Annotated in this window: 110 protein-coding genes, 2 riboswitches and 1 other annotated feature (1 of these 113 running past the window's edge); of the genes, 59 read left to right on the forward strand and 51 right to left on the reverse strand. The window is 45.7% G+C overall.

Features of this window, described 5'->3' with window-relative positions; translation table 11 throughout:
* The 3 genes from HOP45_RS03500 to HOP45_RS03510 all read left to right on the forward strand — a co-directional run.
* Positions 1-409: the 3' portion of an ABC transporter ATP-binding protein gene (locus tag HOP45_RS03500; protein ID WP_181347524.1), read on the forward strand. Its footprint begins 1,307 nt before the window's first position; only the last 409 of its 1,716 coding nucleotides appear in the window; its start codon lies beyond the left edge, outside the window; its stop codon occupies positions 407-409.
* A gap of 1 nt (position 410) precedes the next feature.
* Entirely contained in the window at positions 411-2,234 is a 1,824-nt protein-coding gene (locus HOP45_RS03505; RefSeq protein ID WP_181347525.1) for an ABC transporter ATP-binding protein, read from the forward strand.
* 441 nt (positions 2,235-2,675) lie between these two features.
* Positions 2,676-3,239: a M15 family metallopeptidase gene (locus HOP45_RS03510; RefSeq protein WP_370457940.1), complete on the forward strand. Its 564-nt coding sequence runs from the start codon at positions 2,676-2,678 to the stop codon at positions 3,237-3,239.
* Positions 3,240-3,267: 28 nt separating this feature from the next.
* Here HOP45_RS03510 and HOP45_RS03515 read toward each other — a convergent pair whose 3' ends face one another.
* Complete coding sequence (locus HOP45_RS03515; RefSeq protein ID WP_219914464.1) at positions 3,268-4,164, reverse strand: DUF899 family protein; 897 nt, start codon at positions 4,162-4,164, stop codon at positions 3,268-3,270.
* A gap of 173 nt (positions 4,165-4,337) precedes the next feature.
* Here HOP45_RS03515 and HOP45_RS03520 point away from each other — a divergent pair, with 173 nt between their 5' ends.
* Genes HOP45_RS03520 through HOP45_RS03535 form a run of 4 tightly spaced genes read left to right on the forward strand, consistent with a single transcriptional unit; the run spans position 4,338 to position 7,398 of the window.
* Positions 4,338-5,246: an NAD(P)/FAD-dependent oxidoreductase gene (locus tag HOP45_RS03520; protein WP_181347784.1), complete on the forward strand. Its 909-nt coding sequence runs from the start codon at positions 4,338-4,340 to the stop codon at positions 5,244-5,246.
* 36 nt (positions 5,247-5,282) lie between these two features.
* Complete coding sequence (locus HOP45_RS03525; protein ID WP_181347527.1) at positions 5,283-6,272, forward strand: Gfo/Idh/MocA family protein; 990 nt, start codon at positions 5,283-5,285, stop codon at positions 6,270-6,272.
* A 36-nt stretch (positions 6,273-6,308) separates the two neighbouring features.
* Positions 6,309-7,169 carry a hypothetical protein gene (locus HOP45_RS03530; RefSeq protein WP_181347528.1) on the forward strand — a complete coding sequence of 287 codons (861 nt, stop codon included), beginning with the start codon at positions 6,309-6,311 and terminating at the stop codon, positions 7,167-7,169.
* Positions 7,162-7,398, forward strand: a complete 237-nt coding sequence (locus tag HOP45_RS03535) for a hypothetical protein (protein WP_181347529.1) — start codon at positions 7,162-7,164, stop codon at positions 7,396-7,398. Before HOP45_RS03530 ends, HOP45_RS03535 begins: the two co-directional genes overlap by 8 nt.
* 398 nt (positions 7,399-7,796) lie before the next feature.
* On the opposite strand, the gene HOP45_RS03540 is transcribed toward HOP45_RS03535, so the two are convergent.
* Positions 7,797-9,197 carry a tetratricopeptide repeat protein gene (locus HOP45_RS03540; protein WP_181347530.1) on the reverse strand — a complete coding sequence of 467 codons (1,401 nt, stop codon included), beginning with the start codon at positions 9,195-9,197 and terminating at the stop codon, positions 7,797-7,799.
* A 259-nt stretch (positions 9,198-9,456) separates the two neighbouring features.
* On the opposite strand from HOP45_RS03540, the gene HOP45_RS03545 reads away from it, so the two are divergent.
* The 7 genes from HOP45_RS03545 (at position 9,457) to HOP45_RS03575 (ending at position 15,705) form a co-directional block, all read left to right on the forward strand.
* The gene (locus tag HOP45_RS03545; RefSeq protein ID WP_181347531.1) at positions 9,457-10,461 is read left to right on the forward strand and encodes a substrate-binding domain-containing protein; all 1,005 of its coding nucleotides are present in this window, start codon (positions 9,457-9,459) and stop codon (positions 10,459-10,461) included.
* Positions 10,462-10,508: 47 nt separating this feature from the next.
* The gene (locus tag HOP45_RS03550) at positions 10,509-11,462 is read left to right on the forward strand and encodes a sugar kinase (RefSeq protein ID WP_181347532.1); all 954 of its coding nucleotides are present in this window, start codon (positions 10,509-10,511) and stop codon (positions 11,460-11,462) included.
* 15 nt (positions 11,463-11,477) lie between these two features.
* Positions 11,478-12,131, forward strand: a complete 654-nt coding sequence (gene hxlA, locus HOP45_RS03555; protein ID WP_181347533.1) for a 3-hexulose-6-phosphate synthase — start codon at positions 11,478-11,480, stop codon at positions 12,129-12,131.
* Entirely contained in the window at positions 12,097-12,654 is a 558-nt protein-coding gene (gene hxlB, locus HOP45_RS03560) for a 6-phospho-3-hexuloisomerase (protein ID WP_255437473.1), read from the forward strand. The genes hxlA and hxlB overlap by 35 nt, the downstream gene beginning before the upstream one ends.
* Before the next feature lie 159 nt (positions 12,655-12,813).
* Positions 12,814-13,848 (forward strand): TRAP transporter substrate-binding protein, encoded by a 1,035-nt coding sequence (locus HOP45_RS03565; RefSeq protein WP_181347534.1) that lies wholly within the window; start codon positions 12,814-12,816, stop codon positions 13,846-13,848.
* Positions 13,849-13,939: 91 nt separating this feature from the next.
* Complete coding sequence (locus HOP45_RS03570; protein WP_181347535.1) at positions 13,940-14,419, forward strand: TRAP transporter small permease; 480 nt, start codon at positions 13,940-13,942, stop codon at positions 14,417-14,419.
* A complete protein-coding gene (locus tag HOP45_RS03575) occupies positions 14,416-15,705 on the forward strand; it encodes a TRAP transporter large permease (RefSeq protein WP_181347536.1) in 1,290 nt (429 codons plus the stop codon). Before HOP45_RS03570 ends, HOP45_RS03575 begins: the two co-directional genes overlap by 4 nt.
* 51 nt (positions 15,706-15,756) lie before the next feature.
* Here HOP45_RS03575 and HOP45_RS03580 read toward each other — a convergent pair whose 3' ends face one another.
* Positions 15,757-15,909, reverse strand: a complete 153-nt coding sequence (locus HOP45_RS03580) for a hypothetical protein (protein ID WP_181347537.1) — start codon at positions 15,907-15,909, stop codon at positions 15,757-15,759.
* A 212-nt stretch (positions 15,910-16,121) separates the two neighbouring features.
* On the opposite strand from HOP45_RS03580, the gene HOP45_RS03585 reads away from it, so the two are divergent.
* The 12 genes from HOP45_RS03585 to HOP45_RS03640 all read left to right on the forward strand — a co-directional run bounded on the left by HOP45_RS03585 (position 16,122) and on the right by HOP45_RS03640 (position 29,259).
* Positions 16,122-17,873 carry a DUF2334 domain-containing protein gene (locus HOP45_RS03585; protein WP_181347538.1) on the forward strand — a complete coding sequence of 584 codons (1,752 nt, stop codon included), beginning with the start codon at positions 16,122-16,124 and terminating at the stop codon, positions 17,871-17,873.
* Positions 17,866-19,143, forward strand: coding sequence for a glycosyltransferase family 2 protein (locus tag HOP45_RS03590; RefSeq protein WP_181347539.1), 1,278 nt, complete (start codon positions 17,866-17,868; stop codon positions 19,141-19,143). The genes HOP45_RS03585 and HOP45_RS03590 overlap by 8 nt, the downstream gene beginning before the upstream one ends.
* Before the next feature lie 39 nt (positions 19,144-19,182).
* A complete protein-coding gene (locus HOP45_RS03595; protein ID WP_181347540.1) occupies positions 19,183-20,337 on the forward strand; it encodes a glycosyl hydrolase family 8 in 1,155 nt (384 codons plus the stop codon).
* Between the two features lie 551 nt (positions 20,338-20,888).
* Positions 20,889-22,109 carry a hypothetical protein gene (locus HOP45_RS03600; protein ID WP_181347541.1) on the forward strand — a complete coding sequence of 407 codons (1,221 nt, stop codon included), beginning with the start codon at positions 20,889-20,891 and terminating at the stop codon, positions 22,107-22,109.
* Between the two features lie 23 nt (positions 22,110-22,132).
* On the forward strand, positions 22,133-22,693 hold the full coding sequence (gene sipW / locus HOP45_RS03605) for a signal peptidase I SipW (RefSeq protein WP_181347542.1): 561 nt from the start codon (positions 22,133-22,135) through the stop codon (positions 22,691-22,693).
* 66 nt (positions 22,694-22,759) lie between these two features.
* Complete coding sequence (locus HOP45_RS03610; protein ID WP_181347543.1) at positions 22,760-23,353, forward strand: CalY family protein; 594 nt, start codon at positions 22,760-22,762, stop codon at positions 23,351-23,353.
* Between the two features lie 83 nt (positions 23,354-23,436).
* Positions 23,437-24,138 carry an LPXTG cell wall anchor domain-containing protein gene (locus HOP45_RS03615; protein WP_181347544.1) on the forward strand — a complete coding sequence of 234 codons (702 nt, stop codon included), beginning with the start codon at positions 23,437-23,439 and terminating at the stop codon, positions 24,136-24,138.
* 60 nt (positions 24,139-24,198) lie between these two features.
* The gene (locus tag HOP45_RS03620) at positions 24,199-24,387 is read left to right on the forward strand and encodes a hypothetical protein (protein ID WP_181347545.1); all 189 of its coding nucleotides are present in this window, start codon (positions 24,199-24,201) and stop codon (positions 24,385-24,387) included.
* A gap of 11 nt (positions 24,388-24,398) precedes the next feature.
* Positions 24,399-25,031, forward strand: a complete 633-nt coding sequence (locus HOP45_RS03625; RefSeq protein ID WP_181347546.1) for a class D sortase — start codon at positions 24,399-24,401, stop codon at positions 25,029-25,031.
* Positions 25,032-25,235: 204 nt separating this feature from the next.
* Positions 25,236-26,549 (forward strand): diguanylate cyclase domain-containing protein, encoded by a 1,314-nt coding sequence (locus tag HOP45_RS03630; protein ID WP_181347547.1) that lies wholly within the window; start codon positions 25,236-25,238, stop codon positions 26,547-26,549.
* A gap of 154 nt (positions 26,550-26,703) precedes the next feature.
* Positions 26,704-27,750 carry a P-loop NTPase family protein gene (locus HOP45_RS03635; RefSeq protein WP_181347548.1) on the forward strand — a complete coding sequence of 349 codons (1,047 nt, stop codon included), beginning with the start codon at positions 26,704-26,706 and terminating at the stop codon, positions 27,748-27,750.
* Positions 27,751-27,846: 96 nt separating this feature from the next.
* Entirely contained in the window at positions 27,847-29,259 is a 1,413-nt protein-coding gene (locus tag HOP45_RS03640) for an amidase (protein ID WP_181347549.1), read from the forward strand.
* 358 nt (positions 29,260-29,617) lie between these two features.
* On the opposite strand, the gene HOP45_RS03645 is transcribed toward HOP45_RS03640, so the two are convergent.
* The 7 genes from HOP45_RS03645 to HOP45_RS03675 form a co-directional block, all read right to left on the reverse strand.
* Positions 29,618-29,944: a hypothetical protein gene (locus tag HOP45_RS03645; RefSeq protein WP_181347550.1), complete on the reverse strand. Its 327-nt coding sequence runs from the start codon at positions 29,942-29,944 to the stop codon at positions 29,618-29,620.
* Positions 29,945-30,051: 107 nt separating this feature from the next.
* Positions 30,052-31,569 carry an AbgT family transporter gene (locus tag HOP45_RS03650; protein WP_181347551.1) on the reverse strand — a complete coding sequence of 506 codons (1,518 nt, stop codon included), beginning with the start codon at positions 31,567-31,569 and terminating at the stop codon, positions 30,052-30,054.
* Between the two features lie 92 nt (positions 31,570-31,661).
* Complete coding sequence (locus HOP45_RS03655; protein ID WP_219914465.1) at positions 31,662-32,981, reverse strand: hypothetical protein; 1,320 nt, start codon at positions 32,979-32,981, stop codon at positions 31,662-31,664.
* Positions 32,932-34,224, reverse strand: a complete 1,293-nt coding sequence (locus HOP45_RS03660) for a M20 family metallo-hydrolase (protein WP_181347552.1) — start codon at positions 34,222-34,224, stop codon at positions 32,932-32,934. Before HOP45_RS03660 ends, HOP45_RS03655 begins: the two co-directional genes overlap by 50 nt.
* Position 34,225: 1 nt before the next feature.
* Positions 34,226-35,521 (reverse strand): amidohydrolase, encoded by a 1,296-nt coding sequence (locus HOP45_RS03665; RefSeq protein WP_181347553.1) that lies wholly within the window; start codon positions 35,519-35,521, stop codon positions 34,226-34,228.
* Positions 35,514-36,722, reverse strand: coding sequence for a M20 metallopeptidase family protein (locus tag HOP45_RS03670; protein ID WP_181347554.1), 1,209 nt, complete (start codon positions 36,720-36,722; stop codon positions 35,514-35,516). Before HOP45_RS03670 ends, HOP45_RS03665 begins: the two co-directional genes overlap by 8 nt.
* Positions 36,723-37,014: 292 nt before the next feature.
* Positions 37,015-37,485, reverse strand: a complete 471-nt coding sequence (locus HOP45_RS03675) for a GNAT family N-acetyltransferase (RefSeq protein ID WP_181347555.1) — start codon at positions 37,483-37,485, stop codon at positions 37,015-37,017.
* 138 nt (positions 37,486-37,623) lie between these two features.
* On the opposite strand from HOP45_RS03675, the gene HOP45_RS03680 reads away from it, so the two are divergent.
* The gene (locus HOP45_RS03680; protein ID WP_255437474.1) at positions 37,624-38,205 is read left to right on the forward strand and encodes a cell wall hydrolase; all 582 of its coding nucleotides are present in this window, start codon (positions 37,624-37,626) and stop codon (positions 38,203-38,205) included.
* Between the two features lie 134 nt (positions 38,206-38,339).
* On the opposite strand, the gene HOP45_RS03685 is transcribed toward HOP45_RS03680, so the two are convergent.
* Positions 38,340-39,461, reverse strand: coding sequence for an alcohol dehydrogenase catalytic domain-containing protein (locus HOP45_RS03685; RefSeq protein WP_181347556.1), 1,122 nt, complete (start codon positions 39,459-39,461; stop codon positions 38,340-38,342).
* A gap of 191 nt (positions 39,462-39,652) precedes the next feature.
* Here HOP45_RS03685 and HOP45_RS03690 point away from each other — a divergent pair, with 191 nt between their 5' ends.
* Positions 39,653-39,826: a YqaE/Pmp3 family membrane protein gene (locus tag HOP45_RS03690; RefSeq protein ID WP_181347557.1), complete on the forward strand. Its 174-nt coding sequence runs from the start codon at positions 39,653-39,655 to the stop codon at positions 39,824-39,826.
* Positions 39,827-39,964: 138 nt separating this feature from the next.
* On the opposite strand, the gene tyrS is transcribed toward HOP45_RS03690, so the two are convergent.
* Entirely contained in the window at positions 39,965-41,218 is a 1,254-nt protein-coding gene (tyrS, locus tag HOP45_RS03695; protein ID WP_181347558.1) for a tyrosine--tRNA ligase, read from the reverse strand.
* Positions 41,219-41,265: 47 nt separating this feature from the next.
* Positions 41,266-41,482 (reverse strand) — a binding site (T-box leader).
* 256 nt (positions 41,483-41,738) lie between these two features.
* On the opposite strand from tyrS, the gene HOP45_RS03700 reads away from it, so the two are divergent.
* The 10 genes from HOP45_RS03700 (at position 41,739) to HOP45_RS03745 (ending at position 50,959) form a co-directional block, all read left to right on the forward strand.
* Complete coding sequence (locus tag HOP45_RS03700) at positions 41,739-42,365, forward strand: UbiX family flavin prenyltransferase (protein WP_181347559.1); 627 nt, start codon at positions 41,739-41,741, stop codon at positions 42,363-42,365.
* 26 nt (positions 42,366-42,391) lie between these two features.
* On the forward strand, positions 42,392-43,771 hold the full coding sequence (locus HOP45_RS03705) for a dihydroorotase (protein ID WP_181347560.1): 1,380 nt from the start codon (positions 42,392-42,394) through the stop codon (positions 43,769-43,771).
* 15 nt (positions 43,772-43,786) lie between these two features.
* On the forward strand, positions 43,787-45,139 hold the full coding sequence (locus tag HOP45_RS03710; RefSeq protein WP_181347561.1) for a UbiD family decarboxylase: 1,353 nt from the start codon (positions 43,787-43,789) through the stop codon (positions 45,137-45,139).
* Between the two features lie 16 nt (positions 45,140-45,155).
* Complete coding sequence (locus HOP45_RS03715; RefSeq protein WP_181347562.1) at positions 45,156-46,133, forward strand: Bug family tripartite tricarboxylate transporter substrate binding protein; 978 nt, start codon at positions 45,156-45,158, stop codon at positions 46,131-46,133.
* Positions 46,134-46,169: 36 nt separating this feature from the next.
* Complete coding sequence (locus HOP45_RS03720) at positions 46,170-46,598, forward strand: tripartite tricarboxylate transporter TctB family protein (protein WP_181347563.1); 429 nt, start codon at positions 46,170-46,172, stop codon at positions 46,596-46,598.
* Positions 46,599-46,614: 16 nt separating this feature from the next.
* Positions 46,615-48,108, forward strand: coding sequence for a tripartite tricarboxylate transporter permease (locus HOP45_RS03725; RefSeq protein WP_181347564.1), 1,494 nt, complete (start codon positions 46,615-46,617; stop codon positions 48,106-48,108).
* Between the two features lie 28 nt (positions 48,109-48,136).
* Positions 48,137-48,898, forward strand: a complete 762-nt coding sequence (locus tag HOP45_RS03730; protein WP_181347565.1) for an IclR family transcriptional regulator — start codon at positions 48,137-48,139, stop codon at positions 48,896-48,898.
* A 21-nt stretch (positions 48,899-48,919) separates the two neighbouring features.
* On the forward strand, positions 48,920-49,627 hold the full coding sequence (locus HOP45_RS03735; RefSeq protein ID WP_181347566.1) for a cyclase family protein: 708 nt from the start codon (positions 48,920-48,922) through the stop codon (positions 49,625-49,627).
* A 136-nt stretch (positions 49,628-49,763) separates the two neighbouring features.
* Complete coding sequence (locus HOP45_RS03740; RefSeq protein ID WP_181347567.1) at positions 49,764-50,027, forward strand: hypothetical protein; 264 nt, start codon at positions 49,764-49,766, stop codon at positions 50,025-50,027.
* Positions 50,021-50,959 (forward strand): aminoglycoside phosphotransferase family protein, encoded by a 939-nt coding sequence (locus HOP45_RS03745; RefSeq protein WP_181347568.1) that lies wholly within the window; start codon positions 50,021-50,023, stop codon positions 50,957-50,959. Before HOP45_RS03740 ends, HOP45_RS03745 begins: the two co-directional genes overlap by 7 nt.
* A gap of 101 nt (positions 50,960-51,060) precedes the next feature.
* Here the strand turns inward: HOP45_RS03745 and HOP45_RS03750 are convergent, their stop codons facing one another.
* Both HOP45_RS03750 and HOP45_RS03755 read right to left on the reverse strand, forming a co-directional pair.
* On the reverse strand, positions 51,061-51,648 hold the full coding sequence (locus HOP45_RS03750) for a nuclease-related domain-containing protein (RefSeq protein WP_370457941.1): 588 nt from the start codon (positions 51,646-51,648) through the stop codon (positions 51,061-51,063).
* Positions 51,633-51,878 (reverse strand): hypothetical protein, encoded by a 246-nt coding sequence (locus HOP45_RS03755; RefSeq protein ID WP_181347570.1) that lies wholly within the window; start codon positions 51,876-51,878, stop codon positions 51,633-51,635. The genes HOP45_RS03750 and HOP45_RS03755 overlap by 16 nt, the downstream gene beginning before the upstream one ends.
* Positions 51,879-52,090: 212 nt before the next feature.
* On the opposite strand from HOP45_RS03755, the gene HOP45_RS03760 reads away from it, so the two are divergent.
* Positions 52,091-53,353 (forward strand): serine hydrolase domain-containing protein, encoded by a 1,263-nt coding sequence (locus HOP45_RS03760; protein WP_181347571.1) that lies wholly within the window; start codon positions 52,091-52,093, stop codon positions 53,351-53,353.
* A 35-nt stretch (positions 53,354-53,388) separates the two neighbouring features.
* Here the strand turns inward: HOP45_RS03760 and chrA are convergent, their stop codons facing one another.
* Together chrA and HOP45_RS03770 are read right to left on the reverse strand one after the other, a co-directional pair.
* The gene (gene chrA, locus HOP45_RS03765; RefSeq protein ID WP_181347572.1) at positions 53,389-54,570 is read right to left on the reverse strand and encodes a chromate efflux transporter; all 1,182 of its coding nucleotides are present in this window, start codon (positions 54,568-54,570) and stop codon (positions 53,389-53,391) included.
* On the reverse strand, positions 54,567-54,881 hold the full coding sequence (locus tag HOP45_RS03770) for a PadR family transcriptional regulator (protein ID WP_219914466.1): 315 nt from the start codon (positions 54,879-54,881) through the stop codon (positions 54,567-54,569). Before HOP45_RS03770 ends, chrA begins: the two co-directional genes overlap by 4 nt.
* 172 nt (positions 54,882-55,053) lie before the next feature.
* Between HOP45_RS03770 and HOP45_RS03775 the strand changes: the two genes are divergently transcribed.
* The 4 genes from HOP45_RS03775 to HOP45_RS03790 are packed head-to-tail and all read left to right on the forward strand — an operon-like array spanning position 55,054 to position 57,009.
* Positions 55,054-55,431 (forward strand): CidA/LrgA family protein, encoded by a 378-nt coding sequence (locus HOP45_RS03775; RefSeq protein WP_181347574.1) that lies wholly within the window; start codon positions 55,054-55,056, stop codon positions 55,429-55,431.
* On the forward strand, positions 55,431-56,120 hold the full coding sequence (locus HOP45_RS03780) for an LrgB family protein (RefSeq protein WP_181347788.1): 690 nt from the start codon (positions 55,431-55,433) through the stop codon (positions 56,118-56,120). Before HOP45_RS03775 ends, HOP45_RS03780 begins: the two co-directional genes overlap by 1 nt.
* A 44-nt stretch (positions 56,121-56,164) precedes the next feature.
* A complete protein-coding gene (locus HOP45_RS03785; protein WP_181347575.1) occupies positions 56,165-56,623 on the forward strand; it encodes a GNAT family N-acetyltransferase in 459 nt (152 codons plus the stop codon).
* A 35-nt stretch (positions 56,624-56,658) separates the two neighbouring features.
* A complete protein-coding gene (locus HOP45_RS03790) occupies positions 56,659-57,009 on the forward strand; it encodes a thiol-disulfide oxidoreductase DCC family protein (RefSeq protein ID WP_181347576.1) in 351 nt (116 codons plus the stop codon).
* Between the two features lie 88 nt (positions 57,010-57,097).
* Here the strand turns inward: HOP45_RS03790 and HOP45_RS03795 are convergent, their stop codons facing one another.
* Together HOP45_RS03795 and HOP45_RS03800 are read right to left on the reverse strand one after the other, a co-directional pair.
* On the reverse strand, positions 57,098-57,718 hold the full coding sequence (locus tag HOP45_RS03795; protein ID WP_181347577.1) for a response regulator: 621 nt from the start codon (positions 57,716-57,718) through the stop codon (positions 57,098-57,100).
* Positions 57,699-59,048 (reverse strand): sensor histidine kinase, encoded by a 1,350-nt coding sequence (locus HOP45_RS03800; RefSeq protein WP_255437476.1) that lies wholly within the window; start codon positions 59,046-59,048, stop codon positions 57,699-57,701. Before HOP45_RS03800 ends, HOP45_RS03795 begins: the two co-directional genes overlap by 20 nt.
* Before the next feature lie 238 nt (positions 59,049-59,286).
* Between HOP45_RS03800 and HOP45_RS03805 the strand changes: the two genes are divergently transcribed.
* The 3 genes from HOP45_RS03805 to asnB all read left to right on the forward strand — a co-directional run bounded on the left by HOP45_RS03805 (position 59,287) and on the right by asnB (position 63,375).
* Complete coding sequence (locus HOP45_RS03805; protein ID WP_181347578.1) at positions 59,287-59,886, forward strand: anthranilate synthase component II; 600 nt, start codon at positions 59,287-59,289, stop codon at positions 59,884-59,886.
* Entirely contained in the window at positions 59,886-61,622 is a 1,737-nt protein-coding gene (gene pabB, locus HOP45_RS03810; protein WP_181347579.1) for an aminodeoxychorismate synthase component I, read from the forward strand. The genes HOP45_RS03805 and pabB overlap by 1 nt, the downstream gene beginning before the upstream one ends.
* A 247-nt stretch (positions 61,623-61,869) precedes the next feature.
* A complete protein-coding gene (asnB, locus tag HOP45_RS03815; RefSeq protein ID WP_181347580.1) occupies positions 61,870-63,375 on the forward strand; it encodes an asparagine synthase B in 1,506 nt (501 codons plus the stop codon).
* Positions 63,376-63,870: 495 nt separating this feature from the next.
* On the opposite strand, the gene HOP45_RS03820 is transcribed toward asnB, so the two are convergent.
* From HOP45_RS03820 to HOP45_RS03855, 8 genes are all read right to left on the reverse strand, one after another.
* Positions 63,871-64,089 carry a hypothetical protein gene (locus tag HOP45_RS03820; protein WP_181347581.1) on the reverse strand — a complete coding sequence of 73 codons (219 nt, stop codon included), beginning with the start codon at positions 64,087-64,089 and terminating at the stop codon, positions 63,871-63,873.
* 125 nt (positions 64,090-64,214) lie between these two features.
* Positions 64,215-65,222: an NADP-dependent oxidoreductase gene (locus HOP45_RS03825; protein ID WP_181347582.1), complete on the reverse strand. Its 1,008-nt coding sequence runs from the start codon at positions 65,220-65,222 to the stop codon at positions 64,215-64,217.
* A 100-nt stretch (positions 65,223-65,322) separates the two neighbouring features.
* Positions 65,323-65,784, reverse strand: a complete 462-nt coding sequence (locus HOP45_RS03830; protein WP_181347583.1) for an SRPBCC family protein — start codon at positions 65,782-65,784, stop codon at positions 65,323-65,325.
* A 68-nt stretch (positions 65,785-65,852) separates the two neighbouring features.
* Entirely contained in the window at positions 65,853-66,221 is a 369-nt protein-coding gene (locus tag HOP45_RS03835; protein ID WP_181347584.1) for a DUF779 domain-containing protein, read from the reverse strand.
* 24 nt (positions 66,222-66,245) lie between these two features.
* A complete protein-coding gene (gene exaC / locus HOP45_RS03840; protein WP_181347585.1) occupies positions 66,246-67,766 on the reverse strand; it encodes an acetaldehyde dehydrogenase ExaC in 1,521 nt (506 codons plus the stop codon).
* Positions 67,767-67,986: 220 nt separating this feature from the next.
* Positions 67,987-68,859, reverse strand: a complete 873-nt coding sequence (locus HOP45_RS03845) for a Cof-type HAD-IIB family hydrolase (RefSeq protein WP_181347586.1) — start codon at positions 68,857-68,859, stop codon at positions 67,987-67,989.
* 15 nt (positions 68,860-68,874) lie between these two features.
* Complete coding sequence (locus tag HOP45_RS03850; RefSeq protein ID WP_181347587.1) at positions 68,875-69,642, reverse strand: DeoR/GlpR family DNA-binding transcription regulator; 768 nt, start codon at positions 69,640-69,642, stop codon at positions 68,875-68,877.
* Between the two features lie 635 nt (positions 69,643-70,277).
* Positions 70,278-71,453, reverse strand: a complete 1,176-nt coding sequence (locus HOP45_RS03855; protein ID WP_181347588.1) for a pyridoxal phosphate-dependent aminotransferase — start codon at positions 71,451-71,453, stop codon at positions 70,278-70,280.
* A gap of 258 nt (positions 71,454-71,711) precedes the next feature.
* Positions 71,712-71,820, forward strand: a riboswitch (SAM riboswitch).
* A gap of 108 nt (positions 71,821-71,928) precedes the next feature.
* Here HOP45_RS03855 and HOP45_RS03860 point away from each other — a divergent pair.
* The 5 genes from HOP45_RS03860 (at position 71,929) to HOP45_RS03880 (ending at position 78,637) form a co-directional block, all read left to right on the forward strand.
* Entirely contained in the window at positions 71,929-72,591 is a 663-nt protein-coding gene (locus HOP45_RS03860; protein WP_181347589.1) for a sulfite oxidase-like oxidoreductase, read from the forward strand.
* Between the two features lie 83 nt (positions 72,592-72,674).
* Positions 72,675-73,844, forward strand: a complete 1,170-nt coding sequence (locus HOP45_RS03865) for an acetyl-CoA C-acyltransferase (protein WP_181347590.1) — start codon at positions 72,675-72,677, stop codon at positions 73,842-73,844.
* Between the two features lies 1 nt (position 73,845).
* On the forward strand, positions 73,846-75,795 hold the full coding sequence (locus HOP45_RS03870) for an AMP-binding protein (protein ID WP_181347591.1): 1,950 nt from the start codon (positions 73,846-73,848) through the stop codon (positions 75,793-75,795).
* Positions 75,796-75,905: 110 nt separating this feature from the next.
* Positions 75,906-77,414: a sodium:solute symporter family protein gene (locus HOP45_RS03875; protein WP_181347592.1), complete on the forward strand. Its 1,509-nt coding sequence runs from the start codon at positions 75,906-75,908 to the stop codon at positions 77,412-77,414.
* A gap of 26 nt (positions 77,415-77,440) precedes the next feature.
* Positions 77,441-78,637 carry an acyl-CoA dehydrogenase family protein gene (locus tag HOP45_RS03880; protein ID WP_181347593.1) on the forward strand — a complete coding sequence of 399 codons (1,197 nt, stop codon included), beginning with the start codon at positions 77,441-77,443 and terminating at the stop codon, positions 78,635-78,637.
* Between the two features lie 246 nt (positions 78,638-78,883).
* Here HOP45_RS03880 and HOP45_RS03885 read toward each other — a convergent pair whose 3' ends face one another.
* The 6 genes from HOP45_RS03885 to HOP45_RS03910 form a co-directional block, all read right to left on the reverse strand.
* Positions 78,884-80,095 (reverse strand): quaternary amine ABC transporter ATP-binding protein, encoded by a 1,212-nt coding sequence (locus HOP45_RS03885; RefSeq protein WP_181347594.1) that lies wholly within the window; start codon positions 80,093-80,095, stop codon positions 78,884-78,886.
* A gap of 2 nt (positions 80,096-80,097) precedes the next feature.
* Entirely contained in the window at positions 80,098-80,961 is an 864-nt protein-coding gene (locus HOP45_RS03890; RefSeq protein WP_181347595.1) for an ABC transporter permease, read from the reverse strand.
* A 97-nt stretch (positions 80,962-81,058) separates the two neighbouring features.
* Positions 81,059-82,075 (reverse strand): ABC transporter substrate-binding protein, encoded by a 1,017-nt coding sequence (locus tag HOP45_RS03895; RefSeq protein ID WP_181347596.1) that lies wholly within the window; start codon positions 82,073-82,075, stop codon positions 81,059-81,061.
* Positions 82,076-82,113: 38 nt separating this feature from the next.
* Complete coding sequence (locus HOP45_RS03900; protein ID WP_181347597.1) at positions 82,114-82,866, reverse strand: class II aldolase/adducin family protein; 753 nt, start codon at positions 82,864-82,866, stop codon at positions 82,114-82,116.
* A gap of 12 nt (positions 82,867-82,878) precedes the next feature.
* A complete protein-coding gene (locus HOP45_RS03905; protein ID WP_181347598.1) occupies positions 82,879-83,832 on the reverse strand; it encodes a D-2-hydroxyacid dehydrogenase in 954 nt (317 codons plus the stop codon).
* 531 nt (positions 83,833-84,363) lie between these two features.
* Positions 84,364-85,551 carry a M14 family metallopeptidase gene (locus HOP45_RS03910; RefSeq protein ID WP_181347599.1) on the reverse strand — a complete coding sequence of 396 codons (1,188 nt, stop codon included), beginning with the start codon at positions 85,549-85,551 and terminating at the stop codon, positions 84,364-84,366.
* 163 nt (positions 85,552-85,714) lie between these two features.
* Here HOP45_RS03910 and HOP45_RS03915 point away from each other — a divergent pair, with 163 nt between their 5' ends.
* Positions 85,715-85,921 carry a hypothetical protein gene (locus HOP45_RS03915; RefSeq protein ID WP_181347600.1) on the forward strand — a complete coding sequence of 69 codons (207 nt, stop codon included), beginning with the start codon at positions 85,715-85,717 and terminating at the stop codon, positions 85,919-85,921.
* Between the two features lie 38 nt (positions 85,922-85,959).
* On the opposite strand, the gene HOP45_RS03920 is transcribed toward HOP45_RS03915, so the two are convergent.
* The gene (locus HOP45_RS03920; RefSeq protein ID WP_181347601.1) at positions 85,960-87,408 is read right to left on the reverse strand and encodes a glycoside hydrolase family 32 protein; all 1,449 of its coding nucleotides are present in this window, start codon (positions 87,406-87,408) and stop codon (positions 85,960-85,962) included.
* 173 nt (positions 87,409-87,581) lie between these two features.
* On the opposite strand from HOP45_RS03920, the gene HOP45_RS03925 reads away from it, so the two are divergent.
* Both HOP45_RS03925 and HOP45_RS03930 read left to right on the forward strand, forming a co-directional pair.
* Entirely contained in the window at positions 87,582-88,298 is a 717-nt protein-coding gene (locus HOP45_RS03925) for an alpha/beta fold hydrolase (protein WP_181347602.1), read from the forward strand.
* A 72-nt stretch (positions 88,299-88,370) separates the two neighbouring features.
* Positions 88,371-89,246, forward strand: coding sequence for a 5'-3' exonuclease (locus tag HOP45_RS03930; RefSeq protein WP_181347603.1), 876 nt, complete (start codon positions 88,371-88,373; stop codon positions 89,244-89,246).
* A gap of 52 nt (positions 89,247-89,298) precedes the next feature.
* On the opposite strand, the gene HOP45_RS03935 is transcribed toward HOP45_RS03930, so the two are convergent.
* From HOP45_RS03935 to HOP45_RS03970, 8 genes are all read right to left on the reverse strand, one after another.
* Positions 89,299-89,994, reverse strand: coding sequence for an AIM24 family protein (locus HOP45_RS03935; RefSeq protein ID WP_181347604.1), 696 nt, complete (start codon positions 89,992-89,994; stop codon positions 89,299-89,301).
* A gap of 181 nt (positions 89,995-90,175) precedes the next feature.
* A complete protein-coding gene (locus tag HOP45_RS03940) occupies positions 90,176-90,808 on the reverse strand; it encodes an SDR family oxidoreductase (protein ID WP_181347605.1) in 633 nt (210 codons plus the stop codon).
* A 97-nt stretch (positions 90,809-90,905) separates the two neighbouring features.
* Positions 90,906-91,841, reverse strand: coding sequence for a PD-(D/E)XK nuclease family protein (locus HOP45_RS03945; RefSeq protein WP_181347606.1), 936 nt, complete (start codon positions 91,839-91,841; stop codon positions 90,906-90,908).
* A 54-nt stretch (positions 91,842-91,895) separates the two neighbouring features.
* Positions 91,896-92,201: an MGMT family protein gene (locus HOP45_RS03950; protein ID WP_181347607.1), complete on the reverse strand. Its 306-nt coding sequence runs from the start codon at positions 92,199-92,201 to the stop codon at positions 91,896-91,898.
* 15 nt (positions 92,202-92,216) lie between these two features.
* Positions 92,217-92,681: an acyl-CoA thioesterase gene (locus HOP45_RS03955; RefSeq protein WP_181347608.1), complete on the reverse strand. Its 465-nt coding sequence runs from the start codon at positions 92,679-92,681 to the stop codon at positions 92,217-92,219.
* 133 nt (positions 92,682-92,814) lie between these two features.
* A riboswitch (cobalamin riboswitch) is annotated at positions 92,815-92,997 on the reverse strand.
* 46 nt (positions 92,998-93,043) lie between these two features.
* Complete coding sequence (locus tag HOP45_RS03960; protein WP_181347609.1) at positions 93,044-93,616, reverse strand: hypothetical protein; 573 nt, start codon at positions 93,614-93,616, stop codon at positions 93,044-93,046.
* Positions 93,617-93,873: 257 nt separating this feature from the next.
* Positions 93,874-95,271, reverse strand: coding sequence for a sucrose-specific PTS transporter subunit IIBC (locus HOP45_RS03965; RefSeq protein WP_181347610.1), 1,398 nt, complete (start codon positions 95,269-95,271; stop codon positions 93,874-93,876).
* Positions 95,272-95,786: 515 nt separating this feature from the next.
* Positions 95,787-96,776 carry a LacI family DNA-binding transcriptional regulator gene (locus HOP45_RS03970; RefSeq protein WP_181347611.1) on the reverse strand — a complete coding sequence of 330 codons (990 nt, stop codon included), beginning with the start codon at positions 96,774-96,776 and terminating at the stop codon, positions 95,787-95,789.
* Positions 96,777-96,898: 122 nt separating this feature from the next.
* Here HOP45_RS03970 and thiD point away from each other — a divergent pair, with 122 nt between their 5' ends.
* Positions 96,899-97,702 carry a bifunctional hydroxymethylpyrimidine kinase/phosphomethylpyrimidine kinase gene (gene thiD, locus HOP45_RS03975; protein ID WP_181347612.1) on the forward strand — a complete coding sequence of 268 codons (804 nt, stop codon included), beginning with the start codon at positions 96,899-96,901 and terminating at the stop codon, positions 97,700-97,702.
* A 142-nt stretch (positions 97,703-97,844) separates the two neighbouring features.
* Here the strand turns inward: thiD and trhO are convergent, their stop codons facing one another.
* Positions 97,845-98,789 carry an oxygen-dependent tRNA uridine(34) hydroxylase TrhO gene (trhO, locus tag HOP45_RS03980; RefSeq protein ID WP_181347613.1) on the reverse strand — a complete coding sequence of 315 codons (945 nt, stop codon included), beginning with the start codon at positions 98,787-98,789 and terminating at the stop codon, positions 97,845-97,847.
* Positions 98,790-99,000: 211 nt separating this feature from the next.
* On the opposite strand from trhO, the gene HOP45_RS03985 reads away from it, so the two are divergent.
* Positions 99,001-100,215 (forward strand): Nramp family divalent metal transporter, encoded by a 1,215-nt coding sequence (locus HOP45_RS03985; protein WP_181347614.1) that lies wholly within the window; start codon positions 99,001-99,003, stop codon positions 100,213-100,215.
* Between the two features lie 23 nt (positions 100,216-100,238).
* Here the strand turns inward: HOP45_RS03985 and HOP45_RS03990 are convergent, their stop codons facing one another.
* From HOP45_RS03990 to HOP45_RS04000, 3 genes are all read right to left on the reverse strand, one after another.
* Entirely contained in the window at positions 100,239-101,576 is a 1,338-nt protein-coding gene (locus HOP45_RS03990; RefSeq protein WP_181347615.1) for an MFS transporter, read from the reverse strand.
* Positions 101,577-101,737: 161 nt separating this feature from the next.
* Positions 101,738-102,286, reverse strand: a complete 549-nt coding sequence (locus HOP45_RS03995) for a cysteine hydrolase family protein (RefSeq protein WP_181347616.1) — start codon at positions 102,284-102,286, stop codon at positions 101,738-101,740.
* A gap of 55 nt (positions 102,287-102,341) precedes the next feature.
* Positions 102,342-103,568 (reverse strand): MFS transporter, encoded by a 1,227-nt coding sequence (locus tag HOP45_RS04000; protein WP_181347617.1) that lies wholly within the window; start codon positions 103,566-103,568, stop codon positions 102,342-102,344.
* Positions 103,569-103,750: 182 nt separating this feature from the next.
* Between HOP45_RS04000 and HOP45_RS04005 the strand changes: the two genes are divergently transcribed.
* On the forward strand, positions 103,751-104,257 hold the full coding sequence (locus HOP45_RS04005) for a DUF6933 domain-containing protein (RefSeq protein WP_181347618.1): 507 nt from the start codon (positions 103,751-103,753) through the stop codon (positions 104,255-104,257).
* Positions 104,258-104,488: 231 nt separating this feature from the next.
* Positions 104,489-105,886, forward strand: a complete 1,398-nt coding sequence (locus tag HOP45_RS04010) for an MBL fold metallo-hydrolase (protein ID WP_181347619.1) — start codon at positions 104,489-104,491, stop codon at positions 105,884-105,886.
* Between the two features lie 232 nt (positions 105,887-106,118).
* Here HOP45_RS04010 and HOP45_RS04015 read toward each other — a convergent pair whose 3' ends face one another.
* From HOP45_RS04015 to HOP45_RS04025, 3 genes are all read right to left on the reverse strand, one after another.
* Complete coding sequence (locus HOP45_RS04015) at positions 106,119-107,354, reverse strand: tetratricopeptide repeat protein (RefSeq protein ID WP_181347620.1); 1,236 nt, start codon at positions 107,352-107,354, stop codon at positions 106,119-106,121.
* A 356-nt stretch (positions 107,355-107,710) separates the two neighbouring features.
* Complete coding sequence (locus HOP45_RS04020) at positions 107,711-107,848, reverse strand: hypothetical protein (protein WP_181347621.1); 138 nt, start codon at positions 107,846-107,848, stop codon at positions 107,711-107,713.
* Between the two features lie 61 nt (positions 107,849-107,909).
* The gene (locus tag HOP45_RS04025; RefSeq protein WP_181347622.1) at positions 107,910-109,169 is read right to left on the reverse strand and encodes a helix-turn-helix domain-containing protein; all 1,260 of its coding nucleotides are present in this window, start codon (positions 109,167-109,169) and stop codon (positions 107,910-107,912) included.
* 567 nt (positions 109,170-109,736) lie between these two features.
* On the opposite strand from HOP45_RS04025, the gene HOP45_RS04030 reads away from it, so the two are divergent.
* On the forward strand, positions 109,737-111,686 hold the full coding sequence (locus HOP45_RS04030; protein ID WP_181347623.1) for an aconitate hydratase: 1,950 nt from the start codon (positions 109,737-109,739) through the stop codon (positions 111,684-111,686).
* Between the two features lie 305 nt (positions 111,687-111,991).
* On the opposite strand, the gene HOP45_RS04035 is transcribed toward HOP45_RS04030, so the two are convergent.
* The 3 genes from HOP45_RS04035 to betB form a co-directional block, all read right to left on the reverse strand.
* The gene (locus HOP45_RS04035) at positions 111,992-112,948 is read right to left on the reverse strand and encodes a ring-cleaving dioxygenase (protein ID WP_181347624.1); all 957 of its coding nucleotides are present in this window, start codon (positions 112,946-112,948) and stop codon (positions 111,992-111,994) included.
* 24 nt (positions 112,949-112,972) lie between these two features.
* Positions 112,973-113,371 carry a DoxX family protein gene (locus tag HOP45_RS04040; RefSeq protein WP_181347625.1) on the reverse strand — a complete coding sequence of 133 codons (399 nt, stop codon included), beginning with the start codon at positions 113,369-113,371 and terminating at the stop codon, positions 112,973-112,975.
* Positions 113,372-113,734: 363 nt separating this feature from the next.
* Complete coding sequence (gene betB, locus HOP45_RS04045; RefSeq protein ID WP_255437488.1) at positions 113,735-115,192, reverse strand: betaine-aldehyde dehydrogenase; 1,458 nt, start codon at positions 115,190-115,192, stop codon at positions 113,735-113,737.
* Positions 115,193-115,343 lie beyond the last annotated feature (151 nt).

Consider the following 115,343-nt stretch of genomic DNA (forward strand, 5'->3'; position numbering starts at 1 on the left):
TGACATTATGGCAGCTGCCAAGATGGCGCAAATTCACACATTTATCACCACGCTTCCGGACGGATACCAGACGCGTTTAGGCCAAAAAGGCGTCACGTTATCAGGGGGACAGAAGCAACGTTTATCGATCGCGCGTGCCCTGGTCCGCGAGCCGAAGATATTGATGCTCGATGATAGCACAAGTGCACTGGATGCTCATACAGAAGCCCGTCTGCTCACAGAATTGAACGAGCAGCAATGTACGGTATTAATCGTGGCCCAAAAGATCAGTTCCTTGCAAGCGGCCGACCGTATCATCGTGCTTCATAACGGAGAGATCATCGCACAGGGCGCTCATTCGACGTTGTTGAAAGAAAGTGCCTATTACCAGAAGATTTATCATTCTCAGCAGTCCGGGGAGGTGATGTAGGATGCGAAAATCTTCATCCTCACAGTCATTCAACCATCCGCATCGTCGCCATCAAGGCATAGGAACACCTTCGCCCACGGTTCACAATATGAAAGCGACCTTGCTCAGGATTTGGGGATATATGGAAGGGGAAAAGCGATTATTTTGGTTCGTGGTGGCGATTATCGCTATCAGCTCAATTCTTTCGCTGCTTGGCCCCTATCTTCTCGGCATGGCCGTCGATCAAGTCATTGCGGACCCGGAGACGGACACCCTCGTGACAATGGCGGTCTTGTTGATGACAAATTATCTGCTTCATTCGGTTAGTTTATGGCTGCAAAATTATTGGATGATCGGCATTGCCCAAAACACGGTGTATCACATGAGAAACCATTTGTTCACCCATTTACAGCGTCTGCCGATTTTGTTTTTCCAGGAGCGTCAACAAGGTGATTTGATGAGCAGGCTGACCAATGATATGGAAAACGTCAGCCGGACGCTGAATACGGCGGTCGTCCAATTTACGACAAGCATCCTCACCATTACGGGCACGTTAGGGGTTATGCTATGGCTGAGCCCTATGCTTACAGTTTTAACATTGACGATCGTTCCCGTGATGTATTACGGCATGAAATGGATCACGAAACGAACCGGGCGATTTTTTAAACAACAGCAGAGCCACCTCGGTGACGTGAATGGCTACGTGGAAGAAATGTTTTCTGGCCAGACGATTATTTCAATGTTTTCTCAAGAAGAACGGGTGAAAGCTGAGTTTGCGGAAAAAAATAAAGCTTTATGCGATGCGGCTTATTGGGCACAAACGTATTCAGGCTTCATTCCTAAACTGATGAATATGCTCAATAACATCAGTTTTGCGATTATCGTGGGCGCAGGTGGCATACTTGCACTCAATGGATTTATTTCCATCGGGGTCATCGTGACGTTCACAACATACTCCCGGCAGTTCACGCGGCCGTTAAATGATCTTGCAAATCAATACAATATGATTCTGTCTGCGGTTGCTGGTGCTGAGCGCGTGTTTCACATCATTGATCAAACAGAGGAGCAAGCTGACGAAACAAAAGCGGAGCCGATTGGCAGAATGGCGGGAGATGTCACGTTTGAAGAGGTCTCTTTTGCTTATAAGGAAGGGGAGACCATTTTAAACAACATCAACTTTCATGCTGCGCCTGGGGAAACGATTGCGCTAGTCGGGCCGACTGGAGCGGGTAAAACGACGATCATCTCCTTATTGTCCAGGTTTTATGAGGCAAATGAAGGCGTTATTAAAATTGATGGGAAGCCGATCAATTCAATCACGCGTGAGAGTCTCCGCAGCCAAATGGGTGTCGTGTTGCAAGATGCTACTTTATTTAATACAACAATTCGCGAAAATATCCGCTACGGCCGATTAGACGCAACCGATGAAGAAGTAATGGCGTCGGCAAAAGCGGCTTATGCCCATGGGTTCATCAGTAACCTCCCTGAAGGATATGAAACGGTGCTGGACGCTGACGGCCAAGGGATCAGTCATGGCCAACGCCAGTTGTTATCCATTGCCCGCGCCATGCTGGCAAACCCCTCGCTGCTTATTTTGGATGAAGCGACAAGCAGTATCGATACCGTAACCGAAATGAAAATAAATGACGCACTTAAGACGCTCCTGCAAGGACGTACGACATTTGTCATTGCCCATCGTTTGAACACGATTCGTTTCTCAGATCAGATTCTGGTGATCGAAGGCGGGGAGATTATCGAAAAAGGGATTCACCAGACCCTCCTGGAAGCTGACGGTCCCTACGCTGACCTTGTCCGGGCCCAGCAAAAAGAGGACTCTGTCATGTAGAACCAAAAGCCTCATCAGTTTAGAACGAACGCGGTGGTATGATAGTGTATTGATAAAGTTCCGTTACTATAAGGGAAAGGGGTGGCTTTGAACAACTCGCTTTCCTGCGGGGAACCGGCGAACCTATTCGCGCAACGATTCTCACCTATGAGACTTTTTGTCACGTGAAGCAGAGCATTTTTTCCGTTCTACTCACAAAAGCAGGAAGGGCAGGGAAATTGCGAGACTCCTGTGGGATGCACATGATTGGTGAGATCCCGCAAGGCGAAGCCTGAGGAAGCTCACCACATGCCCACGGAAAGCGAGTGATTTCCCTGCCCTTCAAACGCCATCCTCAGCTAACGGAAATCACCAGGATATTAAAGTGTAGCTTCTTTGGCGGAACATATAGGGTACAGAGCTTTAAACGTAAACAATATAAATGAAAAGGGGTCAGTCCGTGTGGGTACCAAACTACTTCATCTCAGCATTTGGCTTTTTCTCATCGGTACCGGCCTGGTTGTCATCCTCTATTTAATAGACAATCAAGGGCCCCAGCTCGGCTCACCGCAGACATACGAACCTTTGCCGACCGAACTGCACCCGGAGGTAGCAGAACGAAGGGAACAGTTAGTCGAACGGGCAGAGAAACGGGGCATTTCGGTCGTGATCACGGATGGTCATCGTACGAAAGAAGAGCAGAATGAATTATACGAACAAGGACGCTCGCGTGGCGGGGAAGTTGTCACCAATGTAAGAGGCGGGGACTCCTACCATAACTACGGCTTAGCGATCGATTTTGCTTTGCGTTTGGATAACGGTAATGTCGTGTGGGATATGGAGCACGACGGTAATCAAAACGGTGAATCCGATTGGATGGAAGTTGTTGAGATTGCTAAAGATCTAGGATTCGAATGGGGAGGCGAGTGGCCAGGGTTTAAAGATTACCCCCATCTCCAAATGGATTTCGGTTTGAGCATAAGAGAATTACGAAATGGGAAACGGCCGCCTGACGATCCGTCATAACTCGGATGTCAGTGCGACCGTTTTTTGTTTACGAATTGGATTCATAGAGGTGAAACTTTAATCCATAAGGATCGCTGATCATAAGGCTTTTGCTGCTGTATTCTTTCGTTATATTACAGCCTGCATTCAGCAGCATTTCTCTGCTTTTTTCAATATTCTCGACCGTCAATTCAAAATACACGCGACCGCTTTCGTTATTTTCCAGATAGAGGTTAACGCCGCTGATCGACAGTTTGGTTTCATTATCAAAAATTTTCTCAACCTTCATGCCCATGGTATTTTCATAAAAGTCCAACGCATTTTCATAATCATGGACTTGAATCGCTATGTTATTGGTTAGCTCAAACGGGCTTTCCGACGTGATTTTGCTCGCGGGGCGAAAATCAGTGGATCCGGAAGGCAATAGATCAAACAAATGCCAGACGGAACAAAAGTTATCGCCGGGGCCGAAACGAGCCTGAGCTATTCGGTAGACGTCACCGTTTTGGTCAAGGCGGAATGTGGAGACGCCGGGGCGATTGCGACCATGTTCGGCGAACCCCATATCTTCTGTAAAACGGCTCCCTGTCGTGGAGATGATCGGAAATGTCCATCTTCTGACGGCAGCGAAATCGGCCTGGACGGGCGGGGTGTCAGGCGTGGCGACCACAAACGCCGCTTTTGTTTTAATGTGATGATAGACCCCATTAAATCCATCTGCCCACATCGTGCAGTAAGAGCATGATTTGCCCATATTGTGAATGACGATCAACTCTTTTTTATCGTGAAAAAGCTCTTGCAGTGTGACTCGTTCGCCTTGAGCGGTTAAAAACGGATAGTTTTCTACTTTTACCTCCGGAACGTTTTGCCGAAGCTCTGCCAACCGCTGCTTTTTTTCGTGAAGTTCATTCTCAAGCTGTACGATTTCAGCATGAATATTTTCCAACCCATTCACTTCCTTATGTGTATTATGTATTCATTCGATAAATGATGAAGAAAACCTTTATTTTGGCGAGGAAAGTGCATGTTAAGAAGGAGAATTCAATTAATGTTGGTAAAGGACAGGTCTCTTAAAGTAGAATGGAGACAAAAGAGAACGTCCTGACTTGCCAGGAAAGGATGGAGCACGTGGCAAAATACGAATGCATCATAGTCGGGGGCGGGATAGGCGGCCTGCAAGCTGCTATCCAATTAGGACGTTATCAACATGAGGTGCTTGTTATTGATTCTAACCAAGGGCGTTCAACAATATGCCATAGCTATCATAGTATTCTTGGGTGGCCAGATGGCGTCAGCGGGCACAAACTACGTGAGGTTGGTCAAAGTCAGGCGCGCAACCTCGGTGTAACATTCCACCAGGATGTGGTCGTGACGGCGGAAAAGCACGCCACAGGATTTTCAGTGATAACGGAAAAAGGGGAATACTTCGAGGCCGAACGGCTGTTATTGGCAACAGGAGTGGTCGATCGCATTCCATTCCAAGCCATTTACCCTTGCCTTGGCCATACCGCTTTTGTATGCCCGGACTGTGACGGTTATGAAGTGATTGACAAAAAGACGATGGTGTTAGGCTCGGGTAATGCAGGAGCAAACATGGCGCTGGCGTTAACGTATTTCACGTCAGACCTCGTTTATATTAATGATGAGCAGCAGGATATCTCGTCCGAAAAAAAGGAGGCGTTACGTCATCACCGCATTCCCGTTTACTCAAAACAGGTAGCTACCGTAATGGTCAATGGTGAAAATGTGCAAGGCGTACAGATATCAAATGGGGAGATGTTGTTTGCAGATCGTGCGTTCCTTGCGTATGGCGGTAATGAAGTCAAGTCCCAGTTAGCGGAACAATTAGGGGTTAAGCTGCACCGGAATCAGCACATTCTCGTCGACCCCCGCACTAAAATGACAGATGTTGACCACGTCTGGGCGGCCGGTGATGTCGTCGCTCATTCGGAGCAAGTGACGATTGCTATGGGCGATGGGATGCAGGCAGCCATTTGGATACACAAAAGCTTGCTCAGTGATAAATAAATTCAGGGTCACCATATAATAGAAGGGATGAGTAGGATGGTCCGATTCGGTATCATTGGCACGAATTTCATTACAGAACGGTTGCTCGATCATATTAAAGGCTACAGTGAGTTTTCCTTAGCAGCTATTTACTCCCGGACCGAAGAAAGAGCGTCAGAGTTTGCACGTCAATACGGTGTCGAGACGACGTTTACAAATCTTGAAGACATGGCGAACAGCCCTGAGGTCGATGCTGTTTATATCGCGAGCCCTAATGCGCTCCATAGCAAACAATCGATCATGATGATGGAGCACGGGAAGCACGTGTTATGCGAAAAACCGCTCGCATCCAATGAAAAAGAAGCGGCCGCTATGATTAAGGCTGCGCAGGAAAATGACGTCGTGTTGATGGAAGCCATGAAAACGACGCTGCTGCCAAGTTTTACGAACATGACAAACTATCTCCCTAAGATAGGTAAAATACGCCGTTATTGCGCTAATTATTGCAAGTATTCTTCCCGCTATGATGCTTACCGGGATGGGAAAAACGTGAATACCTTCAACCCGAAATTTTCAAATGGCTCCCTAATGGACCTCGGCGTGTATTGCCTGTATCCGATGGTGGTGTGGTTTGGAGAACCAGACAGCATTAAAGCGAACGGTGTGAAGCTTGCTTCCGGCGTTGACGGCGAAGGCAGCCTGGTTGCTTCTTATGAAGAAAGAGGAATGGAGGCAGTGATCACGCATTCGAAAATTTCCGATTCCTTCACTCATTCTGAAATCCAGGGCGAAGACGGCAGCATCTTGATCGATAATATCTCGGACCCCACGCACATAGAATTAAAGTATAGAGATGGCAACATCGAACTTATCCATGAATTAGAAAAGCCGTCGATGTTTTATGAAGTCCAAGAATTTATTGAACGCATCAAAACCGGGGAGCACCAATCAACTCTCAACTCTCATAAACATTCGTTGATCACAATGCGTATTCTCGATGAAGCCCGTGCGCAAATGGGAGTTGAATATCCGGCTGATTCGGAGTGATTTCAAGCCAGATTATTGGGTGAAGGGGAGACCAAGATGGAAGATCTGATTCCGACGAGCTTGCGGACCTTAATCGCAGCGATTTCGTTGGCAGCAGGCTTTATTTTTTTATTTTTATCGTTGAATAGCAAAATTCGCACCCATGCGTTAAAGGGTGCTAGCATGTTGTTCCTGCTGGGCATCAGTTTGTTTGCACATAACGTCTGGTGCTATTTTGCCGCTATCTTTATAATGGCCACCACTCTCACGAAGCTTGATTTTTTACAAAACCTGGCGGCGATTATTAGAGGAAATAAGGAATACTTTGAATACCGAAAAGAATTTGTCTCCAATGAAGAGGTCCTGATGCGGAAAACAGAAGAGCTGAAGCAATTCGATTCGGTCAAAACCACAGCTGGCGTGTCCGATGAGGCAGAGCATGATACAAGTCGGCACCAAGGCTTGTATCCCGCCCAATTAGCGCTGCTTGCGGAAGAATGCGCCTTTAAAGCGATCGAAAATAATGTTCAGCATAACATCCAGCGCCATATCCGTATCAGTAAAGGAGAAAGCGCCCTTGATCTCGATGGCTTACTTGAACTTGATGTCAAAGATGTCATGATCTATTCTAAGGTCCACTTAGAATCCCCGCTTCCGCCTAGTGTCCTATTGAGCTCTGTCGATCAGTGGCTGGATTATATGACGCAATACCAGAGCATTACCCAGAAAAAGAAACCCGTTGAAATAGCGCTGATCATCGTAAACACATTTGAAAACGAAACAAAGGAAGAATTGCTTTATAAACTGAAAGAACAACAGCTGGAAAATAGCTCTATTGACTGGCAGTTTTGGCTCTACACCTTTGAAGAGTTAGGATTGACCCCGTCCCACGAAAGAGGGGAGAAGCAGGATGCCTGATCCAGGCGTTCTGCTTTTTTTGATGATGAAGGGTGATTTGTATGCAACTAATTTGGAAAGCGATCGTCTTCCTCACGTTTGCGAGCGACATAAGGTGATTTCCATGCAACTTGATCGTATTTATAAGCAACTCAGGTCATATTACCTGCGAAATATCGTCTCTCCTCCACGAATTGCGATGGCTCTGCTAGATCCAGGCGTTCAGCTTTTTCTTGCTCACGAATGGTGAATTGCAGTCAACTTTGCTGAAATACAAACGTCTTCCTTGCGTTTGCAAGCGACATAAGATGATTTCTAGACAACTTGACCCGATTTATAAGCAACTCAGGTAAATTGACCCACAAAATACGGCTTACACCTCCACGAATTGCGATGGCTCTGCCAGATCGAAGCGTTCAGCTTTTCTTGCTCACGAATGGTGATTTGCAGTCAACTTTGCTGAAATACAAACGTCTTCCTCGCTTTTGCAAGCGACATAAGATGATTTCCATGCAACTAGACCCGATTTATAAGCAACTCAGTTCAAATGACCTACATAATATCCCCTCACATCCAAGTGTTGCAATAGCTCTGCTGTAATTTCCCATTAAAAGAGCCCCTGCGCCAGAGCGCAGGGGCTTTGTTGTGCTATGAATTTTTCTTCATTTCATAATACAGCTGTTTATAGGCATCCGCTTTATCGTCCTGCTTCATTAATTCATAACTTTTATATAGCCAGTAGACGGGACTCGGGTCGTTATCATTCAGTTCGCCGCTCCAGCTGAAGCATTGGATGGCTTCATCCAGCTGGTTGAATTCAAAATAGAGTTCACCGAGGCGCTGCTGTTGAGCCGGGTCGGGGTCTTCGGTGAGCTCCATCATGCTGTCTAGTTTGCGGATGGTTGAAAGGGCTCCAGACGTGGATTCGAGCGGTTCCAGCCATTTTCGGACCTCGGCCAAGCTGTGACGGGCCATTAAGACGCTGACTGATTGGTGTAGCAGCTGTTTCGATAATTCGGCGTCGACAGGGAAGAAGGTAACGAGAAATTGGTTCATCTTATCTAAATTGATGCTTTCTGACGTTAAGTCTACACTTTCCACCAGGTTTGCAAGCGTCTTGGCTTGATCCGGCGTTAGGGTGTAGCCGTTGACAATGATCAGATTGAGGGCTTGTTCAGGTTGGTTCAGCTGCATGTATTGCGTTAGCAGGTCGTCGATAAGGGCCGGGAAGTGAGTAGAATGGTTGTACACATCTTCGAGAATGGCCACGTTCTCCTGGGTGGAAAAATGGGTGCTCATCAGTTGTTTGAATAATTGATAGTCGTCCCAGTCAGGGTGATCGACCAGGCGATTGATATACAAGGCTATTTGATCGCGCCAGCGTGCTTGATTGTGAAGGAATGTTTGTAACGCTTGAAAAGACTCGTCATGTTTTCGCTGCTTGAAAAGGTAGGTCTCATAATACAGAGGGTCTTTATGGGATAAAGAGGCGTCAAGCTGTTCATACCAGTCATCATATTTGTTGAATTCAAGTTTATGTTGAAATTGGTAGGTCCAGTCGTTATTGGGGGAGAACTCGCCCAGAATCCGAACGATTTTGTAGCTTTCAAATACTTTGCCATCACGGCGATGCTGGTAAAACAGGGATTGGATAAATTTAAAGAGTTTTTCCTTGGCGATGAAGGATTCAAAGAATGTGGCGATCAATGCTTTTTCATGAGGCGTAAAGGTATCATCCGAACCTTTGAATAAGTGGTTGAAGCTTTGTTTTTTAAAGGTGTTGTTGTCAGGGCAGAGTGAATCGATCAGCGGATGAGGGGCTTGGAAAACGATGCCGTCATTAAAAGCACGGGTGATATGGGAATGGGGGAGCAATTTGACAGCTTTTACGATGTTAAGGTAGTGATCTTTATAGAAGAAGATATAATAGGCATCGCCCTCCTGATCGAATGCTTCGATGATTTTACTTTGGGCGTAGACAGCCATGCATTGAATGGTCAAGGGCGTCGTTTTATTTTTTTCTTTCATGGAAAGCTGGGACTGGGGCATAGTTGGCCTCCTCATTTTTGTGAAAATTGTTAATTCTATTATGGCACATTAACACGCTTCTATCGAATGATTTCCCTTACTATACATATTCGATTAACTGCGGTGAGTATCCTTTTTTGCATTGTCAGATATTTCTTTACTTTAACGGTTGTAAAACGCTTACACAGCATCTATAATGATAACTAAATCGATTTAGTAAACCGATTTAGTGAGCGTATAATCATGAGATTTTCAAACCAATCAGTTTGGAGAATGAAAAATGAAACCGATTACGATAACGGATGTCGCTCAGCACGCCAAAGTCTCCAAAAGTACCGTGTCGCAATACTTGAACAAGCGCTATGACTACATGGGCGAAAGTACGAAATTGCGCATTGAGGACTCGATCAATGAGCTGGGCTACCAACCTAATTATGTTGCTAGAAGTTTGAAACAAAAATCGACCAAGACGATCGGGGTTATCGTCGCCAATATTTTGCATAACTTCTCGACAGAAGTGAGCCGTGCCATTGAAGATGCTTGCCATGTAGATGATTTTCACCTGATAGTGTGTAACGCAGATGACGACCCTCATAAAGAAAAGAAATATATTGATATGCTTCGGGCCAAACAGGTGGACGGGATCATCATTTTTCCAACAGGCGGCAACATCGACCTCTATGAAAAAATGCTGAGAGAAGAGTATCCGGTCGTTTTCGTGGACAGGTCCGTACCCGGTTTGCCGGTTTCATCCATCATGCTGAAAAATGAAAAGGCTGCCAGTATGGCTGTTCAGCATTTCATCACCCGGGGCTACAGACGCATCGCGATTATGACGACAACGTTGACCAGAAGTGTGACCCCGCGTATAGAAAGGATAGAAGGGTATAAAGATACACTGACCCGCTACAAACTTCCTGTTCGCGACGATTACATCAACAGTGTGCCTCGCAGTGACATCCAAATGCAGTTGGATCGCATGCTCCAGTTGGACGATCCGCCTGAAGCGATTCTGGCTGGAAATGATTTAACCTTGATTGAAATTTTGAAATATACGAAACAACATGACATAAAAATACCGGATGAAATAGCCATAATCGGCATTGATGATGTGTCCTTTGCAAGCTTCTACACACCGGCTATTACGACCATCTCGCAGCCGACATTTGAAATGGGGAAAAAAGCGGCTGAATTGCTGCTTTATAAAATCCGCCAACAAAAAGCAGAAGATCAGCACCCGGATTATCGTTTTGAGCCGACATTGATCGAACGCGATTCCGTATAACGAGACAGATATAAAAGGAAACTAGTTCTACCAGGGGGTAAGTTGATATGAATGATGTGATTACGATAGGGGACGGCATGATAACATTCGATCCTGCTTCAAAAGGCCCGATGCGATATGCGCACACATTTGAACGCAAAGTAGGCGGAGCGGAGTTGAATTTCGCGTTAGGCTGTGCCAGATTAGGCTTGAATATCGGTTGGGTCAGCCGGCTTGGCGCCGATGAATTCGGACGTTACATTCATAACTTCATGCGTGGAGAAGGTGTGGATGTTTCAGCGGTTCAACTGGTTGAAGGTTACCCGACCTCCTTGAATTTTAAAGAAATCAAAGGGGACGGCAGCGGCAATACGTTCTATTATCGCGCGAATTCCCCGACGCTGACGTTAACGAAGGACACACTCGATGAAGCGTATGTCACACGCGGGAAACTGCTTCATATTACAGGGGTTTTTGCAGCGGTGGATGCTAACAAAAACGTGGATCTATTACATCACGCTGTAAAACTGGCCAAACAAAACGGCATGCTGGTGTCGTTGGATCCCAACATTCGCTTGAAATTGTGGACTAAAGATGAGGCGAGAGAAGCGCTGAGTACATTGCTTCCTTATGTCGATGTGCTATTGACGGGCGTCGATGAAGCTGAATTACTGTTTGGCGTTACGGATTCTCAGGCGATTATGGAGCACTGCCGCTCGTATAACATTGATACGGTGGCCATTAAAAAAGGTGCCGATGGAGCGGAAGGATACCATAAAGGAGAACACGTGCAAGCTCAGCCCGTCCGTCCGCGCAAAGTAGTAGACACAGTTGGGGCTGGAGATGGCTTTGATGCCGGTTTCATTCACGGCTTCCTGCAGGGTTGGTCGTTAGAAAAAATCCTGCAATTTGCGAATACGATCGGATCCATGGTTGTAAGCGTTGAAGGGGATAATGAAGGATTGCCGTATCTTCATGAAGTGTTAGTGCAGTTAGGTGAAAAAGAGTCAGTTGAGCGATAGTCTGGAGGGATGACGATGAATCTTCAATTAGCACTCGACCGCTTATCCGAAGCGCAATGTTTGCAAATCTTAGATGAGACGGCAGGAGACATAGACTGGATTGAGGTCGGCACCGGGGTCATCAAAGAGTACGGGATGGCGATCGTACGGGAAATCGACCGCACGTACCCTGATCATACACTCGTCGCTGATATGAAGACGTGTGACGCCGGGAAACACGAAGCGAAGCAAGCCTTTGAAGCTGGAGCTGATATTACCACGGTTATGGCGTTTGCATCGGATCAAACCATATTGGACACGCAGGAAGTTGCCCGTGAATATAACGCGCGCGTCATGATTGACTTGCTTGGTGTAACCGACGAAAAACGGATTGTTGAGTTAGAGGCGTTAGGGGTAGATTTGGTCAGCCTCCACTTTGGTAAAGATATGCAGCAAAGAGGAGGATTGGATACAGCAATGTTTGCCCTCGTTGAAGGGCATAACAAACTCGACGTTGCTGTGGCAGGCGGCATTGACCTGGATTCCTTGCCGGAAGTGATCCGTTACCAGCCGGATACCCTTATTGTCGGCAGTGCGATTACGAAGCAGCAAAATCCTGGTGAGGCCGCGAGAAGAATGAAGGGAGTGATACGTCATGATGAAACAAACGATAACAACCGTAGCCAATGAAGTCTCTGACGTTTTGCATCAAGTGGATGAAGAGCAGGCCGTCGGTTTATCACAGCATCTGCAAACGGCTGAGCGTATTTTCATTGCCGGGGAAGGACGATCAGGACTTATGGGTAAGGCCTTCGCCATGCGTTTGATGCATGGAGGGTTTACGGTGTTTGTCACGGGTGAAACCATAACCCCGAGTATCGGCCAAGGAGACCTGCTCGTCGCTATTTCGGGCTCCGGTTCTACTGCTTCCATCGTCCAATTTGCCAATAAAGCAAAAGAAGCAGGTGCCAAGGTTTGCTTAGTGACCACCAATCCTGATGCAGAATTGGCCGGGCGGAGTGATAGTGTTCTTCTTGTACCGGCAGCTACAAAAAAGAGACGCCCGGAGGAACCGGATACCATCCAACCCCTGGGTAATCAGTTTGACCAATCGATTCACTTATTATTGGATGCGATTATCATTCAAACCATGCAGACAAACGAAAACAGTTCATACCAGGACATGACCAATCGTCATGCCAATTTGGAATAAGCGTGACATAAGGATGCTTACATAAAAGGGGGGATACATGGTCAATCAAAAAGAGCAAGAGAAACGTTTTGGTTAATGGAACTGATATAGACGATTGGGAGACGATGAGGGTTTTAGTGTAAGCGGATACAGTTCAAAAATACAGAGGAGGTTCAATCCATGAAAAAACAGTTTTCAGCTTTATTCTTTTTGATGACGACCATCATGCTTGTGCTAGCAGGCTGCGGAGGACAATCCAGCGGCGGAGGTTCAGGAGGGGACGGCGAAGATTCCATTAAAATCGTCGCTGCTCATAATCAAACTTCTCCGGAGAACCCTTACCAGGTTGGTTTAGAAGAGTTCAAGAAAGTGGCGGAAGAAAATGAGGACACGAACATTGAAGTCGAAACTCACGCAGGAACGTTAGGGACAAGTGAGTCAGAGCTGATTGAAAAATTGAAGCTTGGCGGAGCTGATGTAGTCCTTGCCTCACCTGGTTTCATGAGTGAAACAGGTATTGATCAAATTGATTTGTTCGCAACCCCATATATGTTTGACAGTTATGATCACTGGGAGCAAACCGTTGATGGCGAAGTAGGGGATCAAATGGCCGATATCATCAACGAAGAATCCAATAATGACTTTAAACTGCTTGGCTATTGGACAGCCGGTGTTCGTCACTACTACGGAAACGAACCGCTGCAGTCCATTGATGACATCGAGGGTAAGAAGTTCCGGACTCAAACGTCAGGCGTTGTCGCGAACTACTGGAAAGAAACCGGTGCGGTACCGACATCCGTCGCCTGGGGTGAGTTGTACCAAGGTCTGCAGCAGGGTGTTGTAGATGCAGCAGAGAATGCGTATCCTTACTTTGTTCAGGAAAACCACCACAAAACGGATAACGGTAAGTATATTACCGAAACAGGGCATGATTATACGACACGCTTCCTGCTTATCAACGGGAAGAAATTCGATTCTTACTCAGAAGCGCAACAGGAAGCCGTTATGGAAGCAGCCAAAGCATCAGTCGAAGCCGAACGCCAGGAACTTTATGATCAGGAAGAAGAGTACAAGCAACAAGCCATTGATGATGGAGCAGAAGTGAACCAAATCGACCGCCAGCCGTTTATCGAATTGGCGAAACCATTCCAGGATCAAATGGCTGAAGATGCTGGCGTAGAAGATATGCTGCAAAAGATTCGTGATATGAAGTAACAGTATAGAAACTCATCATAGATGAAAGTGTGGAGAGGGCACCCCCTTGTGCCCTTCCCTTTTCTCTTCTTTAAAGGAGGTCAGAACCATTATGTTTATCAAATACCTTGAACGCGTCCAACTCGGAATTGGCGTCTTATGTTTATGTATCTTTTTTGTTGCCATTCTCATCCAGGTGGCCACACGCTTTCTGGGAATTTCCGTCGTGTGGACAGGGGAAGTAGCGAACTATTCCTTTATCTGGGCAGTTTTTATGGGAGCGGCAGTTATGCTCAACAGAAGAGAGCACTTCAAATTTGACTTACTCTTGAAGAAGTTGAAAGGGAAGGTCAGAAGTTCTTTGACCCTGCTAAATGATTTGATTTTACTTGCATTCAGTATTGGTATCTTAAATTACGGTATTTTAGCCGTCCAAAATTTTTGGAACTATAATTGGACATCTTTATCTGAAATGAAAATGGGATATGTTTGGATTTCCATCCCGATCATGGGGGGGACGATGGCGATTTATCTGATCGCCCATATCATCCATAACCTGCGCAATTTTAACCGAGAGGAGGCAGCTGAATGATAGGGGGTCTATTAGTTGGGTTATTCATCATTCTCATGATTATCGGCATTCCGATTGCCTTCGTCATTGGGGTTGTAGCGATGGTCGGCATATTGAATATCCCGTATATTCCTACAGTGACCGTACCCGTCCGCATGTTGAATGGACTGGATTCGTTTGTGTTGATCGCCGTTCCCCTGTTCATTCTCGCTGCTAATTTAATGAACAAGGGTCAAATCTCGCAAAAGCTGATCGACTTTTCGCTTTCTGTGGTTGGTCATATCAGGGGCGGACTCGCTCATGCCAATATCCTCGTCTCCATGCTGTTTGCCGGTGTTTCCGGAGCCTCACAAGCGGATACAGCAGGCGTCGGTAAAATTTTGATTCCGAATATGAAAAAACAGGGCTATGATACGGAGAATGCGGTCGGCATTACAGCAGCATCGTCTACCATTGGTGTCGTCATTCCACCGAGTATTCCGATGATCATTTATGCTGGCTTGACCAACGTGTCTGTCGGCGCCTTATTCTTAGTCGGTATCATTCCTGGTATACTCGTTGGTCTAGGGATGATGGTCGTGGTGTATATGTTCGCTATGAAGCGGGGCTACCCGACGTATCAGCGTGCTTCCTTCAAGAATTTCATGAAGCAGTTTTTCGATACAATTCCGGCTATGCTGACGCCTGTCATTCTGATCGGCGGAATCATCACAGGCATTTTTACAGCGACAGAAGCCGCTGCTTTCGCTTCATTATATACTGTATTCGTCGCCATGTTTTTCTATAAAACATTGAAACTGAAAGACATACCGAATATATTGGTCGATACGCTGACGCTAAGTTCGTTGTCATTGTTTGCTTTAGCGGCGGCAAATGCTCTGGGAGAGTTAATGAGTTATTACCAGCTCTCCACATGGGCAGAACAATTCTTTGCCAATAATATCGATAGCAGATGGGTCTTCATCTTGATCATCATCGCTTTCTTCCTGTTCGTCGGAACATTCATGGATGCGATTCCTGCTATGATTCTCTTTATCCCTGTCATCTTGCCAGTTGCGATGACATTCGATGTAAGCCCGATCCTGCTCGGCATCATTACCGTCATGACCCTTGCGGTAGGGCTGGTGACGCCGCCGTATGGATTGTGCTTGCTGCTTGCTGCCAAAATCGGACGCTTATCGATAGAACGATCGTTTGGGGCGGTGCTCCCTTATATTGCTGTGATCATCGTCGTGTTATTTGCGGTCGCATTCTTCCCGCAGCTGGCTTTCTACCTGCCTGAAAAAATTAATCCGAACCTGTTTTAGCGCAGGACCTGACACCCTTGCTCCTTTATTGGATGCGAGGGTTTTTTATGTTCAGGCTGAATGATCATCTTTCAAAGACTTCTTTAACTCTTCGATAAATCGTTTAACTTCCTTACCACGATAGCCTTCGCCTTTTGATTGAAACGTTTTCAAAATTTTTTCTAATTGATGGGGATCAATTTTAATTCGGTCATTTTCCTTCAAAAAAAGCACCTCCTCGTAACCTGAATTCTCACTATGCATCCATTATGAGTGCAAATCTGCGATTAATCGTGCAAATCAAAGCAATTACCTGATAATAGGTGTGCAAGCACCATGTTTCGACTTCATAAGACGTTGCGTTCTTTATTAAGATATTATAAGTTCTTTATAAAGAACAAAGGTGTTGGGTTGATTTCAAGCGAGGAGGGAGCAAAGTGAAGAATCGTCATGTTAGAAAGGCGTTGCTGCTGGTATGGGCGAGTCTGTTACTTATGACTATCGGGTACCCTTCGTACGTTCAAGCGAACGAGCCTTCAAAATCGAAAGAAAAAGTGCTTGTGGTGTTTCCTTCAAAGGATGGGGAATTGAGCGATCGCCAACGTATGCTGGATATGCTGATCGGCCACTTCACAACGGATATTACGTATAAACCGACAGATGATGTAAAGGAAGAAGATTTAGCGAATGCCACGCACGTTTTTTATGATGGGCATCGCAATGAACAAATACCTGAAGAATTTCGCGCTATGCTCGCATCTTATCCGGGTACGTTTGTAGCCATCGGCGATAACGTCCCCAAGCTGGGTGAGCGGATGTCCTTTATTGAATATTTATGCGAAGAAACGATGACGAACATTTGGTTTCATGAAGATCCGGACAAGCAGTTGAAGCTGGAATCGGAAAGTTTGTGGTTTGCCCATGGCACCGGGGACACTGAAATTCTCATTCAAGCGGAAAACGAAAAACGAAAATTTCCGCTCATGATCCAAAATGACAACACGTTTTACTTTGGGGCCTTCAGTATTGAAGCACCCGTTTCCACCATTTTAGCGGAAGGACTGCACGCTGTGTTTGATGCTGGCGATCACGATACGTCACATCCTGGCTATATACGGCTCGAGGACGTTCATCCGCTTGTCGAGCCTGACAAAGTGAAGGCCATCGCAGACGTCCTCAAAGAGCGGCAGATTCCTTATATGGTAGCTGTTGTGCCGGTTTATACAAACCCTGAAACAGGAGAAGAGCATCATCTATCAGACTCGCCCGAGTTGTTGAAAACCTTGAAATACATGCAAAACAATGGCGGCAGTATGGTTCTCCATGGGTACACCCATCAATTTCGCCAAAGCGAAACAGGGGAAGGGTTCGAATTTTGGGATGTTGAGCATGATATGCCGATTTATCATGGGCCGGACGAAACCGTTGAAACGAAAACAATCGATGATTTTGACAGCCCAAAAGCCTATGAACAACATGTCAGCGAGCAGCTTGATTATGAACGATCGTATATCGAAGGAAAAGTGACCAAAGGCGTTCAGGAGCTGACGAACTATGGCTTGCATCCGTTAGCATTTGAAGCGCCGCACTATACGATGTCACAAAATGGCTATGATGTGCTGTCGGATTATTTCTCCACCTATGTCGGTCAGCTGCAACTGAGTGATCAGCACTGGGGTGATATGGCGGCGCCTCCTTACCTTTCGTCACCAACGTTTCTTAACGGCATGAAACTTCTCCCGGAAACAATGGGCTACGTTCAGCCAGGGGAAAACCGGGCCATTGAACGTATGATGGAGAAAGCACAGGAACATCAGCTGGTGCGTGATGGGGTCGTGGCCGGCTTCTATCATCCTTACCTCGGAGTTGATCGTTTCATTGAATTACTGGATCACATGGAGCAGATACCGGGCATTGAATGGATTGATTTAAAAGAAACCAACAGTACGGTTAAAGCGGAACATGTTGAAATCAAGGCTGAAAACGGAAAGATCAATGCAAATGTTAACCAGTGGAAGCTGATGGCGACTTCTCTGGATTTTGCGTTCTATCATATTAAAGAATGGGTTAATAAAACGACGTGGGGCATAGCAGGAATTGGTTCAACAGCCGTCATGGTGTTTGTATTTTCAACCTTCTATACACGAAACCGCAGATTGAAACTGGAACGGAGGGATGACGTTGGCTGATTTGTTTCTGTATATGGCTCTTTTTCTCATTTGGTTTATGCTGTTTTATCATATGTTTCTCATGCAAGGGGGTTACCTCCATGCCATGAGATATGAAAAAGTGGCCGATTTTTGGAAGCAGAAACCAGGAGACTTACCCACGCTTAGTGTATTGATTCCAGCTCATAATGAAGAAATGGTCATTGCTGAAACGTTGGAGGCCCTGATTAATCAAAACTATCCGAAGCACCTGCTCGAAGTCATCGTGGTTAATGATAATTCCAGCGACCAGACGGCTGAAATCGTTGAGGCGTACGCAAATTTTTATCCATTTATTAAAGTTGTTCATACGAGGCCGCCCAATGCAGGTAAAGGGAAATCCGGCGCGCTTAATCGAGGGTTGAAGGAAGCTACTGGAGAGATTGTGGCTGTCTATGATGCCGATAACACACCTGAGCCTGAAGCTCTCCAGTATTTAGCTATCGGTTTGCTGAATGACCCGAAAGCTGGCGCTGTGGTAGGGCGTTTCAGAGTGATGAATGCCAGCAAAAACCTGCTGACCCAGCTGATCAATATCGAAACGATTACATTCCAATGGCTGGCCCAGGCAGGTCGCTGGTTCTGGTTTCGTATGACGACCATTCCCGGTACAAACTTTGCCATCCGGCGTAGCATTTTAGGTCGCTTAGGCGGCTGGGACGAAAAAGCGTTATCCGAAGATACCGAACTCAGCTTCCGAGTTTATAATCTGGGTTACCACATTCGCTTTTTCCCATCGGCTGTGACCTGGGAGCAGGAACCCGAAACCTGGAAAGTGTGGTGGCGGCAACGCACACGTTGGGCCCGGGGGAACGAGTACGTCATTTTCAAATACGTGTTTGGATTTTTTAAACTGAAGAACAAAAAGGTTGCCCTCGACCTGTTCTATTTTCTCTTCACTTATGTACTGTTCTTTGGCGGCGTTCTCGTGTCTCATCTGATATTTGGACTGAATTTGTTTTACGATTTGAATCTATCAATCGGTATGGTGTCTTACATTCTGCTTGTCGTCGGCTTTTTGTTGTTCGTTACGGAGATTACGCTGGCATTGAGTCTCGAGTACGGTCAGTTGACCTTGAAAAATGTGCTCGTCGTGCTGCTCATGTATTTCACCTATTCCCAGTTGTGGCTGGTTCTCGTTGTGTATGCAAGTTTCCTGGAAATCAAACGCCTGATGTTCAAGCAGGAGGTGACCTGGTACAAGACGCAGCGGTTCAAGCAGGAAACAGCCAAAGAAGATCGTTCTGCTTAAAGACGAGCATCATGCTCGAGAGACATGAGGTGGTAAACCATGAGGCGTCGAACCAGGCGATCATTTAACGGAAGGGGGGTCATGCTGCTTGTGATATTGATCAGTTTCAGTGCGTTACTTGCCATTTTCTCTCGTGTGGAGGGTGAACGGACTCCTCAGGCTCGATTTATTACCGAAGGATTTATTGAAAAATGGCTGCGTAATGAAAACGGAACCCTGGTCACTTATATTCGCACCGACCAGCAAGTCGATGAGGATCTCGTCCAGGGCAGGGAAGCACTGGCCGAAACACTCGGGCTTTGGATGGAATATGCCCTCCTGAAAGATGATACCGACATGTTTGCAGACGCCTATACGTTGTTGAATCGGCATTTTCTCGAATACGATGGATTCGTATATTGGAAACTCACCGCAAAGGGTCATAGCGACGTGACGAGCAACGCCCTGATCGATGACCTGCGCATCATCCATGCGCTATTTCAAGCAAGCGACCGCTGGCATAATGAAACATTTGCAGAAACAGCCCGTAAGATCAGTGACTATCTCGCTGAGTACAATCAAACGAATCACGCCTTGACCGATTTTTATGAACGAGAGGACGGCTACAACAGTGATGTCCTCACACTGTCTTATATTGACCCGCAAGCCCTGCATGCTATGGTCGAGCATGATGTCTTAGGCGAGTCGACGCAAACCACCATGCTTTCCATATTACGTCACGCCCCGCTGGAAAATGATTTTTATCCCAAATCTTATAACGTTAAAACGAAACGGTACCATTACAATGACGACGTCAACATGATCGATCAAGCATTGACAGGTCTGCAAACGGCGCGCGCCGGTCATAAAGCAGAGCCGCTATTAGCGTTTGTGAAACAGGAAATGGATCGACGCGGGCTTGTTTACGGAAAATACAATCGTTCCACGCGTATGCCAGCAGTCGAATATGAATCGCCGGCCACCTACGCTTTCCTGGTGATGTTCTGTCTTGAAATCAACGAACATGAATTGGCCGAGCGAATTTATGAACGGATGATGGCATTTCGTCAAAATGATCCTCAGCATGACTACTATGGGGGTTTTTCTGTTGATGAACGCGGGGACACGCATATTTTTGACAACCTGATGCCTTTACTTGCGGAACGTAAAATGGAGGACGGGGATAGAAGAAGTTGCGCAGATCGTTGGAATTAAAATACGTGAATCTATCGGACGCTTTCACTCTGTAGGAGTGGGAGCTTTTTTTTTGACTACACAATCGTTCGTTAAAAATGACACGTCTTTTTCTCAGGTATGCCTTTTTCAAATATCAATCTTGCATCAACGTGAATGCCGCTTAGTTCAAAGTCTCCATTCGGGGATATCACCAGCAAAATCCACTTTTACCAGCCTGACCCTCCGTTATGATGCCTTCAAGATTTATTGTTCGTTAAGAACTACTGGTATGACGCGGTTTTGTTTTTGTTCTTTTTTAGAAACAACGAAAATTTTATAAAAAATGAAATCGTAAGATATTAGAAGATAATTGAAGAATAAAGAACATTATACGTTCTTTATAAAGAAAATAGAGCATTTTTGAAGGTTTGCATATGCCGCGCGGGATTATATACTCAGTTTAGTTAATTCTTAATAACGAACAAAAAACGAACGCAACAAAGAACGATTGAAAGAGCTGAAAGGGGTGAGTTCCTCTGGAAAAACGGTCAGTTCGGATCATGAGAGAAAATAGGTCGAAGAAGTTAGAAATGGCGAAGCAGCTAACATTAAGCGTCGCGATTAGTTCGCTCATTCTAGGCACCAGTTCTCAGTTGTTCGGCCAAACACTAGGTGAATTTAGTTCGGCTGATAGAACGAACAGTAAAATACAAATGTGTGAAGTTTTTCCGGGGTACATACACGTGCTGCTAGAAGACCTAGAAAAAGATTTGGAAAAGTTCGAGAAAAAATTAAAGCAGCTTCCAGACTCAAACCTTCATTCGGGTGCTGATAAAAAATTTAAAGTGCCAAATAAATTGAACACATTAGAAGCTGATGACCTTTCTGAACTTAGTGAAGAAATTGAGGGTCATATCACTTCGATAGAGAAGGAAAAAGATAGTTTAAGTGAGGATCTCGATAAAGTTGCAGGCATTAAAGGTGACTTGGGAGTGATCGCTGACGATATATATCAATTGCTTGTGAAATTGGACCACTATACAGAAACTGCTAACTTAAATTGCGTGGAAGGTGATTACGAGAGTGTCAGCAATGAGTTAAAGAAATTATTTAATCATACAGACTTGAATCAAACGCAGATAACGCACTTATTCAATTATTATAAATCGATTAAACAGCCAAACGGGCAAGGAAAGGCAACATCCTCTGCTGCTAATCCTAACATCACGCAGGACGTTCTCAATGGATTCTATGATTCTATTGATAAACAGATTAAACCAATAAATAACCAAATAGAATCTGATATCGCGGATACTGAATCCGAAGTAACACGCTTGAATGATGAGCGTGATAAGATCAAAGCGTTAATTAAACAGAAGAAGGCTGAAGAAGAAGAGAAAGCAGCTAAAGAAGAAGAACGGGAGAAGCAAAAACAGCAAGAGCAGCAAGAGAAAGAAAAAGAGCAAAAACAAAAGGATCAATCGAAACAAGAAAACGATGAACCAAAAGATGATGACACAAACGAAGTAGAGAAAGAGCAACAAGATAGTAAGGAATCGAAGCCTGAAACAGACAACGAAGACGGGGATAAGTCTCAGGGAGAAGACAACAAGGACGATCAAAAAGATATGGAGGAAAAAGAGTCATCAGGTTCTGAGAAATCTAAAGCAAAAAAAGAAGATGAATCTAAAGACAAAAAAGAAGAAGTAAAAGCTTCGCAAAGCAGCGATGAATCATCGTCTGAATCATCAACTGACAAAGAGAATGATGGTAATGAAAAGGATGAACAAGAAGCTGAGGATGAATCTTAACTTTAAGTAAAGGAGTCAATCTTATGAAAAAGTTTGTGAGTCATACATTAACAATATTGCTCTATACGATATTAATATCCATGGTGGCCATCGTCGCCATTTCCAAAATATCTGGAGGCGAATCAACCTTCATGGGTTATCAGTTGAAAACGGTCCTCTCGGGATCAATGGAACCCACATTCCAAACGGGGTCCATAATCGCACTCGAACCAACCGACAACGGGAGCCAGTATAAGAAAGGTGACATCATCACTTTCCAAAAAGAACAAGATGTACTGGTCACCCACCGAATCACGGAAGTGAAGGGCAGCGGGGAGAATGTCAGTTATTTAACGAAAGGCGACAACAACGATGGAGCAGACCTAGAACCGGTCCTTGCAGGTAACGTTGTCGGAGAATATACCGGGTTTACCATTCCTTATATAGGCTATGTCATGGATTTTGCGAATTCCAAACTCGGCTCATTATTGCTGTTAGTCGTCCCGGGGCTCTTGTTATTCGGGTATGGAGCGTTCTCCATCTGGCGGGAGATTTCCAGCATTGAAGAAAAGGATGAAGAGAAAGAATCCGCAAAAGCGCAATAGTTTGTACTCTCTGTTTAGGCAGGGGTTCAATATAAAAAAATAAGAAAAACAAAGGGAGGAAACAAAATGGGTTTGAAAAAGAAATTAGGTTTAGGTGTCGCATCAGCAGCTTTGGGGTTATCTTTAGTCGGAGGAGGAACATTTGCATATTTTAACGATACGGCAGACGCGAGTGGATCGTTTGCAGCAGGTACTCTAGATTTAACGGTTGATCCTACTCAAATTATTAGTGTAGACAATTTAAAGCCTGGGGACACAATGCTTCGTTCGTTTGAACTAGGGAATGGCGGGACTTTGGATATTTCTGAAATTACTCTAGACACAGATTATCAAGTTACTGGAGCAGGGAATAATAATGGCGATGATTTTGGTGATCATATCCGTGTTAATTTCCTTGTGAATGCTGATAAAGTCGATGTTCCTATTTTCTCGACCACATTAGCAGAGCTAAAAGCGATGGATCCAGACGTTATTGAAGGTAACATCTTTAGCCCATGGCTAGGTGAACGAGGCGGTAACCTTGCAGCGGGTACGACAGACCAGTTGTATGTTCAATACGAGTTCGTAGATAATGGGGAAGATCAAAACCATTTCCAAGGCGATTCCTTATCCCTTCAGTGGACGTTCAATGCTGAACAAGGCGAAGGCGAAGCAAGATAACAAAACATAGATTAAAAGGTGGGGAACCCCCACCTTTTTTCATCACCATTTCCCATCAGGTAAGAAAGTAAAGGAGCATGCCTATGGATATTAAGCCATTTATCAAGTTACTGAGCATTTATAGTGCAATCATATTGTTATTTGTGGTTATTAGTCCGATTGGCTCAACGAAAGCCATAGAAACATCTCCTGTTATTGATCTTTCTACCACTCCGTCGGAACGCGTGATGGACATAAAGAATTTTAAACCCGGAGATTATGCGATTCGAACGTTGACAGTGAATAACGATGGGTCTGAAAAGGTTAACTATAGGATGACTGCTTTGCTGAAATCTGGTTCAGAAAAGTTTTATGACCAATTACAATTTCAAGTGAGAAAAGATGAAAAATTGCTTTATGAAGGTTCACTTGGAAGTTTTGAAGGTTTTGAGCCTCGTGAACTGCCGGCCGACGATCGAGAAGATTTACAAATCAGGGTTGATTTTCCCTGGGAGTCAGGCAACGAGTTCCAAGGCTTAGCTACCGAAGTCGTTTTTCAGTTCACAGCTGAAACCGACATCAACCCAGACCAACCAACCACCGAGACACCAGAAACACCGACCGACGGCTCCACCGATCAAACCAGTCAACCTGAAGCAGAACCTGCGATGGCAAATGCAGATGACAGCTTGCCTCAAACGGGCGAAGAATCACCGATGCTGTTTTATCTGTTCGGAGGATTGTTGTTAGCAGGGGGCGTGGCGTTATTTGCGACGAATAAGTGGGTCAGGAACCGGAAGGAATAAGAGGAGGATCTGAATGTTGCGGGTGCTCCTCTACCTATTAATCTAGTGGGAGTGGATACGATGTATAAGAAAATATGTCACCGTTGTCAGCGGCCATCATTCAGCAGTGCTGGTGAAGGGGAGTGGATTTGCCCGGTTTGTGCGGAGGATTTAACGTCCCAGCCGAAGCTGCCGGCTAACCAGGTGCGGCCAAAGCCCAAGCTGGATGTCGTTTATGGAAAATCACGAACGAAGCGTAATGCCAATTAAACGAGGGGGACATGGCTGTGAAATGGGTGGCGTCTTTATTAATCATCATTGGAATTGCCGTGTTAAGCTACCCGTCTTTACATAATCAGTATGTTGCGCATCAACAGACGAAATTGTTCGAGCGTTTTGAACAGCAGCCTCTTCTTACAGAGCCTCAAACCGACATCAATGATAGCTATGAACAGCTTGATACTGTATTTGACCAGGGGGATCGTCGTCCGTTGGCTTTTCCGAGTATCGATGATGCTGTTGTGTTAGCTACCCTCGAAATTCCGTCCATCCAATTAAAACTCCCGGTCCTCGAAGGAGCCACTATGACAAATCTTGAATATGCGGTCGGCCATATGAGTGAGACCGCAGACTTTGGCGAGCCAGGTAATGTTGCGTTGGCGGCCCATCGCAGTTATAAAGCGGGCAAGCTGTTTAATCGGCTTGATGAAGTGAAGCCAGATGACACGATTACGGCAGTCACACAAGCAGGCGAACTCCAATACCGCGTCACAAAGGCTTTTCGCGTCTCTCCCAACGACCTTTCTGTTTTAAACCAGCCTGATGATTATGCCATGATGACGTTGATTACATGTGACCCGATCGAAGACCCTACCCATCGTTTAATCGTTCAGGCTGAGCAAGTTAACGAATAGGACATTGTTCCTATTTATTTTTTTGGGAAGAAATAATGAAAATAAGCAGGATATTTGTGGGTTCGTGGCGAATTTTAAGCTTTAATATCGAAAATCAAGGAAAAATTGCTTATCATGTTTATAGGTCTATAGTTTAGGTAATGAGTAGGTGGAGTGCAAAAATTGTCGTTGCACGTATCTTAAATAGAAGGCAGTGGATGCTGAATGGACAGACAACTTTATGAACTGCTGACACATGATGGGACAATGGTTCAACAATTCTCAGATTCGATCAGTGACGGCGTTTTGCTGATCCAGTGTGAGAGGGATGAATATTGGTATCGTTATATTAATCACGAGGCCCGCCGTTATTTCGGAGAAACGGAAGTGGTAGGCAGGTGGATTCAGGACGTTCACAGTCACGATACATCTCGTATTATCAAGTCCATCTTACACGAAGCCGAAGAATCAGGGGAGAATGTATATAAGAAAAAACTTCATAATGACTTATCCGGTTTTATGGGAGATATGATGATCCAACCTGTACGCGATGAGGACGGGCGTAGTACCTGTTATCTTGTCGTCGCTAAAAACTTCAAAGCTTACGTAAAGGATATGGAGCTGGCAGAAAAAAAGCAAGCGTTGGTTGAAAGCGAGGAACGTTACCAGGCCCTTATTGATATGTCGCCCGACGCCGTCTTTGTCCATGACGATGAGGACCGGATCATCTATGTGAATGCGGCGGGCGTTGCGATGCTGCATGCGCAAACTCAGCACGATATTATGGACGAGCGTATTTACCGGTTTATCGATGAAAGTGTCGCGCACATCGTTCATCAGGAGTTAAGGAAAATTTTAGAGCATGGAAACAAGTCAGGGCCCATTGAACGCAAGTTTCGTCGGATAGATGGCACTCCCTTTGATGTTGAGATCCATGCGGCCCGGGTGTCGTATAATGGTCACTATGCTGTCCAATCGATCTGCCGGGATATTACCGAGCGGAAAGTCTATCAGGATCAACTTGAGCAAATGGCCTATCGTGATCAATTAACCAATCTTCCTAATCGGCGTTATTTTATGAAACGATTGCAGGATGAGATTACAGAAGCCGAGCAAAATGAGAAGCAGCAGCTTGCCGTTTTATATGTGGATTTAGATAATTTTAAGGACATTAATGATACGTACGGCCACCATGTCGGGGACGAGGTGCTGATCCTTTTTTCTAAACGGCTTCGTTCAGTGCTACGTACCAGCGATGTGTTAGCTCGGATCGGGGGAGATGAATTTCTGATTTTACTCCCGGACATTGCATCTGAAGAGGATGTTGCCATCGTCACGGACCGAATTATGAACCATGTGGAACAACCGATGGTTATGGATGGTGCCACGCTCAATATCACGGCCTCGATCGGCGCTTCGATTTACCCTGCTCATGGCACGGATGATCAACGGTTATTATCCCTGGCTGATACGGCGATGTATCAGGCTAAGCGGATTGGAAAACAACGCATGGCGCTTTATCAAGCATCAGATAGCTGACATCGAGCTAATCTGATGCTTTTTTGATGAGTTAAATCGTTAAACGTAATAAAAATTACGTTTTAGCGTAATTAGTTATTGCTATTTAAAGTAACCTGTATTACGCTATAAAGTAACAACAAGAGGAGTCAGAGTTTATTCAGGAGGTGTTGGTATGGAGCAATTACGCTTAAATGTGGCTTTGCTGCGCCGTCGAGTCCCGAACTTAACGAACGCGGCGAAGTCTGTAGGATTGCGTCCTGCAACCGTATCCAATTTGTGTACGGGGAAGATTCCGGTCGGGCGTTCAGAAGTCAGGACGCTCGTTGCGCTGGCGTCACTTGCGGAATGTAGTTTGGACGAATTGATTATGAGAGGGGAAAAAGTAGACATGATTGAGACGGGGATTAAAACATTGGATGTGTTTGCGCCACTAGCAAAAGGCGGAACGATTGGTCTGGTGGCTAGGCCAGGGATGGGGCAGCTCGTGGTGTTAGCCGAGTTATTTTACCGTGTTAAACAAACGTATGCAAAGACTGTTCTACTTGAACCTGAAGCGTATCATGCGGAAGTGGAGGAACTTAAAGCGGATGTGGATCGTGTCTGTCTCTCAATTGATGAAGCATACGAGGAGCTTGCGAAGACGGATTCCGCCTATGACGTGTTATTCGCTGCTGACCGCTCCCATGTGGTCACAGGTGAGATTTATCGTCTGCAAGATCGTTTATTAGCAGCGGGGGAGCAGCATGTCACGACATTGTTACTGGATTTAAAAGGTGAAGCCGTGGATGATGATTTTCCCTATGGCCCCCTTGAGACGTTATGGCAATTTGATGCGGATCTCGCCGCCAGACAACTGTTCCCATCCATCAACCCATTGCATTCTACCTCTTCCGTTTTAGAAGGCGCGCACACTGATCAGACGCACCTTTCGATTCAGCAGCGGGCTCAAAAATTGTTGCGGCGTTATTATGAATTGCGTTCTTTTATCAGAGTCGGCGGTATGGAACGTCTTCCGAGTGCTGAGGTTGATACGTATCATCGCGGCGAACGTCTGGAAGCCTACTTGACCCAGCCATTGTATGTGGCTGAAGCCTTGACTGGTCAAAAAGGAACGCGTGTTAATCTTCAGGAGGCACTGCAGGATGTGAGGAAAATTCTTGAGGGTGCGGCCGATCATTTTGAGGTTGCCGAATTGAAGTATACAGGGTCCATAAGTTAAGCTGGTTCGCCTCGCTCGCTAAATTGAGCGAGGCGTTTGTCGGTCCTGAATGTGATACAATCTGGATAAAGTCGTGGTAAGGAGAAGGATAGCGATATGAACAACGATGTGTTAAACATGGATGGTGTTGCGCAAGCTGAGTTGCTCCGTGCCAATCTATTATCGTCTCAGGAACTTACGCAATACTATATAGATCGAATCAAGACACTTAACCCCCCGCTGAACGCGGTGGTCAGTACGATGTTCGACGAAGCATTAAACCAGGCATATTCACAATCATATGCGCCGGGGCCATTTGCTGGCATGCCTTATCTTATTAAAGATTTGAATGCTGTGAAAGGACAGCCGCTTACGCTCGGGACAAAGATCATGGAGGGGTACATAGCGCCGGATGATGATCAAATTGTGAAGCGGGCGAGACAAGCAGGTATGGTGATGCTTGGTAAAACCAATACGCCCGAGTTTGGTTTTACACCGACAACGGAGTCGCCGTTTTTAGGACCTTCCCGGAACCCGTGGGATCTCTCGCGTTCATCTGGCGGCTCAAGTGGAGGCGCAGCTGCAGCGGTGGCGACGGGAATGATTCCCTTTGCGCAAGGCAGTGATGGTGGGGGATCGATCCGGATCCCTGCTTGCTGCACGGGTTTGTTCGGGATGAAGCCGACGCGAGGCAGGATGCCGATTTCGGTCGTGATGAACGGCTTTGCCACCACCCACGCGTTGACACGATCCGTACGGGATAGTGCCGCCTTGTTAGATGCAATGGGCGGACCGAAGTTAGGAGAAGGTTATGCGGCACCAATGCAACATCGCCCTTTTCAAAAAGAGGTAAAAGAGGAGCCTCGTCCTTTGAAAATCGGTTACATGACAGATATGGGAGGCGACGTTCCCTTTGATCCCGAAGTGTCACAGGCAGTCGAAGCAACGGCGCGTTTATGTGAGAAACTGGGTCATCACGTTGAACGCGCAGCCCCTTCCTATGATCATTGGCCGTTTTACCAGGCGTTTGAAACCATTTGGGCAGTGGGTGGTGCTTTGAGCGTCGAGGAAGCTTGCAAGCTGAACGACCAGGCCATTACTCGCGATAACATGGAGCTGTTGCTATATAGCTTGTATGAAAAGGGGCCGCGCATTTCGTCTTTGGAATACGAAAAAGCTCGGCAATTTCTGGCTCAGCAAACGGAGTCCATCGCAGCGTTTTATGAGGATTTCGATGTATGGCTGACACCTACGCTTGCGCAGCTGCCGATTGAGCTGGGCCGCTACGACACGACGCGAAAACATGCAGATGAAATTATGGCGATTTCCGATATGTATTGCCCTCATACGCCGATTGCGAATGTCACGGGCCAGCCTGCGATGAGTGTGCCGCTTCATTGGAGTAAGGATAATCTGCCGATCGGTTCTCATTTCATGGGCCGATTCGGGGATGAAGCCACCTTGTTTCAGCTCGCGGCACAATTAGAACGGGCTCAACCCTGGTGGGGGAAATACGCCGAAATTCAATAATAAATGAACAACCCTTCCTATACACTGATGGCGATAAAGCTCCTCTACGAATCTATCAACCTTGAAAGAGGCTGGACAAAACTGTTTAAATGAAGGCGTTCCATGACCGCTCCGTCAAAACACTCCGCTTTCCACGGGCACTTCCTCAGAAAGCAAAGACCGCTTTCCTGCGGGATCTTCGGCTCGCGCTGTTCCCGTAGGAGTCTACGTGTTTTGACTACGCTCATGATCAGCTTTGATTTTATATACGTTTCCAATGTTAGCTTAACAACAACTCTCATTTACTTATGCTCAAACCCCTTCATATTGTTATGTATTTTCCCGTTATAAAATCATTTATTAAAAAGTCCAAACTCATTTAATGAGGCTGCCCCATCCCTGATACGGCGATTGCTGTATAAAGTACGAAAGCTACAGCTAATGCAAGAACAAGCGAAGCACCTGCCATCCACCTTCCGATTCCTTTACTGACGAAGATAGCAATCAAGGCGGTTAAAGCGGCTATGGCTAAAAGAGTAAACATGGTCGTAGCTGGAGAGGTGATATAATCGCTTACTGTATTGCTGTCGAGAATCGAGCGAAACAATAGCAAAGCTGCTCCGTTGATTAGGAGTGATACCCAGCTAAGCCAGGTTGTTTTAAGCGAAAATATATTCTCATAGGCAGAGGGTTTGGAATCACGCATATGATTACCTCCTTTTTAGCTTATTTTACCATAAAAAACCGTTGCCTTTTCTCAAGACAACGGTTTTTATATTCTAACGACCTATTATTCAGCGCGTACATATTCAATTAAAGATACATGCCTACACCAGGTCCGAATGGGATGCCTAGGAAGGCAAAGAGCAGAAGCAGCACGATCCATACGCTCAGGAACGTGATACTGTACGGCAACATGAGCGCAATCAGGGTCCCCAGCCCGGCTTTTTTATCATATTCCCGCATAAAGGCAAGCACGATAATGATATACGGGTTCATCGGCGTGATGATGTTCGTCGATGAATCGGCAATCCGGTAAGCTGCCTGGATAAATGCGGGGTGGTAATCCAGCAAATAGAACATTTTAATGAATATCGGTGCTTCCAGAGCCCATTGTGCTGAACCACTGAACACAAGCAAGTTCATCAGAGCGGTCAGGAGCACAAAGCCGAGAATGACGGAAATGCCTGTCATGTTCATGGATTGCAGGAAACTGGCTCCGCTGACGGCAATCCACGTTCCGATGTTCGTCCAGTCAAAGTAGGCAATAAATTGTGCGGCTGCGAAAATCAGGACGATGAAACCGGACATGTCTTTCATCGCTTCACCCATAAACGTGGAAATGTCTTTCGTTCCTTCGATTTTCTTAACCGTCACACCGTAAGCAACACCTACTGTAATGAACAATAAGAGGATGATCGGCACGATGCCATCCAAGAATGGGGAAGGGATGATGCCGCCCTCGTCATTACGAAGCGGTGAGCCTGGGACGAATAGAGCTACCATTAATATTGCGATATAGCCTAGACCCGCCAATGTGGCGTTACGAAGCCCGCGTTTTTCAAGCGGTGTGGAATGTTCAAGTTCCTTGTTCATGTCGCCTTCGTATTTGCCCAGGCGCGGTTCGATGATTTTTTCAGTTACAAGCGCACCTGCAATGGATAAGACAAACACGGACACAATCATAAAGTACCAGTTATCCACGGGCGTAACGACCACGTCTGAATCAAGGCTTTCCATGACCTCTGTTGAAATACCAGAGAGCAGGGCATCTGTTCCGGCAATGATGATGTTAGCGGTGAAACCAGATCCTACACCAGCAAAACCGGCAGCCAGTCCAGCAAGCGGGTGACGGCCTACTGTATAGAAGACCATCGCTGCTAGCGGCGGTACAATAACAAAGGCCGCATCTGAAGCAAGGTTACCCAGAATCCCGGTGAAAATGACTGCATACGTGACGAGTGAAGCCGGTGCTTTTAAAATCGTGCTTTTTATCGCTGTTTCCAGCAAACCGACTTTTTCGGCAAGTCCGATACCTAGCATCATGGCCAATACAAGTCCGAGGGGTTTAAAGCCGGTGAAATTCTCGAGCATCGAGGTCAGGATATATTCCAGTCCTTCACCAGAGATCAAACTTTTGATCGGTACTTCTTCACCTGATCCCGGTTGGACCACTGTTGTGCCAAACAGCGAGACAAACCATGAAAATAAGATAATAAACAATGCAAGATATACGAATAACATAAACGGATCGGGCAGCTTGTTTCCTGCGCGCTCAATCCCGTTGAGGAAGCGTGACATTCCTTTCTTCTCTTTGGCTTTGGTTGCCATCCATCTCACCCTTTCATGCTGATTATGGAATATTTCCTAAAATATTCCGAAATTATGAATGATTAATCAAAGTTAACCGTCGTCTTTTTTATTTATCTCTCTAATTTTGTAAAGCTATATACTTTGCGCGGACGCCCGCGTTCACCAGATTGGGCTTCACCGCATTGTTCGATCACACCTACTTTTTCCATTTCGGTTAAAATGCGTCGGCCGTTTCGTTCCGTGCTGTGTAACCAGCGGGATACATCCTGGGAACTGAATTGGTCACGGTGATATTGAGCCGCGTAGGACATGATTTTGGATACAACGCCCGGGCTGACAGCAGCGTGTTTGATGCGATCTTTCCAAGCACTGCCGGTCTCGATGGTGTGATACGAGATGGTGTCTGCTTGTTTATGCTTCAACGTAATGGTCTGGTCCTCATCGACAATCAGAAGTTTCGGTTTCTCTTCGTCTTTGACGTGTCGGAATCCGTGCCGGACATTCTGTTCTGCTTGCGATACGGTTTCTCCGAAGCCGATTGATATATTGGTGTGATGATTGGCTTGTAATTCAATTTCTTCCGTTAATCGGAATAAATCATTCTCTGATTCCTGGCTCATTTCCCCCCGGGTGGTGAAAATGAAATATAACCCATCGCCTAACTGCATGAGGGAGCCATTTGTTTTCTCCGCTACCTGAAGGAGGAACCGTTTCAGATCAAGTTCCTGATGTTTCATTTTAAAGGAATAGTGCATTTCCTCATGTTGGTCAAGGTCAAACCGCACCCGACAGCCGATAATGGCCACCTGAGAATTTCTGAACCGATTCGATTGGGCCCGTTCTTCCAAGTATTGAATCATCATCCGAATCGACAAGTAGGAAGGGGTGACCCGGTAAACCGGAACGTTAAGTTCTTGCAGGCGGTAATAGACGGCTTTGATCGACGTAATGACCACTTCCACTTTCCCTTGCTCATAGAGGCTGCGGTGAAAATCGATCAACTCATTTATTTGATGGGAGCCGGCAAATGGATGGTTATAGTGTTGTAAGGCCTGTAAGTCATAGTAAGATAAGACTTTTTCGATTTCTTCATTTGAAATCGTGTCGATGCCGACTTTTGTGAACACGGTCTGACTATTCAGTTGAGCTTCAAGCAGAACGCCGAAGAAGCTGGAGCCGTGTAAAGGCGGATAACTGCCTTCTTCCGGTGTGATCAAATTCTGCTCGAGGGCAAAGGTATAATTCAATACCCCGGAAAAAAACCATTGATCCACGTCATATCGGTGTTCAGTCAAGATATCTGTGACGTCCTCTAAAGCATGGTACGTGTAGGGGACGAATTCGATATGGGAAAATTCATTCGTTACATACATGATGCGGTCAACTGAGTCTGGCGGACCAATCACTCCGATGTGTGCTTTCACTGTCATCACCTGTCTCTATTTTTAAATAGTGCGCAATCGTTTGAGTACCTTTTTCGATATCCTCTAATGTGGCATATTCTTTAGGGTGATGGCTGATTCCTTCTTTACATGGAATGAAAAGCAGCCCCGATGGAAAACGCGTTGCCATATTCATGACATCATGACCGGCACCGCTGTCCATTTCCAGAGGTTGATAGCCGAGATGCTGACAAGCGGTCATCAGCTTTTCGCGCACATCTTCTGAAAGGAACACGGAATCATTGTCGACTAAGGTGTCCACGGTGATCGTCACGTCACGCTTTTCTTCCAGTTTGCGGCAAAAGGCCTTGATGGTTTCAGCCAGTTTGCGTTTAGCCTCATCATCTACGCTCCGAATGTCAATGCCAAGCTCCACTTCGCCGGGAATGACGTTCATGGCATTCGGTTTTAGCTGTACAGTGCTGACCGTCGCGACCAGCGGAAGTTCGAGGTGTTGGTTCATGCTGCGTGCTTCTTCTTCAACAAATGGAATCACGGGAGCGATAGCTGCGAAAGCATCACGGCGGTTATCCATAGGGGTTGTCCCTGTGTGGTTTGCCATGCCAGAAGCTTTAATGGTCAATCGCGTCGGGCATGCAACCCCTCTGACGACACCGATATCTGAGCCGCTTGTTTCAATCTGTGTGCCTTGCTCGATGTGCAATTCCAGGAAGCTTTCCAAACGGTCAGGAGAAAGGTCAGCGTTCTCGATTATCTCCCAGTCCAGTCCGAAAGCTTCTACCGACGCTTGAATCGACATGCCCTCAGCATCTTTCACATCGGCTAGATCATGTTTATCAAGCCAGCCGGTAAGTGCTTTGCTGCCGATTGTCGAAACACCATAACGCGCTGATTCTTCGGAAGCGAAGCATATGATGGCAATGTTTTTCTTAGGTGTAAACCCTTCTGTTTTTAACACGTTAACAGCTGCCAGCCCACTAAGGACGCCCGCTACACCATCATAGCCGCCGCCGGAATGGACGGTGTCCAGGTGCGAGCCCACCGCAACTGTCGGAGCACTGGCATCAACAGTCCATAAAGCCCATTGATTGCCTGCTTCATCGGTGGAGACTTCCAGACCGAGTGATGTCGCGATGGTTTGAAACGCTTCATGAGCCTCTTTTTCTTCAGGCGTATAGCTCAATCTCGTAAAGCCCTGAGGCTGATCCATCGTATCCGTCACGTTTAATTGCAGCAGCTTGTCCTCGAGCCATGCTTTTATATCACTCATGTTATAACCCCCCTTTCAAAAGATGAATGTAGGCGGTCAAGGCGACCGGAATAACAGCTTCATTAAAATCAAAAGAAGGGTGGTGATGGCCAAAAGGAAGGTCGGTGCCAAACAACATATACGTTGCGGTTCCGCCTTGTTGCTGCACGGCATTGATCATGAAACTGGCATCTTCCGACCCGGAAACATCCGCCTCTTTAAGCACGTGTTTGACATAGTGGCTGGCGTCGGCGAGTCCTGCCAGCTGCTCATAGACGACTGGACTGCAGGCGATCCCTTCTGATTTTCCGGCAAAATTGATCGCGCAGTTGACCCCGTGCAAGTCAGCTGATGCATGCAGGATGCGCTTTGCTTCGGTTAAAACATAATCACTGATTGCTTCCGTTTCCCCGCGGGCTTCGAGTTCCAAATACCCATGGTCTGAAATAATGTTCCGTGCGTTCCCGGCCTCGAGTTTACCGACATTAATGCGGCTCACGCCCTGGCTATGGCGGGGGATGGTGTAGAGCTGTGTCGTCGCGGTTGCAGCGGCCAGCAATGCATTGCGCCCGGCTTCGGGCTTCATCCCTGCATGGGCGGCCACACCGGTAAAGGTGGCATCCAATTTCGAGGAGGCCAGAAACCCTGAGGCGGCAGCAGCCACTGTACCTATTTCCATCGGATTGATGCCGATATGACCGGTGTAAAAGGCGTCCGCATCTTGCAGCCATCCTTTATCCGTCATCGATTTAGCCCCGCGTCCTCCTTCTTCAGCAGGCTGGAACAACAACGTGAACCGACCGGTAAGCTGGCGCGCATGATGAGCGATGTAATAAGCGAGCCCGAGGCCGAGGGTCGTATGCCCGTCGTGTCCGCATGCATGCATGACGCCATCGTTCGTGGACGTGAAGCCTTGATCGTACGGATGATGACCCGCTTCGTTGGTTTCCTGAATCGGTAACGCGTCGATATCAAATCGGAAAGCGATATGATCACCAGGGGAACCTGTGTCCCAAACTGCTGCCAAACCCGTATGACCGCCTTGCATACGCTGCAGCCACGATGCTTCTACGCCCCAGCGCCGTGCTTCCTCCTCGTGTGCCTCAAGGTCAGCTTGATCAGGAACGCCGAAGCGGGCATCACTTACGATGGCATCTTGACCGATATGAACCGTGAAGCCTAACGCTTCCAATTCTTTACCGATTCGATAGGTCGTCACATACTCCATGAAGCCGAGTTCAGGATAGCGATGCAGCGATCGGCGCCATTCAATGAGCTTGGGGAGGATCGTCTCAACGTATGTTTCTGCTTCAGTCATCGTCTCCCCCCTTAGCTAACTGATCTAATGCGTCCAAGGCCAACTTCGCAAACAAGGCGCTCCCTTTTGGCAAAGCTGCTTCATTCAGCTTGAAACCAGGGTCATGAAGGCCCATTTGCTCATCCTTGTCCTCAATTTGAGTGCCGAGCCAAATGAAGGCGCCGGGATAATGTTCTAAAAAGCGGGCAAAATCTTCGCCAGCCAGGGCCGGGTCCACCTCTGGTGTGGATGCTTCCCCAAACAGTTCCTCTGCGGAATGTCGAGCGTTTTCGGCCCATTCCGGCGAATTGACAGTAGCAGGGTAGCCGTCGAGATACTCGATCTCCACCTCACCTTCAAAGGCTGCTGCTGTTTGCTCGACGAGCGTGTAAAACCGTTCCTTCACTCTCGATTTCACTTCTTGCTTGTACGTGCGAACAGTCCCTTCCAGGACGACCTGGTCAGCAATGACATTGTAGCGGTATCCACCGTGGATCGTGCCGACTGTCACTACAGCTGAATCGAGCGGATTGACATTCCGGCTCACAATTGTCTGCAAACTTGTGAGAATATGGCTGCTGATCATGATGGCGTCATTTCCTTGTTGCGGCATGCTCGCGTGACCGCCTTTTCCTTTAATGGTAATCGTAAACCGGTCTGACGCTCCCATCATCTCATGGTCTCTGATACCGATTTCACCAACAGGTAAAGAAGGCCAGACATGTTGAGCATAAATGACATCCGGAACGTATTCCGAAAATACGCCATCATCCATCATAGCCTGGGCACCCCCGACTGGCGCATCTTCTTCAGCGGGTTGAAACACGAGCAAGACCGTCCCCTGAATATAGTCGCGCATGTGCTGTAAGGTATAGCCCGCACCGAGCAACATGGCCGTATGAGCATCATGACCGCACGCATGCATTTTGCCATCATGTTGCGAAGCGAAAGAATGGTCCGTCTGTTCCTGGATCGGCAACGCGTCCATATCGGCACGCAAAGCGACCGTTTTTCCGGAATACTTGCCGTTAATGATCCCAAGCACTCCTGTCCCAGCAAAACCTGTCTGGACAGAAATGCCGTATTCAGCCAGCTTCTCCTGCACAAAGCGCGATGTCTCTGTTTCTTCACGACTCAGCTCAGGATGCTGGTGGAGATATCGTCTATTCTCTATAATCTCCTGTTCAATATGGTTGATGTGCTGTTCAATGGTTTGGTTCATGGTAGTGCACTCCTTCTATATTTAAGGAAATATTCCTTAAACATTCCGTTAATGGACAGTATAACAAAAAATAATTAAAAGTCATCCTATATTAGCGAATTTTTTGAAAATTTGTAGTTGGCAATTTGCTCCACCTGATAGGGGAGGGGCAGGGGGTCGGTTTGAATGTCGGCTTATGCGTGAGAATTGAAATTTATGCGTGAAAATCCAAATTTATGAGCGAAAAGCGGTACTTTATGCGGCGAAATTCACATTTATGCGCGAAAACCTCCCCTTTATGCGGAAGCGGGTTCTATCTCATAGGTTTGCGCAGACATGTAACAGGCTTGCCTTTCACTTCAGCCTCACGATAGGCTTCAAATCCCAGTTCATCCCAAAACAAGCGACCGTTCTTATTTTCTGTCAGTACGGCCAGTCTGAGCTCCTCTGCAGCATACGTCGCTTTGACAAAATCCTCAAACTCCATATAAATCTCCCTGCCATACCCTTTCCCTTGTTCGGCTGCGTGAACGATAAGAAGGCCGAGCCACACTCGGTGATCGACGGGATGCTCAGGGCAGTAATCCAGCAACGCGATAATCCGGTCGTCCTTGCTGATCAGGTAGCGTTTTCCGCCTAATGCCTCGTTCTCTTCAAATTCCTCAACGATGTCATTGTAGTCGAGCGTCTCTTTGTCTTTTGCCATTTGATTGTAGGCGGGGTGAGAATTCATAATGTCTTGTTCCGTGTCCGCCCATTCGAGAGTATTCGTTATCCATTTCATTGTCCTAAGCCCCCCTGGTCACTATTAGTCTATCGAATAATAGTGGCAGCGGCTAGTAATGATGGAAACATTTTCGTAATGATAGAGGCTTGATTGTATGATAGGTTGAAAGAGATTTATTTCTTAAGGAGGATTTAGATGCACGTTAAGAAATTTTTCGCGACAGTCATCATGGCTGCCGCAGTATTTGTGTTAACGGTAAAGGTAGATGCCGCAAGCGCCCAGACCCATACGGTGCAAAAGGGTGACACGTTATATAAAATCGGCTTACACCACGGTGTATCCGTCGCTCAGTTGAAGGCCGTAAACAATAAAAACGGCTCGCTGATTATGCCAGGCGAGCAGCTCACGATTCCCTCAGCGCCTACTAATGCGGAAAAAAACTTAGTTGCCCGGTTAGTGGAAGCTGAGGCAAAGGGTGAGAGCTATGCTGGAAAAGTAGCTGTGGCGACCGTGGTCTTCAACCGCGTCGAAAGCGATGATTTTCCAGACAGCATCCACGGGGTCATCTATGACGGCCGGCAGTTTTCCCCCGTCTTGAACGGGACGATCAACCAGCCCGCCAGTCAAGCCTCCAAAGATGCAGTAGAAGAAGCCATCGCTTATCAAGGGATGGACAACGGTTCATTATTCTTCTACAATCCGGATAAAGTCAGTAACGCTTATCTGAGCGGCAAAGAAGTAACTGTAGTTATCGGCAATCATAGGTTTGCCCGGTAATATAAGACGTGTCAATAGAGCATTGAATGGCTGAGTTATTCAATGCTCTATTTTTTGGCAATTTATTCAATGAAAAACACAAAAAGCCGAACTGATTTCAGTGAAACCGTTCGGCTTTTTCTCCCAGTCCCTTATTAAGGCTTGAGCACAACTTTAATATTGTTATCGGACTTTTTATCGAAAATATCATAAGCCTGTGGAGCGTCTTCTAAGTTCATCTTGTGGGTGATGATATCGGTCGGATCGAATTCGTTATTCTCAATCATGCTGTAAAGTTTCGGCATGAGATGAATAACAGGAGCCTGTCCCATTGTGAGACCGACGTTACGGCCGAATAAATCGCCTAATGGAAAATTGTCAGGAGACATGCCATAGACGCCGGTCAATTGGATCTTGCCGAATTTACGGACAGCATTGGATGCTGTGATGATCGGGCTGATATTTTGTTCCGATTCCGGACCGTGATCTTTCGAAGCCACGGTACCGTCCATGCCGACACAATCGATGACGACATCCGCGCCACCTTTAGTCGACTCGTGAAGGAAACCGCCAATTTCGTCGTGTTCCTTGAAATTGTAAGTCTCTACCTTATTCGTATCGCGGGCGTGCTGGAGGCGGTGAGGAACATGATCGACCGCTATGACACGTTCGGCGCCTTTTTTCCAGGCGAACTTCTGTGCCATTAAGCCGATTGGTCCTGCACCCAGGATGACCACGGTATCGCCCTGGGATACGCCGCTGTTTTCGACGCTCCAATAAGCGGTCGGTACCACATCGGATAGGAATAAGACACTTTCATCATCGAGCTCGCTATTTTCCGGAACGACGAAGGAAGTAAAATCGGCGTAAGGGACGCGTAAGTACTCGGCCTGACCGCCTGGATAATTACCGAACTGCTTGGAGTAGCCGAACAACGACCCATTATCAGCGTGCGGGTTGGAATAATCGCACTGGCTTTCCATTTGATTTTTGCAGTAGTGACATTCACCGCAGCCTACGTTAAAGGGAATGACGACGCGGTCGCCTTTTTTTACTTGCTTAACATCCGGCCCGACTTCTTCAACGATGCCCATAGGCTCGTGGCCGATGATGTAGTCTTCGGCCATCGGGATACCGTTCTTATACAAATGTAAGTCTGAGCCACATATACCCGTAGAAGTGATCCGCACGATCATATCGTCGCCTGTTTCAATTTTAGGGGCAGGCACGTCTTTCACTGCGACGTGATCTCTCCCTTGATACGTAAGTGCTTGCATGGAATAACACACCTTTCGAGTTTAATAGTCGCTGTTTATTTTTCTAATATACTATTCAAGGCGTGTTCAAACCTACAAGGTGTTCAATTGATAGAAATTACCTATTCGTTCTATCTGCCTGGAGTCTATGCATATGAAAACGCAGAAACGGGAAAGGTGGTTTAGGAGTCAAAAGTGAAGGAGGTTCGGACATGCTGTACATTTTCGCTATTTTACTGCCGCCACTCGCCGTGTTATTTACGGGGAAGCCTTTGAAGGCGCTCGTGAATTTTTTCCTTACCCTGCTATTTTACGTGCCCGGCGCTGTTCATGCTGCGGTGGTCGTGAAAGAGCACTATGATGGGAAAAAGGGTCGTTATAGATAAAATTAAAAAATCGAGTATCACCCTCGACGGTTGATACTCGATTTTTTTGATGGATGTCCTCAAGCCATACGCTCAGCATCACTTAAAAGCTGAGCTTAGTTTCGTGCGATTGTGCCAGGTAGCAATTAATTGAACGACTTACGATTTAGGAAGCGAAAGTTTAATGAATTTTCGTTTGCCTACTTGTACGACGAGGCCGTTCGTGGCAGTCACCATTAAGGAAGGGTCATGCACTTTTTCCTGATCTATCCGGACGCCGCCATTCAACACCATACGTCTCGCTTCACTTTTGGAGGGGAGCATGTCTAACGCTTTAATTAAATCAACGATGGAAAGGGAATCGGGTCCTTCCCACACAACTTCCGGAATTTCTGTCGGCATATTGTTTTTTTGGAAAACAGTGGCGAAATGCTTGCTGGCTTCTTGGGCGGTGCTGTCGTCATAAAGCATCTCAACAAAGGAATAGGCAAGTCGCGCTTTCGCATCGCGCGGATGCAGCGTTTGATCGTTCAACTGTTGTTTGATCGCGCTTACTTCCTTGATGGTCAGGTTGGAAGCCAGTTCAAAATATTTCACCATAAGTTTATCGGGAATCGACATCGTTTTGCCGTAAATCTCATTCGGGTGTTCGCTAATACCGATATAGTTGTTTTTAGACTTCGACATTTTCTCCACGCCATCTAATCCTTCGATTAAAGGGAGCAGCAGCACGACCTGTTTTTCGATTCCAAATCGTTCCTGTACGTGTCTGCCGAATAACACGTTGAAATGCTGGTCGGTTCCCCCGAGTTCGATGTCGCTGGCTAATTGTGCGGAATCATAGCCCTGCATGATGGGATAGAAAAATTCATGGAGGTAGATCGGTTTTTCAGCTTCATATCGCTGGTGGAAATCATCCCGTTCTAACATGCGCGCGACGGTCACATGACTGGATAACCGAATCATTTCCGTTAAGTCCACTTGCGAAAGCCATTTTGAATTATAGTAAAGTTCAACTTTTTCCATATCGATGATCTTGCCGAATTGTTCAAAATACGTCTGGGCGTTGTGGCGCACTTCCTCGTCTGTTAAAGCTGTGCGTGCAGCCGATTTGCCTGTCGGGTCGCCGATTTTTCCAGTGAAATCACCAATAATGAGCTGAATGGTGTGACCGAGCGATTGGAATTGCTTCAACTTGTTCAAGACCACGGTATGGCCGATGTGAACATCTGGAGCGGTAGGATCAAGGCCAAGCTTCACCTTCAATGGTTCTTTCTCAGCCACTGATTTGGCGATTTTCTGCTTGAATTCAGCTTCCGGAATAATCTCGGTCACGCCGTAGGATAGGATCTGATACTGATGGTTCACCTCTTCAATCTGTTCTACTGAAAGTTGATTCAAAACATCCTCCACTTGCCCTTCCTCCTTTATATCAAAAATAAGACAAGGTGCGCCCCATATCCTGGGACGCACCTTGTCTGCACGCGTTACCACCCAAGTTAAAGAATGATCGACCATTCTCTCCCTCTTAGCAAGATAACGGATTGACCGTCTTTTACACATGTGTAAAAGAAGCTCCGAAACGTAATTCAGGCGCTGGTATGTGCCGATTTCCACCAACCATCGGCTCTCTTTTACAGGGAGCAGCACCTTACTTCATTTCTTCTCAGCGGTAATGATAATTGAAATCTATCTTATGTGTATCTGAATGGAAAGTCAATATGATTTCTGAAAAATTATAAATAAGACACTGTGATGATACTCTTGAGCCCTGTCAGAAGCTTAAATCAATTTCATTTATGTAAAAATTCTAAAAATTCATTTGATTTGCACGTTTTCTTTGTGATAGAATTCAATTCAATAAATCTTATATTTAAGGAATTGATTCTCGTTTATTGAGACAAAGGTAAATTATAGCAGAGGAGGAGTTTTTATGAAGAGGATTGTTATTGGAATAACGGGTGCCAGTGGTGTCATATATGGCATCAGGATGATTGAAGTATTAAATCATGTAGGCGTGGAGACCCATGTCGTTTTAAGTAACGCAGCAGTTCAAACTATGCGATTAGAAACATCGGATTATTCTGTAGATGATGTGTACCAAGTGGCTCATTCAGTCTATAAACAAAAAGATATTGGGGCTGCAATTTCGAGCGGTTCATTTAAGGTGGACGGGATGGTGATCGCCCCATGTTCAATGAAGACACTTTCTGGCATTGCTAACAGTTATGATGATCAATTAATTGTAAGGGCAGCTGATGTCCAATTAAAAGAACGGAGAAAACTTGTGCTTATGGTCCGCGAAACCCCTTTAAATCTCAGTCATTTGAATCATATGACTTTGATTACGCAAATGGGCGGAGTGATATTCCCGCCAGTTCCTTCTTTTTATCATCAGCCTGACACTATAGATGATATTGTTGATCAGACTGTCGGGAGAGTACTCGATCAATTTGATATAGAGGCAGACATTTTTAATCGTTGGGATGGAAGTCGGAAGAGACCAGCGAGCAAAACAGAAAAACGAGCTGAAAATGTTATTGGTCTCATGCACCAGTGATTTCGTGATGATGGGAGGAGGAAACGTTGAAGGCAGATAAAGTGATTAGCGGAAATCTCGTTCTAGAGGATCGGGTGGTCCGCGGTGAAGTAGGAATCAAAGACGGTGTTATTGTTGAAATCAAAGATAATGGTGATTCGATTCAAGCGAGAGAAAAGTTAGATTTTGGAGAGTGCTATGTTTTCCCGGGCTTTATTGATGTGCATGTCCATTGCTTCAGCAACCCAGATGAGGGGTTCACGAAAGTTTCGCGAGGGGCGGCTGTCGGAGGAATAACCAGTTTTCTTGATATGCCTTATGATTTGCCAAATCCGATAAATAACGTGGATGAGTTTCAATCAAAAAGGAGGCGTCTGGAACAAGAATCCCACGTGGATGGCGGATTGATTGCCACAATTAAAAAATCTGGAGGTTTGGATCAAATTCAACCCCTGGCAGAAGCAGGGGCAGCAGCATTTAAAATGTCGCTATTTGAGACTGATCCCTATCGGTTTCCAAGAATTCCGGATTACGAGATATATCGAGCTTTTCAATTAATTCGTGAAACTGGGCTTCGAGTTGGGTTTCATGCCGAAAATGACGATTTAATTTACCCTTTGATTGAAGAACATAAAAAAAATAATAATACCGAACCAGTCGCCCATTCTGATAGTCGCCCTCCTGTTACCGAGTCGAGTGCCGTATTAAAACTATTAGAATTTGCCTACTGGACTCGGGTCAAATTGCACATTTTCCACGTTACCCTGCCACGGTGCATTGATTACATTCAACAATTTAGGAAAGAAGGGGTCGATGTAACAGCAGAGACATGCTACCATTATTTACTTTTAGATATAGAGGACTTAAAAGAAAAAGGGCCGCTAGTCAAAGTTAACCCCCCTGTACGTTCCAAAGAGGATGTAGTTGGGTTATGGCACCGTCTGAAAACAGGGGAAATAGAATTTGTCACCTCTGACCATGCCCCTTGGCTGTATGATAAGAAACTGGAAGGGGAGGGGGATATATTTAAATCTCCTTCGGGTCTCCCAGGTATCGAAATACTCGCCCCCCTTCTGTACGATGCCGCTGTTGTTTCGGGAAAATTAACGCCTGTAGAATTTGGGAAAATCATGGCAACGAACCCAGCCCAAACATTTAACTTGCACAAGAAGGGTTCGATTGCGATTGGGAATGATGGAGATTTAACCGTCGTGAATCCGCATAAGACTCATAGGATTAATGCTCAAGCACTTCAGTCCATTGCTACCTGGACCCCCTTTGACCAACAACAGTTACAAGGGAAAATCGCAGCTACTTTTGTCCGGGGTCACTTGGTCTACGATGGAGAAAAGCTGACTGGTGTACCTGGAGATGGTAAGTTCATCCCGGGTTTGGCCTACAAAACTGAAAGAGAAATGATTAAATAAGAGGGTGAAGGAAAAATGACGCAAGACATGAGAGCAGCGTTAAACGCATTAGAGGAGGCTGGCCGAATAACGACAGTAAATGGCGAAGTTCAAGTCAAATATGAACTGCCTGCCGTGTTATCACAAATGGCAGATCGCTCAGCCGTGATATTTAGAAACGTCAAGGGATATTCGATGGCAGTCATCGGTAACCTCGTTGACCGAGAAAATTTTGCTCTGGCATGCGGAATCGAAAAGACACTCTCAGCTTCACTTAAGTATATTGATGACGCCACGAATAACCCGATTAAGCCGACAGTCGAGGACGAGGCACCTTGTCGTGAAATTGTGATTACAGATGGTATCGATATTATGAAAACATTGCCTGTTAACACCTTTTTTGAAAAGGAAGCCGGTCCATATATCAGTGCTGGAATGATTGTTGCAAAAGATCCTGAGACTGGGAAGCGGAATGTGTCGATCAATCGTTTGCTCATTTTAGACTCAGACTTAATGATGATCGGTATGTCTCCTAGCCATCACCTTCATCAGTTACTGGAAAAGGCTTTAAAACGAGGAGAAAGTTTAGGTGTTTCCATATCGATAGGCAATCATCCCGCTGTGTTAGTTGCCTCTAATGCTTATTTGAAATTAGGAGATGATGAATTTGAAATAGCGGGAGGTATGTTCAAAGAGCCTCTAAAACTTTCCCCAGGCGTTACTGTTGATGCAGAGGCACCTGCTGGATCAGAAATTGTAATTGAAGCTGAGTTCATTCCCGGCGAGTTGCATGAGGAAGGTCTTGTATCCGAATTTCACGGCTTATATGTCGATTATGGGAAAAGCCCGTTGCTGAAAGTTAAAGGAATTACTCACCGGAAAAACCCCTTATATCAAACGATTTTGCCTGGGCGAAATCATGAACATTTTATCATTGGAGCGATGGCGATTGAGACGACTACGTTTGAGCATGTTCGAACGGCGGTTCCCAGAGTCAAACATGTTTATGTCACTGAAGGGGGAATGGGAAGGGTTCACTGCGTGATTTCGTTATCCAATCCCAAGCCTGGGGAAGGCCAGAAGGCTGCATTTGCCGCGTTCGCCCATTGCAATCTGATTAAGCGCGTCATTGTCGTAGATGATGACATTCAAATAGATGACCCGGAAGATGTTGAATGGGCGGTTGCGGCCAGAATGAGAACCGAACGCGATATTATCACGATTCCAGGCGTAAGAGCTGATCGTGCTGAACCACTTGTTAAAGACGATAAAATAACGAAGACGATCATGATTGCACTAAAGGAATCAGAAGCTTTACCAAAGGCCGAAATACCTAAAACAATCAGAGAAAAAGTCAAGAACAACTGGGAGCACTATCAAATTAAGTAAAGAGGAGAGAGATGGAATGAAATTATCAAGGTGGTTAACGTTTTGTGGCTTGGGGATTATGTTGTTAGTAGCCGCAGGATGTTCAGGAGAAACATCGTCCGAATCCGCCGGAGGGAGTAATTACCCGAACAAATCGATTAATTTAATTGTTCCTTTTCCATCAGGGGATGGCACTGATCTTGTGTCACGGGCATTCGCCAAGTATGCGGAAGAAGAGTTAGGACAACCAGTCGTTGTCAACAATAAGCCGGGCGGAGGAGGCAGTATTGGTCATGCTGAAGCCTCCAAACAGAAAGCTGACGGATACAACATGCTGACCGGCTCTTCTGGTGCCATGACAATCAAACCTTATGCTGGTGACGTGCCGTATAGCTATGAGGACTTTACACCAGTTGGACAAATGGTTGAAGTCCCAATCGTTATCGCGGTAAATGAATCATCAGAGTTTGAGTCATTAAATGCCTTAGTGAAACATGCTAAAGAGAATCCGGGTGAGGTCACATATTCGACACCAGCGGCAGGATCGTCTCAGCACGTTTTAATGGAGCACTTTGCTTCTCAAAATGATCTTGAACTGAAACACGTGCCAGGAGAGGGGGGTAATGGAGCTGTGTCGTCCGTTATGGGTGGACACGTTGATGTTGTTGCAGTCGGTGCACCTCCAATTGCAGGAAAGGATGTCAAAAAGTTGGCTGTAACGACTGAGGAGAGGTCAGAGTTCATGCCAGAAGTACCAACCTTTAAGGAACAAGATTTCGAAATCGATTCGTCACTTTGGTTTGGGCTGTTTGTTCCGAGTGGTACTCCTGAAGACATAGTCGCTCAGTTAGAAGAATCACTAAAAAAAGCGAGTGAAGATTCTGATGTTAAAGAGGAATGGAAGAATCTCAACTTAAGCCCTGCTTATTTAAATTCGGAAGATTTTCAAAAGAAAATAGAAAACATTGCAAATGAAAATAAGCAGATTGTTAAAGAGATCGGACTTACTAAATAAATTCTTATTCGTTGCAAAAGGATGGAGGTGTGGAATTTGAAAAATCAGGATGTCATTGTAGGAGCATTATCATTGGTATTAGCGGTACTGGGCATGGTGGCGTCATCCTCTCTTCCCACACAGGGGACAAGCAATGTCTCGGCAGGCTTTTATCCCCTGCTTTTGTTTATCCTGTTGGGTTTATGTTCGCTTGGAATTTTATGGAGAGGATTTAAAAAAGTAGAAAGGAACGTTTTTCCTTCATTTAAATGGACGAGAATTATTCCGTTCATTCTGCTGATTATCTTTTATGCGTTTTCCCTCAATTGGGCAGGTTTTTTAATTTCAACCCTCATCTTTATGGTGACTGCCATGAGAATACTTGGAGAGCATAAGCTTTGGAAGTTAGCGGGCATACCTCTTCTGAGTACATTTGCAATTTATATTACGTTTGTTCATCTATTTCAAATTACACTTCCATCCTAAAAGGGGATTGAAACTAATGGCTAATTTAGAACAGCTGATTTCTGCTCTGGCAACTGTAGCAACTCCGTTGACGATCGCCTGGATCTTCTTAGGAGTCGTAATTGGGATATTATTTGGTGCCGCACCAGGACTTACAGCAACGACGGGGGTAGCAATATTCACTCCAGTCACCTTTTATCTTCCGTTCCAAGTTTCGATGGCGTTGCTGCTTGGAATATTTGCAGGCGGATTTTACGCTGGCAGTATTCCAGCCATATTAATAAAAACGCCGGGTGCGCCAGGTAATGCAGCTACAATATTAGATGGTTACCCAATGGCCCAGAGTGGTAAACCTGGTCAAGCATTAGGTTATTCAGTCATTGCCTCTTGGTTTGGCGGAACTTTATCAGCCTTCATCTTAATGTTGCTTGCACCTACGGTTGGTGCTTTTACATTGAAGTTCGGTCCCCCGGAATACTTTGCTTTAGGCATTCTAGGGTTAGCTTGTGTCGCTGGTGTCAGTGAAGGCTCTTTGTTAAAAGGAGCAGCTGGGGCGCTGTTCGGTATGATCCTCGCTACAATTGGAATGGATCCAATCGCTGGACTTTCCAGATTTACGTTCGGCAGCACCTATTTAATGGGAGGCGTGGCTTTAATTCCCGCTTTGATTGGTTTGTTTGCTGTAAGTGAAGTTCTCAGTAAAACCGAAATTGTATCTGAAGGATTTGGGAAGCTTGGGAAGGTGAAAAATGTGCTGCCAAAATTTAAAGAATTTTGGATATATAAATGGACGATGTTGAAAGGCGCCCTGATGGGTTCATTTATTGGGGCGCTGCCTGGTACAGGACCTACCATTGCTTCCTGGATCAGTTATAATGAGGCTAAGAGAGCTTCTAAGCAATCTGACAAGTTCGGCAAGGGGAGTGAAGAAGGGATTATCGCCAGTGAAAGTGCCAACAATGCGGTGACGGGAGGCGCTTTACTCCCTTTACTGACGTTAGGGATCCCCGGAGACACGGTGACGGCAGTTCTGCTTGGAGCCCTCATGATTAAAGGTGTGACACCAGGGCCAACGCTGATAACAGATAATTATAGTCTTGTTGCTGAGATACTATGGATCCTCGTTATTGCAAACGTCTTTTTATTAATCGTAGGGATTCTAGGCAGTAAGCTTTTCCCAAAACTACTAAAGACTCCTATGCCCATCATGCTTCCTCTTATCATCGTGATGTGCGTCACGGGAGGCTACGCTGTTAATAATTCTGTATTTGATGTCAAAGTTATCATGTTTTTAGGGGTATTAGGATTCTTTTTCATGAAATTCGGCTTCCCTATCCCGCCGATTGTTTTAGGGTTAGTGCTTGGTCCTATCATTGAGAAGAATTTGATAGGCAGCCTAGTCACTTCTGACATGAATCCTCTCATTTTTGTGACAAGACCGATTAGTGGAACCATTTTAGCTCTTACTGTGTTGTTTGTCTACTTTATTACCAAACAAGGAAAAAGTAATTCTGATGCAGGAGCGTCATAATCAATACACGATAAAAAAGGTGATTAAGATGGCAGGAGATGCAAATCGCACATTGGAGAGAGGGTTAGATATCCTCTTTCAATTTACAGAAGATAATCCCGTATTAACCGTTAAGGAAATTACACAACAGATCGGTCTTCCTAGAAGTACAGTGTATCGGTTGCTGGAGACGTTAAAAGCGAAAAGCTTAATCCAAGAATATGGTTCCGGTCAGTATAAGCTAGGTTTAAGTATTCTACAGTTAGCCAAAGTCTCGATGTCGAGTATGGATTTTCTGAATTTAGCCACTCCCATAATGAAAGAACTTTCCCGAGAAACAGGAGAAACAGTTATCTTATCAGGGATTGTCGGAAAGCAAACGATTTGTTTTGACCGCGTGGAAAGCTCAAAGACGATTAAGCTCACCTTTGAAAGAGGCAAGGTTCAGTCACTTCATGCAGGTGCTTCCGCCAAAATATTACTCTCTTATATGGAAGAGGAAATTCAGGAAAATATTCTAGATGATTTTTTAGAAAGTGGGTTAATCGACTCCAAACAAACATTCAAAGAACAGCTAAAACATGTTAAGAAATCAGGCTATGTCACGAGCTTTGAAGAAATTGACCAAGAAGCATGGGCTGTTGCTGCGCCTATCTTTGGCTCAAGAGGGCATATTCTGGCAGGTCTGACAGTTGCTGGACCACAATTTCGGTTAGATGAAGCCAAAAAACAGGCCATATTAGAAGATTTGTTAAGCTACGCTCGCGACTTGAACGAAAGAGTTGAAATTTCAGAGATTAATGATGTTTAATCTACTTTGGAGGGTTAGAAAATGAAGGTAATCGACCTGAGTTTAACAGTGGACGAAGAGACGCAATTCCCTGGGTTTCCGAGAAGTAAAGTATATGGAAAAGCAGATTCAAAAAATGAAATAAGAAAGGTGGCTACGGTGGAGGAAAATAAAGCATCTTCGCATGAAGTGAAACTATGCACCCAACACTTCACGCATTATGACGCCCCTTCTCATTACTTTGTGAAAGGGCTAGATAATGATGAAGTGCCACTCGATTGGCTTGTTGGGGAAGCGGTCGTGTTTGATATGATGCATAAACAACCTGGGGAAGCAGTAACTGCTGAAGATTTAGAAAACTCGGGTGTAGAGATGAAGCCAGGCGATATCGTTGTCATTCGTACCGGTTGGACCGACAGAGCTTTCGGAACTTTTGAATTTTGGGACAAGATGATTTATCTCTCAACCGATGCAGCGGAGTGGTTGATGGAGCGCGGGATCAAATCCCTTGCTCAAGATTTTATGACATGCGATTCACCACTCCATCCGCCAAAAGGAAGGGAACACAGCAGTCCGGACTGGTCACCAAATCATCAAACTTTTCTAGGTAATGATGTCTGTTTAATTGAATGGTGCACAAACCTTGGAGCAATTCAAGAAGAACGCGTTTTATTTTCTTGTGCACCTACGAAACTTAAAGGAACAGAAGGTGCTCCGTGCCGGGTTTTTGCTATAGAAGGTCTCCTTTAATAGAAATTCATAGATTGAGAGGGCGAACCTGGTCCTCTCTTTTTATATGGGATCTTCCTTGTGTTGTTAGGGAGGATTTTTAAGCTGTCATCTCGAAAAAGGATGAGGTGCCGAACAGGCTATTAGGAGGTCTAACATGTTTAATCGTATAAAAGAAGTCTATCAGGATAGGCTGCTCCCATTCGTTTTCATACAACTTGTGATCATCATCGGTTTAGTGACGGCGATTATCATCAACGTCACTTCTGAGGAAACCTATTTTTCCTGGGTGCTCGGGCTGGTTGGCTTAAGCTTATTAGTCTCTGCGCTGGAAAAATATCTGCAACGTAAAGAGAAAACCAAATACGGGTTAGATCTGATTCTCGGGTTCATATTGGTATATGGAGCGTTTTTATGGTGAACGGGGCTTCAAGGATGCATTTGCCTGAAGAATTCAAACGGACGATCCGCGCAACACATCATACACAAGGAGAGGCATGGCTTGAGCGGTTTCCTGAGTTGATCCATTTTTGCGAGACCCGTTGGCCACTCAATATATTGCCTCCCTATGATTTATCATTTAACTATGTTGCCCCGGCTGAATGGCGCGGTGGGGAGCGTGTTGTTGTGAAATTATGCCAGCCTGATTCGCAATTCCGCGATGAAATTGACGCACTCGAGCACTCCAATCAGTCAGGGAAGGCGATGGTTACATTAATCGATTACGATCTGGAGCACGGTGTCCTCATACTTGAACATCTTCAGCCGGGGAGGATGCTGGCTGAAGAACAAGATGATGAGGCTGCTACGGTAATTGCAGCAAAGCTCCTGCGAAACCTTTGGACTGAGGTGCCTCATGATACAAACCTTCCTTCTACGGAGGGGCGAGAAGCCTCGTTAGCAGCCATCCTGAATCAGTATCCGCGTGGGTTGGGGCCTGTATCCCGCACGATGCTCGAGGAAGCGGCAGCTGTTTTTCAACAGATGAATAACACAATCAAAGCGCCCGTTCTTCTTCACGGCGACTTTCACCATTACAATGTCTTATGTGACCAAACTAGAGGATGGACGGTGATCGACCCGAAAGGTCTGACAGGTGAAAAGGAATACGATGTTATCCAATTTTTGATGAATTGTTTGCCTGAAGAAGGTTATGAAGAGGTCATGGAGCGACGCATTGAGCTGTTAACCAACACACTTAACCTGGATAAAGCCCGCCTATTGAAATGGGGGTTTTGCCATGCGGTGTTATCCACGTGTTGGATCCTAGAGGATGGGGGAGACCAGCATGGGGAGCCGTTTTTCAAGTGCATCGAAGTATTTAAGGGGTTGCACCAAAAAATGTTGGGGTAGGAGTCTTATACAAGCTTGCTTTTGAGCTTAAGAGGTAACGAGCAGTATGTCGAGAGGAGACCTGGAAGAACGCTCTCAGCTGCTGATTGGTTATGGTTGCGCTAAGCAACAGTCGATAATCTTCGAAGGTCTGAACGTGAGCGTCTTTCGATGAAAATGAGCAAGAGGAGCAAAACCACGCAGCGTAGAGGCGTTTCATCGGGATCGCAGCCCGGACAGCGCACGCCTTTGAGCAGGTCTGTTTCACAAAGCTGAAAGCGTTGCGGAATATCCGGGTTATATTCGGTATGATTATGGAGGCATGCCTCGCCCAACCGTTGGATGTGATCAGGTGTATAGCATGCTTTGACATACAAGCTGTTCAATTGGTCGATGACAAACGGAAGGTTATCCTCTCTGATGATGTGTTTCGTCCGGTGGTCAGGGACTGTTGATTTGATAACGCTCGACGGGTTACTGATCACGACATACGTAACAATGGGGTTATGAGGGAAAAGGTGGTTGGAGAGCCATTTGGCAAGGTTGATTTTCTGTTTCTGGACTTGAAGTATCGGATCGCGGAACCCGGTTTCTCCCTGGTTTGATTGCCGAATCGATTGTTTGAATTGGGAGTCAAAGACTAACGTGCCGACCATGTTTTTCACTTCGAGTATAAGCAAGTACGCGGGAGTGATCAAGAGGGTATCCATTTGAAAGAAATGGGGAGGGGGGGGAGTCTCAAGTCATGCAGGATGCTGTAGCGTGCTGAGTCGAGGCTTGCCAAAGGGTAATCCAGAGACTTCTCTCCATAATAGCCGGCCCGGTGATTCCGTAACATGGCCTCAACGTCTTCACGTCTCGGATGGGTTTGAGGAAGCCTTGCTAAGAGTGCTTCTAGTTTTTGGATAAGAACGGAGGTTTGGTGTTCTTTTAGAATCATGCATGCTCTCCTTTGCTTGTGATTGATACATATTTCGGCATGAGGGGAGAGGATTCCTGCTTTCTGCTGCGAAATGGGTTATGCGCCATTTTTGGAATTTTTGAGGCAAAAATGAGATTTATGAGCAAAAATTAAAATTTATGCGGCAAAACCGATGTTTTATGAGCAAAAATCAGAATTTATGTGGATCCAATCAAATAAGGAGGAAGACTATGGCTTTCGAACAGTTTGAAAACGAGATCGACGCCATCATGCGAGACAAGCAAATCCCTGGTATCGCAGTCGGCGTCAGCCGCCACGGCCAGCCGCTTTATACCAAAGGTTTTGGTTACCGGGATATTGAACGAGAGCTGCCTGTTGATGACCAGACGATATTCGGTACGGCTTCGATTACAAAATCGCTGACCGCTTCTGTGGTCCTGAGGTTAGAAGCAGAAGGGAAGCTGCGTTTAGATGATGCCGTTGTTCATCATGTGCCTGAACTTCGGTCGGTGGTGCCGAGCACTTTGAAGCTATTTCATCTGCTTTCTCATACCAGTGGTTTGGCGCCGATTGAACGAAAAGAATCACTCACACGGCTTGACAAACACATTGAGCATGTGAAGCGTGTAGAGAAAACGTGGCTGGGGGAGCCGGGTGATTATTTCAGTTATAGCAACGACATGTTTTTATTAGCTGGCTTAATCATCGAACGGGTGACGGGACAGTCATTTTATGCATATGTAACGGAAACCGTTATCGCCCCGTTAAACATGTCACGCTCCAGCTTTAATCTCGATACGGTAAGACGCTTCGATAATGTGAGTACGCCGTATGAAATCGAGGAGGGCCGGGTTAAGGCGTGTGATTGGCCGTCTTTAGGTAACTACGCGGTGGGAGGCGGTTTAAGGTCGAATGTCAGAGATATGCTCACGTATAGTCATGCGCTCCTGGCGAACCATGAAAAATTGGCCTTGCCTCGGATTCGGCTCCTCCAGGGTCAGGCATATGGCCATGGGGTAAATGTGCAGGCTTATCAGGATCGGTACACATTGATTGAACATAGCGGCGGGCAGCCGGGTGTGTCTTCCCACTTTGGGATGATCCCGGAGGTCGGGCTGACAGCTGTGGTGTTAGTAAACCGAAGCGGCATTCATGCAGCATCCATTTGGCTGAAGCTTGTAAATGAAGCGCTCGGTTTGCCGATAGAGGAGCAACGATTCACCTACCAACCGATTCCGTTAGCTCCATCTGATTTAGTTTGTTACACCGGCTGTTACACGGCTGGTGAAGGAGAACACATCACGATCGAAACGGAGCATCACCATTTGCGAGCGATTACGGCTGAGGAATCGTATCCGCTCTATCCTGTGGGAGGGGATGAATTTGTCGATGGTGAAGCGTATATCCCCATCAAATTTCACCGCCGATCGCATGAACGCCACCCGTGGGGCGTGTTGTTCGGGAGTCGTGTGTTGCTTAAAAATGACACATGAAAACCCGCTCTTCTAAGCTGAGAGCGGGTTTTCGGTTACGTGATCAATTGCAGGACGTAGCCACCGGCGACACCTATTATAACGATGGCCCATGCTGGAACTTTCCAGATATTCAGGAGTGCAAACAGGATGGCGGCTAAAGCAAAGTCACTTCCGCTTAAAATTGAACTCGTCAGGACCGGGTTGTAGAAAGCTGCCAGAAGAATCCCGACGACACTTGCGTTTACCCCCATCAAAACGCCCTGAAAAGCGGGGCGTGATCGCAGTTCATGAAGAAAGGGTAAAGCCGTTATGATGAGTAGAAACGACGGGAGGAATATGGCAATGGTGGCCACTAACGCTCCGCTGAGCCCCTGAATCATCGTTCCTAAATAACTGGAAAACGTGAATAGTGGTCCCGGCACGGCCTGAGCCATCCCATACCCGGCTAAAAATTCATCGGGGTTGAGCAAGCCGTTTGGCACGACTTCTCGTTCCAGCATCGGGAGAACGACATGGCCGCCGCCAAATACGAGGGATCCAACACGGAAAAAGGTATCAAAGATGTGCAGCAAAGCATGGTCATACCAACGCGCGAGCAAAGGAAGAATTGCTAATAGCGAGATTAATAGCGTTAGCGACAGGACGCCGGCTTTTTTGGATAGCGTGACAGCGAAAGGCTGAACGTTTGTTTCTGCCTTCTCGCCAAAAAGCTTCCAGCCTACTAATCCAGCTGCGATGATAATCATGATTTGCACCCAGGCGGAAGGGTAGAGCAGCATCACTAAGGCTCCTGCTAATGCAATGCCGATTCGCGTTTTATCAGGGGTCAATTTTTTTCCGAGCCCTATTAAGGCGTGCAAAACCACGGCGGCCGCTACAATTTTTAAACTATGAATGAACCCCGCATCACCGAGGGCGAACGATTGATAGAGCATGGCGAATAGAATAAGGATGACGACGGAGGGTAATGTGAAACCTAGCCACGACACGATGCCCCCTAGTATTCCGCCACGCAGCATGCCGATCGCGATACCGACCTGGCTGCTGGCAGGGCCGGGAAGAAATTGACACAACGCAATTATATCCGCGTACGTCTTGTCATCGAGCCATTGCTTTCGATCAATATATTCATCCTTGAAATAAGCGAGATGGGCAACAGGTCCCCCGAATGATGTTAACCCTAATTTAGTAGAAGCAGCCCAAATTTCCCGTAATGAACCGTTGGGTTTCGTCATGCTTGATCATCCTCCTGATCCAGGATTTCATCTGCCAGTTCTTTTACTTGACGTTTACCGGTTTCAAGCACGTCACGTCCTTCAGCAGTAATGGTGTAGTATTTGCGTAATTTCCCCTGAACCACGTGTTCCTCTTTTTTCAGCAGACCCCGTTCATGAAGCTGGTTCAAAGTGGGGTATAACGTGCCTGGGCTGATATTATAGCCATGAGAGGCCAGCTCCTCCATTAAGAAAGCACCATAGATGGGTTCAACGGAAGCATGATAGAGGATATGAATTTTGATTGATCCGAGGAAAAAATCCCGTAACATGAGTATCACCACACAATATCGAAAGTCGATATCAATATACGATATAACGATCTGTTTGTCAATTGCAGAACTCTAAGCAAATCGAGCAGTATGAACAAGGAACGTATAGTACAATGAAGTGAAATCAGTATAGCGTGAGGAGGGAAGAGTACGTGATGCCATACTCGCCCATATGAAATTCATTAAAATTATCGTTCAAATTGCCATGTTATATGGTTTTTATTTTTTAGGGGAACAATTCCAGCATGTGCTCAATCTGCCTATTCCGGGGAGTATTGTAGGGCTGTTAGTATTATTCGGTGCTCTGCTTGTTAAAGCGATCCCGGTTACATGGATCGAGGAAGGGGCGGGGACGTTACTGCACTATCTGACGTTGTTATTTGTGCCCGCTACGGTGGGAGTCATCAATTACTTGTATTTCTTCTCCGGCAAAAATATCGGCTTAGTCCTGATTGTCATGGTCAGTACGCTGATTACAATGCTGGCCTCAGGGACGGTCAGTCAAATATTCGCGAATAAAACAGGGATGCAAAGGGAGCGTTCATCATGATGGTCGCCGCTTTGGTTGGGGTCATGATGGTTGTCACGACATTAGCCGTTTTTCTTATAATGGCGCGTCTTTACCGGCGTTTCCCTTTACCATTTTTAATGCCTGCGTTAACGACTACGTTTCTTCTCGTGATCGGTCTGCTTGCGTTTAACATTTCTTACGACACATATATGATTGGCGGCCAATGGATCGATCATTTACTCGGCCCGGCCGTCGTGTCTTTAGCCTATCCGTTATACAGACAGCGCCACGTGTTGGCCCGGTACCTCGCCCCTATTTTGACTGGGGTGTTGGTCGGGTCAATGATTGGAATGGCAAGCGGCCTCTTATTCGCTAAGGTATTTGGTTTTAGTGAAGACCTGGTGTATGCGGTGTTACCGAAATCCGTCACCACCCCCGTCGCTATGCAAATCACTTCGCAATTTGGTGGAGCCCCGTCGCTGGCTGTGATCTTTGTCATGGTGGCCGGGTATAGTGGCGTCGTATTTGGGCCGTATCTTTTAAAAGCTGCGGGCCTTCATAGTTTCATAGGAAAAGGTATGGGCATGGGAGCAGCGTCGCATGCGATTGGAACCGCCAAAGCGTACGAGTTTGGGGAAGATGCTGCTTCGGTAAGCTCCATTGCCATGACCTTAAGTGCAATTTCAGGCTCTGTAATGGCGCCCTTTATCGTTTGGCTATTTTATTAAATATAAGAATGCGAAGCGTTAGAGCGATTGGAGGTTTTATAGAAATGCATCCGGGTTTGATCGAAATTGAACAGCACGAGAGGGAGTCGTGGTTGCCTTTGTTGTTATTGGCTGATGAAGATGAAGCGGTGGTGCGAAGCTATCTGCACGATGGGGATATGCATGCGGTTTATCTCGAAGGGGACCAGCTTGGGGTGGTACAGTGTACTTTTCCCGAACCACATCTCGTGGAATTGAAAAATATGGCCGTGACACCTGAAAGGCAAGGCCAGGGAGTTGGTAAGCAGATTATTGCTGCTGCCTGCCGGATTTATCAATCTAAAGGCTATCACCGTATGATCGTGGGCACTGCCAACTCCAGTATCGCTAATCTCATCTTTTATCAAAAGGCAGGGTTTCGTTTTTCGCATGTCAGACCGGACTTTTTCGCGGACTATGCTGAGGCGATCTATGAAAACGGGATTCGAGCTCTGGATATGGTGATGTTCTCAAAGACGTTATAATGGGTATGACATTCGTAAAGGAGGGAACGATCGGTATGAAACACGTTGTATTTTACGATGCTAAGTGTCCCTTATGTATGAATACAAAACGCGTTCTTAAGCCACTCGATTGGAAGAGCCGGATAGAATGGGTGCCGGTTCAGGAAGCAGACGTTGAAGATTATCCTTTTTTAAAAGGCCGCAATGTTTATGATGAAATTTACATGCAGGCGTCATCGGGTGTGGTGTATGTCGGATTCTATACGATTCGGCGCTTACTTTCTGCGTTGCCAGTGACTAGACCCGTCAGTCTCTTGTTACATCTGCCAGGAGCAGCTCTATTAGGTTCGCCTCTATATAAATGGGTGTCCCGTCATCGCTATGAATGGTTTGGGCGTTATGACTAATGAGCGAGACTGGACAAAACTGAATGAGATGCAAAATGCCGAACGATCTTATCGATCAGTTCGGCATTTTTTCTTATGGTGATCGATATCAATGGGTGTACCATTGGTAAAGTTTCTTCGGACGGCCGATGCGCTGATGGCTGACAACCTGTTTCACTTTTCCCTCATCGAGTAAATGCATTAAGTAACGATAGACTGTCGGATAAGCGAGACCGATATCCTTTGATATTTCATCCACTGAACTCGGGTCTTTATGAGTTTTGAGATGGTGGGCGACGTGATCTAAAGTCCGTTTGCTGATGCCTTTTGCCGTAAATACTTCTTCGCCTCTGTCATGCATTTCTCTCATGTTCGCTAGTTGGACATGGAGTTGGATTCTCGAAATGATATCAGGCGCTTTGACCGGCTTCAATGCAAAGTCATTCGCGCCTTCCTCCAACATACGGTCCGCTACTTCCTGGCGTTCATCCACTGTCAAAACAAGAATCGGAACGTTGTGATTGTGTTTCCGAATTTCTCTGACAGTTTGCATACCATCCATCTCAGGCATGTGGTAATCAACCAGGATAAGATCGAACTGGTGTTTATGAAACAATTCTACCCCTTGCTTGCCATTCACCGCCGCTTGCGAATCCCACTTGGCATGTTTACATATTTCCTCCAGCATGAATCGCAGCGATTGGTCGTCATCAATGATTAGTATGTTCATTCCGTACACGCTCCTTTGGTAGATGGATCCAGAAGGCGGTTCCGGTTCCTTTTTCGCTTTTAATTGTCAGGGTCGCGTTATGATCTTTCACGACATTTTTGACAAACGTCAGCCCGACCCCAGGGTGTTTTTTAGTACTGTAGCCGGGATTCCAAATTTTCGCTTGTTCTTTTTTTGACATGCCCTTGCCATTATCTTCAACCCCCAGCCATACACCGTTTTCTTTTGCCTGAGTATGGATGGTAACGCGTGCCTCAGTCATTCCTTCCACAGCGTCACATGCATTATCGATGAGATTGATCATGACGCGTGTCATCCGGATTTTGTTAATGTAAATTTCGATTTCCGGATCGGCCTCGAGAGGGAAATCGAATGTTATATCGGCATCGCTCAGTTTATTGGAGCGGACATATTGAATCAATCGTTTAATGGTACACCAGTTTTTCTTTTCATCATAGAGAATTTCCGAAACCATTTCACTGGTGGAACGAATCGATTGGGAGATGTTTTCGGTATATTTTTGAATGTCTTGATCCGTCGTTTTTAATTGGATCAATGAATTCAAACCCTCAATTGTTGCCATCGGTGTTTTTAAATCATGAACGAGGTGAAGTGCTTCACGACCGGAGCGGGAAGCTACAGCCTCGCCACGGGCAATGGTCAAGTCTTGCGTGATTTTCCATTTTTGTTCACTCGAAGCAAGGTAAAAGGCTAGCACTAAAGCGTTAATGAGAAATATGGAACACAACAATAAACTGTAAAACGATAACGTGCCACCAAATCCAATATCAATGGCAATCGATTTCAGCTCGGTTGAGAAAGCGCCGCCTCCAAAGCCGAAAGCCGTTAACATGACGACTGTATCCAGCCACTGAAAGCCAAGCAGGAGCTGAGCCAACACAAAGGTCTTTAAAATGGGGCGAAGTCTTCCCTTTCCTAGAACGTGAAGTAAAAGAATCGCCATTAACAATAAAATGGCAGGACCGCCAAAATGATAATTGACGGGATTGTAGAGATTAATGCACGCATAAACGAGCGGGATGATAACGAGCGGAACGATAACCTTCAACCATGGCCGGTTGAAGAGGTAACCCAGCTCATCGCCAAGCAGCAATGCCCCGATATAATGGGGGAGGGCCCTGATCGTGTTCAAAGCCACAAGAATAAACGCAGCAATCATCAGCGTATTACCGGTAGGGTTTTGCCGGAGGTCTGCCATCATCTGCGTCAGCCCGACTTGCTCGGGGCTCAGCCACAAAGGCATTGTAATTCCGATCAAAATCATGATTATTTTAATCCAAATACTTTTTGATTGATAGAATACATTCATATTCGGCTCATCCTTACGAAATATACCTCATGTCCCGAATGTTTTCGGGGGAGGGTATTATCCTTTATTGTAATACAGGATTAACGTCCTTTCATCTGTTTTTTGATGAATTTTTATAATAAACGGTTAAAGAGGTAACGGTTCGGAAGCAAGGGTTGATAGAGCAATTCTAACATTTATGATAAAGTTTACTTATGTTAATAGAATATACGATTTTAGATAAGGGATGGTAGGCATCATGATTGTGATGATCGATAATTTTGATTCATTTACCTTCAATCTTTATCAATATTTTGCCCAGTTGGATTCAAACGTGCAGGTTTACCGGGCTCACAGCTTGACAGCACAGGATGTGTTACGACAAAAACCTGACTTGGTCGTCCTGGCACCTGGTCCAGGTTCTCCTGAGGACGCGGTAACATGTCGCCACATTTTGCATGCTCTCCAAGGAAAAGTACCGATCTTCGGAGTATGCTTAGGTCATCAGGTGATCGTGGAGCATTTTGGAGGCACTGTCATCAAAGGTACCCAACCGATGCATGGGAAAGTGACAGCAATAAAACACGATGGACGAGGGCTTTTTGAGCAGCTTCCATCGCCTATTTCGGTTACACGTTATCATTCATTGACAGCTTCACGAGAAAGGCTTCCAGGTTGTTTAGACATCACGGCAGCGACCGATACGGGTGAAATAATGGCTGTCCGACATCGGGATTGGCCGATCGCAAGTGTGCAGTTTCACCCGGAGGCAATTCTGACCGAGTTTGGATTCGAGATGATTCAAAACATGTACCGCCAGGCATTAGAATTCGAACCTAAAGAGAAGGAGCCTGTGTGATGACGGCACAACCGTGGATGCTTTTCGAATTCAATGAAGTTGGTGAAACGTCCCCGTTACTATTTGAGAATCCCATCAAAACGATCATAGCTCAGGATTTGCCTGAAGTTGCTCCTGCGTTTAATGAAGCACAAAGGGCTTTGAACGATGGCTATTATGTTGCCGGTTACGTTTCCTATGAAGCGGCTCCGGCGTTTGACCCGGCTTACCGCGTGCATCGGCAGCCTAACCTGCCGCTCGTCTGGTTTGGCGTATTCGCAGGCCCTGTCCAGGAATCGGTCCGGAGGGAAGGGGACTATCACCTCTCTAAGTGGTTGGAGACATCAGACTATGACACCTACCAAAATGGTATTGATACAATAAAGCAAGCCATAGAAGAAGGGGAGACGTATCAGGTTAATTACACAACGCGCCTGACAGCCAAAGCAACTGGCGATCCGTATAGCTTTTACCGGCAGTTGACACGAAATCAGCAGGCTCCTTATTCCGCCTTTTTAGACTTGGGTGAAACCCAACTATTGTCGGCTTCACCTGAGTTATTTTTCCGTAAAAAAGGAAATAAACTGACCACCAAACCGATGAAAGGTACATCACGCCGTGGTCGTTTTACTGCCGAGGATGATCGCGCGGCTGACGCCCTTTATTACTCTGAAAAAGACCGGGCCGAAAATGTTATGATCGTCGACTTGCTTCGCAACGATGTGGGGAGGCTGGCTGTTCCTGGGAGCGTCCGGGTTCCCAAGTTATTCGACATAGAAAAATATCCAACGGTTCATCAGATGACCTCCACAGTCGAAGGCACGTTACCGGAAAAAACGAACATATACGATATCTTTAAAGCACTGTTTCCGTGCGGTTCAATTACAGGTGCTCCGAAAATACGCACGATGGAATACATTGCTGCACTGGAGCCTGAGCCTCGCGATGTTTATTGTGGGGCGATCGGCTATATGACACCCGCGCAAGACGCTACCTTCAATGTGGCCATTCGAACGGTAACGATGGATCAAGCCAGAAAGAGGGCTGTGTATGGAACAGGGGGAGGCGTCACCTGGGATTCCACTTCTGAAGGAGAGTTTGCTGAAATGAAAACGAAAGCACGCTTGTTAACCGAATCCCGGACTGACTTTCAATTGCTGGAAACAATGAAGCTTGAAGAGGGCACCATCTTTTTATTGAAAAGGCATGTGCAACGATTGCTGGACTCAGCCCGTTATTTTGGTTTCGCTCTACACATTGAGGTATTGAAGCATAGACTCCAGCAGGTGGTCTTATCCCATTTGAACGGTGTACACAAGCTCCGGTTATTACTGAGTAAAGATGGAAGCATTGAAATAGAAACAACGCGGCTGAATGCTGGACTGAGTTCTGTCGTCTGCACGCTTGCTGCTGAGCCTGTTAATGAACAGGATCCTTTTTTATTTCATAAAACCACCCACCGTGACATATATAATCAGCACGCAATAAAAGCAGGGGATAGCTACGCCGTCTTGTTATTTAACACCAAAGGAGAGTTGACTGAATTTACGACTGGGAATGTGGTCGTTGAAGAGGGAGGTCACTATTTTACACCCCCCATTGAGTCGGGTTTATTAGCTGGGACGTTTCGCAACGAACTAGTAGAACGAGGGAAAGTCAGGGAAAAAGTGATTTACAAGCATGAACTAGCGAGCTTTGAGAGGGTCTGGTTTGTTAATGGCGTCCGTGAATGGGTGCTTGTACTTATGAGGGATTAAAAACAAGCCCTGCTAGACAGCAGGGCCTGTTTTTTTGATAGGATTGGCAATCGTGTAGTAAATTGGCTGGAATGCCGCCATATTCACCTCTTTTGTATGGATGTGGGAGGTATACATCATTCAGTGCGACATACTCATATAAACAGCAGATAATGCGGTTAAAAGCGATTTGTCAGGAAGGTTCCATCGTAATAGGCTTGAATTTGTATTTAAAAGCAAGCAAACCCATTAGGAGGCCTAAACACACATGTGTGGCATATTTATCTCAACAGGAGAAATGAAACAACGTGAAATGGAAGATATTCTCGATTGCATGTATCACAGAGGACCTGATGAAGGCAAGTCTGTGCTATTGAAAAATGTTCACCTCGGACATCGTCGCCTATCGATCATTGGACTGGACGACGGCATCCAACCGATTTCAAATGAGCAGAAAGATCGTTGGATTGTATGCAACGGGGAAATCTATAATTATAAAACATTGAAAGCCGACTTACAGGATCGCACAACATTTCTTACGCATTCTGACAGTGAAGTCGCCTTGAAATTAATCGAGGAAGAAGGGCCGGAAGCCATTCAAAAGCTGGAGGGCATGTTCGCCTTTTTCATATCGGATGAGAAGCATAACAGTTTCATCGTTGCGCGTGACACGTTAGGCATCAAGCCATTATATTACGGCGCAGACGATGAAGGAAAGCTCGTGTTTTCGTCAGAACTTAAAGCGATCTATCAGGTCGTCGAAGAAGCACATGAATTTCCGCATGGCCATTATTACACTCCGGAAGCAGGGTTTGTCAGTTTCCGTGAAGTGACAGCCCCCGATGTAAGCCAGCAAACAGAGCGGATCGATGAGCACAGTCAGAACATTCGTGAGGCGATGGAGCAAGCTGTCCATAAGCGCATGATTGCTGACGTTGAGGTAGGGGTGTTATTGAGCGGCGGCCTAGACAGCAGTTTGATTGCAGCCTTAGCTAAAAAGAAGCAGGAAGGCCAATATCCGCTCAAATCATTTTGCGTCGGTTCAGAAGGAAGTGCTGACCTCATTAACGCACGCAAAGTCGCCGAAGCCATCGGGACAGAGCATTACGAATATATTTACACTGAAGAAGAGTTGCAGGAAGCCATTTCCCACGTTATCTATCATTTGGAATCCTACGAGCCTTCGTTAGTCAGAAGCGCAATACCGAATTATTTCGTATCAAAATTGGCTTCTCAACACGTAAAAGTCATTTTATCAGGGGAAGGCGCTGACGAACTCTTTGCGGGTTATGGTTATTTAAGTGAATTCCAAGATACGGATAAGCTTAATCAAGAAATCATTCGGATTTTAAACACCCTTCATAACGTAAATTTACAACGAGCGGACCGTATGAGCATGGCTCATTCGTTGGAACTACGGGTTCCGTTCCTGGACTTGGACGTCATAAAAACAGCCTTGGATATTCCGGCTTCATTAAAAGTGCAAAAACCAGATCGGATCGAAAAATGGATGCTGCGCCAGGCTTTTGATGGCCATGTGCCTGATGAAGTGCTTTGGAGGAAAAAAGCTGAATTTTCGGAAGGAAGCGGCGCTCTGGATATCCTGGATACGCACGCAGAGCAGGTTATTTCCGATCAGCAATTTGAGGAGCTGAACGAGCAAGCTCCGGTGGAATTGCGTTCTAAGCAGGAATGCTTGTATTTTAAACTATTCAAAGAGCATTTCCCTTATCCAACGATGCTCAACACAGTTGGCCGATGGGCAACTGCGTAAAGGGAAGAAGCTGATTCAAAAAAAGGACTTTGGTTGCTTTATGGTATGCAAGCTTGGGTTGGCTGGGAAATAACTCGCTTTCCTGCGGGGAACCGGCGAGCCTCCTCAGTCGCTTTGCTCCCTGTGGGGTCTCGCCGAGCTCCTTTTCCCGCGGGAGTCTCGTCATTTCCCAGCCAACCCATCTTTATTTTGATGAACAGATCCTTTATTAGGAGAATAAATAAGCAGCAGATCAGAGTTGAGAAAGTTTAGATTAAGCTACCAAAGCCTGATCACTTATCCTTCGTAGCGGTTCAAACTATGGCTGTTTCTAGAGTGCAAAAAAGTTATTCCAGTGGTAACGGGGTTTCAACGTTATACATGTTGTCTTCATTCATACTCCAATACCGACCTTCTACACCTAAATCCACGGAGCTCTTATAATACCCTATCTTAAGTAGCGTTTTTCCATCACTATTGAAATGCAATTCATATTCTGGGGATGCAAAGTCCATATTAGCTGTTGAAGCTGTTCGTTCTTGCACGATCTAATTCTTTTACTAGTTCTTCAATGAACACTGTATCATCAATAGTTGCCACCAGTTCACCACTCTTCCATTCATAAACATCGATACGTGTAACAGTGTCGTCACCTAGGTTCAGGTTACTGTTTTGGCATCCTATTAATAGAAAAGAAAATAGTAAGAGTATAGCAGCCAGAGTAAGTTTTCTCATCAATTTCCCCCTTATACGGCGTTGCTGCTCGTGGCAAGCGGATGTTTTCCATATATATCAAGTTTATATAGAAAGTAGTCTATTAGAAGAAGCCATTTCACAGTAGAAATGGCTTCTTTTAACCGTTATTTTGGTTCAGCTACTTTAACCAGTTGTTTTCCGATATTTTCGCCTTCAAATAGACCAAAGAAAGCATGCGGAATCTGGTCAAATCCTTCTTTTACAGACTCTTTGTAGGTAAGTTTCCCTTCCTGCAGCCATTGAGCTAAATGCTGAAAGCCTTCCTTAAACCGGTCCTGATAGTCTGCGACGATAAATCCTTTCATCAAAGCACTTGATTTGATGAGGTGCATCTGCATGCGTGGACCTTGATCATTTGGCACGTTATAGGAAGCAATGGCGCCGCACTGGGCGATTCTAGCGTATTTATTCAACAACGGGTAAACCGCATCGGATATCGAGCCTCCGACGTTATCGAAATAAACATCAACACCTGAGCCACATGCTTGCTCAAGCGCAGCGGGAACATCTTCTTGCTTGTAATTAATCGCATAATCAGCTCCTAAGGTTTCCGTGATGAAGCTTGTTTTTTCTTCGCTCCCGGCGATGCCAACCACGTGGCAGCCGTGCAGTTTGGCAATTTGGACGACTGTGGAGCCGACAGCTCCCGCCGCTCCGGAAACGACGACAGTTTCGCCTTCTTTAGGTTGTCCGATGTCCATGAGACCAAAGTACGCCGTAAGACCTGGCATACCAAGAATACCTAATGAGGTTGTGACAGGCCCGAGATTCGGATCAATTTTTCGTAGATTCTGCCCGGAAACGGATGCGTACTCCGTCCAGGGGAGAGACCCAGTCACGATATCGCCAGGTTGAAACCGGTCGGATTGGGATTGTTCAACTTGGCCGATGGCGCCTCCTTCGATCGGTTTATTCAATTCAAAAGAGGCGACATACGATTTAGCGTCGCTCATGCGACCTCTCATGTAGGGATCCACGGATACGTAAAGCGTACGAAGCAATACTTCCCCTTGCTTAAGGTCGGGTATTGACGATTCAACTATATTCAGATGTTCCTGAGTCGGTTCAGCTTCCGGTCGTTTAACTAAATGAATCTCGCGATTGCTTGCCATGTTCTCAGCTCCTTATGTCAAGTTAATCGGATGATGATCTTCAAGACCATCCCATAAATGATTATAAAATCTATGAAGCAACCATTTCACATAATCTGTTTTAGGTGTGTACCTGGTACTCGTTCTCGGCTACCGATTTAACGCGTTCGACAAATTGGACGACCATTTTATCGCTGGCGAAGAGTAGAATTAATTTAACGTACCACTTGAGGGGGTGGTTGGTGGCGGTATAATTAAAATGAGTGCGGGCTTCATCCAGCTTTTCCAATCGATAGTCTGCCGTAATCTCAAATAGTTTAGCTAGCGAAAATCCGATTTTCATTTGTTTGTAATCAGATGTGTCCTGATAGGCAAGTGTTTCAACGTGGTATTCTTCGATGCGGTTTCCCTCTTGATATTTTTGCAGATAGATACTCCCCACACCTTCTTCTGTCACTTTGATCGGTTCGTGCTCAATCACTTGCGTCATGATTTTTTGCATGTTTTCCAGCGAGCCGTCAAACAGCTTCCACACTTCTTCAATAGGTGCTTCAATGACGGTGTCTCTTGTCCATTTCTTCATCGTTCTCCTCCTTAATCCAGCGATTAAAAAACCTGACGGATCTGTACATCCGCCAGGTTTTACAACTATTATACCATGCCTTCTTCTCTTAGTTCCTTATATTCCTCATCAGAAAATGCGCGTGATCGGCTGAGGAACCGTTTCCCTTCTACGCCTTCGAGGGAGAACATGCCGCCACGTCCCTCGACAACATCAATGATCACTTGCGTATGCTTCCAATACTCATATTGTTGTTTGTGAATATAGAAGGGGGTATCTCCAATTTCTCCCAGCAGCACATCCTGACTGCCGGTCATCAGTTCATCTTTCGGAAAACACATGGGGGAGCTCCCGTCACAGCAGCCACCAGATTGATGGAACATGAGCGGACCATGCTTTTCCTTTAGTTTTTCGATCAAAGCAAGTGCTTCATCTGTCGCTACAACTCGCTCGATCATGGTGAGTCACCTCCTGGTTGGATTTTAAAAGAATCCAAGCTTTTGTGGGGTGTAGCTGACTAGCAAGTTCTTCGTTTGCTGATAATGGTCTAACATCATCTTGTGGTTTTCACGGCCGACACCGGACATTTTGTAGCCGCCAAATGCAGCGTGAGCCGGATAGGCGTGATAACAGTTTGTCCACACACGGCCTGCTTCTATACCGCGTCCGAAGCGGTAAGCGGTGTTGATATCACGTGTCCATACACCGGCACCAAGGCCATACAATGTATCGTTGGCGATATTCATTGCTTCATTCTTATCTTTGAAAGTCGTAACAGAAAGGACAGGACCGAAAATCTCTTCCTGGAAGACCCTCATGCTGTTATTCCCTTTAAAGACAGTCGGTTCAACGTAGTACCCTTCGGAAAATTCACCTTCCATTTGGTTGCGGCCGCCGCCGACGAGACATTCCGCACCTTCTTCTTTACCGATTTCAAGATATGACATGATTTTTTCCATTTGCTCAGACGAAGCCTGAGCACCCATCATAACTTCAGGGTCGAGCGGGTTGCCGACTTTAATGGATTTTACGCGTTCAATCGCTTTTTCCATGAATTTATCATATATGGACTCCTGGACTAAAGCGCGCGATGGACACGTGCAGACTTCACCCTGGTTGAGTGCGAACATAACAAGACCTTCGATCGCTTTGTCCATGAATTCGTCATCTTCATCCATCACATCTTCAAAGAATATATTAGGTGATTTGCCACCAAGTTCGAGGGTGACAGGGATGATATTTTGGGAAGCATATTGCATGATCATCCGGCCGGTCGTGGTTTCGCCAGTGAATGCAACCTTATTCACGCGAGGATTTGCTGCCAATGGTTTGCCGGCTTCCAGACCGAAACCGTTGACGATATTCAATACGCCTGCTGGTAAGAGATCCTCAATCAATTCCATGACATACAGCAGGGAAGCAGGTGTCTGTTCAGCCGGTTTGAGCACAATAGCGTTCCCGGCTGCCAGGGCAGGTGCAATTTTCCAAGTAGCCATAAGGATTGGGAAGTTCCATGGGATAATCTGTCCGACAACGCCTAGAGGTTCTTGGAAATGATAAGCGATGGTATCGTCATCAACCTCACCGATTGTTCCTTCTTGAGCGCGTATAACAGATGCAAAATAGCGGAAGTGATCCACAGCCAGCGGTATATCTGCATTGAGTGTTTCACGTACCGCCTTCCCGTTTTCCCACGTTTCGGCAACGGCAATTTGCTCAAGGTTTTCTTCTATACGATCTGCGATACGGTTTAGAATGAGAGAGCGTTCTGTAGCAGAGGTCTGCCCCCAGGCTTCTTTGGCTTCATGTGCAGCATCCAAAGCAAGTTCAATATCTTCTTCTGTCGAACGAGCTACTTTGCAAAAAGCTTTACCTGTGACGGGGGTGACGTTATCAAAGTATTCCCCTTTGATGGGAGCCGTCCATTTTCCGCCAATGAAATTGTCATATTTCTCTTTGAATTGTACGATGGAACCTTCAGTGTTAGGAAATGCGTATACCATAACCATTCCTCCTGTATCCATTCTATTATTTATTTGCAACCGCTTTCAAAAACGTGCCATCAAAAGGGCCGCAGACACTTTGAATCTACCACTTAGTCTGAATATTGTCAATTATATGAAACTATCCAGACTAATGTAATAGATTCTCCCACCCCGTACCCGCCGTATGTTACGCCTTCTGACAAGAAGTGACGCCATACAGCCTGCCGACTTTGCTGATTCAACCTGTCATATCGCTGCCGTGTAACTGGAACAAAATGCGAGCTACGCCATGTTCATCGTTACTGGCTGTCACTTTATCACTTGCCAATTGAACGGCTTCCACGGCATTCGCCATAGCGATCCCCTGACCAGCTTCAGATATCATCGAGAGATCGTTGTGGCTGTCTCCAAAAGCGATCGCTTCTGATAAATCCAACTTCAGTTCGTCGGCTAATTTTGCCAGTGCGTTGCCTTTGGAGGCCGCCCGGTGTTCCAATTCAAAATTGTGGTCAGCCGAACTGACAATGGTTAAATCTTGTGAGTCGTGGAATTTTTTCCAACCTGCATCGAGCTTCTCCTGGGAAAATGAAAAAGCGAGTATGTTGAACACATCTGCTTCACTTTCGGCAATGTCGAGATAAGAGTTGATAAAAGCGAACCCCGTTTGGCTGTTTTGTTTTGCAATCGCCTCATACAGGGGTTCAGGGTTGATGTCAGGATTGGCACTCGTTATGCGGTCGATTTCGATTTCAAGGATTTCCGAGCGGTTCAAAGGTGTTAAGATATGGTCGTTACTGAAGACTTCGTAATAGTAGTCTTCTTCTTCCAGCCATTTTAAACTTTCAATCGCTTGGTGCTTTTCAATTGGTTGAGAAGCAAACAGGGTCCCGTCCGGCTTATGGATGGTCGCGCCATTGGCTCCGATAATCCAAGTCCGGATTCCTGTATCTTTAAATAGTGCCAGCACATCGAAATGAGCCCGCCCCGTCGCAATGACGACCTCAATACCTAGTGATTGCGCATATTCGATGGCTTCGATATTTTTCCTGCTTATCGTGTGGCTGCTTGTCAGCAATGTTCCATCTAAATCGATGGCTACAATCTGTGCCATAAAATCGCTCCTTCTTTATTGATCTGATTGGGTAACAAGTAATTCAACATGATGTGTGTCTAATAAATCGAGAAAATCAGCTTCCGGGGTTTGATCGGTAATCAATAAGTCGATCTCATCCAGCGTGGCATATTGAAATAGGTCGGTGATGCCTATTTTGGAATGATCCGCCAGAGCGATGACCTGCTTGGATTGTTGAACGATTTTGCGTTTGACCATGCCGTCTTCTTCATGAGCTAGAGTCAGCCCATGTTCGGAGATTCCGACAACGCCAATGAACGCTTTATTCACATGGTAATGGGACAACTTATCAATCACAGACGTTCCGTACAAGAATTTATGCTCTTTATGAAGTAAACCGCCTAATAAGTGTATGTTTGCTTCGGAGTTAGACGATAAGATGTCGGCTTGATTGATGGAGTTGGTAATATATGTTCCGTCCATATTGTCAATTTGTTCTGTACAAAATTCTACCGTCGTGGAGGCATCCAGAATAACGGTATCGCCTGGGCGGATGAGGGAGGCTGCTCTTTTGCCGATTTCCCGCTTTTCTTCAGACCCCGTCTCCAATCGATGAGAATAATCCTTTATGGTGTTGTGTGAAGAGGGGAGGATTGCGCCACCACGCGTTCGGATGATGACGTTATCTTCTTCCAAACGGACGAGGTCACGTCGTGCTGTGTCCCGTGATACGTTAAAAATCGAGCAGATTTGATTGATTGTGATGCGTCCTTGCTGTCGGAGATGGTCCATAATTGAAATTAATCGTTCTTCCTGATACATCAAGCACCCGCCTTTACTGTAATGGATTGCAAGTATTTATAAGTAATTATAAGTTAAAACAAGCTAATTATGCAACATAAATAAGTGTTTGTAATGATTTGAGGAGGTGCTGGGTTCGTTATCGTATAAACGGGGGGGTGGCTTGGAAACAATTCGCTTTCCTGCGGGGGGCGGCAAGCCTCCTCGGTCGTTGTAACTCCCTCTGGGGTCTCGCCGAGCCCCTTCTCCCGCGGGAGTCTCATCGTTTCCAAGCCACCCCGCTATTATTTTTAAGAACGAACCCTTATATTGGTAATAGCTCACACAAACATGTATCGCACCCGGACGTTTCTATAGGTCTGCATGGGCTAGATATTACTGTGTGGCTTTACGGTTTCCCCTTCGTTGTAGAATAACCCTTACTTACATAGCTTCGATAGCCAATATGGAAAGACGGAAGGGAACAACGTAAGTAGATATGAAGTTTGACCTTGCCCGTTGAAACCGGCGTGTTTGGATGGAGCGGTCATTGACTACCTCCCAGAAACACAAAAATGCCGAACTGATTTCAGTGAAATCGTTCGGCATGCCTGTGCTACATTAAGTTTTATTCAAGCCTCTTGTTATCTGATTTCCTCTGGAACTAAACTGTAAGATCAGGAAAAAACATCGAGTTTTTTAATCCGTTCGATGGCTTCTTTCATACGCTCTTCATCGGTAAGCAGTCCGACTCTTACATATCCTTCACCATATTCTCCAAATCCATGTCCGGGAGCGACTAGCACGTCTGCTTCCTTTAGCAATAAGTCCGTAAACGAGGCAGACGTGTAGCCCTCGGGCACTTTAAACCAGGCGAAAAAGGAGCCTTTCGGTGCTTCAACTTCCCATCCAATGTCGTTCAAGCCTTTGATGAGCGTGTTTCGTCTGGACTCATACATTTCATTCAGGCGGTCGACTTCGTCTTGCGGACCGGTTAAGGCTGCGACCGCTGCATCCTGGACGGCTCCGAAAAGACTGCAATAAAGATGATCCTGAATAATATTGATGGCTTCGATCATAGAAGGGTTTCCTACAGCAAACCCGACACGCCATCCTGCCATGTTGTACGTTTTAGACAGCGTATACATCTCTACCCCGACATTTTTCGCTTCAGGATGTTCAAGAAAACTGATCGGCCGTTCTCCGTCAAAACCAATGGCTCCATAGGCAAAATCGTGGACAATGCCGATGTCAAAATCGTGAGCTAATTGGATGGTCTCGTTAAAGAACGCTTGATCGGCTAAAGCACCAGTCGGGTTATTGGGATAATTCAGAATCGCTAGCTTAGAATGTTGTTTAACCTCATCTGAGAGTTGCGCGTAATCAGGAAGGAAGTGTTTATCCCGGGTAAGCGGCATCGTATGAATTTCAGCTTGAGAAAGCGCTGCGCCGGACAAATAATCAGGGTAGCCGGGGTCAGGCAGCAGTACACCGTCGCCAGGGTTCAATAAACATTGCTGCAGTTCGACTAATCCGGCTTTTGCCCCGAATAAGAGAGCAACTTCTGTTTCCGGGTCGAGATCGACGTCGTATTCGCGTTTGTAAAAGTCCGCCACCGCTTGTTTGGCACTATGTTTTCCGCGGAATGGGGCATATTTGTGGTTGCTGGTTTTTTCTGCTGCTGATTGCAGCTCACGGATGATGTGTTCGGGTGTTGGCTGGTCGGGATTCCCTTGACCGAAATTTATGATATCGCGACCTTCTGCTTCCGCTTCAGCAGCACGGTCGGACAGCGTCGCAAAAAATTGCTCAGGCAGGTTTTTGATCAGTTGAGAATATTCAAATGATTTCATGTCAGCACTCCTTCTCGTACGTGTCTATGATTTTTCATGCTATAATGAATCAATCCGTTTGTAAAGGCGGTTAAGCAACACTTGTTACATTTTCAAAAGACAGTATATGACAATCCATTCTTTTCCTTGATTATAGGTATATTATCGCGATTTTTTATCTGTAAACGCATTCATTGAAATAATATTCGGAATATTATTGACATTGCCTCCGTAAATTCGTATCATAGCTTTTAACAAATCAATCGAATACGTATAACACTCTTATCATGAGTAGGCTGAGGGATTTGGCCCTTTGACGCCCGGCAACCGGTCTTTTGACACGGTGCTACTTCCAACAAACAGAGGTGTTCTGTTTGAAAGATGAGAGGTTGAAGTAAATCTTCCGCCTCTTTCTTCTTGAAAGAGGCTTTTTATATTCGCTCTTAAAAACGTATCACTATGTTTACACACCGCTTTATTAAGAGGAGGGACCATCATGAACAAAGCAGATCGACTGAAAAAATCCAAAACACCGCCTAAAGATGAACGTTATGGGGACCGTTTACCTCCCGGACAAGTGCTGACAGAAAAATTCCCGATTCTTCACGTAGGCGATGTGCCTGCCTATCAGCTTGATGAATGGGATTTACGAGTCTTTGGGGAAGTCGAGGAGGAACAGGTCTTTTCGTTCCCCAACTTAATGAACATGGTGCAATCTTCTATCGTGTGTGACATTCATTGTGTAACGCGCTGGTCTAAATTCGATACGGAGTTTACCGGAACCCCGTTTACGGAATTTCTTAAGCATCTGTCTCTTACTCAAAATGCTACCCACGTAAAGGTTCATGGTGATTATGATTATACGGCGAATGTTCCCCTCGCCGACCTGCAGCGGGAAGACGTGATGTTGGCCCATTCCTACAACGGGGAGCCGTTGACAACCAAGCATGGATGGCCGCTAAGATTGGTCATCCCCCATCTCTATTTTTGGAAAAGCGTGAAATGGGTAAGGGGATTTGAATTTCTTCAACAGGATGAGCCAGGGTACTGGGAAGAAAACGGCTTTCACCATTATGGCGATCCTTACAAAGAACAACGGTTCTCTAACGAGGATATGGAAATGCCAATGGATGAATGGAAAACAAGGGATTACGATTAGGATAATAGATAGGTTAATTATACCTTTTGGCTTTGACGCTTTAAACCGAGAAGGTGAGTAAGGATAAACAAGGAGGAATTGGCATGAGTACGGTCATTTTGGAAGGAATCCGAACCCCCTTTGGAAAGTGGAAAGGCGGTTTATCAAGTGTGTCGGCTAAACAGTTGGGTGTGACGGGTGTTAGTGAATTAGTACGAAGAGTACCTGAAGCGAAAGAAGCGGACGGTGTTTTGTTGGCTCAAATTATTCAAGCGGGTCAGGGTCAAAATCCAGCCCGTTCAGTGGCAGCAGCGTCTGGTGTTTCCTGGTCTACCCCGGCAATTACACTCAATAACGTCTGCCTGGCTGGTTTAGCTTCCGTAGCCGATGCAGTCAGACGGATCAGATTGGGCGAAGGGTCGCTTTATATTGTGGGAGGGTTTGATTCGATGACGAACGCTCCCCACGTTGCAACGATCCGACAGAGCCTGGGGGCAGGGCCAGTCGAGTTTACCGATACCTTGATCAATGATGGGCTGTGGTGTTCCCTCACCGATCAATCAATGGGCATTCTTTCTGATGAACACAATGAAACACTAGGGATTCATCGGGAAGCGCAGGATGAGTATGCGCTGAATTCGCAATTACGAGCAAGTCAAGCTCAACAAGAGGGGAAACTGGCAGAGGAGATCGTACCTATTACAACAGAAGCGGGGCAGGTTTCCAACGACGAAGGGATACGGCCGCAATCCTCATTAGAAAAATTGCAAAAGCTTCCACCGGCATTTCGGGAAGAGGGATCGATCACCGCGGCGAATGCCTCGCAAATGACGGACGGGGCAAGCGTCGGAATCGTCACATCGGAAGCGAAAGCAGAAGAACTTGGCCGCACGCCCCTGGCACGTGTAGTGGATTGGGCGGACACAGCCGGACCAGACAACAGTCTTCATACAAAACCGGCTGATGCCATCAAAAAATTGGGGCAGAAGCAGAATCTGGAATTGTCCGAGATCGACTTATTTGAAATAAATGAGGCATTTGCCAGCGTAGCGCTTGCAAGCATCGATGAGCTCGACCTTGATGCGAATAAGGTGAACGTGAACGGAGGTGCGATTGCCATTGGCCACCCACTCGGAGGAACGGGCTTTCGCCTGGCGTTGACGCTGGCTCATGAATTGAAACGACGCGGCGGCGGCCGTGGCATCGCCTCATTGTGTGGGGGAGGAGGTCAAGGTATGGCCGTGTTAATCGAAGTTCCTGAAGGGTGGACCTAATGTGCTACAAACGAATGAAGGCGGGGGAGATCAGTCAATCTGGTATCCGCCGCAACACTATATCGACGAAGCTAATATCACGCAATTTATAAATAAACACAACCTCGCCAGTTTAGCAGACTTACAACAACAAGCGCTCGAAGACCCTGAGTGGTTTTACCCAGCGGTCCTAGAACAACTCGCATTTAAATGGCAGACACCCTTTCAACATGTTAAAGATACAACGCAAGGGACGCCGTGGACCAAATGGTTTACTGAAGGTGAAACAAACATTGTGTTAAGTGCTATCGAGCAGCATGCTATACGCAATGGTGACCATGTGGCGTTGACGTGGGAAGGTGAAGATGGCAGCCGCGCCTCAAAAACCTACGAGCAACTATGGGATGAGATCAATGAATTAGCTGCCGGCTTAAAGGAACTTGGGATTACCAAAGGTGAGACGGTGGGACTCTATTTATCTCCTATTCCAGAAGTCCAAACGGCCTTCTTTGCCTGTGCCCAAATAGGAGCAGTGGTCGTACCCATTTTCTCAGGCTATGAAGCGGACGCCATAGCCACCAGACTGCATGATTGTGAGGCAAAATTGCTCATAACAGCTGAAGGGAGTTACCGCAAAGGGAAGTGGCTCGACATGAAAACAGTTGCGGACCGGGCGATTCAACAAACGCCTGCGATTGAACGCTCAATCATGGTTACGCGTTCTGAAGAAGGTCCTCAGGATTCCTTTTACGTCAATTATCAACACCTCTTGCAGCGTCATCGAGGTGCGCGTCCTGCTACTACTCTGATGAAGACAGATGACCCGTTATTGATTCTTTATACGTCAGGCACGACAGGAAAACCGAAGGGGACTGTTCATTCTCATACAACGTTTCCGGTTAAAGCAGCCCTGGATATGTTCTTTTGCTTTGATGTCAAAAAACATGACCGCGTCTTCTGGATGACGGATTTTGGCTGGATGATGGGGCCATGGCTTTTGTTGGGCACAGCCCTTCATGGCGCATCCCTTGCTATGTTTGAAGGCAGCCCCGACTACCCTGACTGTCAGCGCTTATGGCAGTTTGTCAGTCATCATCAGGTGACCGTTTTCGGGGTGGCCCCAACGCTCATTCGGTTATTTATGCAAGATCAGCAAGGTGAACCGGCCGAGGCTGATGTGGTTTCCCTTCGCATCCTAGGCTCAACCGGAGAGGCCTGGAATGAAGAAGCCTGGTGGTGGTACCTGCAAAAGGTGGGCAAAAATCGCCGACCGATCATCAATTACTCTGGAGGAACGGAAGTCTCAGGCGGTATTCTAGGGACATTTCCAACCCATCCACTTAAGTCCACTGCATTCCATGGTCCGATTCCTGGCATGGACGCTCGGGTGATGGAACATAGCGGGTATGAGGTTCATGATGAGCAGGGAGATTTAGCTATCGGACAGCCATTCTTAGGTGCGACGCTTACATTTTGGAAGGATAGTCAACGTTACCTCGACACGTATTGGAATACCTGGACTGACCTTTGGCATCACGGTGATTTAGTGAAAGTTGATGCAGATGGCTATTGGTACATTCTCGGGCGTTCCGATGACACCTTGAAGGTAGCGGGCAAACGGATTGGTCCATCTGAAATTGAAGCAGCCTTGTTGAAGCATCCGAGTGTGAGTCAGGCTGCGGTAATCGGCGTGCCGCATGCTATCAAAGGTGAAGTGCCGGTCGCCTTTATTACGCTTCGCTCTATGATTACAGGGGCGGATATTCGTGATCATGCCAGGAAGCGGCTCGGGAAATCATTACAGCCTAAAGAAATTGTACCTGTCTCTGATTTGCCAAGGACGCAAAGCGGAAAAATTGCGCGTCGCATCATTCGCAAGGCTTATCTCAATGATGATTTAGGAGATATTTCGACATTGCAAAATCCGAGTGTCTTAAAAGAAATGAGGCAGACCATCATATCATCGTTCTAAAAAGGAGGAGTGGGCATGTTTTTAACATATTGGATTGCAATCGCATTATTTTGGGCAGCAGGACTGGTGATTTGGCAGTCAATCTATAGCCCGGAAAAGGGGAATAAATAATGGAGGCTTTATCCGGAAATATTTTATGGTTTATTGCTAGCCTGCTGGCTGTTTATTTTATATTCGTATCGTGGATTGGTAAACGAGGTGCTAAATACAGCCGCTCCATGAGAGGATTCGCCACTGCCAGAGGCCGCGTCAACCCGTGGATAGTCGGATCCAGTTTCGCAGCAACTTACGCAAGTGCGAATTTATTCATCGGCGTGCCCGGTCTGGCGTATGAATACGGCACTGCTGTGCTTTGGTATACGCTCGGGTGTTTTGGGGTCTCGTGGATCGGATTGCTGCTATTCGCCAAAACATTTTGGAAGTATGGCAAAAGAATGGGAGGCGTCTCGACGCTGCCCGAATGGTTAGGCAAGCGGTATAACAGCAAGCTGTTGCAGGTCATTGTGGCGTTGCTCGTTTTGTTCAACGTGTACTATATCGTCGGGCAAAATGTCGGATTGGCGACCATTTTTGAAACCGTACTTGGTGTTCCCTACGCATGGGGGGTCATTCTCGGGGTCACCATCACGATTCTGTACATCGGCCTTGGCGGAGCTTATGCGCAATTGATCAGTGATGGCATTCAGGGGTTGATTATGGCCTTTACATCTGTGTTGATTCTCGTATCCCTGTTATGGACAGTAGGAGGCGGGTTCGGCGTTTTCGGAGAACTTACGAACCGGCTCGCAGGCATTGACCCTAACCTGGTCAGCCCGATTTCTGAAGGTGGCCCCTACAACAGTGTTCTCGCCATCATGGCCGTTCAATTTTTACTATTCAGCTTTGTATTGATGCCTCATCTACTAAACAAAGTCCTATCCTTGGAAACAGAAGAACAGCTGAGACCATTCACGCTATCGGCCGGACTGACGTTGTTTTTAATCTCGACGTTAATGGTCATCGGCGGGTTGGCAGCAAGAGTGCTGGCTCCTGCACTCGATAGCGCGGACAAAGCGATTCCAGTGTATTTAATCGAAGCGTTTCCGCCCGTCATCGTAGCCGTTCTCATTGTAGGGATCATCTCTGCTATTTTATCAAGTACGGATAGTCTTTATTTAGGTGTTACATCGAGCATCGGCAATGACATCTATAAAGTGATTGCACCGGTTTTAGCTAAAGGGAAAATAGCCAAGGAAACGTTGGATAAACGGTCTGTCTTAGTAGCCAAAGCTTCACTCGTATTCATCGGCCTGGTTACGCTCTATATATCACTGGATCGGCCGGATTCCTTATCCATCTTAATTCAATTCAGTTTCTCAGCTATCATCAGCGGTATTATTGCGCCGATTACACTCGGCTATTTTTGGGATAAAGCCAACCATTACGGTGCGATAGCAGCCGTGATTACAGGCGCATCCTTATACGTGCTGTTTACGAGTCAGAATATCATCGCCAATATTTATTTGGCTATGTTCTTCAGTTCAGTCGCAGGGTTCCTTGTGATGTTTGTAGCAGGCTTCTTAGGCTCAGCATCTTCACATGAATGGGAAGAGAAAGAAGCCCTGCAGAAGAATGCGTGACCAAGCCATGAAAGGTGGAAAATGAAATGGTTTATCACCCCTACGTAACAACAACAAAACAACAGGAGATGCTGGAACGTATCAACCCCTTAGTAGAGCGATTCCACGAACGTGCCGGGGAAATAGATGAACAAGGCCGTTTTCCTTTTGAAAACGTGGAAGAGCTGAAGTCCGCCGGTTATTTATCGTTAACCGTTCCGAAAAAATACGGCGGTGAAGGAATCGATTTATACGATTACGTGCTCTTGCAGGAACGGCTTGCCGAAGGAGACGGGTCGACCGCTTTATCGGTGGGCTGGCACCTGGGAAGTGTTTTAGAAATCGAGGAAAGCAATACGTGGCATCCCGCCACTTTTGGCACCGTATGTGACAAAGTGGTACAGGAAAAAGCGTTGCTTAACCGAGCAGCCACAGAAAAAGGTACGGGAAGTCCGACTAGAGGAGGGATGCCGGCAACCCAGGCCATACACAACGGCAATGGATGGGAGATCTCGGGTCGGAAATCCTTTACGTCTATGGCGGTCGCCCTCGACTACTCGCTCGTCACCGCGCAAATTGAAGACACTGACCGTATCGGTGTCTTTCTGATCAATCATCGTCTCCAAGGTGTGCACGTTGAAGACACATGGAATATGATCGCGATGCGCGGCACCAGAAGTGACGATTTGGTGCTCGATCACGTGCATGTACCGGAAGACGCTTTGGTCGAAGAAGAGAACCAGGCATCAGGCCCCTCCTTGCCCAAAGCCTGGCTGCTTCACATCCCGGCCTGTTATTTAGGCATTGCCCGTGCCGCGCGCAATTACGCAATTCATTTTGCTGAAACCTATCAACCGAATAGCCTGCCTGGCCCGATTAAAGAAGTGCCGGAAGTGCAGCGCAAAATTGGTGAAATGGAGCTATCCCTATTCCAGGCACGAGAAATGCTCTACTCCGTTGCGGCCCGCTGGGTCAATCATCCCGAGAAACGGTACGAAATGGCGACAGAACTCGGGGCCGTCAAACACACCGCTACCAATCATGCTGCCAGTGTGGTCGATATGGCAATGAGGATTGTTGGTGCACGCAGCCTAGCACAGGATAACCCGTTGCAACGTTACTACCGGGACGTCCGCTCCGGCTTGCATAACCCACCGATGGACGATGCAGTCATCAACGCATTAGCAAAACAAGCGTTAACCGAGGAAGAGAAGAATGATAGCCGAACGGCTCGATCATCTTAACGTGAAAAATATAAATTTTTTTCACTCATTTGGTTCTATTTTTAAAAGTTGGGAATAATATAGAGTATAATACTTTATTTCCTCCTAACTTCCATAGAACCTATGTGGAGAGGGCGACAGTCATTGTCGCCTCTTTTCTTGTGGGCAATGAGCAGCCCCAGCAGGAGCCCCCCTAATTCCAGATCAGTACACAAAAACGCCGAACTGATTTACAATCAGTTCGGCGTTTTTGTGATTTATTCTGTGTTATGATTCGCTGACGGTATTGTCTTCCGTTTCTTGTTCAGAGACAAGGCTGGAGAGGACATGGACACGGAGGATCAGGCCTTCCAACTTGTTATTCTCATTAATGACAGCTAACGGAAATTTAGCCTCTAATGCTTTCGGAATGATGTCTTGGACGTATTCTTGCTTATCGATGGTCGTAACATCTTTGATAAGCACGTCTTCAAGGCTCTGCTTTTCTTTAATGCCTTCGACCACATCATCTATGGTGACGATTCCTTGCAAACGGCGCTGCCGGTCCACGACGAACGCGCTTGAAACCCCGTTTTCTTCCATCTCTCTAATGGCAACTTTCAAACCATCCTTAAGTGATACGAGAGCGTTAGGTTGGATCATAATGTTTTGGGCCTGAAGGATTTTGGAGCGGTCAATATCCTTAATAAAGTTTGAAATATAGTCATTGGCCGGTGCTTCCAAAATTTCTTCAGGGGTTCCGACTTGAACAACTTTACCATCTTTCATCACGGCGACGCGGTCGCCGATCTTGAAGGCTTCATTCACATCATGTGTGATGAAGATGATGGTCTTTTTCAATCGATCCTGAATGTCGAGCAGTTCCAGCTGCATTTCTCTCCGGATGAGAGGGTCCAGGGCACTGAACGGTTCATCCATAAGCAGAATGTCCGGGTCATTCGCTAGCGAGCGTGCTAAACCTACGCGCTGTTGCATCCCACCCGATAGTTCATCCGGATATTTGTTTTCATATCCCTTCAGACCAACGTTTTCAATATTTTCCATAGCAATCCGCTGCCGTTTTTCTTTGGAATAGTTTTTGATCTCTAATCCGTATTCCACATTACCGAGGACGGTGCGATGACTGAACAAGCCAAAATGTTGGAAGACCATCGAGATTTTTTCCTGTCGATAGGTCTTTAGCTTTTTGGCGTTGTATTCAATGATATTTTCACCATCAACGTTGATAGCTCCATATGTCGGGTTATTGAGCAGGTTGAAACAGCGAATCAAGGTCGACTTTCCACTGCCTGAGAGCCCCATGATAACAAACGTTTCGCCTTCATTTACTTCTAGAGAAGCATCGTAAACGCCGACAGTGTGATTGGTTTTCGCTAAGATTTCATCTTTCGATACGCCTTCTTTAATCATAGGAATAACAGACTTAGGGCGGGGTCCGAAGATTTTTGAGACGTGTTCAATTTTAATTTTTGGTTCCATAATCAATCAGTCCCCCTGTGTTTTTGGAAACGATCAGCAATGCCGCCTGTCACGCGGTCGATAATAATGGCAAGAAAGACGATGCTGATACCCGCCTCAAAGCCTAATGAAATGTCAATTCGATTGATGGAGATTAATACTTGTTCACCAAGGCCTTTCGCTCCAACCATGGAAGCGATGACAACCATGGCTAAAGCCATCATCGTCGTTTGGTTGACACCGGCCATTATCGTAGGCAAGGCTTGGGGAAGCTGGACTTTTTTCAGCATCTGCAGTTTTGAGGAGCCGAACGATTCGGCTGATTCGATAACTTCTTTGTCAACATTTCGAATCGCAAGCTCCGTCAAGCGAATGACAGGAGGGAGCGAATAAATTAAGGTTGCAAATACTGCGGAGACGTTACCGAGTCCGAAAAAGAAAATAGCAGGAATCAAATAGACGAAACTTGGCATCGTTTGCATGGCATCGAGGATGGGTCGCATCATAAACGAGAATTTTTTGCTGAATGCCATCAAAACACCTAAAGGGATGCCGATGAGTAAGGAAATAAAGACAGATGTCAGGACGATCGCAATAGTAGTAAGCAGTACATCCCATAAACCGAATGTTCCCACGAGGAAGATAAAGAAAGCGTAAAGCGCACCTGAGAATACCGATTTAAAGCGCCATCCTAATAGAAAAATGATGATAAGTAAAACCCACCATGGCAAAAACGATAAAAAGCCTTCAATGCCGTTAATGGTTCTGAACGAAATCACACGAATGAATTCAAACAGGCCAGCGAATGTGGTGTCCAGCCAATTAATGAAGGCCTCCACATAATCCCCGATGAATTCCCAGCGTATTTCAGGAAAATTATTATTCATAATGTCGTTGCGCTATGCAACTGTTCACCTCTCTTATTGTCAGGCTTTAAAAAAGGTGAAGAAGCCAGCCAGTGCCAACCTCTTCACGCATTTCTCATTACTTCATGGAATCTTTTACTTTAGTGGCAACATCTTCTGGCAGCCATTCTGTCCAGATATCTTCATGTTGTTCCATCCACCACATCGCAGCTTCCTCAGCTGACGCGTCGTTGTCTTTCATATAAGCCAGTGCTTCACCTGTCAAGTCACTGCTTGTTTCGTAATTTTTCAAGAATTCCACAACTTCTGGTGCTTGGTCAGGCAAGTCTTTATTTGCTGCGACTACCACGTCATTGGGGGGGAATTCTGTTCCTTTGTTTTTGTTCCATTGCTCTTCGTTATATTCAGGTTCTTCAAGCAGCGTCATATCGTATTTAGCCGTAACCCAGGTTGGCGACCAGTAGTAACCGACCCATGGCTCTCCGTTTTCATAAGCATCCGCAAGTGATGTTACAATCGCGGAGTCAGAACCTGGCAAGAAGTAGTTATACTCTTCTTCCAGTCCGTAGGTGGTCATTTTCGTATCCAAATACTCACTTAAAGCCCAGCCTGAAGGAGCGCCGATCACACGACCTTTGCTTGGATCTTCCGGATCTTTAAAAACGTCCGGGTATTTTTCCAAGTCTTTTACACTCTTCAAGTCTGGAGCCTTCGCTTCAATCCCGCGTTCTTCGTCTCCTTCAATGACATATGTCGGAACCCAAAGACCTTGACGGTTATCATCGAAGTTAGTAGAGAGTTTGACAATGTCTCCAGCATCAGTTGCTTCGGTGTAAAGTTCTTTAATATTATCGGTCCAAACTTCCATGTAGGCATTGATATCACCTTGGCGCAAACCTTGAATGGTTGCGGCCGTTGACCCGGTGGTTACGTCCGTTTCATAGCCATAACCTTCTTCGATGATTTTTTGAGCAATGCTGTTATGGAAACGAATGCTATCCCATCCGGCGTCTGCTAGAACAATTTTATCAATTCCGCTGCCTTCTCCTCCTGAAGTATCACCATTACCGTTATCGCCTCCACAACCGGCAACAACAAGTAACATAATCGTAAACGTCACTATGAGCTTTTTCATGTTATGTGTAATCTCCTTTCGAATAGTTGGGTATGTGTTTAATTCAATAAATCGGGTTGTTCCTTAACAATTCGATCATAAAGCGGTTTGAAGTCGTGCGCGGCTACGTCGGGAAGCCCCATTTGCTTATATGTGTGTTCAGCATATTTCGCTTCGATTGGAATCGGCTTTTGGCCAGACGATTCGACAATCATTTGAATTTGGCAGGCACGTTCCATTGCAATGAACCACCATGCAGCTTCATCGGCAGAATGACCCACAGTCAACAATCCGTGATTACGTAAAATGACCGCTTTATTTCCGCCGAGTGCATCAGCAATCCGCTTTCCTTCCGATGTTTCGTAAACAACACCGGTGTAGTCGTTGAAGAGAGAATGATCCTGGTAAAAAGCACACGCATCTTGCGTAAGAGGCTCAAGCTTTTTTCCTAAAGTGGAAAATGCCATGCCGTAAGGGGAATGGGAATGGGCGGCTGCCGTCACATCCGGACGAGCTTTATGGATAGCTGAATGAATGGCAAATGCAGCCCCGTTAATATCATGCTTGCCCTCTAAAATATTGCCGTCTTCATCAATCCGCATGAGATCGGACGCGGTAACTTGACTGAAATGGACAAGGTAAGGATTCACCCAAAAATGTTGCTCATTTTCAGGATCCCTTACGGTAATATGACCCGCTGAACCATCATTGAAGCCAAATTTTGAGAACAGGCGAAATGAGGCAGCCAGCCGTTGTTTAATGTATTGCCTTTCTTCTTCTATGGAATGGAATGTCGGCGTAAGCTCGTTCATCATAACAGCCTCCTAATAACCTTTTGTTAAATCAACTAAGTAAAGCAAATGATCATTTTGCATGAATGCGTGATAGTTTTCCGCGAATTTGTCCAAACATCGATCCATATACTGAGGAGATTTAGCTGCAACATGCGGCGTTACAATGATTTTGTCGTGATTCCAGAACGGATGCGAGGACGGCAGCGGTTCTTGGTCAAAAACATCTAAAGCAGCTCCCGCAATCTCATGATCATCAATAGCTTGGAGTAAAGCATGATCATCGATTAACGGGCCACGCCCTAAATTGATCAGAAAGGCACTCGGTTTCATGCTGTGATACTCCTTATCACTCATGCAATGGGTCGTAGACTCTGTCACAGGCATCAGCAAAATGACGTAGTCACTCAACTGTAACGCGTCACAACGGTCTTCAAGCTTGTACATATAATCGAACGGTGGTTTCATATGGCCGGTCGTATTCACACCGTACACTGTCATGTTTAACGCTTTGCACTTGGCAGCAATCTCAATGCCGATCGTGCCCGCCCCCATAATGGTTACTGTCTGCCCGTGCAGCTCTTGAAAAACAGCTTCCGTTTCCCAATGGTTTTCATTTTGATACGTTTGATAACGCGTAATATTACCATTAAAATGAAACATCATTGAAAGGGTGTACTCTGCCATCGGAATGCTCTGAATTCCCTTCATATTGGTCACTTGAATGTTTCTATCGTGAAGTTCATCGAAAGGCAGGTGTTCAACGCCAGCCTGAAAAATTTGCACCCAGATTAAGTTGGGCATTTTTGCTATTAATTCAGGCGTTACGTCATGTCCATACGTTATCCAAATGCGGACTTGTGGTAGTAAAGAAGTCTGTGAAGCTAAATCTTCTGTAATATGTTCAACAGGAAGATCAGCTGAAGTCATTGTCGTTAGTTTCGCTAGTTGATCGGATGTAAGATCCTCAGTTGTAATTAACAGCATAGTATATCTCCTTGAATATCCCTGAAAATGACGACATTACTTATTGTATCGCTAACTTGAAAGATAACGAAGGTGAATAAAAGATGAAGAAACGTACTCAACAGGCATTGCACGCTACTGAGCAAAATTAGTGACTTTTTTCATACAATCAATGTCATATGCTCGCGATATATGTCGAATACGCAAAAATTAATCTTTTTTCAATTTTAGTTTTATCAAATTGATACTGATTATGCATGAATCGGTGGTAGCCAAAGGACTCAATTCGGAGGATTGACTTTAATAAGTGCCTGATTTTGGACGATTGCGCGCTCATCTTGGGCGATTTGACATATTATGGGCGATTCTAGTCCCGGCTTGGGCGGTTTCACTCCCCACATGGGCGATTGTAGGACCTCTTTGGGCGATTGTGCCCTCATCTTGGGCGTTTTTTGCCCTCAACTTGTGCGCTCAAGCATTGCGGGGTCGGTTAGTCTCCCCGGCAAATAAAAAACCGCTTCCTTATTAAGGAAAGCGGCGGTCGTACTTTGTTTACATATATAAACTGGCTAGAAAAATCCCGAGCGTTTCTTGATAAATTTCATCAAATTGACTTAAGGGAAGCGGGTTGACGCCTTCTCCGAGCTCTACTGTAAAGCCGGGGCGCTGCCATACTTTGATGAACCAGTCTTTATAACCAGCGAAACTATCGACATATTGGATGGGTTCGTATCCGCTGACACGGTAAAATTCATTCACGATCACTTCTGATTCTGGTGGTTCTAACCCTTCGTATCCCCAGAAGATGACTTCGCCTTGGGTGTGGAAGGCAAGCATCCGGTCAAATTGCCGTTCGCCAGCTAGTTCTGCCATGGCGATGCTTTCAGGTTCTGTTAAGGGTTGATAACCGGGAAAATCGCGTGGAGCTGGCTGTGTAGGTTTTCGGGCGGCTTCGACATCCCATTTTGCCGGGTATTGATTGTTCAAATCGACGCCCCTGATGTTCGCTTTCCAACCTGAGAAGTCCGTGATGCCATTGTTAATCGCGAGGGCTTCTTCTCCGTATCGCCCGGGTGGCGGTCCGTTAAGCGTGAGGTCGACGCCATCGGGGTCAACCATTGGTACTATGGAGAGCGTCACCTGGTCGTAAAATGGGCTGACGTTGATGCCCCTAATGGGCTCCTGGTTGGTTAATGCCAACAAGTAGTCGTTAAGAAATTGCATGATAATTGCCGTGGTGATCCATTCATTGGCGTGAAATGAGCCATTCCAATGGACGATTTTCGGGCCGTTGCCAATTTGCAATTCCGTCAATTCTTTTCCCATAACACTCGATCCGATGGCTTCCTGGCGCATGAACGGGTAGATTTCTAATAGAGTATCGAGGTCAAGGTTGAGCGCTTCGAAATCATACGGGCGATTGCCATTAATTAGTCGTGACGTGACACGGTCGGGGAGCAGGATGGTTTGGTCAACCTGGAGGTTATCGGGGTTAACGTTCGGGTTCAATAAATAGAGGCTGTCAAGTTCTATTCCCTGTCCGGTAGCTAACCGCCAATACGTATCACCAGCTTGAATCGAATAAGTGCGCGTGGTATAGCCAGGAATGATGATGCGTTGACCGATATAAAGAGCATCAGGTGCCACTTGAGGATTTGAATCTATAATCAATTGCAAGGGGATATTGAATAAGCTCGCATAATACCAAAGCGTATCACCTTGCCGTACTTGAACATCCATTTCTCTGCCTCCTAACTATGTCATCATTTCTATTGTATGTTCGTTCGTACCCAGGATGAACACTAATGCGCGTGAAGCTTTCTCCAAATTAAAGGAAAATCTCATAAGTCCTCGAATACGTTATGTAGTAATGAATTTTCACTTAAATGAGGAGGGGGACGCGATGGGGATTATTCACTGGTACGATTGGGTTACGCCCACCACACCGCTAGCATCCGTTATGTTTGGTTTGATTGCCAGTATCATTGTGGGTTTGCTTATATGGAACGATACGAAAAAATGGAAACACGTTGCAATTGCTCTCATGACGGGCGCTGTCGTTTCGGTGGTTGGTGCTTTTCTGCTTAATGTTATCGGTTTTTATAGCTGAAGTATAGAAAAGCTCCAGTGAGGTAAAGGGCTGGAGCTTCAGAGTCTTCCATTCAATGTCCATTTATCAAGGGAGAAGGTGCTCGTGCCCCTGCTCTGAAATATGATGGTTTCGTTTTCAGGCTCAGGAAACAAGCGAGAAGTAAAAACGTGCGCCCCCTGGTTGATGAATAGCTCGAGTGAAGACGTGTCCAAGAAGGCGTGGATCGTATGTAAGCCACTCGATATTTTGCATTGTCTCACTTCCACCTCTTGTTCAATTAAATGAGGGCGGCTCAGAGTGGCCACTTGTTCATAAGCATCGTAATGAAACGCAGCATAGTCGCCCATGCGGATCGTAAAATCGTGCTCTATTTCGTGTAAATGGATCAGCAATTCAAGCGTGGTTCCTGTTACGCCTTCTATTGAACGCGCATCTCTGTTGAGTTGAATGTTTCCCTTTTGAATATGGTCTGAGCGCAGCTTTTGTAATTCGTGTAATGGTTGTTGCAGCACGCACTCTCCATCCCAGGATAACTCTCTTGGAAGCGTCAACGCGTGCACCCATTTATGCTTAACAGTAGGGTGAGCTTGCTCATATTGGTCAGGAACCCCCATCCAGGCGATCAGAATGCGGCGGCCGTGTTCATCTAGCATGGTTTGGGGAGCGTAAAACTCGAAGCCGTGATCTAGCTCGTGGAACGCTCCGTGCTCAAGTTTACCTGTTCGGTCATTCATCGACCCTGCAAAATAGCCGCTTTGATACGTATTATGATAATTCATGCCCTCCGGCTCCAGCCCTTGTGGTGAAACGATCAGGATATCAACATCAGCTAAGCGGAATAAGTCCGGGCATTCCCACATATAGCCAAACGCCTGGAGCCCCTGTTCATAACCGCCTGCTATATTTCCCTGCCATGTCCAATCTGTCAAGTTCTCAGAGGAAAATAAAACGGCCTTGCCGACTAACTCCTCAGTTTGGGCGCCGATGATCATGTACCAGGTACCATCATGCTGCCAGACTTTCGGATCGCGAAAGTGGGCGGTATAGCCATCTGGAACATGGAGGACGACGCCATGCTTTTGAAAATGACGGGTATCGGAAGACGTGGCCATGCACTGATAGCTTTCCCGTTGGTTAGCCGCATTTTTCACATTTCCTGTGTAAAATACATACAGCTCGTTATTATGGTAAATGGCGCTCCCAGAATAGCAGCCGTTGCGATCGAACCAATCGGAGGGAGTGAGGGCCGGTCGCTGCAGCTCCCATGAGACAAAATCCTTTGTGGTGTAATGCCCCCAGAATTTAGCGCCATGCCCCGTATCGAAAGGCATCCATTGAAAGAAAATGTGGTAAGTGCCGTCTAATTGGATCAATCCATTCGGGTCGTTTAACAAGCCGACAGGAGGAGAGAGGTGATAGGTAAGCTTATAAGGATCGGTTTGGACCACGGAATGATGGAGTCGTATTTCATCGTTCGCTGCTTGACGTAAGTTGAAATCAGACATAAGGCGTCCTCCTATTGATCGCTGTAAAAAGCGAGGTTGGTTGTCTGGCAGAGCAGAGCGTGAATAGTCGTTCAGGTTTTTCATTACAGTATCACGAACGTTCCTGTAATAGCAATCCAGAGTATTTAGCACGACTATGAATGATAGAAGACGTATTTTGGAGGTGTCGTTTTATGATTCTACATACTAAAACAATCGGGGCTGGGGAACCTATTTTATTTTTGCACACGGGTTTACAGACAGGAGAAACCGATTTTCTCGAGCAACAGGCTTATTTCAAGGAAAGCTATCAGGTTGTAGTGCCTGATTTGCGTGGCCACGGGCAATCCACCAGTGATGAGCTTAACAATTTTTTGAGCGATTCAGTGAAAGATGTACACGAAACGTTGGAGGCGTTGGAATTGCCAAGGGTACACGTGGTCGGCTGTTCATTAGGGGGGATGGTGGCGTTACAATTTGCAAGAGCTTATCCTGCTCAAGTTAAATCGGTGACGTTATCCGGGATAACGGCTGAAAAACCGCACGATTGGCTGGCATTGCACGAAGAGGATGTCGCCCATCAACAACAGTTATTGCAAGATGAGAAAATGGTAGCGTATATGAATCAGCTTCACAGGGGGACAAATTGGCGGATATTTTTAGATTTAGCGCAGGATCCGGACTGGTATCCATTTAATGAAACCGAAGATATATCCGACCTTGAACCCCCTGTTTTCTTTCTAGTCGGTGAAGCCCAAACAGGAGAAGTGGCATCGGCTTCCATTTATCAAAAGCAACTTCCGCACATCCACGTTGGAATCGTGCCGTTTGCCGGTCATAACGTACATCTGGAGCAAACTGAGATGTATACGCGACTGTTGGAACATTTTTTCAATTCGTTGGAAGAATAACCTTTGACGGAGGCAGAGTCACTTGAACCTGTTATAATAGAGGAAAATCGCTAGAAAAGGAGTCTTATAGATATGGCACAAAACCGCATCATGCTCGTAGATGGGATGGCTCTTTTGTTTAGAGCTTTTTACGCGACCGCTATGAGCAATTATTTTATGGTGAACAGCAAAGGGGTCCCGACAAACGGGGTGTATGGGTTTGTTAAGCATTTATTTACGGCTGTGGATACATATCAGCCCAGTCATGTCATTTGCTGCTGGGATATGGGGAGTACGACATTTCGGAATGAGATTTTTCCCGACTATAAAGCGAACCGGGGTGAACCGCCGGTTGAACTGATCCCCCAATTTGATTTAGTTAAGGAAGTAACGGCCTCGCTGGATATCCCGAACGTAGGAGTGAAAGGGTATGAAGCGGACGATTGCATCGGCACATTAAGTCAAGCCTACAAACAGGATGCTGAAGTGTTGGTGTTGACAGGTGATCAGGATATGCTGCAATTGCTTGATGCCAATATCAAAGTCATTCTGCTGAAAAAAGGGTACGGCAATTACGGAGAATATCAGCCGCATACGTTTGAGGAGGAAAAAGGCATCACACCTGCTCAGATGGTGGATTTGAAAGCACTGATGGGGGATAGCAGTGATAATTATCCCGGAGTGAGAGGCATTGGAGAAAAAACCGCTTTGAAAATGCTCAAGGAACATGGCACGATCGAAGGGATACTGGAGAATATCGCTTCGCTTACCAAAGGCCAAAAAGAAAAAATCGAGCGGGATATGGAGATGCTTCATTTGTCTCGAAAACTGGCTCGGATCGAGTGTGCGGCCGATGTTAATTGTTCATTGGAAGATGCTGTGTATCACATCAATCGCGAAGCCATGATGACCAAATTTACGGAGCTGGAATTTAAAAACATTTCTTCTCTTATTAAGGCGACATCATAAGCCAGGATCAGAAAACCCATAAGCCTCACGCCGGCTTATGGGTTCCTTATTATCATTTACTTTCTTGTTGTGCGCTGCCTTCTTCGAACGGTTGCACAACCACGAAACCTTCACCTGCAAACTTCATTTGGATTGATTCGCCGCTGCCTCGGCCGATAAACGTTTTAAATGACACATCCGTTTGGAATTCGGGTTCCAGATGTTCTGACCAGGCGACGGTAGCGTTGGGATCTGTTAAAACAGGCTCGCCCGGCTTGACCAGTAAAGTCAATGGTTCGTAGTGGGAGGTGATGGCCACCCGCCCGTGCCCTCTTAAATGAACGTTAAACAGTCCGCCTGACATCATCCCGGCCACTTTTTTCATCAATTTGATATCCCAATCAATACCGGATTCAAATGCAAGTATATCGTTGCCGTTAACTGTGATGGCATCATTATTCAATTCCAATATCGTAATTTTCTTACCTTGATCTGCTAAGTAAAGCGTGCCTTGCCCCTGTGCTTTCATTAACGAACTGCCTTCACCTGAGAAGGCTTTTTTAAACATCTTTCCGACGCCATGCTCCAGAATCCCTTCGCGCACAAACTTGATTTCCCCGTTGTATGAAATCATAGCGCCTGCCTTAGCCCACACATCCCCTTGTAAATTAACTTCTAAAATACGTTCCGTTTCCAATTCGAAATGGTCGTTCTCGTTTTTATCCTGCTGTGTCTTGCGAATAAATTCGTCAATTGAATAATTACTCATTGGCTCACTCCTTAATAGTAGGGCGGATTTGTGTGGCCCTTTTAGTATTGAATGGCGGTAACGAAGACAATGTTCAATTATATGCCAGCGATTGAAGAACTTGATTTCATATAAAGGCAGAGCTCGAGCAATAGAAAAAAAGAACAAGCTTATAATCAAGCTTGTTCTTGGTGGGGAGATATTAAAGACTTCTTAAAGCTTCTTCAATTGGAGTGTCTCCGGATACCATTTCGAACGTTTTGTGGAAGACACTTTGCTCTTCTAGGCATTGAATCATCGTTTTGGCAACGTCTGCCCGAGGCACTGAACCGCGTTCGACTTCTTTGCCTACCTGGATGTTGTCGGTAGGTTCTTCATCCGTCAAAGCACCCGGACGTACGATCGTGTAGTCCAATTCTGTGCCGCGCAAGTATTCATCTGCTTCACCTTTCATCTGAAGGTAAAACTTCAATTCTTCAGGACCGCGCTCAGGATTGTCAGCTGCCATCGCGCTCAACATGACGAATTTTTTGATGCCGAAGTTTTCGGTAGCTTGCATTAAATTGATAGCTCCGTCACGATCGACCGATTTTGTTTTATCCGATCCCGTACTAGAGCCTGATCCTGCAGCGAAGATGATGGCGTCTTTGCCTTTCACGGCTTGACCGACATCGCCTTCTAAGTCTGCTAAAATAGGGTTGGCTCCCATCATTTCCATTTCGGATTTTTGTTCTTCTTTACGAACCATGGCATGAGCTGTGTGGCCGGCTGCTTCTAAGTTTTGCACAATAAGACGGCCTGTTTTTCCATTCGCTCCTGCTACAAGTACTTCCATTTATAACGACTCCTTTCAAGTAAAAACAATGTCACTCCTACATGTTGCCTTTTTTTCGGTGCTTCAAACATCAACACGTGAAAGGAAAAGGAGCGGTTCAGCCGAAACAGAGCTCATAATAATTACATCTGCTGCATTTCCATTCTTCCGGCTGCATCGGAAATGCTTCCAACGGTTTCGGTTGATTCTGGGTCGTGTCATCTAGATAGTTCAGCATTTCCTGGATGCTCATGTTGAATAAATTTTGGACATTCGCAAGGTCTTGTGACTCAAGCGTATATTCCTGACATGTTCCCTCAAGCAAGTACTCATTGCGAATAACAATATCATCCAGTGATGGGATATTGAATTTTTGCTTCAAGTAAAGGGCATACAAGGCCAGTTGATTACGATCTTCTTCTGATTTTTTCCCTGTTTTCCAATCAATAATGACCCATTTGTGGTTATGGAGGTTGCGGTAAACGAGGTCCATGACGACAAAGATTTTAATATCGCCGACCATCATGTATCGGAATTGTTCAGCTTCTATAAATTCCATTTGGTTTTGATTTTGTAACTCTTGAAAAGTCCGGCTGTTTAAGAAATGGTGCACGACGGAATGAAGACGTTCGTTGATTTTGGCTACTTTCTCTTTGGGGAGTTGATTGTCCTGGCTATAGTAAATTTCATGCATCATCGTGTAGTGCTTGGGCCGGTGAAACCATAGGTTCTCCTTCTTGGTAGAGTCGACAAAACCCTGGTTCAAGTGGTGGCGAATGTCATCAATCAAGGTTTCTTCTATGGGGATTTCACCGTTATGTAAGTACGATTGGATAGCTTGATACATTTTATCGTGCACGATGCTGCCAAAGAGCATTTCAAGATTAGTGATTTTCTTTAGGCGGTAAGTATGTTTAGCTAGTGACAGGGCATCGCGAAGCCATCCATTATGAGAGATGTAGTAATCGTAAGCATACTTACGGGGGCATTCGAGCATCGTCTTATGACGTGAAAGCGACCAGGACAGCTCAGGATAATGCTTGATTTCAAACATTGTAGATTCCTCCAGAATGGGCTTATTAAAGGACCACCCTCAAGCAGGAAACGATTAAGGGTGGTGTTGATAGATAGCGAGATTCACTGTCCCTGACGACGTGACATCCACGTGTTCGTCGTTTAATGCCAGTCTTTGTTCTTCATAGATTTCGCTATTTTGAATCGCGATTTTCCCTTGAGCATTAATCACGCGGTGCCAGGGAAGCTGATGGGCGCGACTCATGGAATGGAGGATACGGGCGACTTGCCTTGCCGCTTTGGGGTTGCCGGCGCATCCGGCAATTTGGCCATAGGTCATGACCTTACCCGGCGGTATGGATTGAATAATCGTGATGACCTGGCGTGTAAACGGCTGCATCCGATCATCCTTCCTTTAGTCAGACTCGTTGATCCGTTTTTGTTTGCGTTCCTGATAGTTTTCGAACAACTGCTTTTCTTCAGCGGTTTCAGGGACCACCTGGGGAACAGCGCAAGGGCGGCCGTGTTCATCTTTGGCCACCATCGTTAAAAAAGATGTCGTGGTCAACGTCGTTTCGCCGTTCAATAAATCTTCGCTTTCCACTTTCACGTACACTTCCATTGAACTTCTTCCTGTACCTGTTACGAACGCTTCGAGCGTCAAAATATGCCCCACTTTCGCAGAAGACATGAATTGGACGCGATCCATAGAAGCGGTGACCACGACTTTCCGGCAATGTTTCATCGCGGAAATAGCAGCAATCTCATCGATGTAGGCAAGCACCTGACCGCCGAAGATGGTTTCCATATGATTGGTATCCGGCGGCAGGACGAGTCGAGTTTGAATGGTTCGCGATTGGTTCGATGATACGGTTTCCATTTTGCATTCCTCCTGATTGATCTGATCAAATTAAAAAAACCCTTTCGTTAGGGCAGTAGATCGAATCAGGACACACGGGCAGAATACCAGCGTGCGTAACCTCATTCAACCTCCTTTAAATCCCGAAGAAGTGTTGAGTATGTAAAATCAGGCAGGTCTCCTGGCTAGTGCTTACCTCATTACGGCCTTCCCATGACGAATCATAGTGGCATTGGGGTAATGAGTGAGGGCACTTACAGTTGCGGGTACAGCTCTGGTTTTGCACCAGATTCTCTATTAAGTCCGACAATCGGACACCTATTTTACGAATCATGTTAATGATCTTACTCTCATATTTATTGTAGCCGTTATGAGAAGGGAATTCAACGCGTAGAGCGTGCCCTTCTTTTCCGTTTATAGATGAATAGACCGAGAACGAGTATGACAATGCCGCCAATTACGTAAGGGAAGCGGCTCGGGCCAAGGGAGTCTTCTAAGTTGACTTCTTCATCAGGACGCTCGCCATCCCCCAGGATTCTCATGTCTCCTTCAGCTGAATCAAGGGACGTTGTGCGGCTGCATAAGTCTGTCTTTAGTTCGCCGTCATGTTCATTGGCATAAATTAAGTATTCTTCTCCTTCTTCAAAAGGGAACCCACAACTGGCTGAACTTTCAGCTGTTGCTACGATCTGCTGGGATTCTGAGGCGTTCTTCCAGGTTTCATCGACTTCAACCAAGACCTTCACAGGGTCAAGACTGGATTGGAGCCCACCAGAACTGTCTTCTTTTTCAATTTTTACGATTTTCCCTGAAAAAACAGCATCGTTCGTCTTATAGGCTGTTTGTGCAGGAGGCGGTTCGGTGCAAGAGCATGCAGAGACAGGTGAGGGAAGCGCTGCGAATGCAATATAAATAAGTGTTATCATCGATAGTAGTGTTGCACATATAGATTTCATCATCATCCTCCTGACTCATATTTATTCGTTCCATGAGTGCTGTAAAAGGGGGGCGACAACCTATGGTAAAAGATTTCGGTGGTTACAATCTTTTCGGCATCCATCTCGAACGTCTCCCGCTTCCACTGTGGCCAGCGGGTTCTAAAGGCCCTAGCAGCACATTTCACTCTATAACTATGAGTCGATTACGATCGCAAGAATGTTACGCTCCTAAAAAATATCCCGAACCACACGGGTGCGTGGTTCGGGATACGGAACTATTGATCCAACATCTTATCTGAAAATCCAAACGACCAGGTCAAACCGAAAGCGATGCCAATGGCCAAGAGGTTGGTGATCAGGTATAGCAGAAACTGCTCATTTAAATACAACAGTGAACCTGGAATAACGGTGATGGCCATGCCGGTTGCTTTAAGTCCGACAAGCGAGGCGAAGAATCCGCCAATACCGCCGCCAATCAAGCCCATTACAAAAGGTTTCATGTAACGTAAATTCACCCCGAAAATGGCGGGTTCTGTAATGCCGAGAAAGGCAGACAAAGCTGACGGCAGTGACAACGCCTTCAATTGCTTGGACTTCGTTTTTAAACCTACTGCTAAAGCGGCTCCGCCTTGAGCTGCGATCGATGCTGTAATAATCGGGTTAAACGGGTTGAAGTCCGTTCGTTCTAACAACTGAATCTCAAGCAGATTGAAGATATGATGCACCCCGGTGATCACGATGATTTGGTGCACAAATCCAATAATCAATCCGCTAAGTCCGAGCGGCAATTCCAAGATGTAGCGCGTACCTTCAAAGATAGCGTTTTCGACTGCATGGAAAACGGGCCCGATTAAGAAAAGAGCTAACGTAATCATAATGAGAAGGACAAGGAAAGGCGTTAAAATCAAATCAAGCGATTCGGGCACCCGTTTGCGGATCGCTTTCTCCAATTTTGCCCCCACTACCCCGGTAATAAAGGCCGGCAAGACGGAGCCTTGATAGCCTAGAACCGGAATGAACCCTAAGAACATAAGCGGTTCTGCGTTTCCTTCCGCAATTTCCCATGCGTTAGGGAGGGAAGGGGAGACGAGCATGAGTCCGATGACTATGCCGACGATCGGACTTCCGCCAAATACCCTGAACGTTGACCAGGCCACGAGCGCCGGTAGAAATATAAATGCCGTATCCGTTAAAATTTGCGTGAATAATATGAAATTCTCAGAGATACTTTCTGGTGTCAGCCCGAATAAGGCTAATATTTTTTCTTGCGTGACGAGGCCGCGCAGCCCCATAAATAGACCAGTCGCTACTAAGGCAGGGATGATAGGAACGAAGACGTCCCCAAAGGTTCGGATGGCCCTTTGAAATGTATTACCCTGGTTTTGCGTTGCTTCTTCTTTGACTTCCGATTTACTTTTCCCATCTACATTAAACTTTGTCACTTCTTCGTAGATTCGATTGACCGTGCCGGTTCCAAAGATCACTTGCAGCTGGCCAGCGTTGTAAAATGCGCCCTTAACTTTTTCAATGTTTTCCAAAGCAGGGATGTCCGCTTTCTCTTTGTCATAAAGCATGATCCGAAGCCGTGAAGCGCAATGCGCGACCGATTGGATATTTTCTTCTCCGCCTGCGGCATCAATAACGTCACGGGCAATCTGGGAGTTATCTGCCATTTACCACACACTCCTTTAAACATAATAAAGATGGAATCGATTCCACATGACATAAAAGTCGTTTTTAATTGGTTCTGTTAATGCTTAGTGTTGAACTTCCATATAAGCCTCCTTCATTCCTGAGGACTCAAATTCAACATTGTTTAGGCCGTTTACAGTACTTGAGCTAGGGTTGGCTGGGGAACAACTCGCTTTCCTGCGGGGGAACCGGCAAGCCTCCTCGCTCGCTGCGCTCTCTGTGGGGTCTCGCCGAGCCCCTTCTCCCGCGGGAGTCTCGTCGTTCCCCAGCCAACCCATTTTCATTAGATAACGGCCATTTCCATAGTAGAAAAGGTACGCAGCTGTCCAGAACTTAAAATCTTTAAAATCAACCCTTCCACAATTCCGCTGAACAACCCTTTGTGTGGGTCAGTCGACAACACTGTTTAACAGAACAGTTCGTTTATAAAAATAAGTGCTAAATACAAGGAAACTAGGCAGTGGAATCGATTCCATGATTGCGCTTTCAAGTAGAACTATACACTATCTCGTAAAATCAGTCTATACGAGAGTTTTAATTTTTCAGAATTTTGTTCATGGTTAATTTTACCTAATAATAAGCGCGCCGCATGCTGTCCAGCTTCTTGATTATAATAATCAATGGTCGTCAGGGCCGGCGTAATATACTTAGACATGACGGAGGCACCGATGCCGGCTATCGCCATATCAGCGGGAATCCTGAAGCCTTGTTCTTTTAAGTATTCCATGGCTCCGACAGCCATGCGATCCGTGACCGCGAAAACAGCGGAAGGCAGGTCATCTTTGCTAGTGTGAAGGATGGATTTCATCGCTTCGTAACCGGAATCGATGCTGAAGTCACCCACAGCCATCCAATGGTCTTTTACGGGTAAATTCCGCTCTTTCAATTTATCCAGGTAGGCTTGTTCACGCAACTGCCCGACAGCAGGGTCATCATTGCTGATGCCAATGAACGCCAGTCGGGTGTACCCTTTGTTGAGCAGCATAGTGGTCATATCGGCGGAAGCATCATAATCGTTGTAGGCAAGTGACGTGACGCCGGGTAATTTTTGGCCGAGGCATACGACAGGGATAGCAGCAGCTTGGATAGCGTCCAGTAAGGGCTGGTTCACATTGGTGGCTAGAATGAGAATCCCATCGACATGGCGGCTTTTCAGGAGTCGTATATATTCAACTTCTTTTTGCTTATTCAATTCGGTATCCGTTAAGAGAATTTGAAACCCTTCATTAGAAAGGACATCATTGACACCATTCACCACACGGCTTGACGTTTCAGTGCTTATTTTAGGTAAAATAACACCGATTACGCCGGAACGTTTAGTGCGAAGTGATTTAGCTGACAAGCTTGGCATGTAGCCAGTTTCTTTTACAATAGCCATGATTTTATTGCGGACCTCTTCGCTGACATACCCACTGTCATTCAGGGCACGAGAAACGGTCGTTCTTGAAACGTCAGCCATTTTGGCGATATCGTTAATCGTAGTCATCATTTTCCTCCATCTTAATCAATGTCAATTTATATAGTAGAGAAAGATACAGATATTGTCTATAGTTTAACGTGCAATGCCGAGGGAAATGACTCAAGAAGATAGGAGAAAGGACGGATAAGATGTTCATACCGAGAGTATTGTCCATAGCCGGCTCAGCTGCTCAAGCCAGTGCTGGCATCCAGGCGGATTTGAAAACATTTCAAGAGCAGGACGTCTATGGCATGAGTGCCATTACAGCGATTGTGGCCAATAATTCCAAAACAGCACAAGGTATGTTTACACATTCAGTTGAAGCGATTGAAGCACAGATTTACGCCGCGTGGGAGCATGTCGGTATTGATGCTTTGAAAACCGGCATGTTGTTTACAGAAGAGATCATTGTACAGGTCGCTTCCCAGATTGAAGCGGCTGAGGTTGAGCACGTCGTAGTGGATCCTGTTATGATCGGGAAAATGGGGTCGAAACTATTGCAAGATGACGCCATTGAGACAATGAAGCAGAAACTTATTCCTTTGGCCACACTTGTCACCCCCAATTTGCAGGAGGCAGCTCATTTATTGAATGAACCTGAAGCGTCTTCGCCTGATGAGATGAGAGAAGCGGCCCGCAAGCTGTATGGTCTCGGTCCGTCATATATTTTGCTGAAGGGAGGGGGTCTTAAGGGCCATCCCGCGATTGATATTCTCTACGATGGTTCTGAGTTTATAGAATTGGAATCCCGACGCATCCCTACCATACACACAAGTGGGGCCGGTTGTACCTATTCAGCAGCGATTGCAGCTCAACTTGCCAAAGGCAACTCAGTAACGGAATCCGTTAGGGAAGCGAAGGCATTTGTAACCAGTGCCATTGAGCATGCCCTGTCCTTTGAGAGAGGAATCGGGTCAACTTATCATGCTGCTTACCGAAAATTTAAGAAATGACGGAAACAGCTAAGACGCGCAGGAAAGTGGCTTATTTTAGCAAAGCGGTAAGAGAACGCTTTTCTGATACACAAAAATAGCCGAACGGATCAGCGTTCGGCATTTTTGATGTTATTTAGTTTTCTCCCAGCCTGTCGTTATACTAGGAGGGCATGTGATCATATTTATCGATTTGTTTGCCGCGTTCTGCATCCCAACGATTCTCAGGATGTTCGAGGCATTCAGTGGTGCAAGCTGCATGGTGTTCTTGTTCACAGTCTTCACAACACACATACTGGCGATTACAGACAGGGTTGCTGCAATTGATATAACGATCTTCTGACTTACCGCAATGTTCGCATTGAGCAATCACGACGTCTTCTTCAGTTTGATTGACAGGTACCGTCACCCGTTCATCAAACACGTAGCACTTCCCATCGAATAAGCGGCCTTGCACGTCAGGATCCTTACTGTACGAGTTAATACCGCCTTCGAGCTGGTAAACATCATCAACGCCATTTTTCTTCAAGATGCCGGTTAATTTTTCGCAACGAATACCGCCTGTACAATACGTCAGCACTTTTTTGTCTTTCCACTGGTCGGCGTTCTCAGCAATCCATTCTGGAAATTCACGGGAATGCTCGACTTCAGGTCTGATCGCGTCACGGAAATGACCGACGCGGTACTCATATTCATTCCGGCCATCGATTACGATTGTATCTTCGTCCTGCAGCATGTCATAAAATTCCTTTGGTTTAAGGTGCTGCCCACCGAAGGATTTCGGATCAATATCATCGTTCTCAATACGCCAGGTGACGAGCTCAGGTTTGGGGCGGACGTGCATTTTCTTAAAGGTATGTCCCTCAGCTTCGTCAATTTTAAATTCAATATCAGCAAAACGCTTGTCAGAACGGACATAATCCATGTATTGTTCTACTTGCTCAACTGTGCCGGATACGGTTCCATTCAACCCTTCCGGAGCGACGATAATGCGCCCTTTGAGGCCGAGATCTTTACAGAACTGCAAATGGTCTTCGGCATATTCTTCGAAGTCAGGCAAGTCGACATATTTATAATACAGCAGAACTCGGTAATCGTGTGAGCTCATAGGTATTCCTCCTGTATTTAAAAATCTTTATTAAAATTATTCCATTCCTTATCATATTCATTTTTATGAAAAAATTCAACCCTGTCGATTTGATTGGGGCCACCACGGCCTAAGAGCGTGGATGGGCTGGGTCTGCAACAACTCGCTAGGGGTTTGCGTTTACCTTCACCTTCCTTATAATGAGGATAATAAGTAAAGGAGGCTTACGTGAATGGCAGCGAAAGAAAGCACGTTCAAGCGAAGGTTGAAAAACATTGGTCCAGGTGCCATTGTAGGAGCCGCCATCATTGGTCCAGGTACAGTGACGACCGCCAGTAATGTCGGGGCAGAGTTTGGTTACGCCCTTATTTGGGCATTGGTATTTTCCATTATTGCCACGATGTTTCTGCAGGAAATGGTCACCCGGCTTGGTGTTATAACGCGTAAAGACCTGAGTACGATTTTACGCGAACAATTTACAAGCCCTGTATTAAAATGGTTGACGATTTTGCTGATTATCGCAGCTATTGTAATTGGTAGTGCAGCTTATGAAGCGGGTAATATTGTCGGCGGTGCAATCGGCATGGCCGAAATCACAGGCCTGCCTAACAACGTGGTCAGTATCATGATTGGCGTAGCGGCAGGTTTGTTGTTATGGATCGGACGCTATAAAGTGATAGAACGTATTTTTGTCATCATGATTATATTGATGAGTCTCAGTTTCATCTTGACGGCGATTGTCGTCCGGCCAGACGTATCGGCTATCTTTGCTGAAGGCTTTGTACCGACCGTTTCGTCGGGGAATGTATTGTTAATCATATCCTTGATAGGTACTACAATTGTTCCGTATACACTATTTTTGCAGTCCTCTACAGTTCAAGAGAGGTTTAGCGGTGAAGCGGAATTAAAGGACAGCCGTTTTGATGTGATCTTGACCATGGCTGTTTGTGGGATCATGTCGGTGGCAATTATTATTACTGCAGCCGTGGCGTTTCCGATTGGGACAACCATCAACGACCCTGGAGCGATGGCTGAGCAATTACAGCCTTTATTGGGGTCATGGGCGAAATACGTCTTTGCCTTCGGGATTTTTGCAGCCGGGATTACGTCTTCCATGACAGCTCCATTAGCAGCTGCCTATGCAACATCTGGCGCAATGGGGTGGGGAAAGGACTTGAGGTCCCCTAAGTTCCGAGCTGTATGGATGGGCATCCTGATCATCGGTATTATTTTTTCAGGGATGGGGTATGACCCTATTCAGTTAATTGTCTTTGCTCAGTATGCAAACGGATTAATTCTTCCGATTATTGTCTTGTTTCTTATGTTTGCCATGAATAACAGCAAAACACTTCGAGGGCATACGAATACGCTATGGATCAACATTGCTGGCTGGTTGATTTTTGCTATTACGGTGATGCTGTCACTTATCTCATTTGGTTTATTCTAAGCTGGCCAATCAGCAGGTGTTCGCTAAGACTGAACGCCTGCTGATTTTTTGACGTACATCAAATAAGAAACTAAAGAGAGCAGCATCAGCATGATCAAGGTGGCAAATGGCAGAAGGAATGCATCAGCGTGATAAGGTTTGGTACTGGTTTCCAACAAAATCCCAGCAAGCACAGAGCCCGAAGCACTGCCAATAAAATGGGTTTGCTGTTTCATGCCGATGCCGGCGCCAATCTCGGGGTCCGGCAAAATGCGCGACACTTCATTCGTCGAACTTGACGAAAGACTGGAAAATCCAAAGCTGGTAAACATGTAAGCCAACATAATCATATAAACGTTAACCGCACCCAGGGAAAACAGTAACAGGGTGGAGAGGATTAACACACCTTGAGCTAAGGCCATGACAGTGATATTGCCGAAGCGATCCATGAGACGACCGACGAAAATAGCGGCCACAGCTGAAAGCATGGCCCCAGGGAAAATAATCAACCCGATCGCAGCCGGTTCGTGTTCATACACCTGCTGAAGCATAATGGGAATGAGAAACAGCATGGCGAAATGGGTGGCAAAGACAAAGTAAGTCATATAGAGAAGCCACCGATATGGCGTTCGTCTCAGCAGCTCCGGTTGGATGAAGGGTGCATCCGTCCGATTAATGCGCAACCATAGCATGAAGATCAACACGATTCCGGCAGTCAGGAAGTACCAATGGAAGGTGGAGATGTAAAGGAGGAACAACGTCACGCCTCCCCCCGTGAGCAAAGCACCGAGTAGATCGAAGCGGCCCTGTTGCGAAGGTTCGCTCGGCATTAAGCGGAAAAGGATTGGAATCACCAGCATAACGAGAACCGTTACCATAAATAAATAATTCCAATTTAAATAATCCGTAATGGCCCCTCCGACCACGGGTCCGAGGCCAAATCCGAGCGACGAAGCTGAAGCGATTAAAGCCATGGCTCTTCCTCTGCGATTAAATGGGATAAAACGCCCGGCAAACACCATCGACAAGCCCGGGATGGCTGCTGCTCCTGCTGCTTGGGCAAGCCTTGCCCCCATAAGCCAAAGAAAGCTGTCAGCAAAAAAACCAGCCAGTGAAGCTGACCCAAAAATGGTGATTCCGGTAATCAGCAGTTTCCGAATCGGGAGGTAGTCTGAGAGTCTCGTATAGGTGATGGTGAAAATGGCGAGAACAATGGAATAGCCGGAAACGATCCATGCTCCTTCAGAAGGCTGTAATGAAAATTCAGTAAGAATGTTCGGCAAGGCCACATTAAACATCGTGGTGTTCATGACCACGAGCCAGACCGCACTGCTTAGCAACAGTACGGTCTTAAAATAACCTGACTGATTTTCCTGATCCATCACCAACCCTCCTTAACCTGCATGCCGTACTGTAAACACTCGAAAACTATAACATAGCCTCAGGGGGAATAAAACCATTCTGTTTTCCCTGTGTTATCCCTGGTGCAACACAAAAAAGCCGACCCTGATGGCCGGCCTTGCGCACGTTGCACTCGCTTCTTCTAGTGGATGGTTACTCCGAGCGCCGTTTTGAAATGGTCTAAAGCCCACGCGTGACCTGTTGGGTTAAAACTGGCAACAGCTTGCTCGTGGATGACCAGCTTGAACCCTATGTTATAAGCGTCGATGGCTGTATGGAGCACGCAAATATCCGTGCAAACACCGCTCAAGTGAAGCTCTTCTATTCCGCGTTCCCGTAATTTTAACAAGAGATCTGTACCGGCGAAGGCACTATAACGTGTTTTATCGAGTTGATATACATGGTCTTGGTGTACATTCTCTTCTAGAACAGTCTGCAGTTCCCCGTATAAGTCGCGTCCCTTTGTGCCCCTGATATTGTGACGCGGAAATAAGGCTGTTTCAGGATGGAAGCGGTCATGTTCTTCGTGCAGATCTATGGCAAACACGACAAAATCGCCACTTTGAATAAACGACCTGGTAAGTTGAACGAGTTCAGTTTCAATGGATTGACCCGGCTCTCCGCATGTCAAAGCGCCTTCGTCTGCCACGAAGTCGCGCGTATAATCGATCGTGATGAGCGCTTTCTTCATAAGGCACCTCCTAAATGTATATACACCTATCTTACCATAAGGCGTACTTGTATGATTAGGCAGAATGGGTTTGACGCATGACGTTAGGGTGGCGGAGCATGGAAATCATCATCAAAACACCGCTTATGATCAGCAATGAACTCGTCACAAAAAAGACGGATGAAAACCCAAAAAACCCTGACAGCATCCCGCCGAGCGCAGGACCGATAATATTGCCGAGAAAGCGTATGCTGGTGTTATATCCGAGAACTTCACCTTGCATAGCAATTGGGGCTTCCTGCCTGATATAAGCGGTACGCACCGGGATAAGTCCCCCAATTGAAACCCCAAGCAGGAATCGCAGAATAACAAGCTGCCATACGTTGGCTACGAATGCTCCTGGAAAATATACGATTCCTGCCATGAAAAGCAGCAAGACCAGCACTTTGATATAGCCGATTTTATCAGCAATACGGCCCCAACGTTTAGCCATCAGAAGATTTCCGACGCCGGCAGCAGAAAAGGCGATCCCTGAGAAGAAGGCAAGATTTGCTGTGCCATGCAGCTCTCCGACATATAAGGAGAGAATCGGCTGAATACTGAAGTGCGCGATCTGAACAGTCAAGGAAGTAAGCATCACCATTAATAATAAGGGGTGGCTGAAAATATGCTGCATGACTTCCTTGGACGAATAGCGTGTTTTATCCTCTTCATGATCCAATTCGATTCGTTGTTCTCGTATCCCCAGGTACACAATGACCGAAGAGATAGCCACAGTAATTGATACATATTGAAAAGTGGCAGCGTACCCGATGGTGTCAGCTATGACACCGCCCAGCAACGGACCAAGCAAACTGCCGGTAATGCTTCCGGTTTGCAAAGTCCCCAATACTTGTCCGGCGATGTGTTTCGGTGTCTGCGTAGAGATCAGTGCCTGGGACATCGGAATGAACCCTGTGAAAACACCCATGAATAAACGTAACAAAAACAATTGCCACACAGAGGTTGCGAGTCCCATCATAAAAACGGACACAGCAAGCCCTAAAGCCGATATGATTAATATATTCTTACGTCCATAGCGGTCTCCGATTTTCCCCCATATCGGTGAACAGATAAAGGCCGTTACAAAGGTTATGCCGAATACCCATCCTGACCAGGTTTGGACATACGCATCCGTGAAGTTGCCTAAGCTTTCAATATATAATGAAATAAACGGCAATACCATTGTGATACTGCCGGCAATAAAAAAGTTAGCGAACCACATAATCCAAAGATTACGTTTAGCTCTCTGCTCTGTACTCATATGAAATCACTTCTTATACAATATATTTCGATACCCTAAATATATATCATAAACTGTCGAATAAAAAAAGGGAAGCAACTTACTTGAAGCGCTCAGCCTCTGTCTCAAAATATTTTCAAATAACGCGTAAAACCTTTATACTAGTGCTAGAGTGAGACAGATAAGTTGAACGGAGGCTATGTATGTTTGTTATCGGGACCACGCAAAAATTAGCGAAAGAATTAAACAAAACGTTAGAACCGCAAGATCATGTCGAAACACCAGAGATTAACAAGTGGCACATGAATATGTTCAAGTGGAATGACCGGAAGTGTGTACTGCTCATGAATGATAAAACTGGGCTCAATTTATTATTGTTCGGCTTGGAAAAAGAACAATTTGAGAATATTGATAACGTCTTGAAAGGTTCATTGAAGCAACTGTTGCAATTACTGGAATTGGATCAAGAGATAAAGGATCAATTTCTTGAAGCATCAGAGGAAATCGTTTATACAAAAACTTCGAACCGACGTGTCCTCGGCATGATGAGAGAAATTAAAACCACGGTTGAATCTATGCTTGAAGGAGTCAGTTACGAAGATGTTGATGCTGCGGATATTAATCGCATGAACAATATGGATCGCATTTTCACAGCTCTGCAAAATCAAACTCCCTCTAAAGTAGTTGAGCAATACTTCAACTTAGGATAAACGTCGAGAGCATACCTTAACGGTGTGCTTTTTTATGTGTACGATCCTCTCTGTACCTAAAATCCTGTATCCGTTGACGATTGCTCTCATAAGGTTTTGTATTATCACATCAAAATTAAACGAGCAGGAGAATTCCCTTTCAACATGGAATAAAGATGCAGAAGAGTTTACTTTCATACGGGCAGGGGTATATAATTGACACAAACGTTATGAATAGTCTGGAGGGTTAATATGTATTTTGAGTCTTTTTTTGATGAAAACCTTGCTCAAAAATCTTATTTAATCGGGTGTCAGCGTACAGGAGAAGCGTTAGTCATTGATCCAGCGCGAGATCTTAGCGCTTATTTCGAAACAGCTGAAAAAGAAGGCTTCACATTATCGGCCGCAGCAGAAACCCATATTCATGCCGATTTTGTTTCTGGAGCTAAGGAAATGGCCAAACAAGCAGAGGCTACACTCTATCTATCAAATGAAGGAGAAGCTGACTGGAAATATCAATACGTGGAGTATATCGCCCATCAACTGCTCAACGATGGTGACGTGTTCTACGTCGGAAACATCAAGCTTGAGGTTATGCATACCCCGGGCCACACGCCGGAAAGCCTGTCCTTTATTTTGACAGACGAAGGAGGGGGAGCAGACACACCAATGGGGGTATTTACAGGTGATTTTGTTTTCGTTGGTGACGTAGGCCGCCCGGACTTACTGGAAAAAGCGGCAGGGGAAACAGGGAGTTCCGAATCTAGTGCAGCAACGATGTACGACTCCATTCAGCGTTTCAAATCATTACCTGATTATGTGCAAATATGGCCCGGCCATGGAGCAGGCAGTGCTTGCGGGAAATCATTAGGCTCCGTCCCTTTATCAACCGTCGGTTACGAAAAACGCACCAATTGGGCATTTCAAATCGAAGATCGTGCAACATTTGTGCAGCAATTGCTGGAAGGGCAACCTGAACCACCTAAGTATTTTGCCATGATGAAAAAATTGAATAAAGAAGGGCCCGCTTATGTGAATCAGCAATCTGTCAGCATGATGGACCTTGATCAATTGGATACAGAGAAGCAATTCGTCGTAGATACGCGGCCATCATCAGCATTTGCGGAAGGTCATCTGCCTGGCACCATCAATATTCCGTTTAATGCATCATTCGCGAATTGGGCAGGGTGGCTTCTGCCTTATAATCAAGAGATAAGCCTTATAGGAGATCCTTCTCACCGAGAGGATATTCAAAAGGTCCTGCAGTCGATTGGACTGGATCATCTAAAAGGCATGGTAGACGCCCAGGAGTTGGAGAACATGAGCAAACTGGAAACGTATGAGGAAATCTCAGCAGCACAATTGAAAGAGTATTTCAGACATGAGGAGGAATTCCTGATAGTCGACGTCCGTTATCAATCCGAATGGGACGCCGGCCACATCGAAAACGCCCTGCATGTCATGCTGGGGGACCTGCCCGAACGAATCAACGAGATCCCCGCAGATAAAACACCGATTGTCCATTGCCGCTCCGGAGCGCGAGCAGCAATTGCAGTAAGCATCCTGCAAGCGAACGGCTTCAAGCAAACGAAAAATCTAAAAGGCGGATACCTTGCATGGACGAAAGCGAAGTACCCCGTCACCTCTTAATAGACAGAACTGAATAAAACACAAAAAATGCCGAACTGATTTTCGAATCGTTCGGCATTTTTGTGTTTTAAGGAAGGTGTTCCATGATCGCTCAGTCAAAAAAGAAAGACCACTTTCCTGCGGGATCTTCAGCTCGCGCTGCTCCCGTGGGAGTCTCCGTGTTTTGACTACGCTATATACGTTCCCAACACGCTTTTTATCACATCTGATAGTTGTCGCATTCACTTTAGTATCAGGTTTCCTGATGAAGTTTGTGGTAATAATGAGCAGATCGTTTATAATCCTGCAGTTGAAAATAGGTTTCACCTAAATGTTTTAATATCTCTTTCCGTTCATCATCTTCTCCGTTTGCTTCAAAAAACACAAGCGCCTTTTCTAAATGGTACGTAATATCGGTGTTAACAATCCCTGATAAAACATAATCAAGCAAATAAAATTTATACGTGTACTTCGTATGATCACACGCTTTAGACAAATCCAGCCCTCTCTTAATCATATTACTGGCGCCCTGTGGATCATTCGATTCCATTAACACTTTAGCCATCAGATACAACGATGTAATTTTGCCTTTGCCTGTTTTAGCTTGTTCACTTTCGCTTAAATAGTATAGGGCCTGTTCATACTCTTGCTGTAAGTAATAAACATACCCCAAATTATGCAGGGCTTGTGATTTAATAATTTGAAAATCGACAGTATCCTGCGTGATATGGATGATGCCGGAAAATTGCTGTTGAGCCTGATCGTATTCCTGGGCTTTAATATAGTTCATGCCGAGCAGCAGGTTACATTTTGTGATGTACTTATAGTTCATTTGCTTGGCATAGATTTGTAAGGCTTGCTCTGTATACGATATCGACTTCAATACTTTTCCTTTTTTACAGTAAGCTAACCCTGCATAGTACCAGAGTTCCGGCTCTTCAACGGAAGTCTGGTTAATCAAAGCTTCAGCTGTTTGTAAAGTACGGATAGAGCGGTTGAACTCTTCATTTTTGTATAAAGCCATCCCAGTAAATAAATGATAGTAAAACGAGAGTTTAGCAGAAAACTCATCTTTGCATGATTCTAAATCCTTACTGAGTGTTAAGGCATGTGTAATGTCGCCTGTATAAATGGCGTACCGCATGTGGTACACATATAAACAGAGATGCAGGTTAACATCATTGACCTTAGCAATCGAATGCTGAATCTTCTTCAACTGACTGCTCAGTGTACCCTGGTCATGTTCAGCTTTAATATTGTCGAGAAACGATTGAATATCGTGCAAAACTTGCTCATGTTTTTCAGATCTAGATGCGGGCTCTTGGTGGTCTAATCGCTTATACAGCTGATCGATCGTCTCAAGCATCGGTTGGATGGTATTATCTTCTATTTTATCTAAATAGTCAGCCGAACAAATTCCGTTCGCCAGTTCATGCTTGGTGCGGCCTTGTGCGATTCGCTTTGATTTGATAGAAATACCATGTCTCATGTCGCATCTACTGACCTTTCTGTATATATATAATATCTTCAGTATAATATATCAATGTGAAATTGCCAGCTATTCGACAAATTAAGACAAAATTCTGATGTGGCAAATAGCCTCATTTTATAGCAAAGTTGAGGAACAGTTGTAGATAAATGCATAATCTTCATTTCTTTTCTTGTATCAAAAAAGCAATCTGGGAAAGAGAGGTTCTATTTCAGGGAGTTGATTGGCAATACTAGGGGAGGTAGGGGCTTAAATGATGCTGTCGAAATCCTTCGTTATATGTACAGCTAGGGTATAAAGAGCAAAAAAAATGAACCATGCAAGTGCAATGGTTCATTAGTGAACGAGTGGAACAATTAAGCTCCATCCTCTACAGAATTAATTCCACCTACGTCGTACTCACCAGCTTCAACAGTACCAACACCATTTAATGAACTGAAGCCTAGAGTTAGAACGAAGCCTAATGCAGCTACACATGCAACAAATTTTTTCATGTTATAATCCTCCTAAATATATTTTAGAAAGAATTTCGTTAATGAAATCCTTTCGTGTTACCTAATAGTTTCCTGAGAACAATTTTAAATCATATTTATAAAAGTGAGCAGCTTGTTTATACTTACCTTTATTATAATAGTAGTCCCCAAGTTTAGTTGCTAAACCTCTTAAATGTCTATATTGTTCAGACTCCTCAAAGTATTCCATTGCTTTTCTAATACTTTTAATAAAGTCTTCATCATTTTCCATTTGTAAGTAGTAATCTATAAAAGAGGTTAATAGTTTAAAGTAGTCATCATCTCTGGTTGAGTAAGAGGAAGCTTTTAAGAATAAGTTGTTTGCCTCGGTTGTCTTGTTAGTTTTTAATAAGCATTCAATTAAGGATCGGTACGTAATTAATAGACTAGCAGTATCTTTATGTTTGATAGACTCCTTAAAGTTAACTATGGCTTCTTCAATTCTCTCAGTATCACTCAAAACCATACCATAATTGTGGTAGATTCTACCAAGTAAAGAAGTATAATTATTCTTTAATGCTTTCTCTTTTGCTTGTTCTAACTCTTTAGCGGCTTCGTCATATAAATCAATCTCCCCATAGAGGGAACCGAGTAAGTTATGGCTGCGACATTCATCAAAAGGTTTATTGAGATTCTTATAGTTTTGAAGCGCTGTATGAGTATAGTTAATCGCATTTTGATAATTATTTATCCCCCGGTGAATTAAGGCCATATTGTAACTGATGGCGGCTCTTATTGAGGGGGCATCTGATAGTCTATTAAACCTCTCGAAATGTTCAAGACTTGCATTGAAATTCCTGTTGTAGTAATTTTTTGCCCCTTGGAAGTAATGATGAGCTTCTTCTAATGGTGAAGACAAGTATCCTGGGTTGACGCCGTCTAAATAATACTGAAGATAGGTGTCATAAATGTACTCTGCTTCCTCATATCTTTCTTTCTTGTACAAAAAAGCACCTTTGAGCAAGAGGTAAAAAATTTCCATCTTTATGGGCTGGAGGTATTGAAAATAGCTTTCTTCGATCATTTCGATCAACTCTTCAGCCCGCTCCATATTTAGGATGATAGAAGATTGCATCTGCAGTAACAAATATTGGAGTTCAATATCTTCATTACTGTGATTAAGTAAAAAATCAGGCGGTACTTCTAATGTTGGAGCGATGGAACGCAAAAATTCCTCATTGGGCTGGTTGTGCTCATTTTCAACCCTGCTGACTTGGGAGATGGAATATACGCTGTTTGATAGATCCTTTAATGTGTAGTTGTTTTTCCGACGATACACATATATTCTTCTGCCGATATGCACGGGCGGAACCTCCCAAACTCAGTTGTTAAGTTTTGTAATTCTTATTATACATAGGATTGCCTTCTCTCAAAAGGCTTAAGAAAGGAGAAAGGAAAGTAAGAATTAGGAAAGGATGTAAAGCGGGGTATGTTAAGGTGCTTTCGGAATGATCATTTTGCACCTTCATTCCATTAACTATCATTTTAATGAGTATAAAAGACTATAAAAAATGTTGGTTTCGGGACTAATTAATTATTTTTGAAATATATTTAAATTGTTCACTCTATATCAATATTATGTTTAGTTTATCAAATGAAGTCGTTTGAATTCAAAATATGTTGAAATAGTGAAGAAGAATTCCTAATAATGACAAATAAGAGGAAAAGTATGAATTATATGAGTAAATACCCACAAGAAAGGGTATTAAATAAATAAGTACGTCAATTAATCCTTGTGTTGTATTAAGTCACCTTTCTATGCTTCTAAACAAATATAGTATAGAGTTTAAGGTGGAATACATCGACAACAACCAGTTCGAGATGGAACTGGTAAAGGAATCTTTGAACATAGGTCAAAGGAGGAAGTTTAATGGGTTATAACGTTGCTCAGAAACTCATCAAGGATCACTTAGTGGAAGGAAAGATGGATCCAGGTGCGGAGATTGGTTTGAAAATTGATCAAACTCTCACGCAGGATGCCACAGGTACGATGGTGATGCTGGAGCTTGAAGCGATGGGAATCGACCGGGCAAAAACGGAAGCTTCTGCTCAGTATGTTGACCATAACTTGATTCAGGAAGACAGTAAAAATCCTGACGATCACTTGTTTTTAGAAAGTGCTGCTGAACGATTCGGATTGTATTTCAGTCGGCCGGGTAATGGCGTAAGTCACCCAGTACACATGCAGCGGTTAGCTCGACCAGGACGAACGCTGCTTGGCTCAGACAGTCATACGTGTGCAAACGGCTGTATGGGTATGCTCGCGATTGGTGCTGGCGGCATTGACGTAGCGATGGCCATCGCCGGAGAACCTTTCTATGTGAAAATGCCGAAAGTTTGGGGCGTCAAGGTCACAGGCGAACTCCCGGATTGGGTAAGCGCCAAAGATGCTATTCTTGAAATGTTGCGCCGTCATGGAGTAAAAGGTGGCGTTAACCATATCTTTGAATATTATGGTCCTGGATTGAAAGAACTGACCGCGATGGATCGTCACGTCATCGCTAATATGGGAGCTGAACTAGGAGCTACCGCTACCGTTTTCCCATCCGATGAAGAGACGAAGCGTTATATGAAATTACAGGGTCGTGAAGATGAATGGATTGAATTGAAGGCAGATCAGGATGCCACTTATGATGTTGAAGAAGAAATCAACCTATCTGAATTAGTCCCTATGATTGCGAAGCCGTCCAGTCCCGGAAATGTGGTTCCGGTCAATGAGGTGGCAGGTGAACCGATTTACCAATCGTATATTGGATCATCAGCTAATCCGGGATTCCGTGATTTTGCGATTGCTTCCAAAATTGTAGAAGGACGTCAAATTGCAGATGGACTCTCATTTGATTTGAACCCGACGTCACGACAGATGTTGATTGATCTTTCCCAACAAGGACATATTGCGAACTTTCTTCAGGCTGGAGCGCGTTTGCACCAGGCAGGCTGTAACGGATGCATCGGCATGGGACAGGCGCCGGCTACAGGTCGGAACAGCTTAAGAACGACCCCTCGAAACTTCCCAGGCCGTTCTGGTACCAAAGAAGACAGTGTTTTCCTATGCAGCCCGGAAGTCGCAGCCGTATCTGCATTAACGGGGATGATCACAGATCCACGAACGATGGATTTTGATTATCCAAAAGTTCAGGAACTTGAACAGCCAACTGTTGATACGCAACTGCTTGAAGAACCATTACCGAAAGAAAAAGCACAGCAAGTCGATCTGGTGAAGGGGCCAAACATCGCCTCTATACCGAAAATGAACGAGCTTCCAAATGATATGGAGGTTCCTGTGCTTCTGAAAATGGGCGATAACATTTCAACAGACGAAATCTTAGCAGGAGGGGCGCGTGTCCTGCCTTACCGTAGTAATTTACCGGAAATTGCTAAGTTCACTTTTGAAATTGTTGATGAAAGTTATTATGATCGTGCGATGGATATCAAAGATCAAGGCGGACACGCTGTTGTCGGCGGTGCTAACTATGGTCAAGGTTCAAGCCGTGAGCATGCTGCGTTAGCTCCAAAATATCTGGGTCTTCGAGTTGCCATCGTGAAGGACTTTGCCCGTATCCATTGGCAAAACCTCGCTAACTTCGGCGTATTGCCACTTGTTTTCGTGAATGAGTCCGATCATGAAGAGCTAGAACAAGGCGATGTCTTGCAGCTGAAGGACTTGCGCAAGAAAATTCATGAAGGGAACGAATTCATGATTGAAGTTAAAGGCAAGGACAAGCAAATTAAAGTACGTCACGACTTGTCTGAACGCCAAATCGAAATTATGGAAAGCGGCGGTATCATCAACTGGGTCAAAGACCGCTTAAGACAATAGAAATGACAAAAAAGAAAGGGTGCCCTTAAGCAGTTCGCTGCTAGGGGCACCCTTTCTTTTTTGTTGTGGGTAAGCTCGGATCTATCAGCCGCACGCGTGGATATCAGTCCAATGTCTTGAGATATCGGTCCAAATTCCGCAATATCGGTCGCGCGCCAGAATATCAGACTAAAATCAGATATATCGATCAAACGCCTGAAGATATCGGTCCAAAACAACTATATCGGTCGCACCGCCAAAGATATCAGTCCAAGCAAGAAGTGGAGCGGCAGAATATCTGCCGCTCCACCAAACGAAGTCCTCATTTACGTTTTCAACGGGTTCAAGCTTGCTTCAATTTGTTCACGCTTGTGTTCAAGGAACGGAGGGAGAGCAAGACTTTCACCTAAATGGTCGACGTTTTCATCTGTGGCGAATCCAGGGCCGTCTGTAGCAAGCTCAAACAGTATGCCATTAGGTTCGCGGAAGTATAATGATTTGAAGTAGAAGCGATCGACAAGTCCGGAATTCGGGATGCGTGCCTGTTTCATACGCTTTTCCCATTCGGCCAGTTCATGTTCATCCTCGACTCGGAAGGCCACGTGGTGGACACTGCCACGGCCGGGGCGTTCTTGTGATTGGCCTGCTTGTTCTTCGACATGCACTTCCGCACCTGTGCCTCCGGCTCCTGTGGAAAATACATGTATGTCGCCGTCGTTTCCTTGATAATGTCCCGATTTTTCAAAGCCTAAGAAGTCGGTCAACACGGTTTGAGTAGGATTCAGCTCAGCGACTGTCAACCTTATAGGGCCGAGGCCGCGTATGCCTTGATTTTGAGGAACGGGGCTGCGATCCCATGGTGTGCCTGATTCGACGCCATTGTTATGCTCATCTGAGACGAGCATTAAGCGCTGGCCTTCAGGATCTTGAAAGGCGAGCGTCTGACGGCCAAAACGTTCCTGAATCGCTTCATGTTCGACATCAAACTGTTCAAATCTTTCTTTCCAGTATTGCAGGGCGCTGTCATTTGCCACGCGTAAGGACGTTGTGGAAATGCTTTGATTTCCGCTATACGTATTGCCGGCGTTGGGGATTTCGAAAAACGTCAGGTCGGTACCTGGATTGCCGACTTCGTCTGCGTAAAACAGGTGGTACATGGAATGGGCATCCTGATTGACCGTTTTTTTAACGAGCCGCATGCCAAGTACGTGCGTATAGAATTCATAGTTCTTTGCTGCATTGGCGGTAATAGCAGAAACGTGGTGAATACCTTTAAGTTTCATATCAAACTCCTCCTCAGATTGTTCTTAAAAGATCAGATAATCTAAAGCAAACTTGCCTGGTCCGGTAAGTGCAATGCCGACTGCAACCACGATCAATACGGCGTTATACTCGTAACCGCTTTGTGTAGACCAGAAACCATTCTGGCCATGGACTTTCACGATAGCGACGATCATGGTAACAACGATTAATAATGCTGCAAGCGGGGTGAGAAAACCTGCTGCGAAAAACAATCCACCTATGATTTCAGATAACCCCGCAACGAGGGCCATCGCTTTTCCAGGTTTTATATTAAGGGATTCAAAAAATCCTCCAGTACTTTGTAAGCCATGGCCGCCAAACATACCAAACACTTTTTGTGCCCCGTGTCCAGCGAATGATAGGCCGACTAACAGCCGGATGAGTAAGATACCTAAGCTTTCCATATTATATTACCTCCTAAAACTGATGTAACTGTGAAGACTCTGTTACATTCGTGAGAGATTGCTTGAATCTCGCTTGTGCTCCTTATGCGGGAGGTGAAAAGCACACCATCTAGGAATCAAGTCTGCACCACTGATTAACAGAGTCTAAGATAAGAATAAAATAAATCTTGATTTCAAGATAAATGATAAATCGTATTGTCTTGTTTGTCAACAAATCGAACATGATGGGGCTTCGACTTAAAAATCCCTGCCGTTCATCTGAACGGCAGGGAAGACCTCAATGATATTGATTTTGGTATTCGTTGATGCACCGTTGTAACGACTTTTTTGTTCAAGGCTTTTTAAAAAGTGGCCAATTAAAGTCTATTTGAACCAGTGAATCGGTTCAGGGTTCTTATTGCGGAAAATGTGTTTCGTTTCGGTGTATTCTTCAAAGCCAGGGCGGCCTAATTCGCGACCGATTCCAGACTGCTTGTATCCACCCCAGGGGGCTTGGGCAAAGTAGGGATGGAAGTCGTTGATCCAAACAGTGCCAAGGCGAAGTTTAGATGCTACGAATTCGGCTTTTTCAAGGTCTGTTGACCAAACAGCGCCTGATAGACCATAAATAGTGTCGTTAGCAAGTGAAACGGCCTCCTCTTTACTGGTGAACTTTTCAATCGTTAAAACAGGGCCAAATACTTCTTCTTGAACAATCTTCATGTCGGACGAGCATTCCGTGAAGATGGTCGGCAGATAGAAGAACCCATTTTGGAGTTCTGGATCATCAGGTCGTTTTCCGCCCAGAATAAGATGGGCTCCTTCTTCTTTGCCGATTTCAACGTAATGTTCTACTTTGGCGCGATGTTCTTCTGAAATAAGCGGGCCGCTTTGCGTTTCGTTGTCAAAACCGCTGCCAAGTGTAATACGGCTAGCACGTGTGGCAAGCTCTTCTACAAATTGATCGTGAATCGATTCTTCTACGAGAAGGCGTGCGCCAGCTGAGCAGACCTGACCAGCATGGAAAAAGACGGCATTCAACGCCTGGTCGACAGCAGTTTCAAAGTCGGCATCCGCAAAGACGAGATTAGGATTTTTACCTCCCAATTCTAAGGCAATGTTTTTAACATTGACACTTGCGGCTTGCATGATTTTTTTACCTGTTTCGATGCCGCCTGTGAATGAAATAAGGTCGACATTTTCGTTGTTGGCCAGTTCCGCCCCTGTGTTATGGCCAGGGCCGAGGACGAGGTTGGCCACACCGCTTGGTACGCCTGCTTGTTCCATCAGTTCGAACACTTTGACGGTCGTCAGCGGTGTAATTTCACTAGGTTTAACGACAATTGTGTTTCCTGCTGCCAGGGCTGGTGCTATTTTCCAGGCAGCTTGCAGCAAGGGATAGTTCCACGGCGTAATTTGACCGCAGACCCCTACCGGCTCGCGAACGACCTTGCTTTCTGAATCGGGCATAGGGGAGGAGATGATCTCTCCGCCTTCTTTATCAGCAAGTCCAGCAAAATATAGGAAGACATTAGCGATGTCGTCCATGTCCGCTCGGCTTTCTTCTATTGTTTTGCCGGAATCCAATGTTTCCAGTCGAGCCAGTTCTTCGTTATTTTCTCTAATTAAATGGGCAATCTGATAGACGATTTCGCCCCGTTCGTTTGCAGGGAGGTTCGCCCAATCACCTTGATCGAATGCTGTTCGGGAAGCTTGGATGGCTTCCTTGGCATCACGCTCATCTCCTTCAGCTGCTTTTGCGACAATCTCCTGATTGTAAGGATTAATGATGTCGCGGGTGTTTTTTGAAAGGGCATCAACCCATTTGCCGTTAATGTACATGTGCTGTTGTTGTTCCACACGCTTCACTCCTTTTGCGTATAAGTTTGTTAAATTTATTAAGAAAATATTTAACGTTTTGAATAGTTTCAACCCTAACATGGTGATCTCATACTGTCAAAACGACAAAAAAACTGAATTCATGCTCAACCTA

Source organism: Thalassobacillus sp. CUG 92003 (assembly GCF_013618635.1).
Classification (GTDB): Bacteria; Bacillota; Bacilli; order Bacillales; family Halobacillaceae; genus CUG-92003.

What these genes read in the sequence shown, in the direction of transcription:
- HOP45_RS03505 (WP_181347525.1), top strand. Translation starts at nt 411, where the DNA reads ATGCGAAAATCTTCATCCTCACAGTCATTCAACCATCCGCATCGTCGC.
- HOP45_RS03520 (WP_181347784.1), top strand. Translation starts at nt 4,338, where the DNA reads ATGGAGCACGTGGCAAAATACGAATGCATCATAGTCGGGGGCGGGATA.
- HOP45_RS03525 (WP_181347527.1), top strand. Translation starts at nt 5,283, where the DNA reads ATGGTCCGATTCGGTATCATTGGCACGAATTTCATTACAGAACGGTTG.
- HOP45_RS03530 (WP_181347528.1), top strand. Translation starts at nt 6,309, where the DNA reads ATGGAAGATCTGATTCCGACGAGCTTGCGGACCTTAATCGCAGCGATT.
- HOP45_RS03535 (WP_181347529.1), top strand. Translation starts at nt 7,162, where the DNA reads ATGCCTGATCCAGGCGTTCTGCTTTTTTTGATGATGAAGGGTGATTTG.
- HOP45_RS03540 (WP_181347530.1), bottom strand. Translation starts at nt 9,197, where the DNA reads ATGCCCCAGTCCCAGCTTTCCATGAAAGAAAAAAATAAAACGACGCCC.
- HOP45_RS03545 (WP_181347531.1), top strand. Translation starts at nt 9,457, where the DNA reads ATGAAACCGATTACGATAACGGATGTCGCTCAGCACGCCAAAGTCTCC.
- HOP45_RS03550 (WP_181347532.1), top strand. Translation starts at nt 10,509, where the DNA reads ATGAATGATGTGATTACGATAGGGGACGGCATGATAACATTCGATCCT.
- hxlA (WP_181347533.1), top strand. Translation starts at nt 11,478, where the DNA reads ATGAATCTTCAATTAGCACTCGACCGCTTATCCGAAGCGCAATGTTTG.
- hxlB (WP_255437473.1), top strand. Translation starts at nt 12,097, where the DNA reads ATGATGAAACAAACGATAACAACCGTAGCCAATGAAGTCTCTGACGTT.
- HOP45_RS03565 (WP_181347534.1), top strand. Translation starts at nt 12,814, where the DNA reads ATGAAAAAACAGTTTTCAGCTTTATTCTTTTTGATGACGACCATCATG.
- HOP45_RS03570 (WP_181347535.1), top strand. Translation starts at nt 13,940, where the DNA reads ATGTTTATCAAATACCTTGAACGCGTCCAACTCGGAATTGGCGTCTTA.
- HOP45_RS03575 (WP_181347536.1), top strand. Translation starts at nt 14,416, where the DNA reads ATGATAGGGGGTCTATTAGTTGGGTTATTCATCATTCTCATGATTATC.
- HOP45_RS03595 (WP_181347540.1), top strand. Translation starts at nt 19,183, where the DNA reads ATGAGGCGTCGAACCAGGCGATCATTTAACGGAAGGGGGGTCATGCTG.
- HOP45_RS03600 (WP_181347541.1), top strand. Translation starts at nt 20,889, where the DNA reads ATGGCGAAGCAGCTAACATTAAGCGTCGCGATTAGTTCGCTCATTCTA.
- sipW (WP_181347542.1), top strand. Translation starts at nt 22,133, where the DNA reads ATGAAAAAGTTTGTGAGTCATACATTAACAATATTGCTCTATACGATA.
- HOP45_RS03610 (WP_181347543.1), top strand. Translation starts at nt 22,760, where the DNA reads ATGGGTTTGAAAAAGAAATTAGGTTTAGGTGTCGCATCAGCAGCTTTG.
- HOP45_RS03615 (WP_181347544.1), top strand. Translation starts at nt 23,437, where the DNA reads ATGGATATTAAGCCATTTATCAAGTTACTGAGCATTTATAGTGCAATC.
- HOP45_RS03620 (WP_181347545.1), top strand. Translation starts at nt 24,199, where the DNA reads ATGTATAAGAAAATATGTCACCGTTGTCAGCGGCCATCATTCAGCAGT.
- HOP45_RS03625 (WP_181347546.1), top strand. Translation starts at nt 24,399, where the DNA reads ATGGCTGTGAAATGGGTGGCGTCTTTATTAATCATCATTGGAATTGCC.
- HOP45_RS03630 (WP_181347547.1), top strand. Translation starts at nt 25,236, where the DNA reads ATGGACAGACAACTTTATGAACTGCTGACACATGATGGGACAATGGTT.
- HOP45_RS03635 (WP_181347548.1), top strand. Translation starts at nt 26,704, where the DNA reads ATGGAGCAATTACGCTTAAATGTGGCTTTGCTGCGCCGTCGAGTCCCG.
- HOP45_RS03640 (WP_181347549.1), top strand. Translation starts at nt 27,847, where the DNA reads ATGAACAACGATGTGTTAAACATGGATGGTGTTGCGCAAGCTGAGTTG.
- HOP45_RS03645 (WP_181347550.1), bottom strand. Translation starts at nt 29,944, where the DNA reads ATGCGTGATTCCAAACCCTCTGCCTATGAGAATATATTTTCGCTTAAA.
- HOP45_RS03650 (WP_181347551.1), bottom strand. Translation starts at nt 31,569, where the DNA reads ATGGCAACCAAAGCCAAAGAGAAGAAAGGAATGTCACGCTTCCTCAAC.
- HOP45_RS03655 (WP_219914465.1), bottom strand. Translation starts at nt 32,981, where the DNA reads ATGACAGTGAAAGCACACATCGGAGTGATTGGTCCGCCAGACTCAGTT.
- HOP45_RS03660 (WP_181347552.1), bottom strand. Translation starts at nt 34,224, where the DNA reads ATGAGTGATATAAAAGCATGGCTCGAGGACAAGCTGCTGCAATTAAAC.
- HOP45_RS03665 (WP_181347553.1), bottom strand. Translation starts at nt 35,521, where the DNA reads ATGACTGAAGCAGAAACATACGTTGAGACGATCCTCCCCAAGCTCATT.
- HOP45_RS03670 (WP_181347554.1), bottom strand. Translation starts at nt 36,722, where the DNA reads ATGAACCAAACCATTGAACAGCACATCAACCATATTGAACAGGAGATT.
- HOP45_RS03675 (WP_181347555.1), bottom strand. Translation starts at nt 37,485, where the DNA reads ATGAAATGGATAACGAATACTCTCGAATGGGCGGACACGGAACAAGAC.
- HOP45_RS03680 (WP_255437474.1), top strand. Translation starts at nt 37,624, where the DNA reads ATGCACGTTAAGAAATTTTTCGCGACAGTCATCATGGCTGCCGCAGTA.
- HOP45_RS03685 (WP_181347556.1), bottom strand. Translation starts at nt 39,461, where the DNA reads ATGCAAGCACTTACGTATCAAGGGAGAGATCACGTCGCAGTGAAAGAC.
- HOP45_RS03690 (WP_181347557.1), top strand. Translation starts at nt 39,653, where the DNA reads ATGCTGTACATTTTCGCTATTTTACTGCCGCCACTCGCCGTGTTATTT.
- HOP45_RS03700 (WP_181347559.1), top strand. Translation starts at nt 41,739, where the DNA reads ATGAAGAGGATTGTTATTGGAATAACGGGTGCCAGTGGTGTCATATAT.
- HOP45_RS03710 (WP_181347561.1), top strand. Translation starts at nt 43,787, where the DNA reads ATGACGCAAGACATGAGAGCAGCGTTAAACGCATTAGAGGAGGCTGGC.
- HOP45_RS03715 (WP_181347562.1), top strand. Translation starts at nt 45,156, where the DNA reads ATGAAATTATCAAGGTGGTTAACGTTTTGTGGCTTGGGGATTATGTTG.
- HOP45_RS03725 (WP_181347564.1), top strand. Translation starts at nt 46,615, where the DNA reads ATGGCTAATTTAGAACAGCTGATTTCTGCTCTGGCAACTGTAGCAACT.
- HOP45_RS03730 (WP_181347565.1), top strand. Translation starts at nt 48,137, where the DNA reads ATGGCAGGAGATGCAAATCGCACATTGGAGAGAGGGTTAGATATCCTC.
- HOP45_RS03735 (WP_181347566.1), top strand. Translation starts at nt 48,920, where the DNA reads ATGAAGGTAATCGACCTGAGTTTAACAGTGGACGAAGAGACGCAATTC.
- HOP45_RS03740 (WP_181347567.1), top strand. Translation starts at nt 49,764, where the DNA reads ATGTTTAATCGTATAAAAGAAGTCTATCAGGATAGGCTGCTCCCATTC.
- HOP45_RS03745 (WP_181347568.1), top strand. Translation starts at nt 50,021, where the DNA reads ATGGTGAACGGGGCTTCAAGGATGCATTTGCCTGAAGAATTCAAACGG.
- HOP45_RS03750 (WP_370457941.1), bottom strand. Translation starts at nt 51,648, where the DNA reads ATGGATACCCTCTTGATCACTCCCGCGTACTTGCTTATACTCGAAGTG.
- HOP45_RS03755 (WP_181347570.1), bottom strand. Translation starts at nt 51,878, where the DNA reads ATGATTCTAAAAGAACACCAAACCTCCGTTCTTATCCAAAAACTAGAA.
- HOP45_RS03760 (WP_181347571.1), top strand. Translation starts at nt 52,091, where the DNA reads ATGGCTTTCGAACAGTTTGAAAACGAGATCGACGCCATCATGCGAGAC.
- chrA (WP_181347572.1), bottom strand. Translation starts at nt 54,570, where the DNA reads ATGACGAAACCCAACGGTTCATTACGGGAAATTTGGGCTGCTTCTACT.
- HOP45_RS03770 (WP_219914466.1), bottom strand. Translation starts at nt 54,881, where the DNA reads ATGTTACGGGATTTTTTCCTCGGATCAATCAAAATTCATATCCTCTAT.
- HOP45_RS03775 (WP_181347574.1), top strand. Translation starts at nt 55,054, where the DNA reads ATGAAATTCATTAAAATTATCGTTCAAATTGCCATGTTATATGGTTTT.
- HOP45_RS03780 (WP_181347788.1), top strand. Translation starts at nt 55,431, where the DNA reads ATGGTCGCCGCTTTGGTTGGGGTCATGATGGTTGTCACGACATTAGCC.
- HOP45_RS03785 (WP_181347575.1), top strand. Translation starts at nt 56,165, where the DNA reads ATGCATCCGGGTTTGATCGAAATTGAACAGCACGAGAGGGAGTCGTGG.
- HOP45_RS03790 (WP_181347576.1), top strand. Translation starts at nt 56,659, where the DNA reads ATGAAACACGTTGTATTTTACGATGCTAAGTGTCCCTTATGTATGAAT.
- HOP45_RS03795 (WP_181347577.1), bottom strand. Translation starts at nt 57,718, where the DNA reads ATGAACATACTAATCATTGATGACGACCAATCGCTGCGATTCATGCTG.
- HOP45_RS03800 (WP_255437476.1), bottom strand. Translation starts at nt 59,048, where the DNA reads ATGAATGTATTCTATCAATCAAAAAGTATTTGGATTAAAATAATCATG.
- HOP45_RS03805 (WP_181347578.1), top strand. Translation starts at nt 59,287, where the DNA reads ATGATTGTGATGATCGATAATTTTGATTCATTTACCTTCAATCTTTAT.
- pabB (WP_181347579.1), top strand. Translation starts at nt 59,886, where the DNA reads ATGACGGCACAACCGTGGATGCTTTTCGAATTCAATGAAGTTGGTGAA.
- asnB (WP_181347580.1), top strand. Translation starts at nt 61,870, where the DNA reads ATGTGTGGCATATTTATCTCAACAGGAGAAATGAAACAACGTGAAATG.
- HOP45_RS03820 (WP_181347581.1), bottom strand. Translation starts at nt 64,089, where the DNA reads ATGAGAAAACTTACTCTGGCTGCTATACTCTTACTATTTTCTTTTCTA.
- HOP45_RS03825 (WP_181347582.1), bottom strand. Translation starts at nt 65,222, where the DNA reads ATGGCAAGCAATCGCGAGATTCATTTAGTTAAACGACCGGAAGCTGAA.
- HOP45_RS03830 (WP_181347583.1), bottom strand. Translation starts at nt 65,784, where the DNA reads ATGAAGAAATGGACAAGAGACACCGTCATTGAAGCACCTATTGAAGAA.
- HOP45_RS03835 (WP_181347584.1), bottom strand. Translation starts at nt 66,221, where the DNA reads ATGATCGAGCGAGTTGTAGCGACAGATGAAGCACTTGCTTTGATCGAA.
- exaC (WP_181347585.1), bottom strand. Translation starts at nt 67,766, where the DNA reads ATGGTATACGCATTTCCTAACACTGAAGGTTCCATCGTACAATTCAAA.
- HOP45_RS03845 (WP_181347586.1), bottom strand. Translation starts at nt 68,859, where the DNA reads ATGGCACAGATTGTAGCCATCGATTTAGATGGAACATTGCTGACAAGC.
- HOP45_RS03850 (WP_181347587.1), bottom strand. Translation starts at nt 69,642, where the DNA reads ATGTATCAGGAAGAACGATTAATTTCAATTATGGACCATCTCCGACAG.
- HOP45_RS03855 (WP_181347588.1), bottom strand. Translation starts at nt 71,453, where the DNA reads ATGAAATCATTTGAATATTCTCAACTGATCAAAAACCTGCCTGAGCAA.
- HOP45_RS03860 (WP_181347589.1), top strand. Translation starts at nt 71,929, where the DNA reads ATGAACAAAGCAGATCGACTGAAAAAATCCAAAACACCGCCTAAAGAT.
- HOP45_RS03865 (WP_181347590.1), top strand. Translation starts at nt 72,675, where the DNA reads ATGAGTACGGTCATTTTGGAAGGAATCCGAACCCCCTTTGGAAAGTGG.
- HOP45_RS03875 (WP_181347592.1), top strand. Translation starts at nt 75,906, where the DNA reads ATGGAGGCTTTATCCGGAAATATTTTATGGTTTATTGCTAGCCTGCTG.
- HOP45_RS03880 (WP_181347593.1), top strand. Translation starts at nt 77,441, where the DNA reads ATGGTTTATCACCCCTACGTAACAACAACAAAACAACAGGAGATGCTG.
- HOP45_RS03885 (WP_181347594.1), bottom strand. Translation starts at nt 80,095, where the DNA reads ATGGAACCAAAAATTAAAATTGAACACGTCTCAAAAATCTTCGGACCC.
- HOP45_RS03890 (WP_181347595.1), bottom strand. Translation starts at nt 80,961, where the DNA reads ATGAATAATAATTTTCCTGAAATACGCTGGGAATTCATCGGGGATTAT.
- HOP45_RS03895 (WP_181347596.1), bottom strand. Translation starts at nt 82,075, where the DNA reads ATGAAAAAGCTCATAGTGACGTTTACGATTATGTTACTTGTTGTTGCC.
- HOP45_RS03900 (WP_181347597.1), bottom strand. Translation starts at nt 82,866, where the DNA reads ATGAACGAGCTTACGCCGACATTCCATTCCATAGAAGAAGAAAGGCAA.
- HOP45_RS03905 (WP_181347598.1), bottom strand. Translation starts at nt 83,832, where the DNA reads ATGCTGTTAATTACAACTGAGGATCTTACATCCGATCAACTAGCGAAA.
- HOP45_RS03910 (WP_181347599.1), bottom strand. Translation starts at nt 85,551, where the DNA reads ATGGATGTTCAAGTACGGCAAGGTGATACGCTTTGGTATTATGCGAGC.
- HOP45_RS03915 (WP_181347600.1), top strand. Translation starts at nt 85,715, where the DNA reads ATGGGGATTATTCACTGGTACGATTGGGTTACGCCCACCACACCGCTA.
- HOP45_RS03920 (WP_181347601.1), bottom strand. Translation starts at nt 87,408, where the DNA reads ATGTCTGATTTCAACTTACGTCAAGCAGCGAACGATGAAATACGACTC.
- HOP45_RS03925 (WP_181347602.1), top strand. Translation starts at nt 87,582, where the DNA reads ATGATTCTACATACTAAAACAATCGGGGCTGGGGAACCTATTTTATTT.
- HOP45_RS03930 (WP_181347603.1), top strand. Translation starts at nt 88,371, where the DNA reads ATGGCACAAAACCGCATCATGCTCGTAGATGGGATGGCTCTTTTGTTT.
- HOP45_RS03935 (WP_181347604.1), bottom strand. Translation starts at nt 89,994, where the DNA reads ATGAGTAATTATTCAATTGACGAATTTATTCGCAAGACACAGCAGGAT.
- HOP45_RS03940 (WP_181347605.1), bottom strand. Translation starts at nt 90,808, where the DNA reads ATGGAAGTACTTGTAGCAGGAGCGAATGGAAAAACAGGCCGTCTTATT.
- HOP45_RS03945 (WP_181347606.1), bottom strand. Translation starts at nt 91,841, where the DNA reads ATGTTTGAAATCAAGCATTATCCTGAGCTGTCCTGGTCGCTTTCACGT.
- HOP45_RS03950 (WP_181347607.1), bottom strand. Translation starts at nt 92,201, where the DNA reads ATGCAGCCGTTTACACGCCAGGTCATCACGATTATTCAATCCATACCG.
- HOP45_RS03955 (WP_181347608.1), bottom strand. Translation starts at nt 92,681, where the DNA reads ATGGAAACCGTATCATCGAACCAATCGCGAACCATTCAAACTCGACTC.
- HOP45_RS03960 (WP_181347609.1), bottom strand. Translation starts at nt 93,616, where the DNA reads ATGAAATCTATATGTGCAACACTACTATCGATGATAACACTTATTTAT.
- HOP45_RS03965 (WP_181347610.1), bottom strand. Translation starts at nt 95,271, where the DNA reads ATGGCAGATAACTCCCAGATTGCCCGTGACGTTATTGATGCCGCAGGC.
- HOP45_RS03970 (WP_181347611.1), bottom strand. Translation starts at nt 96,776, where the DNA reads ATGACTACGATTAACGATATCGCCAAAATGGCTGACGTTTCAAGAACG.
- thiD (WP_181347612.1), top strand. Translation starts at nt 96,899, where the DNA reads ATGTTCATACCGAGAGTATTGTCCATAGCCGGCTCAGCTGCTCAAGCC.
- trhO (WP_181347613.1), bottom strand. Translation starts at nt 98,789, where the DNA reads ATGAGCTCACACGATTACCGAGTTCTGCTGTATTATAAATATGTCGAC.
- HOP45_RS03985 (WP_181347614.1), top strand. Translation starts at nt 99,001, where the DNA reads ATGGCAGCGAAAGAAAGCACGTTCAAGCGAAGGTTGAAAAACATTGGT.
- HOP45_RS03990 (WP_181347615.1), bottom strand. Translation starts at nt 101,576, where the DNA reads ATGGATCAGGAAAATCAGTCAGGTTATTTTAAGACCGTACTGTTGCTA.
- HOP45_RS03995 (WP_181347616.1), bottom strand. Translation starts at nt 102,286, where the DNA reads ATGAAGAAAGCGCTCATCACGATCGATTATACGCGCGACTTCGTGGCA.
- HOP45_RS04000 (WP_181347617.1), bottom strand. Translation starts at nt 103,568, where the DNA reads ATGAGTACAGAGCAGAGAGCTAAACGTAATCTTTGGATTATGTGGTTC.
- HOP45_RS04005 (WP_181347618.1), top strand. Translation starts at nt 103,751, where the DNA reads ATGTTTGTTATCGGGACCACGCAAAAATTAGCGAAAGAATTAAACAAA.
- HOP45_RS04010 (WP_181347619.1), top strand. Translation starts at nt 104,489, where the DNA reads ATGTATTTTGAGTCTTTTTTTGATGAAAACCTTGCTCAAAAATCTTAT.
- HOP45_RS04015 (WP_181347620.1), bottom strand. Translation starts at nt 107,354, where the DNA reads ATGAGACATGGTATTTCTATCAAATCAAAGCGAATCGCACAAGGCCGC.
- HOP45_RS04020 (WP_181347621.1), bottom strand. Translation starts at nt 107,848, where the DNA reads ATGAAAAAATTTGTTGCATGTGTAGCTGCATTAGGCTTCGTTCTAACT.
- HOP45_RS04030 (WP_181347623.1), top strand. Translation starts at nt 109,737, where the DNA reads ATGGGTTATAACGTTGCTCAGAAACTCATCAAGGATCACTTAGTGGAA.
- HOP45_RS04035 (WP_181347624.1), bottom strand. Translation starts at nt 112,948, where the DNA reads ATGAAACTTAAAGGTATTCACCACGTTTCTGCTATTACCGCCAATGCA.
- HOP45_RS04040 (WP_181347625.1), bottom strand. Translation starts at nt 113,371, where the DNA reads ATGGAAAGCTTAGGTATCTTACTCATCCGGCTGTTAGTCGGCCTATCA.
- betB (WP_255437488.1), bottom strand. Translation starts at nt 115,192, where the DNA reads ATGTACATTAACGGCAAATGGGTTGATGCCCTTTCAAAAAACACCCGC.